This is a genomic window from Pseudofrankia sp. DC12 (genome assembly GCF_000966285.1).
In the GTDB taxonomy this organism is placed as follows: Bacteria; Actinomycetota; Actinomycetes; order Frankiales; family Frankiaceae; genus Pseudofrankia.
The window spans coordinates 2,855,970-2,969,653 of record NZ_KQ031391.1 but is presented as its reverse complement, the minus strand read 5'-3'; the positions used below and the strand labels follow the sequence as shown (position 1 = coordinate 2,969,653).

At 71.9% G+C, this 113,684-nt stretch carries 100 protein-coding genes, 2 tRNA genes and 1 pseudogene (2 of these 103 cut by a window edge); 39 read left to right on the top strand and 64 right to left on the bottom strand.

Annotated elements, in window-relative coordinates; translation table 11 throughout:
* On the bottom strand, positions 1-530 hold the beginning of the coding sequence (locus FRADC12_RS11805) for a TldD/PmbA family protein (protein WP_045876683.1). 1,036 nt of this gene lie to the left of the window's left edge; the window shows 530 of its 1,566 coding nt (coding positions 1-530); the start codon lies at positions 528-530; its stop codon lies beyond the left edge, outside the window.
* A 276-nt stretch (positions 531-806) separates the two neighbouring features.
* A complete protein-coding gene (locus tag FRADC12_RS28365; RefSeq protein WP_157488816.1) occupies positions 807-1,553 on the bottom strand; it encodes a hypothetical protein in 747 nt (248 codons plus the stop codon).
* A gap of 385 nt (positions 1,554-1,938) precedes the next feature.
* Between FRADC12_RS28365 and FRADC12_RS31175 the strand changes: the two genes are divergently transcribed.
* The 3 genes from FRADC12_RS31175 (at position 1,939) to FRADC12_RS11785 (ending at position 4,110) form a co-directional block, all read left to right on the top strand.
* A complete protein-coding gene (locus FRADC12_RS31175; RefSeq protein WP_157488815.1) occupies positions 1,939-2,385 on the top strand; it encodes a hypothetical protein in 447 nt (148 codons plus the stop codon).
* Positions 2,386-2,856: 471 nt separating this feature from the next.
* Positions 2,857-3,096 carry a hypothetical protein gene (locus FRADC12_RS11790; RefSeq protein ID WP_052710861.1) on the top strand — a complete coding sequence of 80 codons (240 nt, stop codon included), beginning with the start codon at positions 2,857-2,859 and terminating at the stop codon, positions 3,094-3,096.
* Between the two features lie 69 nt (positions 3,097-3,165).
* Complete coding sequence (locus FRADC12_RS11785) at positions 3,166-4,110, top strand: Scr1 family TA system antitoxin-like transcriptional regulator (protein ID WP_045876681.1); 945 nt, start codon at positions 3,166-3,168, stop codon at positions 4,108-4,110.
* Between the two features lie 50 nt (positions 4,111-4,160).
* On the opposite strand, the gene FRADC12_RS11780 is transcribed toward FRADC12_RS11785, so the two are convergent.
* Together FRADC12_RS11780 and FRADC12_RS11775 are read right to left on the bottom strand one after the other, a co-directional pair.
* Positions 4,161-4,733, bottom strand: coding sequence for a hypothetical protein (locus FRADC12_RS11780; RefSeq protein WP_157488814.1), 573 nt, complete (start codon positions 4,731-4,733; stop codon positions 4,161-4,163).
* Between the two features lie 539 nt (positions 4,734-5,272).
* Positions 5,273-5,476, bottom strand: coding sequence for a hypothetical protein (locus FRADC12_RS11775; protein WP_045876679.1), 204 nt, complete (start codon positions 5,474-5,476; stop codon positions 5,273-5,275).
* Between the two features lie 753 nt (positions 5,477-6,229).
* Between FRADC12_RS11775 and FRADC12_RS11770 the strand changes: the two genes are divergently transcribed.
* Positions 6,230-7,144 carry a helix-turn-helix domain-containing protein gene (locus FRADC12_RS11770; RefSeq protein WP_045876678.1) on the top strand — a complete coding sequence of 305 codons (915 nt, stop codon included), beginning with the start codon at positions 6,230-6,232 and terminating at the stop codon, positions 7,142-7,144.
* A gap of 25 nt (positions 7,145-7,169) precedes the next feature.
* On the opposite strand, the gene FRADC12_RS11765 is transcribed toward FRADC12_RS11770, so the two are convergent.
* A complete protein-coding gene (locus FRADC12_RS11765; RefSeq protein WP_084010601.1) occupies positions 7,170-7,958 on the bottom strand; it encodes an HAD family hydrolase in 789 nt (262 codons plus the stop codon).
* Positions 7,959-8,140: 182 nt separating this feature from the next.
* Between FRADC12_RS11765 and FRADC12_RS11760 the strand changes: the two genes are divergently transcribed.
* Both FRADC12_RS11760 and hisG read left to right on the top strand, forming a co-directional pair.
* The gene (locus FRADC12_RS11760; RefSeq protein WP_045876676.1) at positions 8,141-8,404 is read left to right on the top strand and encodes a phosphoribosyl-ATP diphosphatase; all 264 of its coding nucleotides are present in this window, start codon (positions 8,141-8,143) and stop codon (positions 8,402-8,404) included.
* A gap of 128 nt (positions 8,405-8,532) precedes the next feature.
* Positions 8,533-9,378, top strand: a complete 846-nt coding sequence (gene hisG / locus FRADC12_RS11755) for an ATP phosphoribosyltransferase (protein WP_045879458.1) — start codon at positions 8,533-8,535, stop codon at positions 9,376-9,378.
* A gap of 214 nt (positions 9,379-9,592) precedes the next feature.
* Here the strand turns inward: hisG and folE are convergent, their stop codons facing one another.
* From folE to dacB, 5 genes are all read right to left on the bottom strand, one after another.
* Positions 9,593-10,297, bottom strand: coding sequence for a GTP cyclohydrolase I FolE (gene folE / locus FRADC12_RS11750; RefSeq protein ID WP_052710860.1), 705 nt, complete (start codon positions 10,295-10,297; stop codon positions 9,593-9,595).
* Complete coding sequence (gene ftsH, locus FRADC12_RS11745) at positions 10,294-12,450, bottom strand: ATP-dependent zinc metalloprotease FtsH (RefSeq protein WP_045876675.1); 2,157 nt, start codon at positions 12,448-12,450, stop codon at positions 10,294-10,296. Before ftsH ends, folE begins: the two co-directional genes overlap by 4 nt.
* Positions 12,451-12,703: 253 nt before the next feature.
* Positions 12,704-14,587 (bottom strand): hypoxanthine phosphoribosyltransferase, encoded by a 1,884-nt coding sequence (gene hpt, locus FRADC12_RS11740; protein WP_084011318.1) that lies wholly within the window; start codon positions 14,585-14,587, stop codon positions 12,704-12,706.
* A 9-nt stretch (positions 14,588-14,596) separates the two neighbouring features.
* The gene (locus tag FRADC12_RS11735) at positions 14,597-15,697 is read right to left on the bottom strand and encodes an Rv3626c family coenzyme F420 biosynthesis-associated protein (protein WP_045879455.1); all 1,101 of its coding nucleotides are present in this window, start codon (positions 15,695-15,697) and stop codon (positions 14,597-14,599) included.
* A gap of 227 nt (positions 15,698-15,924) precedes the next feature.
* Complete coding sequence (gene dacB, locus FRADC12_RS11730) at positions 15,925-17,418, bottom strand: D-alanyl-D-alanine carboxypeptidase/D-alanyl-D-alanine endopeptidase (RefSeq protein WP_045876674.1); 1,494 nt, start codon at positions 17,416-17,418, stop codon at positions 15,925-15,927.
* 499 nt (positions 17,419-17,917) lie between these two features.
* Here dacB and FRADC12_RS11725 point away from each other — a divergent pair, with 499 nt between their 5' ends.
* Positions 17,918-18,460, top strand: coding sequence for an inorganic diphosphatase (locus FRADC12_RS11725; RefSeq protein ID WP_045876673.1), 543 nt, complete (start codon positions 17,918-17,920; stop codon positions 18,458-18,460).
* 758 nt (positions 18,461-19,218) lie between these two features.
* On the opposite strand, the gene FRADC12_RS11720 is transcribed toward FRADC12_RS11725, so the two are convergent.
* From FRADC12_RS11720 to FRADC12_RS11680, 9 genes and pseudogenes are all read right to left on the bottom strand, one after another.
* Entirely contained in the window at positions 19,219-19,446 is a 228-nt protein-coding gene (locus FRADC12_RS11720; RefSeq protein ID WP_045876672.1) for a type II toxin-antitoxin system HicA family toxin, read from the bottom strand.
* Positions 19,447-19,653 carry a type II toxin-antitoxin system HicB family antitoxin gene (locus FRADC12_RS11715; RefSeq protein WP_045876671.1) on the bottom strand — a complete coding sequence of 69 codons (207 nt, stop codon included), beginning with the start codon at positions 19,651-19,653 and terminating at the stop codon, positions 19,447-19,449.
* A gap of 68 nt (positions 19,654-19,721) precedes the next feature.
* Positions 19,722-20,615 (bottom strand): tyrosine-type recombinase/integrase, encoded by an 894-nt coding sequence (locus FRADC12_RS11710; protein WP_232303740.1) that lies wholly within the window; start codon positions 20,613-20,615, stop codon positions 19,722-19,724.
* Positions 20,616-20,652: 37 nt separating this feature from the next.
* Positions 20,653-20,967 (bottom strand): hypothetical protein, encoded by a 315-nt coding sequence (locus FRADC12_RS11705; RefSeq protein WP_198152868.1) that lies wholly within the window; start codon positions 20,965-20,967, stop codon positions 20,653-20,655.
* A gap of 16 nt (positions 20,968-20,983) precedes the next feature.
* A pseudogene (locus FRADC12_RS34315) lies at positions 20,984-22,527 on the bottom strand (replication initiator).
* Positions 22,528-23,014: 487 nt separating this feature from the next.
* A complete protein-coding gene (locus FRADC12_RS11695) occupies positions 23,015-25,201 on the bottom strand; it encodes a hypothetical protein (RefSeq protein WP_045876669.1) in 2,187 nt (728 codons plus the stop codon).
* Complete coding sequence (locus FRADC12_RS11690; RefSeq protein WP_045876668.1) at positions 25,198-25,431, bottom strand: hypothetical protein; 234 nt, start codon at positions 25,429-25,431, stop codon at positions 25,198-25,200. Before FRADC12_RS11690 ends, FRADC12_RS11695 begins: the two co-directional genes overlap by 4 nt.
* A gap of 70 nt (positions 25,432-25,501) precedes the next feature.
* Positions 25,502-26,110, bottom strand: coding sequence for a hypothetical protein (locus tag FRADC12_RS11685; RefSeq protein WP_045876667.1), 609 nt, complete (start codon positions 26,108-26,110; stop codon positions 25,502-25,504).
* Positions 26,107-26,520, bottom strand: coding sequence for a sigma factor-like helix-turn-helix DNA-binding protein (locus FRADC12_RS11680; protein WP_045876666.1), 414 nt, complete (start codon positions 26,518-26,520; stop codon positions 26,107-26,109). The genes FRADC12_RS11685 and FRADC12_RS11680 overlap by 4 nt, the downstream gene beginning before the upstream one ends.
* 115 nt (positions 26,521-26,635) lie before the next feature.
* On the opposite strand from FRADC12_RS11680, the gene FRADC12_RS11675 reads away from it, so the two are divergent.
* A complete protein-coding gene (locus FRADC12_RS11675; protein ID WP_045875985.1) occupies positions 26,636-27,469 on the top strand; it encodes an HARBI1 family protein in 834 nt (277 codons plus the stop codon).
* A 29-nt stretch (positions 27,470-27,498) separates the two neighbouring features.
* Here FRADC12_RS11675 and FRADC12_RS32190 read toward each other — a convergent pair whose 3' ends face one another.
* Entirely contained in the window at positions 27,499-28,098 is a 600-nt protein-coding gene (locus tag FRADC12_RS32190; protein WP_045876665.1) for an RNA polymerase sigma factor, read from the bottom strand.
* Positions 28,099-28,605: 507 nt separating this feature from the next.
* Positions 28,606-29,220, bottom strand: coding sequence for a WhiB family transcriptional regulator (locus FRADC12_RS28360; RefSeq protein WP_052710859.1), 615 nt, complete (start codon positions 29,218-29,220; stop codon positions 28,606-28,608).
* A 216-nt stretch (positions 29,221-29,436) separates the two neighbouring features.
* On the opposite strand from FRADC12_RS28360, the gene FRADC12_RS28355 reads away from it, so the two are divergent.
* Both FRADC12_RS28355 and FRADC12_RS11655 read left to right on the top strand, forming a co-directional pair.
* A complete protein-coding gene (locus tag FRADC12_RS28355) occupies positions 29,437-30,216 on the top strand; it encodes a GntR family transcriptional regulator (RefSeq protein WP_198152867.1) in 780 nt (259 codons plus the stop codon).
* The gene (locus FRADC12_RS11655; RefSeq protein ID WP_045876664.1) at positions 30,213-30,743 is read left to right on the top strand and encodes a GNAT family N-acetyltransferase; all 531 of its coding nucleotides are present in this window, start codon (positions 30,213-30,215) and stop codon (positions 30,741-30,743) included. Before FRADC12_RS28355 ends, FRADC12_RS11655 begins: the two co-directional genes overlap by 4 nt.
* A gap of 341 nt (positions 30,744-31,084) precedes the next feature.
* On the opposite strand, the gene FRADC12_RS11650 is transcribed toward FRADC12_RS11655, so the two are convergent.
* A complete protein-coding gene (locus tag FRADC12_RS11650) occupies positions 31,085-31,393 on the bottom strand; it encodes a DUF7677 family protein (RefSeq protein ID WP_045876663.1) in 309 nt (102 codons plus the stop codon).
* A gap of 234 nt (positions 31,394-31,627) precedes the next feature.
* Positions 31,628-31,699, bottom strand: a tRNA-Thr gene (locus FRADC12_RS11645).
* A 641-nt stretch (positions 31,700-32,340) separates the two neighbouring features.
* On the opposite strand from FRADC12_RS11645, the gene FRADC12_RS11640 reads away from it, so the two are divergent.
* A complete protein-coding gene (locus FRADC12_RS11640; protein ID WP_013421521.1) occupies positions 32,341-33,066 on the top strand; it encodes a response regulator transcription factor in 726 nt (241 codons plus the stop codon).
* A gap of 81 nt (positions 33,067-33,147) precedes the next feature.
* Here the strand turns inward: FRADC12_RS11640 and FRADC12_RS11635 are convergent, their stop codons facing one another.
* Entirely contained in the window at positions 33,148-34,224 is a 1,077-nt protein-coding gene (locus FRADC12_RS11635; protein ID WP_045876662.1) for a PSP1 domain-containing protein, read from the bottom strand.
* A gap of 466 nt (positions 34,225-34,690) precedes the next feature.
* Here FRADC12_RS11635 and FRADC12_RS31165 point away from each other — a divergent pair, with 466 nt between their 5' ends.
* The 3 genes from FRADC12_RS31165 (at position 34,691) to FRADC12_RS11630 (ending at position 36,893) form a co-directional block, all read left to right on the top strand.
* Entirely contained in the window at positions 34,691-34,867 is a 177-nt protein-coding gene (locus FRADC12_RS31165) for a putative RiPP precursor (RefSeq protein ID WP_157488812.1), read from the top strand.
* A gap of 352 nt (positions 34,868-35,219) precedes the next feature.
* Entirely contained in the window at positions 35,220-35,372 is a 153-nt protein-coding gene (locus tag FRADC12_RS31160; RefSeq protein WP_157488811.1) for a lasso RiPP family leader peptide-containing protein, read from the top strand.
* Positions 35,373-35,624: 252 nt separating this feature from the next.
* A complete protein-coding gene (locus tag FRADC12_RS11630) occupies positions 35,625-36,893 on the top strand; it encodes an FAD-dependent monooxygenase (RefSeq protein WP_045876661.1) in 1,269 nt (422 codons plus the stop codon).
* Between the two features lie 94 nt (positions 36,894-36,987).
* Here the strand turns inward: FRADC12_RS11630 and FRADC12_RS11625 are convergent, their stop codons facing one another.
* From FRADC12_RS11625 to FRADC12_RS11595, 6 genes are all read right to left on the bottom strand, one after another.
* Entirely contained in the window at positions 36,988-38,244 is a 1,257-nt protein-coding gene (locus tag FRADC12_RS11625) for a DNA polymerase III subunit delta' (RefSeq protein ID WP_045876660.1), read from the bottom strand.
* Positions 38,241-40,637, bottom strand: coding sequence for a bifunctional MFS transporter/dTMP kinase (locus FRADC12_RS11620; RefSeq protein ID WP_045876659.1), 2,397 nt, complete (start codon positions 40,635-40,637; stop codon positions 38,241-38,243). Before FRADC12_RS11620 ends, FRADC12_RS11625 begins: the two co-directional genes overlap by 4 nt.
* Positions 40,637-43,627: a type I DNA topoisomerase gene (gene topA / locus FRADC12_RS11615; RefSeq protein WP_045876658.1), complete on the bottom strand. Its 2,991-nt coding sequence runs from the start codon at positions 43,625-43,627 to the stop codon at positions 40,637-40,639. The genes FRADC12_RS11620 and topA overlap by 1 nt, the downstream gene beginning before the upstream one ends.
* 569 nt (positions 43,628-44,196) lie before the next feature.
* Positions 44,197-46,581 (bottom strand): sodium-translocating pyrophosphatase, encoded by a 2,385-nt coding sequence (locus FRADC12_RS11610; protein WP_045876657.1) that lies wholly within the window; start codon positions 46,579-46,581, stop codon positions 44,197-44,199.
* 685 nt (positions 46,582-47,266) lie between these two features.
* Positions 47,267-47,860, bottom strand: a complete 594-nt coding sequence (locus FRADC12_RS11605) for an ATP-binding protein (RefSeq protein ID WP_157488810.1) — start codon at positions 47,858-47,860, stop codon at positions 47,267-47,269.
* Positions 47,861-48,321: 461 nt separating this feature from the next.
* Positions 48,322-48,663, bottom strand: a complete 342-nt coding sequence (locus tag FRADC12_RS11595) for an anti-sigma factor antagonist (protein WP_045876655.1) — start codon at positions 48,661-48,663, stop codon at positions 48,322-48,324.
* A gap of 520 nt (positions 48,664-49,183) precedes the next feature.
* On the opposite strand from FRADC12_RS11595, the gene FRADC12_RS11590 reads away from it, so the two are divergent.
* Positions 49,184-51,661, top strand: coding sequence for a DEAD/DEAH box helicase (locus FRADC12_RS11590; protein WP_045876654.1), 2,478 nt, complete (start codon positions 49,184-49,186; stop codon positions 51,659-51,661).
* 252 nt (positions 51,662-51,913) lie between these two features.
* Entirely contained in the window at positions 51,914-52,687 is a 774-nt protein-coding gene (locus FRADC12_RS11585) for a hypothetical protein (RefSeq protein ID WP_045876653.1), read from the top strand.
* Positions 52,688-52,880: 193 nt separating this feature from the next.
* Here the strand turns inward: FRADC12_RS11585 and FRADC12_RS11580 are convergent, their stop codons facing one another.
* The 6 genes from FRADC12_RS11580 to FRADC12_RS11555 form a co-directional block, all read right to left on the bottom strand.
* Positions 52,881-53,318, bottom strand: coding sequence for an Rv3654c family TadE-like protein (locus FRADC12_RS11580; protein WP_052710857.1), 438 nt, complete (start codon positions 53,316-53,318; stop codon positions 52,881-52,883).
* On the bottom strand, positions 53,315-54,103 hold the full coding sequence (locus FRADC12_RS32185; RefSeq protein ID WP_198152865.1) for a TadE family type IV pilus minor pilin: 789 nt from the start codon (positions 54,101-54,103) through the stop codon (positions 53,315-53,317). The genes FRADC12_RS11580 and FRADC12_RS32185 overlap by 4 nt, the downstream gene beginning before the upstream one ends.
* Before the next feature lie 2 nt (positions 54,104-54,105).
* Positions 54,106-54,405, bottom strand: a complete 300-nt coding sequence (locus tag FRADC12_RS28350) for a DUF4244 domain-containing protein (protein ID WP_052710856.1) — start codon at positions 54,403-54,405, stop codon at positions 54,106-54,108.
* Positions 54,406-54,649: 244 nt separating this feature from the next.
* Positions 54,650-56,146 (bottom strand): type II secretion system F family protein, encoded by a 1,497-nt coding sequence (locus FRADC12_RS28345; RefSeq protein WP_052710855.1) that lies wholly within the window; start codon positions 56,144-56,146, stop codon positions 54,650-54,652.
* A complete protein-coding gene (locus tag FRADC12_RS11560; RefSeq protein ID WP_052710854.1) occupies positions 56,143-57,411 on the bottom strand; it encodes a TadA family conjugal transfer-associated ATPase in 1,269 nt (422 codons plus the stop codon). The genes FRADC12_RS28345 and FRADC12_RS11560 overlap by 4 nt, the downstream gene beginning before the upstream one ends.
* 132 nt (positions 57,412-57,543) lie before the next feature.
* Positions 57,544-58,416 (bottom strand): Fic family protein, encoded by an 873-nt coding sequence (locus FRADC12_RS11555; protein ID WP_045876651.1) that lies wholly within the window; start codon positions 58,414-58,416, stop codon positions 57,544-57,546.
* A gap of 202 nt (positions 58,417-58,618) precedes the next feature.
* On the opposite strand from FRADC12_RS11555, the gene FRADC12_RS11550 reads away from it, so the two are divergent.
* Together FRADC12_RS11550 and FRADC12_RS11545 are read left to right on the top strand one after the other, a co-directional pair.
* Positions 58,619-59,209, top strand: coding sequence for a phage holin family protein (locus tag FRADC12_RS11550; protein WP_349305858.1), 591 nt, complete (start codon positions 58,619-58,621; stop codon positions 59,207-59,209).
* Between the two features lie 133 nt (positions 59,210-59,342).
* On the top strand, positions 59,343-60,266 hold the full coding sequence (locus tag FRADC12_RS11545; RefSeq protein WP_045876650.1) for an alpha/beta fold hydrolase: 924 nt from the start codon (positions 59,343-59,345) through the stop codon (positions 60,264-60,266).
* Here the strand turns inward: FRADC12_RS11545 and FRADC12_RS11540 are convergent, their stop codons facing one another.
* The 5 genes from FRADC12_RS11540 to FRADC12_RS11520 all read right to left on the bottom strand — a co-directional run bounded on the left by FRADC12_RS11540 (position 60,267) and on the right by FRADC12_RS11520 (position 64,048).
* Positions 60,267-61,448, bottom strand: coding sequence for a MarP family serine protease (locus tag FRADC12_RS11540; protein ID WP_045876649.1), 1,182 nt, complete (start codon positions 61,446-61,448; stop codon positions 60,267-60,269).
* A gap of 41 nt (positions 61,449-61,489) precedes the next feature.
* A complete protein-coding gene (locus FRADC12_RS11535; protein ID WP_232303738.1) occupies positions 61,490-61,954 on the bottom strand; it encodes a cupredoxin domain-containing protein in 465 nt (154 codons plus the stop codon).
* The gene (locus FRADC12_RS11530) at positions 61,951-62,808 is read right to left on the bottom strand and encodes an NUDIX hydrolase (protein ID WP_045876648.1); all 858 of its coding nucleotides are present in this window, start codon (positions 62,806-62,808) and stop codon (positions 61,951-61,953) included. The genes FRADC12_RS11535 and FRADC12_RS11530 overlap by 4 nt, the downstream gene beginning before the upstream one ends.
* Positions 62,805-63,575: an endonuclease III gene (gene nth, locus FRADC12_RS11525; RefSeq protein ID WP_084010598.1), complete on the bottom strand. Its 771-nt coding sequence runs from the start codon at positions 63,573-63,575 to the stop codon at positions 62,805-62,807. The genes FRADC12_RS11530 and nth overlap by 4 nt, the downstream gene beginning before the upstream one ends.
* Positions 63,576-63,811: 236 nt before the next feature.
* On the bottom strand, positions 63,812-64,048 hold the full coding sequence (locus FRADC12_RS11520) for a hypothetical protein (protein WP_045876647.1): 237 nt from the start codon (positions 64,046-64,048) through the stop codon (positions 63,812-63,814).
* A 218-nt stretch (positions 64,049-64,266) separates the two neighbouring features.
* Between FRADC12_RS11520 and FRADC12_RS11515 the strand changes: the two genes are divergently transcribed.
* A complete protein-coding gene (locus tag FRADC12_RS11515) occupies positions 64,267-64,956 on the top strand; it encodes a Crp/Fnr family transcriptional regulator (protein ID WP_045876646.1) in 690 nt (229 codons plus the stop codon).
* 70 nt (positions 64,957-65,026) lie between these two features.
* On the opposite strand, the gene FRADC12_RS11510 is transcribed toward FRADC12_RS11515, so the two are convergent.
* The 5 genes from FRADC12_RS11510 to sp36 all read right to left on the bottom strand — a co-directional run bounded on the left by FRADC12_RS11510 (position 65,027) and on the right by sp36 (position 71,353).
* Positions 65,027-68,761, bottom strand: a complete 3,735-nt coding sequence (locus tag FRADC12_RS11510; protein ID WP_052710853.1) for an AAA family ATPase — start codon at positions 68,759-68,761, stop codon at positions 65,027-65,029.
* A 469-nt stretch (positions 68,762-69,230) separates the two neighbouring features.
* Positions 69,231-70,091 (bottom strand): MBL fold metallo-hydrolase, encoded by an 861-nt coding sequence (locus FRADC12_RS11505; protein WP_045876645.1) that lies wholly within the window; start codon positions 70,089-70,091, stop codon positions 69,231-69,233.
* A complete protein-coding gene (locus FRADC12_RS32180; RefSeq protein ID WP_045876644.1) occupies positions 70,088-70,363 on the bottom strand; it encodes a hypothetical protein in 276 nt (91 codons plus the stop codon). The genes FRADC12_RS11505 and FRADC12_RS32180 overlap by 4 nt, the downstream gene beginning before the upstream one ends.
* Positions 70,364-70,668: 305 nt before the next feature.
* The gene (locus FRADC12_RS11495; RefSeq protein WP_045876643.1) at positions 70,669-71,115 is read right to left on the bottom strand and encodes a RidA family protein; all 447 of its coding nucleotides are present in this window, start codon (positions 71,113-71,115) and stop codon (positions 70,669-70,671) included.
* 70 nt (positions 71,116-71,185) lie between these two features.
* Positions 71,186-71,353 carry a Sp36 family protein gene (gene sp36 / locus FRADC12_RS31150; RefSeq protein WP_013421551.1) on the bottom strand — a complete coding sequence of 56 codons (168 nt, stop codon included), beginning with the start codon at positions 71,351-71,353 and terminating at the stop codon, positions 71,186-71,188.
* Between the two features lie 203 nt (positions 71,354-71,556).
* On the opposite strand from sp36, the gene bagA reads away from it, so the two are divergent.
* Together bagA and bagB are read left to right on the top strand one after the other, a co-directional pair.
* Entirely contained in the window at positions 71,557-72,558 is a 1,002-nt protein-coding gene (gene bagA, locus FRADC12_RS11490) for an ATPase BagA (RefSeq protein WP_502685245.1), read from the top strand.
* Positions 72,555-73,973, top strand: coding sequence for an ATPase BagB (bagB, locus tag FRADC12_RS11485; RefSeq protein ID WP_502685244.1), 1,419 nt, complete (start codon positions 72,555-72,557; stop codon positions 73,971-73,973). Before bagA ends, bagB begins: the two co-directional genes overlap by 4 nt.
* 166 nt (positions 73,974-74,139) lie before the next feature.
* Here the strand turns inward: bagB and FRADC12_RS11480 are convergent, their stop codons facing one another.
* Positions 74,140-74,496, bottom strand: a complete 357-nt coding sequence (locus tag FRADC12_RS11480; RefSeq protein WP_013421554.1) for a WhiB family transcriptional regulator — start codon at positions 74,494-74,496, stop codon at positions 74,140-74,142.
* A gap of 617 nt (positions 74,497-75,113) precedes the next feature.
* Here FRADC12_RS11480 and FRADC12_RS11475 point away from each other — a divergent pair.
* Positions 75,114-77,630, top strand: coding sequence for a transglycosylase domain-containing protein (locus FRADC12_RS11475; protein ID WP_045876641.1), 2,517 nt, complete (start codon positions 75,114-75,116; stop codon positions 77,628-77,630).
* A 54-nt stretch (positions 77,631-77,684) separates the two neighbouring features.
* Here the strand turns inward: FRADC12_RS11475 and FRADC12_RS11470 are convergent, their stop codons facing one another.
* The gene (locus tag FRADC12_RS11470) at positions 77,685-78,140 is read right to left on the bottom strand and encodes a GatB/YqeY domain-containing protein (protein ID WP_045876640.1); all 456 of its coding nucleotides are present in this window, start codon (positions 78,138-78,140) and stop codon (positions 77,685-77,687) included.
* A gap of 150 nt (positions 78,141-78,290) precedes the next feature.
* On the opposite strand from FRADC12_RS11470, the gene FRADC12_RS11465 reads away from it, so the two are divergent.
* The 3 genes from FRADC12_RS11465 to FRADC12_RS11455 all read left to right on the top strand — a co-directional run bounded on the left by FRADC12_RS11465 (position 78,291) and on the right by FRADC12_RS11455 (position 80,101).
* Positions 78,291-79,229, top strand: a complete 939-nt coding sequence (locus tag FRADC12_RS11465; RefSeq protein ID WP_045876639.1) for a metallophosphoesterase — start codon at positions 78,291-78,293, stop codon at positions 79,227-79,229.
* Between the two features lie 86 nt (positions 79,230-79,315).
* Positions 79,316-79,392: transfer RNA gene (locus FRADC12_RS11460), tRNA-Pro, on the top strand.
* Positions 79,393-79,489: 97 nt separating this feature from the next.
* Positions 79,490-80,101: a LysE family translocator gene (locus FRADC12_RS11455; protein WP_045876638.1), complete on the top strand. Its 612-nt coding sequence runs from the start codon at positions 79,490-79,492 to the stop codon at positions 80,099-80,101.
* Positions 80,102-80,122: 21 nt separating this feature from the next.
* On the opposite strand, the gene FRADC12_RS11450 is transcribed toward FRADC12_RS11455, so the two are convergent.
* The 4 genes from FRADC12_RS11450 to FRADC12_RS11435 all read right to left on the bottom strand — a co-directional run bounded on the left by FRADC12_RS11450 (position 80,123) and on the right by FRADC12_RS11435 (position 84,461).
* Positions 80,123-80,872, bottom strand: coding sequence for a response regulator (locus FRADC12_RS11450; protein ID WP_045876637.1), 750 nt, complete (start codon positions 80,870-80,872; stop codon positions 80,123-80,125).
* On the bottom strand, positions 80,869-82,542 hold the full coding sequence (locus FRADC12_RS11445; RefSeq protein WP_232303737.1) for a sensor histidine kinase: 1,674 nt from the start codon (positions 82,540-82,542) through the stop codon (positions 80,869-80,871). Before FRADC12_RS11445 ends, FRADC12_RS11450 begins: the two co-directional genes overlap by 4 nt.
* Positions 82,543-82,650: 108 nt before the next feature.
* On the bottom strand, positions 82,651-83,475 hold the full coding sequence (locus FRADC12_RS11440; RefSeq protein WP_045876635.1) for an ABC transporter permease: 825 nt from the start codon (positions 83,473-83,475) through the stop codon (positions 82,651-82,653).
* On the bottom strand, positions 83,472-84,461 hold the full coding sequence (locus tag FRADC12_RS11435; protein ID WP_045876634.1) for an ATP-binding cassette domain-containing protein: 990 nt from the start codon (positions 84,459-84,461) through the stop codon (positions 83,472-83,474). Before FRADC12_RS11435 ends, FRADC12_RS11440 begins: the two co-directional genes overlap by 4 nt.
* 530 nt (positions 84,462-84,991) lie before the next feature.
* Here FRADC12_RS11435 and FRADC12_RS11430 point away from each other — a divergent pair.
* From FRADC12_RS11430 to FRADC12_RS11415, 4 genes are all read left to right on the top strand, one after another.
* Positions 84,992-85,891 carry a putative protein N(5)-glutamine methyltransferase gene (locus tag FRADC12_RS11430; RefSeq protein ID WP_045876633.1) on the top strand — a complete coding sequence of 300 codons (900 nt, stop codon included), beginning with the start codon at positions 84,992-84,994 and terminating at the stop codon, positions 85,889-85,891.
* Positions 85,892-86,017: 126 nt separating this feature from the next.
* Complete coding sequence (locus tag FRADC12_RS11425; protein WP_045876632.1) at positions 86,018-86,845, top strand: ABC transporter ATP-binding protein; 828 nt, start codon at positions 86,018-86,020, stop codon at positions 86,843-86,845.
* Between the two features lie 3 nt (positions 86,846-86,848).
* Complete coding sequence (locus tag FRADC12_RS11420; RefSeq protein ID WP_052710852.1) at positions 86,849-87,673, top strand: ABC transporter permease; 825 nt, start codon at positions 86,849-86,851, stop codon at positions 87,671-87,673.
* A complete protein-coding gene (locus FRADC12_RS11415; RefSeq protein ID WP_045876631.1) occupies positions 87,670-88,704 on the top strand; it encodes an ABC transporter substrate-binding protein in 1,035 nt (344 codons plus the stop codon). The genes FRADC12_RS11420 and FRADC12_RS11415 overlap by 4 nt, the downstream gene beginning before the upstream one ends.
* Before the next feature lie 78 nt (positions 88,705-88,782).
* Here the strand turns inward: FRADC12_RS11415 and FRADC12_RS11410 are convergent, their stop codons facing one another.
* The 6 genes from FRADC12_RS11410 to FRADC12_RS11385 form a co-directional block, all read right to left on the bottom strand.
* Complete coding sequence (locus tag FRADC12_RS11410; RefSeq protein ID WP_232303736.1) at positions 88,783-89,058, bottom strand: hypothetical protein; 276 nt, start codon at positions 89,056-89,058, stop codon at positions 88,783-88,785.
* A 231-nt stretch (positions 89,059-89,289) separates the two neighbouring features.
* On the bottom strand, positions 89,290-89,946 hold the full coding sequence (locus FRADC12_RS11405; RefSeq protein ID WP_052710851.1) for a TetR family transcriptional regulator: 657 nt from the start codon (positions 89,944-89,946) through the stop codon (positions 89,290-89,292).
* 163 nt (positions 89,947-90,109) lie between these two features.
* Positions 90,110-92,326, bottom strand: a complete 2,217-nt coding sequence (locus FRADC12_RS11400; RefSeq protein WP_045876628.1) for an acyl-CoA dehydrogenase family protein — start codon at positions 92,324-92,326, stop codon at positions 90,110-90,112.
* A gap of 108 nt (positions 92,327-92,434) precedes the next feature.
* Complete coding sequence (locus FRADC12_RS11395) at positions 92,435-93,298, bottom strand: amidohydrolase family protein (RefSeq protein ID WP_045876627.1); 864 nt, start codon at positions 93,296-93,298, stop codon at positions 92,435-92,437.
* Positions 93,299-93,621: 323 nt separating this feature from the next.
* Entirely contained in the window at positions 93,622-95,028 is a 1,407-nt protein-coding gene (gene proS / locus FRADC12_RS11390) for a proline--tRNA ligase (protein ID WP_045876626.1), read from the bottom strand.
* An 83-nt stretch (positions 95,029-95,111) separates the two neighbouring features.
* Positions 95,112-95,474 (bottom strand): hypothetical protein, encoded by a 363-nt coding sequence (locus tag FRADC12_RS11385; protein WP_084010597.1) that lies wholly within the window; start codon positions 95,472-95,474, stop codon positions 95,112-95,114.
* Between the two features lie 732 nt (positions 95,475-96,206).
* Here FRADC12_RS11385 and pstS point away from each other — a divergent pair.
* The 5 genes from pstS to FRADC12_RS11360 all read left to right on the top strand — a co-directional run bounded on the left by pstS (position 96,207) and on the right by FRADC12_RS11360 (position 101,565).
* Positions 96,207-97,325: a phosphate ABC transporter substrate-binding protein PstS gene (pstS, locus tag FRADC12_RS11380; protein ID WP_045876625.1), complete on the top strand. Its 1,119-nt coding sequence runs from the start codon at positions 96,207-96,209 to the stop codon at positions 97,323-97,325.
* A gap of 281 nt (positions 97,326-97,606) precedes the next feature.
* Positions 97,607-98,788, top strand: coding sequence for a PstC family ABC transporter permease (locus FRADC12_RS11375; RefSeq protein WP_045876624.1), 1,182 nt, complete (start codon positions 97,607-97,609; stop codon positions 98,786-98,788).
* Positions 98,785-99,852, top strand: coding sequence for a phosphate ABC transporter permease PstA (gene pstA / locus FRADC12_RS11370; RefSeq protein WP_045876623.1), 1,068 nt, complete (start codon positions 98,785-98,787; stop codon positions 99,850-99,852). Before FRADC12_RS11375 ends, pstA begins: the two co-directional genes overlap by 4 nt.
* A gap of 97 nt (positions 99,853-99,949) precedes the next feature.
* Positions 99,950-100,726 carry a phosphate ABC transporter ATP-binding protein PstB gene (pstB, locus tag FRADC12_RS11365; RefSeq protein ID WP_045876622.1) on the top strand — a complete coding sequence of 259 codons (777 nt, stop codon included), beginning with the start codon at positions 99,950-99,952 and terminating at the stop codon, positions 100,724-100,726.
* A gap of 2 nt (positions 100,727-100,728) precedes the next feature.
* On the top strand, positions 100,729-101,565 hold the full coding sequence (locus tag FRADC12_RS11360) for a response regulator transcription factor (RefSeq protein WP_052710850.1): 837 nt from the start codon (positions 100,729-100,731) through the stop codon (positions 101,563-101,565).
* A gap of 19 nt (positions 101,566-101,584) precedes the next feature.
* Here the strand turns inward: FRADC12_RS11360 and FRADC12_RS11355 are convergent, their stop codons facing one another.
* The 5 genes from FRADC12_RS11355 to FRADC12_RS11340 form a co-directional block, all read right to left on the bottom strand.
* Positions 101,585-102,436, bottom strand: a complete 852-nt coding sequence (locus FRADC12_RS11355) for an HhH-GPD family protein (protein ID WP_502685306.1) — start codon at positions 102,434-102,436, stop codon at positions 101,585-101,587.
* The gene (sepF, locus tag FRADC12_RS34865; protein WP_084010596.1) at positions 102,349-102,936 is read right to left on the bottom strand and encodes a cell division protein SepF; all 588 of its coding nucleotides are present in this window, start codon (positions 102,934-102,936) and stop codon (positions 102,349-102,351) included. The genes FRADC12_RS11355 and sepF overlap by 88 nt, the downstream gene beginning before the upstream one ends.
* 330 nt (positions 102,937-103,266) lie before the next feature.
* On the bottom strand, positions 103,267-104,346 hold the full coding sequence (gene disA, locus FRADC12_RS11350) for a DNA integrity scanning diadenylate cyclase DisA (protein WP_045876620.1): 1,080 nt from the start codon (positions 104,344-104,346) through the stop codon (positions 103,267-103,269).
* 305 nt (positions 104,347-104,651) lie between these two features.
* Entirely contained in the window at positions 104,652-106,163 is a 1,512-nt protein-coding gene (gene radA / locus FRADC12_RS11345; protein WP_198152864.1) for a DNA repair protein RadA, read from the bottom strand.
* Between the two features lie 116 nt (positions 106,164-106,279).
* Positions 106,280-107,026 carry a copper chaperone PCu(A)C domain-containing protein gene (locus FRADC12_RS11340; RefSeq protein ID WP_045876619.1) on the bottom strand — a complete coding sequence of 249 codons (747 nt, stop codon included), beginning with the start codon at positions 107,024-107,026 and terminating at the stop codon, positions 106,280-106,282.
* Between the two features lie 1,136 nt (positions 107,027-108,162).
* Between FRADC12_RS11340 and FRADC12_RS11335 the strand changes: the two genes are divergently transcribed.
* From FRADC12_RS11335 to cysS, 5 genes are all read left to right on the top strand, one after another.
* The gene (locus FRADC12_RS11335; RefSeq protein ID WP_007512332.1) at positions 108,163-108,645 is read left to right on the top strand and encodes a CarD family transcriptional regulator; all 483 of its coding nucleotides are present in this window, start codon (positions 108,163-108,165) and stop codon (positions 108,643-108,645) included.
* 597 nt (positions 108,646-109,242) lie between these two features.
* Complete coding sequence (gene ispD, locus FRADC12_RS11330; protein ID WP_045876618.1) at positions 109,243-109,950, top strand: 2-C-methyl-D-erythritol 4-phosphate cytidylyltransferase; 708 nt, start codon at positions 109,243-109,245, stop codon at positions 109,948-109,950.
* Positions 109,947-110,471, top strand: coding sequence for a 2-C-methyl-D-erythritol 2,4-cyclodiphosphate synthase (gene ispF, locus FRADC12_RS11325; RefSeq protein WP_232303735.1), 525 nt, complete (start codon positions 109,947-109,949; stop codon positions 110,469-110,471). The genes ispD and ispF overlap by 4 nt, the downstream gene beginning before the upstream one ends.
* A 132-nt stretch (positions 110,472-110,603) precedes the next feature.
* Entirely contained in the window at positions 110,604-110,996 is a 393-nt protein-coding gene (locus tag FRADC12_RS11320) for a PPOX class F420-dependent oxidoreductase (RefSeq protein ID WP_045876617.1), read from the top strand.
* A 353-nt stretch (positions 110,997-111,349) separates the two neighbouring features.
* Positions 111,350-112,876, top strand: a complete 1,527-nt coding sequence (gene cysS / locus FRADC12_RS11315) for a cysteine--tRNA ligase (protein ID WP_045876616.1) — start codon at positions 111,350-111,352, stop codon at positions 112,874-112,876.
* Positions 112,877-113,107: 231 nt separating this feature from the next.
* Here the strand turns inward: cysS and FRADC12_RS11310 are convergent, their stop codons facing one another.
* Positions 113,108-113,684, bottom strand: partial view of an FHA domain-containing protein gene (locus FRADC12_RS11310; protein ID WP_045876615.1) — the final stretch only. The gene runs 761 nt beyond the window's last position; only the last 577 of its 1,338 coding nucleotides appear in the window; its start codon lies off the right edge, out of view — the gene reads right to left on this strand; its stop codon occupies positions 113,108-113,110.

Genomic DNA, 113,684 nt, shown 5'->3' with positions numbered 1-113,684 from the left:
AGGACCTCGCTGAGCTGGCCGTCGACGTGGTCGACGTCGGCCGCGGACAGCAGCGTCCGGCACAGGCCGCCGACCCGGTCGACCTTCTCGCGGGTGTCGATGGCGAACGGGTTCACCGCGTACGCCGACACCCAGGTGGCGTCGGCGTGCACCGGCTCGTCGGCGAGCTCGATCGGCTCGGTGTTCAACGGGCGAGCCACCCGCGCGATCTCGACGGCCTCCCTGGTGACCCGGACGGCCTCGTCGGTGGTCAGGTCGACGCCGGCCGCGAACCCCCAGGTGCCCTCGTGCACGACCCTCACGGCGAAGCCGACGGTCGAGCCGTCATGACTCGTCTCGAGGCTTCCGTCCCGGAACGACAGCGAGCCGTCTCGCAGCCGCTCGATCCGGATGTCCGTGTGACTGGCGCCGAGATCGCGGGCCGTCTGCAGCGCCGCGTCCGTCAGAGCCGCCCGCGGCAACGCGAGGAACTCGGGATCGACCTCTTGCGGCGGCGTCCTGGGCGCAGCGGCGGAATCGGCTGTCGGCATGCGTCCTATCCTGTACCGCCCGTCCCCGCAACGGCGCGCCGGGCGCCGCCGGAACCACGCTCCGTACGCGCAGGAGCCGCGGCCCGCCCCCCGAGGACGAGCCGAGGTGCCTCGGCGGCTGGCGCCAGTCGCCTTGTGTCGTGTTCCTGCGTCGCTCTGTGCGGATTCGGTCGCCGACGGTCTGTTCGCGGTTTCCCTCCGGGCGTCCCCTCGTGCCGGCCGGTCAGGAGTACGCGTCGCCGTCAGGCGCTCACGTGATGCGGTCCCATCGGGTCGTTACTGACCGTCGGGGCCGCAGGCATCGCTGCCGTACTGGCCCTCGTCGCGGGAGCAGCGGCCGAGCCGGAGCTTGACCTGTGTCCAACGACGTTCGGCCTCCCGAATGGTGGTCGACAACAGCCGAGGGTCCCGCGATCCCTCCGTGAGGAACAGGCCGGTGGCGTCGGTGAACGCGGTCAGGAACCTCTGGGTCATGGGCTCGTGGATATCGACCAGGGCAGGGCCGTCGTCCCGCTGGCAGACATGGGACAGGAAGTCGTACGCGAGGACGTTCATCCGGACCGAGTTCGGATCGACCGGATCGCCGCAGTCGGGATGCCGACGTGGGCCCGCAGCGGGTTCGTCTGGGTATGGAAGGAAGGACTCGTCGGGCTGGGCCCAGGCCGGCTCGTCGCCGGTGTAGCCGAGGACGAAATCCTCGCGGCGGGCCCGGACGTAGGCGGTGACGAGGAGCACGCCGATCAGTCCGGCCGCCGTCAGCACCGCGGTTCCGAAAAGCCAGCCGGACCAGGCCGGATGACGGCTCCCGCCCGCGGCCAGCACGGTCGGAATAATTGCGAATAGTGCAATTCTGGACTTTCTGGCACAGATCGCCACGGCGGTCAGGCCGAGTCCGGCTTCAGCCAGTTCATTCGCTGACACTCCGGATCCGAGGCCTAGCAAGGTCACATCAGGCACGTAGTATCCCCCCAACCGCAGTGGCACTTCGGATTTCGCACGCCCGACGGGTCCGTGGCCGGGCATGTCGGACGCCTTGGAGGTCTCTGGCGCTGGGTGACGACGGTGTCATCAAGCGAGGCATGGCCACCTCCTTGACTAGGCGACCAGCGGTCGATCGACTGGCCTAGTTCGAATATGAGCCACGACACCGGGCCATACAAGCGGCTTTCGGGAATATTTGCGAGTCGGACGCCACGTGGCTACCGAACGCCCTATCTCGGGGCGTAGTCGCACGAATACCGCTAAGCCGGCATTCCAGAGATTTGGGCTGCCCCCTGGAAGCGCACAGCGCCATGCTCAGAGGACCGGCGACGGTCGGCCTGATGTTCCGAGAACGTTACGAGCGTGCGCGGCAATTGTGTTGAAATTGACGTCTGGCGATCGGCGACCACCACCTGGGGTCGACCAAGTGACCGACCGCGTCCAGCGCTGGCTACGGGTCGAGGCAGAGAGAGGGCCTGGAATGCTCGTACTGGCCAAGGCGGCGTGTGGGTCCTCCCAGTGTCACGGGGTCTGGGTTGATCCCGAGTCGGGGGACCTCCTCGTCGTCGGCGACCGGAAGTCGGTAACCCCGGCCCGTGGAGACGCCCGGGCCTGGGCGGTGGTCGAGGTCGCGCTGCCGGTGTATGCGAAGGCCGCGAACGCTCTTCGGCTCGCCGCGGAATGCGATCGCCCTGGTCTTGCGTCCGGAGATCTGCTTCCCGCCTGGGTCACCGTCAATGGCGTATGCGTCGCTGGCGAGCCTCGTGCCGATGCCCCGCCTACGATCGGCGTGGCGCCACACGAACAGTTGATCGTCGTCCGGCGAGTTGAAGCCGTCGTGGTGCGCGCCTTGGCCGCGACTGGGCTTCGCTGACGAAGTACCCGCCGGCCTGCCGGCCAGTTCCGACATCTATCGAACTTCAGGGCAAGGACTGCGGCCGACGGCCGTTTTGCCACGTATTCCACGCCGTATCGTGACGCGGCCCCAACGTTGCCCCCGCCGGCGCCGGTTTGCCAGCCGAAGTGATCTTTGATCTCGGAAGGCCCTGGCCGCGTGCCGCCGAGGCCGCTCGGCGGTCGTCGTCTCTGAACGTTCCGGCTGGAATCGTTGTCCGCCGGAGGCCTCGTCGCGTCGTCCAACGACTTGGTGCGTAGCATCCGTGCAGTCACACTCAGGGGCGCGTCTCCTGCGGTGACCGCATGGGCTCGGCGCGGTCGGAGCCCCGCGGCGCGCCCGCATCCCTTGATCATGATTGCTGGCGGGGTCCGTGACGTAATATTCCAACATATTTGCTAATCGGCGTCTCGGGGTGTAGCTTCCGGGAGCCGGGAGACGAGGACGGCAATGCGGCTGACTCCCTCGGAGTCGACTTCCCTGGAGCTGACCCCGCTGGCGACCTATCAGTGCGGCTCCGCGCACTGTCCGGCCGTATACGCCCCCGCGGGGCACAGCGACGATCTGGTCGTGCAGGGGTGGATAGCCGGTCCCCACTTGGCCCAGAGCCTGCCGACTGGGGAGCAGATGGTCGTTCTCCCTCGGGAGACGTTGCTTGAGGCGGTCCGCAAGCTCCTGAACGAGGGCTGATCTGCCGGCCGCCGCGCTGAGCTTTGCGTGGCGGCCGGACCCGAGAGACACCGTCTACAGGGAGGAACGATGACGGCCGGTGAGCAGCATTCGGCCCGCGAGCCATCCCTTGAGCTGGACGAGCCGCTCGGGCGCCTGCTTTTTCGGCTTCGCCAGGAACGTGACCTGACCACCTCGGCGTTGGCGCGAGAGTCCGGTGTCAGCCAGGGCCAGATTTCCAAGATCGAGAATCTCCAGATCACGCCATCCCCCGACGCGATCAGCAAGATCACAAGCGCGCTCCAGCTTCCGGGAGAGGTGGCCAACCTGCTCGTCGAGCAGGCGCGGCACGACAAGCTCGAGGCCAACCGCGCGCGTAGCGCGAAGCGACTCGTCAGTTCGGCGCCCAGCCCGAAGGAGGAAATCAGGCCGGAGGACTGGATGGGGGAGGAGATCAGGGCCAGCCGCATCCGCAACTTTGAACCGATCGTGGTCCCGGGGCTTTTGCAGACCAGTGAGTACGCCCGGCGTATCTTGAACGGCTTCCATTCGGTGGAATACGGCGACGACGACCGGACCTGGCCAAGCACGGCCGCGGTCCTCAGGGTGCGAGCTGCCCGCCAGGAGCGGCTCTACGACACCGCGGTGACGTACGAGTTCGTCATCATGGAACAGGTAATGAGGTTCCGCTTCGGCGAGGACGACTGGCCGATACTGATGGCCAATCAGATCCAGCGGATCGAGGCCGCCGTCGACCTGCCGAACGTGTCGATCAGGATATTGCCCGAAGCGGCGATTCTGAGCTGCCCGCCGGTCGAGGCGTTCACGATCGTCGACGACTCGGTCGTTCTCACCGAGTCGACGCTCGGTGGTGGCCGTCGAGACCGGGAGCGCAAGAAGATCGACGTCGGTATCCGCGCGTTCGACCAGTTCTGGAAGCTCGGCACCGACGACGTCTTACCAATCTTGAAGCGCTACAAGGCCGAGCTGCTCGGAGAAGCGATCAGTTCCGCGCCCGACCTGCCGGACGCCTGAGCGGCACCTGGCCCGGCCGGCTCCGTCGGCGGTCGGGCCAGGTGGTCCGCTTACCGTTGCCGGGTGAGCTCTCGGCGCGGCCCCGCCGGGCCGGCCGTGACCTTTTCGGCTATGCGGCTGTCGCTTCCGCTCCGGCCTGTGATGGGCGGCTCGGTCGCTCGGCCCGCGGCGGCGCGGGCCTGCGCGAGGCGGGCCTCGGCGAGGCGGGCGGCCTCGACGGTCCGGCTGTCGTGAACGAGGGTGAGGCGCTGGGGCCGCTCGCCGCTGGTGACATGTACCGGATACTCGCGCCGGTAGCCGGGGCGTACCCGCAGGTCCGCCCAGGTGGTTCCCGCTCGGTGAAGGTCGACCTGCACCTTCTGCCAGCTGTCCTCCGCACGCCGGACGGCGAGGACCAGCGCGGTCCGCGAGGCCGCCTGGTCGCGTTCGGCCATGATGCGGGCCGCGGCGCCCAAGGCATCCGCGACCGATCGGGCCTCGTCCGAGAAGGCGTCCAGGCGGGCCGGCCGGCCGGGCTTCGTGACCGTGTAGCGCAGGTACTGGCGGGCGAGCCAGGACAGCCGGCTGTGCAGCTGCTCGCGGTTGGTGCCGGTGAGAGTCGCGTAAGCGGTCAGCATTGACATGCGATCACGTCCAGCTGGATCTTCGTGCCATTCAGGCGATGGCCGGCGCCCCCGGCCGTGGGGTGGGCTGCGATGGCCGAGGTGGCCATACCCCACCTGGGTACTCCACAGGAATCAGTGGTGAGACCCCCCGCGTGCGGCATATTCCGACGCACCTCCTGCTTCCGAGGCCCGTGACCGATGGTCGACTGGACCTATGAGCAGACGGTAAACGACTGGGACAGCGCCGACAAGGCGACTTGAGAATATAGTCCAAGATCTTTACATGTGGATGGTTGAGAGGAATACTCTAGTCCTTGCAGGGGACATCGCCGGTTCGGCCCCCGTTCGCGAGCGGGCCCGCGATCCAGTCCGGCGTACGGGACCGGCATGGTGGGACAGGTGGCGACGTGACGTCGAGATGGCCGCGCGGGTCCGGCCTGGCCGTTGTGCCTTCCGGCGCGGCAGACGGGCCCCGCCCGGTCGAGGCCGGCGGGTCTGTCAGCGTCGCCGGGCCGGCTGGGATGGGCAAGTCCGCCGACAGCGGCAGACTGACCCTGTCAGGCCGGCCCGTCGGATACCGCCGCCGCGGCGGCCCGAAAGATTTCCGCCGGAATCTCGACGAGAACCTCGCCCGGAGCCGCCTGAACGGTGTCGTCAGTCACGAGCGTGCCCTGGACGACGATGGTGCCGTGGTCGCTGGCATAGACCTGAGGGCACGAGTTGGTTCCGCAGTGCTGGTCGGTCAGGGGTGTAAGGCGCATGTACCCGCCCTTTCATGTGGTGCCCCCGGATCCCCGCGGCGAACGCCGGGCTGGCGCCGCGCGACCCGGCCGACCGGGGATCGCCCCGTCGGCGGACAGGACCGTGTTCCTCGATTTGAGCACGCAATCGCCGAACACGCCGCCGATATACGCGGCCAACAGAGCCCACATCCGGAACCGTGGCGGACCACCTGCAGGCGCGAATTGCCAGGTAGACACCCTTCGCGTGCGCGATTGTTGATTCAGGCGAGTGTTCTTGCGCAGGGGGTGCCCGAATGGGCGGCTTAGCGGCTCCAGCTCGACGCGCCGGCCGAGTTCCCCGACTGGCGACTTGGCGTGGCCGGTCTAGTATTCAGGGCCTGGGAGATCATGCCCACTCCAAGATCGCTAATATTCACTCTGTCATTGCCGGCCGCGGATACTTGATGTTGAACGCGCCGGATGAGGAAGTAGGAGCAATGGAGCTCGTGCCGCTTGCCCAGACCAGCTGCGGGACATCGGCCTGCCCGGGTGTCTTCGAGGCATCTGATGGTTCCGTAGTCGTTCAGGGTTATGTTGTGCCTACGCAGCGCTACGTTGATGGGGTGCCGGACGGGGAGGCTCGGGTGCAGATTCCTCGCGACCTGCTCATCAGAGCGGCGCGCAGTCTGCCAGACTGGGATGGGCAGTAGTCGGGCCGAGCAGCTGGGCCGTCGATCCGGTGTACTGAGACTCGACCCGGAGTAGTAGTTCTCGCGGAAGCGGAGGACCGTCGTGACGGACGATGTGGTGGATGTCGTTCCGTCGCTTGGCGTTGCCTCGCTCGGTGCGGATCCGGGCTCCTCGACTCTGGCTGGGGAGCTCGGTCGCGCTCTCGCTGGTTTGCGTAAGCGCAAGGGGATGACGGGGGAGGAGCTCGGCCGGGCGATCGGCGCGAGTCAGGCGAAGATCTCGAAGATCGAGCGGGGCGTGCTGCGGCCGAGCCCCCTGGACGTTGAGAAGATCGTGCTGGCGCTCGATGGCTCGAAGGACGCGCTGCATGAGCTGGTGGGGCAGGCGACCGAGCTGCAGTCCCTGAGTAGCCGTCCGCGGTTGCCGCGCCGTGGCCCGGTCAACCAGCAGGATTACGCCGATCTTGAAGGTCGGGCAACGTTGGTGCGTGACTTCGAGCCGATCACTGTGCCAGGCCTGATGCAGATCAGCGAGTACACCCGTCGGGTGATCAATGCGTTCCATGCGGTCGACATCGGTGACCACGAGTCGAAGTGGGCCGAGACGGCGGCGAAGGTGACACAGCGGCTCCAGCGCCAGGAGCGGCTCTACGACACCAACAAGACGTTCGAGTTCATCCTGCTGGAGAACCTGCTCAACAACATGTATGTCACGCCGGGGTACATGCTGGCGCAGGTCGACCGGATCGAGCAGATCGCGAAGCTGTCGAACGTCACTGTGCGTGTGGTTCCGATGACGGCTCAGCTCGGCCTGCCGCCGAGTCACGGTTTTATGATCTTCGACGACGATGTGGTCGTCACCGAGTCCCTGGACGCGACCGTCTACCAGGACCGGCGCAGCGTCGAGTTCTACACCCACTTCTTCGAGAGCTACCGCGAGCTCGCGACCGCCGACCTCGAAGAAGTCCTCGAACGCTACAAGATGCGGTACGCCGACATGGCCAGGCCCAAGCCCTGAGCCGTCGGTCGCGGTCAGGCGCCCGTCAGTCGAAGAGACGTTCGAGGACGAGGGCTACGCCGTCGTGGTCGTTGGAGGCGGTTATCTCGTCGGCGGCCGCGAGGACCTCGGGATGCGCGTTGGCGACGGCGACCGAATGGCCGGCCCAGGCGAGCATCGGCAGGTCGTTGAGCATGTCGCCGAACGCGACGACGTCCGCCGCGGTGACCCCGTGAGCGGTGGCGACCTCGGCCAGCGCGACCGCCTTGGAGACGCCGGCACCGGCGATCTCGATCAGTGTCTCGGTGGACCGGGTCACCACCGCCTCGGCGCCCGCGAGGTCCACGACCTTCTCGTACACGTGTGCGAGCGACTCACCGCTGCGGCGGACGAGCAGCTTGATCGGCGGCAGCGTCACCAGGAGGTCGGCCAGGTCGGCGACCAGCTCCAGTGGGTCCGGCCACATCGTGCGGAACGCGGGCTCCCGGCCGAACCTCAGCCCGCTCTCGACCGCGAACGCGACGTCCGGCACGATCTCCCGAATGGCCAGGGCCAGCCGCAGCGCGGCCTGCTGGTCGAGCTCGCGATGGTTGACCGTCGTCTGTGCGTCCAGGTCGTAGACGAGGGCGCCGTTCGCGCAGACGGCGATGCCGGCGACCGAGGTCTTCGCGACGACGTCGGCCATTACGCGGATTGGCCGGCCGGTCACGAAAACAACGGTCCCGCCGTGCTCACGCACCCGGCGCAGCGCCCGGCGGGTGCGCTCCGACACTGTGCCGTCCGACCGAATCAGGGTTCCGTCCAGATCGGTGGCGACGATCGCGGGAGGGGGCACAGCGACCCAGTCAACCAGCGTGCGGCCGTTCGCACCATGGCCATCTCGTGGTCGGCCAGCGGACGCCCGAGGCCGCGGCCCCGCCCAGGTAACATGCGGTTCATGAGGTCTGTCGGCTGCTCGCGCGCGAGCCTGGGCGCATGCGGTGGCGTCACCGCTTCCGCTGCCGAGGGTCGCCGGCCGTGAAGACCTTTGACGAGCTGTTCGTGGAGCTCTCCGCGAAGTGGCGGGACAAGGCCCCGGACTCGGGCTCCGTCGCCGCGCTGGAGGCCGGCGTGCACCACATCGGCAAGAAGCTGGTCGAGGAGGCCGCCGAGAGCTGGATGGCGGCCGAGTACGAGACGGGCGAGCGGGCCGCCGAGGAGCTCTCCCAGCTGGTCTACTGGATCCAGCTCATGATGATCTCCCGCGGCCTCACCCCGGACGACGTCTACCTCCATCTCTGACCCCGCACCCGGGTGTCGTCTGCCCCTGGGATGGCGCGGGTTTCCGGCGACGTGGGTTCACGTCGCACTCTTGCCCCGTGAGATGACACCGGCGGCCGCCACCGGCCTGAGATGACACGGACATGGACATGCTGCGAATCGCGGTACCGAACAAGGGCGCGCTCTCCGTCGCCTCCAGCCAGCTGCTCGGCGACGCCGGGTACCACGTGAAGCGGGACGGCGCCGAGCTCGTCGTCGCCGACGTCGAGAACGACATCGAGTTCTTCTTCCTACGCCCGCGGGACATCGCGGTCTACGTCGGCTCCGGGCTCCTCGACGTCGGCATCACCGGTCGCGACCTGCTGCTGGACAGCGAGGTTCCGGCCCGGGAACTGGTCGCCCTCGGCTACGGGCACTCGACGTTTCGGTATGCCGCCCCGGAGGGCGCGGTCTCGGACGTCGCCGAGCTGGGCGGTCGGCGGATCGCCACCTCGTTTCCCGGGCTGGTCCGCGCGGACTTCGCGGCCCGTGGGCTGACCGCGCAGATCGTCACGTTGGATGGCGCGGTCGAGACGGCGGTGCGGCTCGGCGTCGCGGATGCCGTCGCTGACGTGGTCGAGACCGGTCGGACGCTGCGGGCCGCGGGCCTGGAGCTCGTCGGCGAGCCGGTCATGCGGTCCGAGGCCATCATGATCACAAAGCTGGGCGCGGAGCTCGCGCCGGCGCACGAGCGGCTGCTGCGCCGCGTGCAGGGCGTCCTGGTCGCGCGTCGGTACGTGATGATGGACTACGACGCGCCGACCGCCGTGCTGGACAAGGCCTGCGAGATCACGCCGGGTTTCGAGTCGCCGACGATCTCGCCGCTGGCCCGCGAGGGCTGGGTCGCCGTCCGGGCGATGGTCCTGAAGGACGACGTCAACCGCACGATGGACGACCTGTGGGAGCTCGGCGCCCGCGGCATCCTCGTCTCCGGCATCCAGGCCTGCCGCCTTTGAGGCGGGCGCTGCGGCGGGCGCTGGGCGCCCGCCGTCGGGCGCCCAGGCGCCCGACAATGTGGATCTTGGCTTAGGTATTTGGCGTCGTTAGCGCGATCCTGACCCGGCGAGGTGGTTGCGTTGGCGCCTCGCTGATGCCCGTCACCTTGACGGAACCGACGACGAAGCCCCCGGGGAGTTCCCCGGGGGCTTCGTCGTGACTGGTGTTGAGGAGTTACCGGCGGTGGCTGCTCAGGATGAGGCTCATGCCCTCGTTGCGGGTCGCCGGGGAGAGGAACTGGCCCCGGACTGCGGACGTGACCGTGCAGGCGCCGGGCTTGCGGACGCCGCGCATCGACATGCAGAGGTGCTCCGCCTCGACGACCACCATGACGCCGCGTGGCTTGAGGACGTCCACCAGCGCGTCGGCGACCTGGGAGGTCAGGCGCTCCTGCACCTGCGGCCGGCGGGCGTACAGGTCGACCAGCCTGGCCAGCTTCGACAGGCCGGTGATCTGGCCGTTCTCGTTCGGGATATAGGCGACGTGCGCCTTCCCGGAGAAGACGACCAGGTGGTGCTCGCACAGCGACGAGAAGTCGATGTCGCGCACGAGCACCATCTCGTCGTGACCCTCGTCGAAGACGGTGGTCAGCACGTCGGCCGGGTCGCGGCCCAGACCCTCGACGGCCTCCGCGTAGGCACGCGCGACCCGGTCGGGCGTCTTGCGCAGGCCCTCGCGGTCGGGGTCCTCGCCGATCCCGATCAGCAGTTCCCGCACCGCCGCGGCGACGCGGTCGTGGTCGAACGGGCGCACCCGGCCGTTGCCCGGCCGGAACTCGGCGACGGCTGCGCCGGAAACTGACCCTGGCCCCGCCGCCGAACCACCCTCGTCATCAAGGTGGCCGAAATCAGCGGACAGGAGGCCGGCTTCGGACGTCAACGGTGCTTCCTTTCGTCGTCGTTCGGCCACACCGGGGGCGCCCACGGGTTCGAGATCCGTGGGGCATCCGGCGGGGGCGTGGCCGGCGGCCCGGCCGGCCCGGTCGGGCCGTTGACGGGCCCGGAGACCGGGCCGTGACCGGTGTCGGCACCCTCACCGGGGGCGGAAGCCGGCTTCGTGAGGCTCGGCGCGCCGTTGCCGGTCGGGTGACCGTTTCCGTTCCCGTTGCCCTTGACCAGGTCGGCCACGTCGGACGCGACCAGGCCCAGCTCAGCAGGGGTCTGCACGGGCGGACGATCCGACGGTACCCGCCGGCCGACGCCCGTGTAGAAGCCACGAACCGGCCTCTTATGAACGGTGGCGAAAATCTCGAGCACCTCGTCCTTGCTGAGGGTCTCGATGTCCATCAGCCTCAGGACCAGGTTGTCCAGCTCGTCGCGGTAGGTGTTCAGCACCTCCCAGGCCTCGTCGTGCGCGGCCTCGATGAGCTTGCGGACCTCGTTGTCGATCTCGCCGGCGACGGCCTCGGAGTAGTCGCGCTGGTGTCCGACCTCACGGCCGAGGAACACCTCGCCCGACTCGGCGCCGAACTTCAGCGCGCCCAGCTTGTCCGACATGCCGTACTGGGTGACCATCGCGCGGGCGATCTGGGTCGCCTTCTCGATGTCGTCGCTCGCCCCGGTGGTCGGCTCGTGGAAGACGACCTCCTCCGCGGTCCGCCCGCCGAGGAGCACGGCGAGCTTGTCGAGCATCTCCGACCGGGTGGACAGGTACTTGTCCTCCAGCGGGAGCTGCATCGTGTAGCCGAGCGCCCGGCCACGGGGCAGAATCGTGATCTTGTGGACCGGGTCGGAGTTCGGCAGCGCGTGTGCCACCAGGGCGTGGCCGCCCTCGTGGTAGGCGATCCGCTTTTTCTCCTTTTCGCTCATCGCCCGGGTCTTGCGCTCCGGGCCGGCGAGCACTCGGTCGATCGACTCCTCCAGCAGGTCGGAAGAGATCATCTTCTGGTCCGCGCGGGCGGCCAGCAGTGCGGCCTCGTTCAGCACGTTGGCCAGGTCCGCGCCGGTGAAGCCGGGGGTACGGCGGGCGATCACCAGCAGGTCGACGTCCGCGCCGATCGGCTTGCCCTTGGCGTGGACCTTGAGGATCGCCTCGCGGCCCAGCAGGTCCGGGCGGTCGACCACGATCTGCCGGTCGAACCGGCCCGGGCGCAGCAGCGCCGGGTCGAGGATGTCCGGCCGGTTCGTCGCGGCGATCAGGATGACGCCGCCCTTGACGTCGAAGCCGTCCATCTCGACGAGCAGCTGGTTGAGGGTCTGCTCACGCTCGTCGTGGCCGCCGCCGAGACCGGCGCCACGGTGGCGGCCGACGGCGTCGATCTCGTCGACGAAGATGATCGCCGGGGCGTTGGCCTTGGCCTGCTCGAACAGGTCGCGCACCCGGCTCGCGCCGACACCGACGAACATCTCGACGAAGTCGGAGCCGGAGATCGAGTAGAACGGGACGCCGGCCTCGCCGGCGACCGCGCGGGCCAGCAGCGTCTTACCGGTGCCCGGCGGGCCGTACAGCAGCACGCCCTTGGGGATCTTGGCCCCGATGGCCTGGAACTTTCCTGGATTCTCCAGGAACTCCTTGATCTCCTGGAGTTCCTCCAGTGCCTCGTCGGCGCCGGCCACATCCGCGAATGTCGTCTTCGGCGTGTCCTTGTTGACCAGCTTGGCCTTGGACTTGCCGAAGTTCATCACGCGGTTGCCGCCGCCCTGCATCTGGTTCATCAGGAACAGGAACAACGCGACCACCAGCACCAGAGGCAGCAGGTTGAGTAGCAGCGAGACCAGGACGTTGCTGCGCTCGACCTTGACCTCGTACGGGACGCCCTTGTCGTTCAACTGGGCGGCCAGAGTGACCGCCTGGTTGGTGACGTAGCTCGACTCGTACTTCTTGTCGTCCTTGGTCTTGATCTGGACTATCTGCTTGGAGTCCTCGATCGTGGCGCTCTCGACCTGGCTCGTGGCGATCTTGTCCTGGATGAAGTGCAGGTTCTGCTTGCTGTACTCCTTGGGACCAGACAGAACGTTGGTCGTCAGGAAGATCACAAGCAGGACCAGGAGCGCCAGGACCACCCAGCCGCGGAAGATTCTTCTTGGAGTCATCTGCCTGGAGCGCTGGACACGCGCGCTCCACCCTCCTGACGTGTGTACTGCCCTCGATCGGGATTCCCTTGTGCCGAGGGTACCGCCGGCACGCGCATGTCACCCACGCGTACAGCTGAGGAACGGTCCGCCGGCCCGCCGTGTTCCGCCTGCACCCCACCACGCCGGGACAAGCCGGTCGCAGGTCCGGGGGTGACGATTCGGTCACCAGGGCCGTGCAGGCCGTGCCCGCGGGTGACGCCCCCGGGGGCGCTCAGTGCCTGGTCCCCGGCCGGGGACCGCGGGCGACTGCTTCCGGGGTGAGTGTCCCCACGAACGGGAGCGTTCGGTAGTGCTCGGCATAGTCAAGGCCGTAACCGACCACAAAGGCGCTTGGGATGTCGAAACCGACATATCGGACGTCGACATCGACGGTGATGGCTTCCGGCTTCCGGAACAGCGTCAGCACCTCGAGCGAGCCCGGGTTGCGCGAACGCAGGTTCTTGAGCAGCCAGGACAGGGTTAGTCCCGAGTCGATGATGTCCTCGACGACCAGTACGTCCCGGCCCTCGATCGACCGGTCCAGGTCCTTGAGGATCCGGACCACACCGGAGGACGACGTCGCCGAGCCGTAGGACGACACGGCCATGAACTCCAGGGTCACCGCGGTCCGCAGCGCCCGCGACAGGTCGGCCATGACCATGACCGCGCCCTTGAGCACCCCCACCAGCAGCAGCTCGCGTCCGGCGTAGTCGGCGTCGACTCGCGCGGCGAGCGTGGCGATGCGCGCTGCGATGTCCTCCTCGCTGACCAGCACCTCGCCGATGTCACCGGCGTGCCAGGGTGGCGTGTCGGCGGACGTTCGGGGAGCGCTCCCCGAGCCGGGTGTGCTCCGATCGGCAGAGCCAGGTTGGCTCAGATCAGCAGAGCCGGGTTGGCTCAGATCGGCAGAGCCGGGTTGGCTCAGATCGGCGGAGTCGGGTGCGGTCACTTCGGCGTGGCTCACCGGCATGCCCTCCTCGGCGTCGGACCGCGCGGCGTCGGGCCGGCGCGGCGATGGTCGCGGGCCGGTCGGCCCTGGCGCGGCGTCGCCGCCGTCCGCCGTCCCGCGGCGTCCGGACCTGGTCTCGCCCGGTCCGGCCACGCTGATCCTGTCACCTCGGCGCCGCGCGGTGACGCCGGACGGCAGTGGGACCGGCTGTTGCCCGCGCCACCGGGTCACCAGCTCCTCCATGGCCCAGACGTGTTCGGCGCGCAGCGCGGACGCCGAGGCGCCGAGCGTGAGCGCGGCCCGGCGCAGCACCCTGGTCCGCAGTGCGCTCGGTAACGCCCCGAGCGCCTCGACGGCGAGCTCGACCAGCCCCGGGCCGGGCGATGAATCCGCCGTGGCCGCCGCATAGGCGTCATCGGTGAGCGCGTCGAGCGCCTCGGCGTCGGCGCGCAGCAGGTCGGCGCTGCGCGACAGCGACTCGGCGATGCCCGGGCCGAGCTGATCCTCCAGCGCGGGCAGCAGGGCATGCCGGACGCGAGCCCTGGCGAAGGCCGCGTCGGCGTTCGTCGGGTCCTCCCAGGCGTCCAGCCCCTCGGCCTGGCAGGCGGCCCTGGCCTGTTCCTTGCGCAGCCCCAGCAGCGGCCGGCGCAGCAGCCCGTCGCGCGGGGACATCCCCGCGAGCGAGCGGGCCCCGGCGCCACGGGCGAGCCTCAACAGCACGGTTTCTGCCTGGTCGTCGAGGGTGTGGCCGAGCAGCAACGCGGCGGCGCCCAGCCGCTCGGCGGCCGTGGCGAGCGCCGCCCGTCGTGCCTCCCGAGCGGCTCCCTCGGAGCGGGCCGAGTGCGCCACCAGCAGCTCCACCGGGTCGAGCCGCAGTGCGTGGCCCTGCGCGGCGACGGACTCGGCCCGCTTACCCGACGCGTCGTCCCAGCCGTGGTCGACGGTCAGCAGCCCGGCGCGCAGCGCGCGGCGCGGCGCGACGAAAGCTGTCGCCGCCGCCAGTGCCAACGAGTCGGGTCCGCCCGAACAGGCGACCAGCACCAGCGCTCCAGGCGGAAGGTCGGCGATGGCGTGCCGCACGGCCAGCCGGATGGAGGCCACGGCCGGCGCCGGCGATCCCGACGGGTAGATCCGCCGGCCGCTGGTCGGGCTCGCGGCACTGGTCACCCGCGGCACCTAGGCGGAGATGGAGGGGCGACTGCCCAGGACGCGGGCCATCCAGGCCCCTGGGTCGGAGATCTCGGCCTGGCTCGGCAAGGTCACTGGGGACTGCCAGACCAGGTTGAACCCGTCGACTCCCGCCTCGGCGACGACCGCGCGCACGAACGCGCCACCCTGCCGGTACTGGCGCAGCTTCATGTCGAGGCCGAGCAGCCGGCGCACGAACCGGTCCAGCGGCGAGCCACCGGAACGGCGGGTGTCGAACCTCGAGCGGATGTCGGCCACCGTCGGCACCACCTGTGGGCCAACGGCGTCCATCACCTGGTCGGCGTGGCCTTCGAGCAGGGTCATGAGGGCCTGCAACCGGTCGAGCACGGCCCGCTGGGCCGGCGTCTGCAGCGCCTCGACGACGCTCGGGGCGTCCGGGCCGCGGTCGCGCACAGCGCCGCGCAGGGCCCCGACCGCCGAACGCAGCCGATCCGCGAGCACGTCCGGGTCCAGGTCGGTGGCCTCGATGAAGGCGCCGATCTCGGACTCGAGGTGGGCGCGCAGCCACGGGACAGCGGTGAACTGGCTGCGGTGGGTCTGCTCGTGCAGGCACACCCACAGCCGGAAGTCGCGCGGGACGACGCCCAGCCGCCGTTCGGCGTGCGCGATGTTCGGCGCCACCAGGCTGAGCCGGCCCACCGGGCCCGCGCCGTCGGCCCAGTCCGCCCGCGCCGGGGTGGTCGGCCCGTACTCATCGGGCGGGAGGAAGACCTCGTACTGGCCGAGGACCTTGCCCGCGAGGTAGGCGAGCGCCGAGCCGAGCTGAACCCCGGTGACCCGGCGGCCGACGGCCGTCGACAGGGAGCCCTTGGCGTTGTCGGCCAGCCGGTCGAGCAACGGGGTGGTGATCATGCGGAGGCCGGCAACGTTGGACCGGGCCCATTCGGGCCGGTCGACGACGGCGATCGGCGTCACCGCCGCGGGCGGCGGCAGTAGGTGGGTGTAGTCCTCGACGTGACGTTCGGCGTCCACCGCGAGCCTGCGCAGGCTGCTCACGACCTCGTCGGCCTCGGCGCGGGTGAGCTGTGGACCGGGCCGGACCAGCTTGCGGGCCGTCGCTACCGCCAGATCCCAGTCGACGGGCTGGTCCGCGTGCTGCCCGTCGTCAGGCCGCTTGTCCTCGGATTCCCGCTTGTCCTCGGATTCGTTGTCCCGTGATTCGCCGTCCTGGGGCTGCGCGTCGGCCACAGTTCCACGCTACCCGTTCGGCGCTATTCGATCTTGAGAATCGGCGCCCCGCCGATCGGTCAGGCGTCGCTCCGCGGGTTCGTCCCCAGTGCTGGTGGTCGGTGCGGCTAGTGCCTGGCCTGCGTGGCCGCCTGCGGTTCGCCACCCTTGTCGGGCTGGGCCGGCGCGGTCGTGACGATCGTGGTCGCGGCGGGGGGTTTCGGCTGGCCGGCGGAACAGCCGCAGCCGGCGAGGGCGGCGGCGACCCGGTCCAGGCTCGCCTTCGCGGCCGTCGACTCGTTGACCGGCGCGAAGAAGCCGAACAGCAGCAGCCGGCCGTCCGCGTCCACCAGCTGCCCGGCGAGGCTGGTGACGGTGCTCAGGCTGCCGGTCTTCGCGCGCACGTCGCCGGCGGCCGGCGCGGTGTCCGCCCCGCCGTACCGGTCGCCGAGCGTGCCGGAGAACCCGGCGACCGGGAGGCCTGTGATCAGCGGCCGCAGCTCGGGGTGGCCGAGCAGCGTGGCGGTACGAAGGATCGACACCAGCGTCCGCGGCATGATCGCGTCGGCCACGGACAGGCCGCTCACGTCGGCCAGCGACATCCCGGCGGTGTCGATCCCGAGCTGGGAAAGCACCTGCCCGACGGCGGCAGTGGCGCCGGCGAACGTCGGCGGCAGCCCGCGGGCGCGGGCGACGAGCCGCCCGAGGCTCTCAGCGATGTCGTTGTCGGAGTCGGTCAGCATCCGCTCGACCAGCACCGGGATCGGGGGGCTCGCGGCCGTCGCGACCGTCTTCGCCGCCGGGTCGGCCGGCCCGGTGCCGACGGCGCCGACGGCCACGCCGGCGGTGTGCAACGCGGTCGCGAACGCGGTCGTGGCGGCGGCGTCCGGGGTGCCGGTTCGGGGCCCGGTGGCTCCTGGCGTGGGCCGGCCGGCATCGACTTCCAGGGCCGAGACCGGCGTGACGTCGCCCTCGGCCACGTAGACGTCCTTCCAGCCGGGCGCGGTGCCTGGGCCCTGGAAGAGTGTTCCGTCGCCGATGACCCGGCTGACGGAGGTGATCCCGGCGGCGTGGACCTGGGCGGCCAGATCCGACAGCCTCGCGCTGATGCTGGCCGGGTAGCCGGCGGGGTCGGTCGCGGCGGTCAGCGTCGGGTCGCCCGCGCCGACCAGCCAGAGCGTGCCACCTTGTTGGACCCCCCCATTCGACGTGGATGGCACGGTGGGGGGTGGCAGGTAGGCAACCCGGGTCGTCAGCCGGGTTGCGGGGGAGAAGGTGCGCAGCGCCGCGGTGGCTACTGCGGTCTTCAGCGTCGAGGCGGGCGCGGTGGGCACCGAGGCCCGTTGGTCGAAGAGGACCTTTCCCGTCAGGGCGTCGACCACGAGCCCGGCCGGGCTGCCCAGCAGCGGGTTCGCGAGCGGCCCGGTGAGGCGACCGGAAAGCGCGGTCGGGTCCGGAACCGGCCGGGTCGCGGCCAGACCAGGCAGGGGCGCCGCGCTGACCGGGGGTACCGTCGCGTTGAGCGCCTTGTCGGGCCCCGGCCCGGAGGAGACTGTGAGCGACCCGGCGAGCAGCGCGCCGGCCAGCGCGGTGAGGCCGCCGACCCGGGCACCTGCTGTCACGGATGGAGCCTACGGGCGCTCGCCCCGGTCAGGCTGCCGGGGCGGCCCGTTCGATGACCTTTGGCGGGGATGTCCCGGGGCGGCCTCGTGCGCGGCTGGTCTGGGCGCTCCGGCAGGATATCCGCGAAGGTCGTGCCCGGAACGCCGGCTGGTAGAGGTTCCGGGGTGAGCGCCCGTGGAACAGGTAGTGAAGGTGATGGAGAGGCCACTGCGGAGGCCGGAGGGTGGGCCGGGCCTCGAGGCCGGAGCCTCGGGGTGCGGCAGGCCACAGTGCCGGAGCTGCGGACCATCCGATGTCCTCCGACACTGGACGAAGGCACGATTCACGAACCTGGTGCGATCCGACGACTCGTTCTGGTCGTAGCCGGGCGAACGCAGGTCGGTCCTGGGCCGGCCGGAGCACCGAAGCCGGAATCCGACTCGCGGAGACCGGCCCGACGGAAGAGAAGCCGGGCCCATTCGGGGCTGGGCTGTCTAGAAGAAGGAGACAGGGAGCGGCGTGGACCTCGAGTTCGACGTGACCATCGAGATCCCCAAGGGGCAGCGCAACAAGTACGAGATGGATCACCACACGGGGCGGATCCGGCTGGACCGGATGCTGTTCACCTCCACCCACTACCCGTCCGACTACGGGTTCATCGAGGGCACGCTCGGCCGCGACGGTGACCCGCTGGACGCGCTCGTCCTGCTGGAGGAGCCGACCTTCCCGGGCTGCCTGGTGCGCTGCCGGACCATCGGCATGTTCCAGATGACCGACGAGAAGGGCCCGGACGACAAGGTCCTGTGCGTGCCCGTGGCCGACATCCGCCAGGAGCACCTGCGCGACATCCGCCACCTGCCGGAGTTCGACCGGCTGGAGATCCAGCATTTCTTCGAGGTCTACAAGGACCTCGAGCCCGGCAAGTCGGTCGAGGGCGCCAGCTGGGTCGGCCGCGCCGACGCCGAGCGCGAGATCCTGGCCTCGATCAAGCGGCTGAAGACCGACGAGGCGGAGCACGCCCCCGTCGTCGACGAGGCCGAGACCGAGGCCGAGACGGCCTGAACTGTCAGCGGCCTGACCAGGCCGCGCATCCAGCAGGGCCCCGGCAGGTTCCGCGAACCAGCCGGGGCCTTCTCGATGGCGCCGGAGTCTGGTGACGCCGCGCGGCTGGCGGGCCGCGGCGGCTGGCCCGGCTTCCGAGTGAGACGTCGTTCGATCCGGCCGTTTAGTAGCCCACGGGCATACTCGGCCGCATGAGCGAGGGGGCCCGCGCCGATGTTCTCGATCAACTATGTCGAGTGATCGCATGCTAGATCGAGGCGCAGGTGGGGGGTGCAGCGGCCAGCCGAGGCGATGGCGCCGCTGATCGCCGACGCCCTGCTTGACTTCTTCGAGATCAGCCTCAAGCCCGGAGCCGGTCCGAGCTGACACCCGCTTCGGTCGCGCCGCACCCGCCACGCGCGGCCGGGACCTGGCGGCCCGCGGCGAAGCCGCCTGCGCGCCGCGCTGGCGCGCCGTGCTCGGCGGGCGCGTCGGTCCGCCACCTGTCCGGGCGTCAGAACATCGCACCACGCACGGGGGAGGCGTCGAAAGGTTGATAGCCGCGCGAACGGTGCGCCTGGAGGGCTGATAGCGCCTGACGGGCCAAAGCCCTTGTCGGGCAGGGTGAGAGCCGAAGGCGGGGATTGAACCCGCGACCTATCGCTTACGAGCTAACACCGCCTGAGCGGTGAGCCGACCTGCGTCGTTGCAGGTCGCTCGCACCCCGTTCCGCCCGAAGGTGATAGGACTTCATCGATCTTCGTTCGTGCGGCGAGCCGCTACGGCAGAAGCTCGATGAACTGCTCTACCGACAGGTCCGCGTCGCGGATGATCCGGCGGAGCGTGCCCGGCGGGACGTCCTTACCCGCATGCACCGGTACGACCACGAAACGACCACCGAGGCCGGTCAACATGTGATGGCTGCCCTTGACGCGGAGCAGCTTGAAGCCGGCCTTCTCCAGGGCCCGGACGACGTCCGCGCCGGGCCTTGACGGGAGCGGAGGCATTCAGGCGACGTCCTGGACGATGGTCAGCACCGACGGGACGCCCAGCTCCTCGATGACCAGGGTGACCGCCTCGTGGAGATCGGCGACCGCCGCTTCCGGGGTGTCCCCGACGCCGTGAGCCCCGCCCTTCGGAAAGACAGCATGGGCGCCCCAGGTGCCGTCTTCCTCCTGCTCCAGCTCATACGGAATCTGGATCATCCGCTTCATGGCCCGACTGTACGCCCGGAAGCCATCGACCGTAGGTCCTGACGCGGACCGGTCGGGGGGCACGCCGCTCAGAACCGGTCACCGAGCCCCAGGCGGTCGTGAGCCTTCCGGGCTCGGCGGTCCTGGGCGCCGGCCGCGTACCGGTCGACCATCTGGCGGGATCTCCAGCCCATGATCCGCATCAGGTCGCCCTCGGTCCCGCCGGCCTCCAGCCAGTCATCTGCCAGCGTGTGGCGGAACTGGTGAGGGTGCAGCCGAGGCAGGCCGATCAGCGCGCCGCGCCGGTAGAGCATCCGGGCGATGCCGTCCCCGGTCAGGGCGTGCCGGCCGTTCGACGCCAGCCACAGCGCGGGGAGGTTGGCGCCCTTCTCCCGGGCACGGGCCCGCAGGTACCGGCCGAGCGCCAGAGCCGTGTTGTTCCCGATCGGTACGTCGCGGAAGCGGCGGCCCTTGCCAAGGACGCGCAGTGTCTTGGCCGCCAGGTCGACGTCTGGGACTTCCAGCTTGCTGACCTCGGCGCGTCGGCCGCCGCTGTCCATCAGGGTTCGGATGATCGCGTTGTCGCGGCGGTCGATGAACAGCTTGCCCGCGCAGGTCGCCAGGAGCGCCCGGATTTGGTCGTCCTCCAGCACGGGGACCGGCTTGTCTGGGACGACCGGTGGTCGCATCCGGTCGAGCGGGGATCGTTCGATCTCGTCTTCGGCGATCAGCCAGCCGAACCATTGCTGGAGCCCGCGGTACACCTGGTTGGCGTAGGCGGCGCTCCGACCGTTCGGGCGGCGCGGACTCGGCAGCGTCCGGAAGTCGATCAGGAACTGTTCGACGTGGGAGCGGCTGATGTCGGCCGCCTCGGCGGGTGCGTCGTCGCGGTCGAGTAGCCAGGCGACGAACAGGCGCACCGCGTTCAGGTAGAGCCGGCGCGTGTTGTCCGAGGCATTCGCCGCGTCCAAGGACCGGTTCACGACGTGATCAGCAGATCCCACATCGGGTCGATGGCGGTCATGCCGCACGCTCCCCGGCCGCACGGGCGCGGCGGGCCTGGACGCTACGCAGGGCGAGGCGCTGCATGTGGGCCCGCCGTAGGCAGTCGGCACGGCGGGCGCGTTCCTCGGGCGGGAGGGTGCCGTCCGGGTCGGCCTCGCGCTCGAACTTGCCGAGGAACGCGGCGCGGGCCGGCGCGGTGACCTGCACCGGGTCTTCCTTGGCCAGGCGGGCGTTGGCGGCGATCTGGGCGCGCAGCCGGCGGACCACTTCCGGGGGCTGTTGCCGGGTAGTCCTGGCGGTCCCGGTTTGCTGGGGCTGTTCGTGCGTCACGATGAGGGTGCCTCTCCTACCTGGTGGGTGGGGTAGGCGGGCCCGGCGGAAGCTTGGCGGCGCTGCCGGGCCCGCTGTCGAGCCGCGCGGATGCGCGTTCGGAGCGGGCGGCTTCTCTTCGCGAGCGGGCCATGTCGGCGGCCATGGCGGCGAGTTGGGCGTCTCCGGCGAGGCGGTAGCCGGCGCCTTCGAAGCGCCAGGAGCCGAGTGCGATGACTTCGTCGCCGGTGTCGTCCTCGAGAGGGCGGTTCCAGGCATCGAGTGGGGTGCGGGGGTTGCCGGCGCTGTCGTGGGTGCGGATCCAGTCGCGGCGTTCCTGTCGGCAGGCGCCGAAGGTGGTCGAGTAGCGGCGCGATTTGGTCAGCCAGTGCCCGCGGTAGCCGTACTGGTGGGCGTTGGCGCGCAGCCGCAGGCCGGCGAGGTGGCGCCGGCCACCGAGGTCCCAGGCGGCTTTCACCATCGCGGCCTGGTGGGCGTTGAGGAACGGCAGGACCCCGAACAGGTCCCCGGTCGTGCGGATCGGCCGCGACAGCGCGCCGGACTCGTGGAGATCCTTGGTGACGTACTTGGGCAGGTAGTTCGCGACGGCGGCCGGGTCGAGTTCGGCGCCGCCGGCCAGGCCGATGTGCTTCTCGTCGTGTTCCGGTCCCCAGCGGGCATCCACCAGCCCGGCGCCGGTCGGGGTCGGGCAGGGCTCACGGACCCGCTCGACCGCCCAGCGCCAGGCGGCGGCCAGCAGCTTCCCGGTTGCCCACTCAGGTGGTTCCGGGTAGTCGCCGGAGATCGAGCTGTACCCGTCGAGGCGCAGGATGCCGTGGTAGTGGATCAGGCAGCGGGCCTGGTTCTCGGCGACCTTGACGTACGAGAGCTGGACGAGCTCCCGGATCCCGATCCGGACGGTGCCGTCTTTGCGGGTGCCGCTGGTGAGCGGGGCGCCGATCTGGTGGGCGATCCGTCGATACCAGAGATCCACGGTGCGTTCCACAGCCGCGCCGCGGTCGCGTTCCACAGGACGGCCCCGGCGTAGTCGTAGCAGCACGGCGTGACCGCCTGCCCGAGGGCGGGGTCATCCAGCTCCTTGTGCTTGCGCAGGCAGCCGATCGGGTTGCCGTGCCGGCAGACGCCCCGGCGCGGGTGGCACGGTCGGGCTTTCTCGTGGTCCTTGGCGTTGCGGGAATGGACCTTCCCGAACGACGGCGCGGTCAGCGTCACGAACAGGCCGGGATGGGTGGCGACCGAGGCGGGCAGGCCCCGGCCGCCGGCCAGGCCGGCATGCACGATCTGCCAGGCGTCCCCGGCGTAGGTCCACGAGCACGACGGGCAGACACCCGCGCGCCGGTTGCCGCACGGGATCAGGATCGTGCCGTCCGGCTGGGTCGCGGAGTCGAACGTGCGGCGGATCTCCCCGGTGGCGGTGTCGACCTGGCCGCTCCAGCCGGACAGCCGGATGGGCCGGGTGCAGCCAGCGATCCGGTTGACCTGTGTCCAGAACGCGCCAAGGCTGCCGTCCGCGAGGCGCGGGCCGGCTTCTGCGGCGACGTCGAACGTCAGGAGCGCCACGAGGGGTGCGGTCCCTTCCCAGGGCGAGCACGCCGCGACGAACCCCTATCGGGGCTGTGGGCGTGATCTACGGAAGTGCCCGGGTGTCCTCTGCCGGCCGTAGCGAGCGGCCTGGGTGGTGCGGCAGGAAGGGGCGGGCGGGGACCGGACTGGGAAGGGTTGGTGCCTAGCGACTCGTCCAGCCGACTCGTGGTGCTGGACGCTCGCTCTCGCGGCTGCGGGTGCTACCTCGCTCTGTGTGTGGGTGTGGTCCCGCAGAGCACGGTAGCCGGCACGATCCGCCCCTGTCCGGGAAATACGCGCGGCAGGTCCGGTTTCGGGCGTCAGGGTGGCAAGGGGATCTCCTTCGGCTAGAGGCTGTCGGGGGTCCTGGACCCCGCTCAGGCCCGGGAACCTTGATCGCCGGTCGGGGGGTCTAGGTCCCTAGGCCGCAGGTCAGCGGGGTGGGGGGGTCTAGAGGGGGGTCTAGGTCTAGACCCGTCCGGGTCTAGGAGTTCTTGGCGGCGGCCACGAGGTCGGCGCGCTCGACGCCGTTGCGGTTGGTCCCGGTGTCGACGCCGGGGCTCTTGGCCCAGACCTGCTTGGTGGTCACGCCGAACGGCTTGAGGGCGGCGGCGAGGGTCTCGGCGGCCCAGGGCATCCGCTCGCCGTCGGGGCCGGTCGCGGCGTACCGCTCGGGCCAGTGGGCGTAGAGCCGGCCGCACAGCGTCGCCGAGTGGGCCTTGGGCTCGGCCATGACCTGGAGCAGGTCGGCGATCAGGCTGTAGTCGGGGCCGGTGTCCTCCGTGTACGCCCACTGGCCGGCGGCGTAGCCGGTCAGGGTGCCCGCGGCGATGCGCATCGCCCGCGCGCGGGCGCCGATCTTCTTCGACTCGGGAATCTGGATATATGCAGTACGGACCACGGTCGGCTCGTCGCCGCCGCCGACGAGCATTCCGATTCCCTTGTCCGACGGCCGGAGCGTCGTCGCGCGAATCCCGTTCTTGTATGCGGAGGTGCCGAGCACCATGTCGTTCTCGACCTGGCCCATGACCCGCAGGCAGAACCGGATGGAGACGTTGGCGGACACGCCGGTCGGGACCGACTCCTTGTCGGGCCGCTGGGTCGCGAGCATGAGGATCACGCCGAACGCCCGTCCGAGCTTGATGCAGTCCTCGGCGAGCTGGCCGGCCTCTTCGCCGACCTTCGAGTCGGAGAACAGGTTCTGCGCCTCATCGATCGTCATCACCAGCGGGTGCAGACCCAGCTCGCGGCGCGCGGCCAGCTCGCGGGTGACGGACCCGTCGGGGGCGAGCGCCTCGGGGATGCCGGCCATGACCTCGGTCCGGCGCAGGATCTCCTTCTTCAGGTCGCGCAGGCCCTCCAAGGCGGCTTGGACGCCGGCCGGGCCCATGGATGAGACGTAGCGGGTCGCGAACAGCTCGGCGCCGGACAGGTCGCGGTTGCCCTTGAGGTTGAACACCCACGACTCGGACAGCGGGTCCAGGCCGACGGCGAGGACCAGCGGGCGAAGCGCGGCGGTCTTGCCCGCGCCGGGGATCGCGCCGATCAGCACGTTGTTCTCGAACAGGCCGACCTTGACCGGGCGGCCGCGCGGGTCGGTGCCCCACGGGATGGAACCGGGGGCGAACAGGTCGACCGTGCCCGAGCGCTCCAGCGCCCACGGGATCGGTGGCAGCGTCGAGAGGTCGTGGTCGCCGACGAACAGGATCAGGCGGCCCGGGTGGACCTCGGGACGGCCTTCCGGCCAGACCGCGCCGAGCGGGCGGCGCAGGCCCGACGCGACCCGGGAGCGGGCGTCGAGCACGTCGGAGACCGTGACCCCGAACGGCAGGTCCAGCTCAGCGCGCCAGCCGTGCCCGTCCCGGCCGATTCCCGGGGCGATGAAGTCGATCTGCTCAGCGGCCCTGTCCGACAGGTTGCGGATCGACGCCGCGCCGAGCGCGCGGACGATCGCGTCCGACGTCAACCGCGGCGGCGCACCGGCCCCGGTGACGCGGGAGGACACGACCGGCTTGTCCTTGCGCCGCCCCGCCAGGCCCAGGCCGAGGATCGCGGCGACCGTGCCGCCCCAGAACCCGGCCGGCTCCAGGTACCACAGCAGCGTGTCCCCGACCCCGGCGACCAACAGGACGCTGCCGGCGATCGACGCGCGGCGCTTGAGCCGGCCGTCACGCTGCCGGGTCAGCGCCAGGTACGCCGGGGACGTGTCGACGCTGCCGCCGGCGGCACCCGCGATCAGGCCGTGGGACTCCCAGTCGAGCACCCACCGCCCGGCGAGCTTCACCAGCCGCAGCGCGCCACGCGGCGCGTTCGCGGCCAGCCGCAGCACGTACAGCGGGGCGCGCACCGCGTGGAACGCGACCGGGTGCAACACCGCACCCGCCGACCACACCACCGCCGCACGCCGGGCCTCCGGGTCCAACAGCCACGGCGCGAGCACCGGGCGCCGCTCCGCCTGCCGCTCCCACGGCGCGAGCGCCTCACCCACGAGTGCCGGCCGGTCGACGGGCACCGGGTCGGCCCCGTCGCCGTCCAGCTCGACCGCCACCGTCACCGGGATGGCGTCCTCGGCGTCGAGCGCGGCCGGGGTGTCGAGTGTCGGGGTCCATGGGCCAGCCAGCAGCTTGCCGGGCGCCGGGGTCGCCATGTCGTCGTCGGGAAGCTCGGTCACCAGGCACCTCCGCTGGGAGTCGGGACGTCGGTCAGGGGCCAGGACGAGCCGCCGAGTGGGGCGATCCCGGCGCGGTTCGAGGCGGCCAGCTCGACCCGCTCGGCGGTGTCCACGACCAGGCACACGGCCAGGCCCGCGACCCGCAGGACGAGCACGAGCACGGCCAGGAGCACGAGCAAGCCGGTCGCCCACCACGGCACGCGGGCCAGGTCCGCGCGGATGCCGCTCATGCCGCATCCACGGCCGGAGCCGGGGCGGGCTTGCGGAGCTCGGCGAGGTAGCGCCGGGCGGTCGCCGGGGTCAGGCCGGCGGTCGGACCGAGGTCGGCGGCGAGCTGCCGGTCCGACCGGGTGTCGCTGTCGGGTAGCCCGGCGAGCGCGTCACGGCCGGACGGCTTCGGCCGGGTGGTACCGGTGCCGCGCCGGGCGGTGGTACCGGTGCCACGACGGCCGTGGCGTCCTCGGCCGCCGGGGCGGGCGCGTCGGCGCCGTGGCGGCCGGTCGCCTTCATCACGGTCACGAGCGCGAACGCGAGCACCGGCCAACCGGCCATCACCGGCCGCCACAATCCCGGCTGGCCCGTCAAGGCGCCGGTCTTGTCGTCGTGGTGGGCGAGCGCGGTCGTCAGGTTGCACGCGAGCGAGAACCCGACGGCGGCCATCGTGACGAGCACCGGCCAGAACGCGCCGCCCTTCCCGTCGGCCTGGCGGCGGTGGCGGGTCTCCAGGACGGCGCCGATCGCCATCGCCTCACCGGTCCCGGCGATCAGCACGGCGGCCCACAGCGGCTGACCCGCCCAGCGGGCCACCTCCACGGTGTGCACGGCGGCGATCGCGAACATCCCCGCGCCCAGGCCCATCGGCAGGCCCCGGCGCACCGCCAGCTCCAGGCGGGAGCCGCGGGCGGTCACTGGGCACCGCCGGTCGCGCGGCGGGCACCCACGCCGTAGCGCACAGCGTTGCTGGCCTCGGGCATGTAGGGGCGGATCTCACGGACGAGCACCCCAGCGCGGTCACGGCTCAGGGCGATCCCGCGGGCGGCGAAGGCGGCGATCAGCGCGGGCCGGTTCCAGGGCTGGCCGGCCTCGGCAATCTCGGCGGCGATCTCGTAGGCGGCCGGGCGCAGCTCGGCCAGCGGCGTGACCGGGGTACGCGCCGGTCGGGCGGTCCCGGCCAGCGTCGCGTGCAGCGCGCGAACCGCGTCGAGGGTGTGGCGCTTGACGGTGGCCTCGGCCACGCCGACGATCTGCGCGGTCGCGGCGATCGACTGCCCTTCGACATAGCGCAGCTCAATGAGCCTTTCCCTGCAACGACCCGTCACGCTAGGTAATCATCACGGGTCGTGATCGACGGCTGGGTCGCCGACGACGAAACGCGGGGCAACCGGTAGGAAGTAGTCCTCTCACAGATCACTTCCGCCGGAGCCCCGCGTCCTCATGAGTGTCACATACACGAGCGTCCTGCCCCTGAGCGATCACACGGTCGTCCGCCTTGCCACGCTCCTGATTGCGGAACGTAGGCGGACCGGTACGCGGAGCGGGACCCGCGCCCTGTCTCCATGGGAGCAGGCCGTGTTCGTCCTGCGCTGGTTCTGTGACGGAACCCCGGTCATCCGGCTGTGTCGGGACAACAACATCGGCAAGTCGGTGGGCTACCGCTACCTGCACGAGGGCCTCGCAGTCCTGGCCTGGCAGGCCCCTGACCTGCGCAACGCACTGATCGCCGCGAAGTTCGCCGGCTACGACCACGTGATCGTCGACGGGACGGTGATCGAGACCGACCGGGTGACCGTCCCCGGCCCGACGAAGGGCGTGGACCTGTGGTGGTCAGGAAAAATCAAGAACCACGGCGCGAACGTGCAAGTCGTCTCGGGTCCCGAGGACGGCTGGCCGCTGTGGGTGTCCGACGTCCGTCCCGGCCGGGAGCACGACACCACCGCCCTGCGCGCCTCCGGCGCCCCGGAGGTCTTCGAGGAGTGGTTCGCCGACGGCGGGCAGGTGCTCGGCGACGGCGGCTACGAAGCGTTCGGAACCCAGGAGGGGCAGTTCGCGGTCCCGTTCAAGAAGCCGAAGGGCGGGGAGCTGACCGCCGAACAGAAACTGCACAACCGCATCCACTACGCCCTGCGGGCGGTCGGGGAGCGCGCGAACGCGCTGCTCAAGGTCACCTTCCGCCTGCTCCGCAACGTCACGATCGACCCCTGGAAGATCGGGCTGGTCGCGAAAGCGTCCCTCGTCATCCTCCACACCGAGTACCAGAGGACCACCTGACGACCAACACACGATCACACTATTGATACTCACCCAGGGTGACGGTCGGTTGCAGGGAAAGGCTCAATCACCTGCCGCAGCCGCGGCGACAGGCTGTCGAGCGCGCCCCGCAGCGCCTCGGGCAGGCCGGACTGCGTGGCGGGCTCGGGGTCGGTGAGGCTGGCGGCGGCTGTCACCCGGGCGACGGCTTCCTGGTGGTTCCAGGAGCTGGCGGCGTAGATGGTCATGGTGCGGTACACGACGTGGCCGAACAGCCAGCGGCGGAACTCCCCGTCGTGCGGGAGGTCGCCGCGGGTGAGCAGTTCCAGCGCGGTCGTGAACACCTCCTGCGTCAGGTCCTCCACCTCATCCAGGCGGCCCAGAGGCAGCCGGCGGCGCAGCGCACCGCCGACCCGCAGCTGGTAGCGGCGGTACAGCTCGGCGAACGCATCCGGGTCACCCAGCGCCGACCACACCGCCAGCACGCCATCAGCGGTCTCCTCGGCCGACGAGACGACATCGGCCGAGGCGTCGGGCATGGCGCTGCCGGGGGTCGCCTTGGCGGCGTACTTCGCGAGGTAGCCGGCGATCAGGTCCAGGTCGCGCGGGTCGTCGTCCGGCGCCGGGGTGGTGAGAACGGGGGTGGTCATGCGGCACCTGCCAGCGATGACGGGACAGACGAGTCGGGGGTAAGTGCGGTGTCGATGCGGGCGAGCTCGCCGGCCAGGGTCGTGACCCGGGCGGCCCAGAAGCCGGCGATGTCGTCGTCGGGGGCGGTGGTGGTGTGGTGTTCGGCGCGGGCGAGGTCGGCGGCTTTGATGCGCGTAGCTCGGCGAGGCGGGCGCGGCGCTCGGCTGGTGTGCCGTAGCGGCCGGCGGTGCCGGGACCGGCCATCCAGATCGCGAGCGAGACCCGGCCGGGCTCGTCGGCGTCGATCGCGGCGGCCATCGCCAGGCCCTCACGGACCCGGCGCGGCGTCCACTCGCTGTCGGGGAACGACAGGTGCAGGTTGACCGCATCGGCCAGGTTTCCCAGAGCCGCCCGGTAACGCAGGGCTCGCATGGCGTCGTCGCGAGGCGAGTCCACGACCGAGCCAACGGTGCGGAACAGCTCGACGCGGGCCGCGTCCAGCTCGTCCGGTGTCAGGTCCTCGAAGCTCATGCCGCACCCGCCAGCGACGACGGGACAGCTGGGTCGGGGGCGGTGGCCTGTGCGGTCTCGTGGGCGATGGTCAGTAGGTGCAGCCGGGCACGGTCGGTCGTGGCCGACGTGGCGTAGGCGGGTGTGGTGCAGGAGTCGGTGTCCCACTCGGCCCAGCCGCGGGTGACCTTCGCGGTCCGGTAGGCGTCGCGGGCGGCGTCGAGGTCGGCGGCCGGCGCGGACAGAGCCAGGGCGATGACGTAGGTGGCCAGCGCGTCGGCCTCGGTGGCGGTCGCGGTGGCGAGGGCCCGCAGGGCCTCGCGGTCGGACGCGGACGGGGCGGTGCGGGCCGCTTCGCGCAGGGTGGCGCGGTCGGACTCGACGGAGGTCCGCCAGGCGGCGTAGGCCGCGCGCAGCGGCTCGCGGGTGTCCTGGTCGACCCCGGCGCGGATACCCCACGCCTGGTCTGGCTCGGTCAGCGCGTCCAGCAGACACGAGGCCAGGGCCGGGCAGGTCCGGCAGATCCGGACCGCGGCCGGCGCCGGACCGCGGACCGGGAACCACAGCTCGGGATCAACCTCGGCGCACGCGGCGACTTCGCGCCAGGCGTACGACAGGAGAGAATGGGACACAGGCGCTCGACCCCTTCACGGTCTGGTGCCAGGCCCCGGGCCGGTGTTACGAGCACCGGCCACGGGGCTGTTTCATGCCGAGACCCACCGAGCTGGCGAGCCTGTCTACTTGTTGCACCAAGTGGACAAGGTCGAGTGTCTGCTTGTAGTAACAAGCTGTCAAGGGGTGTCGGTACGCTTGTTGTAACCAGCCTGGTCAGGAAGGACGTGAGGCGGATGATCGATCCCGCAAGCTCCCGGCCGCTCTACCGCCAGCTCGCAGACGCCATCCGCTCGAAGATCCGAAGCGGCGAGTACCAGACGGGGACGGAGATTCCCAGCGAGCGTGAGCTGATCGAGGAGTACGGCGCCTCCAGGACGACCATCCGTCTCGCGCTGGGCGTACTTCGTAACGAGGGCCTGATCGCGGGTGGCCAGGGTCGGCGCCCGATCGTGCGGGCCAAGCCGCCGATGCGACACGTCATCACGCACGCGGACTCGCGCGTACGCAGGCAAGAAAACGCCGCTCAGGGCAAAGGGGACACGTTCCGCGCTGACCTCGCTGACGCCGGCCGCGACGGGCACTTCGTGATTTCCGTAGCGACCGAGCTGCCCGACGAAGCCATGGCGACGCGGCTGGAAGTCTCCGCCGACACGCCGGTGCTCGTCCGGCGCAGGACCCGGTTCGTTGACAATGAGCCATCACAAACCGAGGACTCGTACCACCCGGCAGCGATGGTCGCTGATACGCCGATCGCGGTGCCTGAGGACTTCGCCGCGGGAACGCTGCAGGTGCTCGAAGAGATCGGGCACGGTCCCGTTCGGAGCACACACGAGATCCTCTGCCGCGCAGCGACCCCGGACGAAAGCCACCGTCTCGGCTTGGTCGAGGGCGAGTGGGTCATGGAGCGCACGCAGCTCGTCTACGACGCCGAAAACCGGCCGGTCGAGGTCGTGACCGCTGTCTACCCAACCAGCCGCGGGCACGTCCTGATCGCCGAAGTCTCCGAGGCATGACGGACGCCGCAGGCCAGCTCGCGATCCGCCCCGCCAGCAGCGACGACGTTGACACCGTCGCTGGCATTCTCGCCGAGGCGGCACGCTGGCTCGCCGCGCGCGGCATTGAGCAGTGGCCCGCCGACGGCTTTCCGGTGGCGGACATCCGTGACCGCATCGCACGCGGCGAGACCTACGTAGCCGAGGCCGACGGGCACGCCGTCGCCACGATCAGTCTCGACTGGGCGGATCCCGACATGTGGGGGGCCGCGGGGACCGATGGGGCGGCTGTCTACGTCCACCGCCTGGCCGTCCTCCGCTCGGCAGCGGGACGCCGGATCGGGGAGCAGCTTCTCGCCTGGGCGGCGGCACAGGCGCTCGCTGCCGGGCGAGCGCAGGTTCGCCTCGACTGCGTGACAGCCAACGCCCAGCTCTGTCGGTACTACGTCGACCGCGGGTGGACACACGTCCGGGACATCACCGACGAGATCGGTACCGAGAGCCTGTTTCAGCGCGAAGCCTGGTCCGAGGTCACAGCCACCCGCTAAGTGGCCTGTGCCAACTTTCCTTGCTCCTTCAAGGCCCGCCTTCGGCGGGGAAGACCTCAGGGGGCTTCGCCCCCCGAACCCCCGCCGGCTCCCGAAGGGGTGGGAGGAACAGAGCAAGTCCGCGTGATCACTTCGGTATGCCGGCGCCCGAGGGCTACCACCGGAACCCCGACCGCGCAAGATCCGCACAGCAGATCGGCCGCGCAGGACCCGTTGGCGGATCTTGCACGGCCGAGAACCCGGAGGTAGGGCAGAGCCCGCCGGCACACCGAAGGGATCACGCTCTGCCTCAGGCTTGAGAGAGACCAGGCCTCGAAGCCTCAGGCCCCGGGAGGCGGGGGTCAGTAAAGCTCAACCTCCCAACCTTCGAGCTCCGGTTCGCCGGGCGGAAGCTCCCCGGTGCAGTACTGGTAGAGGAAGACAGCGGCACGTCGCTCGGCGTACTTCTCGTTGATGGGTTCGCCCTGGTCATCGAGTTCCAGGACGTTCATGAAGATCGCAAAACAGGTCTCCATCTGAGACGCCGACTCTGCCAGCTCGGTCCAGTAGTCGATGCCGTCCATCAGCGGATGGCCGACCGAACCTCGCGCCACCCACCCAGCGAAACGGCGAACCGCTCCCGACGCGCCATGACTCATCCGCACAGACATGCCGGGACCCTAGCGACACTGCGCCGCACGCGACGTGCACGGCCAGGACCCGACGACCCGCCGCGCAGCCGCCTGCGCGCGGCGCTGGCGCGCCGTGCTCGGCGGGCGCGTCGGGCCGCCACCCGGCCGCGCACGTCGGAGCGTCGCACCACGCAAGTTGATAGGACTCTGACCGGAGAGCTTCGTCTACACGATCGCGATCGGGCCGTGAAAGCCCTGGTACATCGGGGTGAGAGCCGAAGGCGGGGATTGAACCCGCGACCTATCGCTTACGAGGCGATTGCTCTGCCACTGAGCTACTTCGGCATGCACACCAGCAGGACCTACTGGTTGGCGCGGCTCCGAGTATGCCAGATGGGATGACCTGCTGACCGGTGCGGCTCGGGGTAGCGGATGCCCGTGCTGCACCGGCTCGCTCTGTGGGCTTGGGCCGCCGGGGAGCCGGCGGAGATGCGGTCCGACGTGGGCGAACTTCAACGGGTGATCTCCGCGTTCCGCGGCGCGAGTCGCTTGGATGATCTCTGCGTTCCGCGTTCCGCGGGATGGAGGTCGGTGGCCTTGGTCCGTCCGGGCCGACCTCGGCGTCCGCCTGGCCGTCGCGCGTCGCGCGTCGCACGGGCGAGTCGCTGGCTCGTCGCGCTTGACAAGCCGGGTGGGTCGTCACCGTCGGTCGGCGGGGCTCCTGGTTGGGTTCCCGTGCGGCAGCCAGGGGGTGTGTGGTGTCCGTGTGTGCTTCAAAGGTGCCCCGCGAGCGAGGATTTGGTATTGGGCTTCCGGATCGTGTCGTGACAGGCTGATGGGCCGCTAGGGGTCTAGGTGAGGCTCTCGTGACATAAAGTCCTCGCCCGGTTACGAACATGTGTCGGAGTCGACCCTCCCCCGGTCGGAATTTCGTCAAATGCGACCCCGCTCGCAGTGGCACTGGAGAGGTTGCGTAGGGTTTCGGCATGACCGGGGAAGCAGTCGCGACGACGACGCGAGGAGCCTCGCTCCTCGTCGCGGAGGATGACGAAGCATCGCGCGTCGCACTCGCGCGCAGTCTGGAACGTTTCGGATACCGCGTTCTGGAGGCGGCGGACGGCGAGACCGCGCTTCGCCTGTTCCAGACCACAGAGATCGACCTGGTTGTCCTCGACGTCGCGATGCCGCGCATGGACGGCTTCGCCGTGCTCAGCCGGCTGAGGCAGACGAGCGAGGTCCCGGTGATCATGCTCACCGGCCGGGCCGAGGAAGTCGACCGGGTGGTGGGCCTGGAGCTCGGGGCCGACGACTACGTCGTCAAGCCCTACTCGCTGCGCGAGCTGGTCGCGCGGGTCCGGGCCCGGCTGCGCCGCCGTCCCGTGGAAGCGCCGCCGCAACGGTCCGGGGACGGCAACGAGCCGCTGATCTACGGCGACGTGTCGATCGACCTGCGCGCCCGGGAGGTGGCTGTCGCGGGCGAGCGGATCGACCTCACCGCCCGTGAGTACGAGCTGCTGGCCTTCCTCGCCCGGCACCCGCGTCGCGTCTTCAGCCGTGAGGAACTGCTGGAGCAGGTCTGGGGCACCCGCTTCCAGGACCCGGCCACGGTGACCGAGCACGTCCGGCGAGTCCGGACCAAGGTCGAGGGGCGTCCGCCGCAGCGCCGCCTCGTCACCACTTTGCGTGGCATGGGCTACCGCTTCGACCCGTGAGCCGTTGACCGTCGGCCCTGGTCTGGCGGCGTTTCCGGCCGAGAGGCGGAAGCGGTCGCCAGGTCACGGCCGTCCTGGGGGTCAGGCCGGGCCGGCTGGGCGGGAGCGCCGCCGGCGAATCCGGTGGTGGCCCCCTTCGCCGGAGTCGGTCTGGCCCGTCGCGGAGCCCGCGTCGGGCTGGTTTGTCGTGCCGTCGCCGTCGCCGTCGGCGCGCGAAGCCGGGTCGACGACATCCGCATCCGCCGCTGTGCCCGCCGCCGGGCCGGCGCTGACCTGGTCCAGGTCGAGCCGACTCGGGTCGGCGAGGGCAGGCGTGGACGCGCAGCCGGAGGACCCGGCAGCGGGATAGGCGGCGTCGTGGGCCCGCCGGGACGAACACACCTCGGACCGGTCGCAGGCCTTGCGGCCACCGGCGTCGAGCGCGACGACGACCTGCTGACGGGGCACGTCGTGGCCGATCACGCGGCCCGGACCGTCGGGCGTGCGCGCGCTGGCGCCGACCGCCGGGACGGCCGCGGCGAACTCCTCGTACAGCGGATGCTCGTAGCGCAGGCAACACATCAGCCGCCCGCAGGCCCCGCTGATCTTCAGCGGGTTCAGGGCCAGGTTCTGGTCCTTGGCCATCCGGATGCTCACCGGCTCGAAGTCGGTGAGGAACGTCGAGCAGCACAGGTCCCGGCCGCATGAGCCGATCCCGCCCTGAAGCTTCGCGCTGTCGCGCGCGGACAGCTGGCGCAGGAGTACCCGGGTGTCCAGCGTCCGGTTGAGGTCACGGACAAGCGCGCGGAAGTCCACCCGCCCGTCGGCGGTGAAGTAGATCGTGAAGGTGCCGGCCGAGCTGACATGGTCGACCCCGACGATCTTCATCGGGAGCCCGTGCTCGCGGACCAGCCGTCTGGCGGCGACCCTGGCCTGGGCGCGCCTCCGCCGGGAGGCCGCCTCCCGTTCCACGTCCTCGTCGGCCGCGAGCCCCGCCAGTACGGGCAGGTGCCCGATGTCGTCGCTGACCCACTGGGGCGCCCACATGCAGGTCGCCACCTCGGCGCCGTCGTCGGTCGGGACCAGTACCCGGTCGCCGACCTTCGGCGCGAGTAACCCGGGATCGGCGTAGTAGAGCTTCCCGCGGGGGGAGAACGCCACCGCGCACATCATCGGCATGGGTAGCCCGCGCCTTCCGTGTCCCCGCGCTCTTCGGGTCCTCCGCCGGTGGCCCGCGCCCGCCGCGTCAAGCCGCGGCCTCGGCGACGACGGCTCCGCATTTCCGCGCCGACTGGGGGATCGACGCCGGACATGGTTCGGATCCGGGCCAGCCGGAACCAGATGGGGGAGCCGGCGGGATTCGCCCTGCGGCCAGCAGCGTACGTCCCGGGGCCGTCCCCGAGCATCAGGTTCGGTGGAGCCTGAGCGGTTCGTCCTCATCCTCGTGGTAGCGGCCGTCGTCGCGCAGCGTGCTGAACCCCAGGTGAACCGACTGGTGGCATTCTGGTATTGGTCGGTATCGGACGGTAGCAGGCGGGTCGTTGCGTAGCCGCGCGAGTCGTCGGTGTGAGTACAAGCCTACCGTTCGGTATCGGCCGCAGCGCCGAAGAGGCTTCTGCGAGTACCGACGGACGGAGGAACGGGCATGAAGGCTACGTATAGGGCACCGACCCTGCAGGCTGAGGGCTCCTTCCGCGAGCACACCGGCTTCGGCTTTGGCTTCGGCGGCTTCGGACTCGGTTTCGGCTGGGGCCGATTCGGCTGGGGCGGCGGCTGGGGCGGCGGCTGGGGCGGCGGCTGGGGTGGTGGCTGGGGCTGCTGACGCGCGCAGCCTCGCACCGGCGATCTCCGGCCGGTCACCTCGGCTTCTCGCTCTTCAACTACGGGACAAGTCTCACCCGCCAGCTGAGGAGAGACGACCCGGTGGCGGTGGATCTTCATCCACCGCCACCGGCGTTTCTCGTGGTTCGTGACGCGGGCGCCCACCCTCGGCGCTTTCCGGTCACTCCACGCGATGGACGCGTAGTGGATCCCTGGGTGGGACACCAGTGACTGGTTGGATGCGAGCGGTTATCGCCCCGTCGGGTTACGGCTCACAGGTTGGTGGCTGCCGCTTCGTCCGGCCGGAGCGCGCCGATGGGCGCCGCCGAACTGGATGGACGGAGGAATCGACCATGAAGGCTACGTACCAAGCGCCGACTCTCGAGGTCGCAGGCTCGTTCCGCGACTGCACCGGCTGGGGTGGCTGGGGCGGCTGGGGCGGTTGGGGCGGCTGGGGTGGCTGGGGTGGCTCGGGCGGAGGTTGGGGTGGCTGGGGCAACTGGTAACAGCCCGTACAGCCGTGCCGGCAGCTGACCGGCACTCAGCTCCTGATCCCGATGCCTCTGAAAGCAGACATCCCGCAAGCAGGACTCGTTGGTGGCGGTGGTCGCTCGATGACCACCGCCACTGGCGTCCACTGGGCCGGGCGCGGCGGCGGGCCTGCCCGGCCGGCGGGGCCGCGGCATCGGCGGCGACAGAAGCGGGTACCGACACGGAAGAGCATGGTGAGGGAGAACTCACGGAAGGTGACGGCTCGGATGAGGATTGTGTGTGTCGGCGGCGGGCCCGCCGGGCTGTACTTCGCGATCTGCGCCAAGCAGCGTGACCCCAGCCATGAGATCACCGTGATGGAGCGCGACCCCGCCGGATCGACGCACGGCTGGGGGGTCGTCTACTGGGAACAGCTGATCGACATCATGTACCGCAACGACCCGGTCGGCGCCCAGGCGGTGCATGACGCCTCGACGCTGTGGCAGGAGCAGCGGCTCACCATCGGTGCTCGGACCGCCTACATGCCTGGCCACGGCTACGGCATCCAGCGGTCGGTCCTGCTTGACCTGTTCACCCGGCGTGCGCGCGAGCTCGGCGTCCAGCTGCGGCACCGTCAGGAAATGGCCGACGCGGCGGAGCTACAGGCGTTGTGCGCTGAGAATGACCTGGTGGTCGCCGCGGACGGCGGGCGCAGCCGGGTGCGGCGGCTGGCCGGGCCGGATGCCTTCGGCACCCGGCTCGAGGAGGGAAGCAACCCGTACATCTGGCTGGGCACCGACCAGCGGTTCACGGACTTCCGGTTCGCGTTCGAGCGCACCGAGCATGGCTGGATCTGGTTCCACTCGTATCCCTCGGCCGCGGACGGCGGCACCTGCGTCTTCGAATGCGCGTCGACGACCTGGGCCGGGCTCGGTCTGGACCGGCTCGACGACGCGGCCGGGCGCGAGCTGCTGGAGACGATCTTCGCCCGTCAGCTCGCCGGTCACCACCTTCTCGGCGGCGACGGCGGCCGGGACGCGACTCGGCCAGCCCACTGGCAGCGGTTCACCCATGTCGGCAACCGCTCGTGGCGGCACGACAACATCGTGCTGATCGGCGACGCCGCGCACACCACCCACTTCACGTTCGGGTCAGGAACCGCGCTGGCGATGATGGACGCCGTCATGCTCGCCCGGTTCCTGCGCCAGCACGACGGCGACGTCCCGGCGGCACTGACGGAGTTCGACCGCTCCGGGCGTCTCGCGGTCGGCCGGGTGCAGGCGCACGCGCGCAGAGGCTCGGACTGGTTCGAACGAATGGACGATCTCCTCGACCGCGAGCTGGCCAGCCCGGACAGTGAGCAGGATGGGCCGGATCCGATGACGGTCGCGATGGCGATGGGGAGCCGTCATGGCGGCGGCATCCAGCCGCTGCGCCGCCACGTGCTGCGGTCGAACCAGGTCCCGGCGGTGCGCCGGGTCTACCGGGAGGCCAGCACGGGCACCCGTTGGCTGCGCGACCGCCGCCGTGCCCGCGAGCTGGCCCGCGTCGGCTAGGCACGGGACGAGACCGCGGCGAAGCAACGCCCACGCCGGCCGGTCCCAGACCGGCTGGCGCGGGCGGTGCGCCGGGCTGGCCGTGACCGCGCGGTTACGGCTCCCGCAGCGTGAGGGCGAGGGACTCGACGGTGAGCTGGGCCACCAGTCCCGGGTTGGCAGCGAGGGCGTCGCGGGTGGCGAGGACCGCCTCCAGGCGCTGGAGCGTGCGTTCCGGTGCCGCCCGGGCCGCCAGGGTCGCGATCTCGCGGGTGGCGTCGGTATTGACCGGGTCGACGGTGGCGCCGAGCTGCTGGGCGAGGACGTCACGGTACAGGCCGGCGAGATCGAGCAGGGCCCGGTCGAGCGAGTCCAGGACGGTGCGCCGGCCCCGGCTCTTCTGTGACTTCTCCAGGTCCTTGAGAGCCCCGGCCGCGCCGCGCACCAGCATCGTCTTCGCCTTGGGCGCGGCCTTCGTGGCTGGTCTCGCCCGGCCGGTGCCACCGGACGAGGTGGCGCCCATACCGAGCGCGGTGCGCAGCGCGCCGGCCTCCGCCTCGTCGCGCTCGGCGTTCGCTGTCTGTGCGTCCGCGTTCGCGGCGGCGACGAGGTCGCCAGCCGCGGCCAGGCAGTCGGCCACCCGGCCGAGCCGGCTCGGGAGGGCCAGCACCTGAGCCCGTCGGGCCCGGGTCTCGTCGTCGGTCGCGAGCAGCCGCGCCCGGCCGAGGTGCCCCTGCGCCGCTCGGGCCGCGACCTGGGCTGTCGCCTCGTCGACGCCGTCGCGCAGCAGCGCGCCGACGAGGTCGTCGACGGTTGGCAGCCGCAGCGCCACCACCCGGCAGCGGGACCGGATCGTCGGCATGACGTCGTCCACGGACGGCGCGCACAGCACGAAGACCGACCGCTGGGCCGGCTCCTCCAGCGCCTTCAGCAGCGCGTTCGCGGCCGCGTCGGTCAGTCGCTCGGCCTCCTCGATGAGCAGGATCCGGTACCGGCCGCTGGTGGGCGCGCTCGCCGCGTCCCGGACCAGCGCCCGGACGTCCTGGACCCCGAGCGAGAGCCCCTCGGCCCGGACCGTGCGCAGGTCCGCCGCCGTGTCGGTGAGCACGGTGTGACAGCCGACGCACTCGCCGCAGCCCGGCCGTGCGCCGGCCTCGTCGGCGCGCACGCAGCTCAGCGCGGCGGCGAAGGCCCGGGCCGCGTCGGTCCGGCCCGCGCCGGCCGGACCGGTGAACAGCCACGAGTGGGTCATTCCGGCCCGCGCGGCCGCCAGCGCCCCCTGCGGCCCGCCGGCGAGCGTCGCGGCCACCGCCGCGGCGGCGAGCGTGTCGACCACGGCGTCCTGGCCGACAAGCGCGTCCCAGACAGTCACCCAGGCCCCTCCCGGTGCCCAGCGGCCTCGGTGCCCGCCGCGTCGTGATACGCCGTGCCGTCGCCGTAGGCGGTCCCTTCATCCGGGGCGGTCACGGCCGGCGCGGGCTCGGAGAGGCGGCGTTGGACGGCCTGCCGGATGCGGCCGCGCAGCTCGCTGGCCGGAGCCGTCCCGTCGAGCACCAGGTAGCGGTGCGGCTCGTCGTCGGCGAGCTGCAGGAGGGCCACCCGAACCCGCTCGTCGAACCGTCCGGCTCGGCCGTTCGCCGTCGCGGCGGGGCCGCCCGGCTCCGTGTCGAGCAGGATCGTCACATCGGGCACCAGGGACCTGGTGGCCCAGTGCGACAGCTCGGTCAGCTCGTCGAGGGCGGCGCACGCCTCGGCGCTCTGCCGGGCGATCTCCGCGTCGAGGTAGGAGTCCGTGAGCACCACCGCGCCGCGCGCGAGGGCCGGCTCGATCACCCGGGCGACGTGCTCGGCGTGGATCGCCGCCGTCAGCAGCGCCGTGGTCCGCGGGTGCAGCCCGGCGGCAGGGTCCGGCTGTGCCGTGCGCAGCGCGGCCTCCAGCCCGGACGTGTCGGCCGGGCGCTCCGCGGTGACCAGGACCTCGCGACCGGCCTCGACCAGCCATCGGCGCAGCGATTCGAGCTGGTCGGCCCGGCTCCTGGAGTCGGCGCCCTCCATGGCGACGAAAAGCCCGGCGTGGCGCGGCCGACGGACCCCGCGGCGGCCGCGCAGCGCGTTCCACAGCTCCGGCAGCACCGGAACGCCCGAATGGTCGTCCATCTGCCGGTAGGCGAAGAGCCCGACCACGATGGCCAGGGCACCACCGCACAGCAGCACCACCGTCACGCCGTCGGCGCGGACGTTGACCTCGCCCCACAGATGGATCTGATGGGTGCCGATCAGGCCCACGAGCGCCGGCGCGACCGCCAGTACCAGCAGCAGGTCGACGCGGACCAGCGACTGCACCAGCGCGAACGTGCGCCCGCGCAGCTCGTCGGCCACCTCGGCCTGCAGCAGGGTGTTCCCGGTGACCCAGGCGACTCCGGCGAACATCCCGACCAGAACGACCAGGATGCAGGCGAGCACCAGGTTCGGGATGATCGCGACGAACACGAGCGTGATGCCCGCACCCGTGACGCAGACGCCGAACAGCCTGGTACGGCTGTAGTCGCCCAGCAGCCTGGGCCCGGCCGCCATGCCGGCCGCCAGGCCCACGAACACCGCGCCGAACAGCACGCCGTAGGCCGAGTCGCCGCCGCCGAGGATCTTCACGTAGAGCCGGCCCAGCGCGATGACGCAGCCGGCGCCGGCGAACCCGCCGAGGATGCCGACGACCAGGCCGCGGACCAGCCGGTCCTGGCCGACGAACTTCCAGCCCTCGGTGATGGAGGCGAAGAAGCCGGGCCCCGGGCCCTGGTCGGGCCGCTGGGCCTTGCCGATCGAGCGCAGCCCCCAGATCACGATCGCCGACAGCAGGAACGTGACCGCGTTGAAGTACAGGGCGAGGTCGACCGGCGAGTCCCGGAACCACGGATAGCTGGGCGCCAGGCTGCGGGCCAGCGTCGCCAGCAGCGCGAAGATCGCAGCGGCCACCGGCGCGCTGCCGTAGGTCGTGATCAGGCTCAGCGTGTTCGCGGCGGCCAGGCGCTCCTTGGGCACCAGGTGCGGGACGCTCGCCTCCTTGGCCGGCGCCCACAGCAGCGTCACGCATTCGACCAGGAACGACGCGATGAACAGCCAGGCCAGCGTCCCGACGAGCGGGATCGAGGCGAACAACGCGAAACGCATCAGGTCGGTGACGACCATGGTGCGGCGGCGGTCGAGCTTGTCCGCGACCGCCCCGGCGATCGGGCCGAAGATCAGCGCCGGCATCAGCCGGATGATCAGAAGCGAGCCGATCCCGTAGGCCTGCCCCGAGAAGCTGTGCGCCAGCTCGGCCACCATCGCCGTCGTGGCGAGCAGACCCATCCAGTCCCCGAGGCTGGACAGCCCGAGCTGGATCCAGAGCCGGCGGAACTCCGGGATGCGCAGCACGGCACGGACGTCGCCCTCGTCCGAGCTCGCCGGGGCTCGCCGCTCAGGCGGCTCGGGGACGCTGGTGACCGGGTGCTGGCCGACAGACCGGTGCGCCCAGCCGGCCCGCCGCGCGCGTCGTTCGACTAACGCGGTGCCAGGCCCCTCCGCCGCGTGCCCGCCGGCGGGCACCCCGTAGTGCTCGCGCCCGTTGGGGGCAGGGGCTGCCGGAGAGCCATCCGTGGGCCGAGGCGGCAGCCCGGCCGCAGAGGTCTGCGCCCCCGGGGAGCCGTCCCCCGGGGGGGCATCGCGGGTGTCCTGGAAGCCGAGCGGCGCTCGGCGAACGGAGCCTTCCGCCTCGTCCGCCGGCGACATCAACCCTCGCCGGCGCCGTCAGCGCCAGCCGCGGACCGCTTCGTCGCGCGCGTGCCGGTCTTCGCGGTCGTCTTCGCCGTGGCCTTGGCGGTTGACGAGGCTCGTGCCGACGGCTTCGACTTGGCGGTACTCCCGGCCTTCGCCGGTGCCTTCGCGCCCGTCCGCGCGGTGGCGCGGCGCGGGGTCGCGGGGCCGCGGGCCCGCCGGTCGGCGAGCAGCTCGGCCGCGCGTTCGATCGTCAGGGTGTCGATCTCGTCGCCCTTGCGCAGGCTGGCGTTGGTCTCGCCGTCGGTGACGTAGGGGCCGAACCGGCCCTCCTTGAGCACCACCGGCTTGCCGTTCGCCGGGTCGGCGCCCAGCTCGCGCAGTGGCGGGATCTCGGCCGCGCTGCGCCGGCCGCGCGTCTTCGGCTGGGCGAGCAGGTCCAGCGCCTCCTGCAGCGTCACGGTGAACAGCTGCTCCTCGTTCGCCAGCGACCGGCTCTGCGTCCCCTTCTTGACGTAGGGGCCGTACCGGCCGTTCTGGGCGGTGATCTCCTCACCGTCCTCGCCGGCGCCGAGCACCCGGGGCAGGGTGAGCAGCTTGCGGGCGTCGTCGAGGGTCAGCGTCTCCAGCGACATGGTCGACAACAGGCTCGCGGTGCGCGGCGGCTCGGTGTCGGTGGTGACGTACGGGCCGTAGCGGCCGGCCTTGGCGGTGATCGTGGCGCCGTTGTCCGGGTCGGTGCCGAGCACCCGGTCGCCGGACGGTGCGTCGAGCAGCTCCAGTGCCTTCGGGATCGTCAGCTCGTCCGGGGGCAGGTCCTCGGGGACGCTGGCCCGGCCCTCGCCGTGCTGGACGTAGGGGCCGTACCGGCCGACCCGCACGACCACCGGAACCCCGTCCTCGGTGGCACCGAGCGGGATCGAGTTGACCTCGCGGGCGTCGATCTCCCCGAGGCGCTCGCTGACGAGGTGCTTGAGGCCTGGGTCGGGGCTGGCGCTCCTGCCGTTCGCGGCCGGCCCGGCAGCTGGCACCGCGGCAAGGGCGGCCGCGTCGTCGCCGAAGTAGAACCGGGTCAGCCAGTCGGCGGACGCGGACGAGCCGGCGGCGATCGCGTCGAGGTCGTCCTCCATCGTCGCCGTGAACCGGTAGTCGACCAGCCGGCCGAAGTGGTCCTCCAACAGCCCGACGACGGCGAACGCCACGAAGCTGGGGATCAGCGCGGAGCCCTTCTTCCAGACGTACCCGCGGTCCTGGATCGTGCCGATGATCGACGCGTAGGTCGACGGGCGGCCGATGCCCAGCTCCTCCAGCGTCTTGACCAGGCTCGCCTCGGTGAACCGCGGCGGCGGGCTGGTCGAGTGGCCGCGCGGGTTGAGGCCGCGGGTGGCCAGCGGGTCGCCCTGGCGGACGTCGGGCAGCCGGGTCTCGCGGTCCTCAAGCTCCGCGTCCGGGTCGTCCGCGCCTTCGACGTAGGCCCGCAGGAAGCCGGGGAAGGTGATGACCTTGCCGGTCGCGGCGAACTCGGCGTCCTCGTTCGTGCTGGACTTGCCGCCGAGCCGGACGGTGGCGCTGGTGCCGCGGGCGTCGGCCATCTGGCTGGCGACCGTGCGCTGCCAGATCAGCTCGTAGAGGCGGAAGCCGTCGGTGTCGAGCTCGCGGCGCACCTCGCCCGGGGTGCGGAACGTGTCGCCGGAGGGGCGGATCGCCTCGTGCGCCTCCTGGGCGTTCTTGACCTTCTTCGTGTAGACCCGCGGCTTCTCCGGCACGTACTCCGGGCCGTAGAGCTGGCGGGCCTGCTCGCGGGCCGCGGCCAGGGCCGTCTCGGACAGGTTCGTCGAGTCGGTCCGCATGTAGGTGATGTAGCCGTTCTCATACAGCTTCTGCGCGATCTGCATCGTGCGCTGGCTGGAGAACCGCAGCTTGCGGCCCGCCTCCTGCTGGAGGGTGGAGGTCATGAACGGCGGGTACGGCGAGCGCTTGTACGGCTTCGTCTCCACCGAGCGGACCGCGAACGTGGTGTCCGCCAGCCGTTCGGCCAGGCCGCGGGCGGCCGCCTCGTCGAGCCGGACCACCTCGGCCGAGGTCAGGTTGCCGGTCGCGTCGAAGTCACGGCCGGTCGCCAGCCGGCGGCCGTCGAGGGCGACCAGGGCCGCGGGCAGCGGCGTCGTGTCGGGGGCCTTTCCGTCGTGGCCGACGGTGGCCACGAACCGGCCCTCGATGTTCCAGTAGCCGGCGGAGCGGAAGCGCATCCTGGCCCGCTCCCGCTCGACCAGGATCCTCGTCGCGACGCTCTGGACCCGGCCGGCCGACAGCCTCGGCATGACCTTCTTCCACAGCACGGGGGAGACCTCGTAGCCGTAGAGACGGTCCAGGATGCGCCTGGTCTCCTGGGCGTTGACCAGGTTCTCGTCGATCTCACGCGGGCTGTCGACGGCGCGGCGGATCGCCTGCGGGGTGATCTCGTGGAAGACCATCCGCTTGACCGGGACCGTCGGCTTGAGCGTCTGCAGCAGGTGCCAGGCGATCGCCTCGCCCTCGCGGTCCTCGTCTGTCGCGAGGTAGAGCTCGCTCGCGCCCTTGACCAGCTCCTTGAGCTTGGACACCTGCGGGCGCTTGTCCGGCGTGACGATGTAGAGCGGCGCGAAGCCGTTGTCGACGTCCACCCCGAGCCGGGCCCACGGCTTGCCCTTGTGCGCGGCCGGCACGTCCGCGGCGCTGCGCGGCAGGTCCCGGATGTGGCCGATGCTCGACTCGACCTGCCAGCCCGGGCCCAGGTAGCCGGCGATCGTCTTCGCCTTCGCGGGCGACTCGACGATCACCAGTCGGGTGCCGGTGCCGCCCGGCGCTCGCCTGCGCCCGCCACCGCGGGTGGTGCCGGACGACGTCTCGGCGTCGTCGACCTGCTCGGCCGGGTCGACGTCCTCTGCGTCGAGGTCGAGCGGTTCGGCTAGCGGTGTGGACGACCGGGACGGGGTCCGGGCCGTCGTCTTCGCGCGCGGTGGCACTGGTCTCCTCGGTACTGCGTGTGCTCGGCTCTGCGTTTGGTGAGCATCGTGGGGTCCGGGAACTACCCCCGGATCGATATTGGGTCTTCCGGAGCTGCCAGAAGGTCAGCGACTACGGTAGGCCGGCTCGGTTGTCAGCGGTCGCGTCCCGACGGCGGCCTCGGCTGCCGCGTGTCGTGCTGCACGGTACGCCGCGCCGTCGCGGTCGGCTGCTCGCCGCCCGGCCGGGTAGACCGGCGCAGGTCCGATCGTGGCACGCTCGCGACCGCGGAGGACGAGTCCCCCCGGTCACAGCCCGCCTGCCGGACCCCCGCTCCCACCACTACCAGTGAACCCGAGATATCGCGAGAGTAGGGTCCGGCGCTCTGCGGGGCCAGTTACCGACTCGCTGGCGGCACCTCTGGCCGGGGTGGTGCGCCGGCCAGAGGTGCCGCTCAGGTGGGCAGGGCAACCCGGATTGGGCTTTGGACGACAACGACCACCCGCCTCCGGCCGAACCGGTGACGGGTGGTCGTTGTATGTCGATGTGGCGTGGCGGCGGTCAGGACCGCCGGCCCGTCACCATCTCGTCAGACGTTCACCTGGTCGGGAGCGGTCGCGGGCTGGCCGGCCGCCGTCGCCACGACGACGTTCGACGAGACCGCCGTCCCGCTGTTCCCAGGCGTGGCGTCGAGAGCCGAGCCGCGCCGCTTCGAGATGGTGATCACCGTCGCGATCACGGCGAGCGCCACGAGGGCGATGAGGACCCGCAGCCATGTGTTCTTGTCCGCACCGACGGAGAACTTGACCACCGTTGGCGCGATCAGCAGGCTGACCAGGTTCATCACCTTGATCAACGGGTTGATCGCCGGGCCGGCCGTGTCCTTGAACGGGTCGCCGACGGTGTCGCCGATGACCGTGGCCGCATGGACGTCGGAGCCCTTCCCACCGTGCATGCCGTCCTCGACCAGCTTCTTCGCGTTGTCCCAGGCACCGCCCGAGTTCGCGAGGAAGACGGCCATGAGCACGCCGCCGGCGATCGCGCCGGCGAGATAGCTGCCCAGGGGCGGGTAGCCGAGGCCGAAGCCGACCGCGATCGGCGCCATCACGGCGAGGGTGCCGGGTGTCACCAGCTCCCGCAGCGAGTCGCGGGTGCAGATGTCGACAACCGCGCCGTAATCGGGCTTCTCGGTTCCTTCCATGATCCCCGGGTGGTCCTGGAACTGCTTGCGGACCTCCCAGACGACCCGCCCGGCGGCCCGGCCGACGGCGTTGATCGCCAGGCCGGAGAACAGGAACACGACGGCGGCGCCGAGGATCAGGCCGACCAGCGCGTCCGGGTAGGCGACGTTGAGGCCGCCGATGGTTCCGCGCGTGGTGCTCGGGGCGACGCCCGCCTTGGCGAGAGCCTCGGTGATGGTGTCGGTGAACGAGCCGAACAGCGCCGTCGCGGCGAACACCGCGGTGGCGATCGCGATGCCCTTGGTGATGGCCTTCGTGGTGTTCCCGACCGCGTCGAGCGAGGTGAGGATTGTCGCCCCCTCCTCGGTGACCTCGCCGGACATCTCGGCGATGCCCTGCGCGTTGTCGCTGACCGGGCCGAAGGTGTCCATCGAGATGATGACGCCGACGGTGGTCAGCAGGCCGGTGCCGGCCATCGCGACGGCGAAAAGCGCCACAGTGATGCTGCCGGAGCCGAGCAGGTATGCGCCGAACACCGCCGCGCTGATCAGGACCGTCGAGTAGACCGCCGATTCCAGGCCGACACCGATGCCGGCCAGGATGTTGGTGGCCGGACCGGTGGTGGACGCGTCCACCACGCTGCGGACCGGCTTGCGCTTCGTCTCGGTGAAGTAGCCGGTGAGCAGCTGGATCGCCGCCGCGAGCACGATTCCGATGAGGCAGGCGCTGATGGCGATGACCTGCGGGTCGCCCTGCGGGATGCCGCCGGTCAGGTCGTGGAATCCCTTGAAGCTGCCCGGCAGGTAGACGAGCGCGACCGCCACGACGCCGATCGCGGAAATGACGGCCGAGATGAAGAACCCGCGGTTGATCGCCGCCATCCCGTCCCGGTCGCCGGACCGCGGGGCGACCGCGAAGATACCGATGACGGCGGTGATGACGCCGATCGCGGGGATCAACAGCGGGAACACCAGGCCGTGCGAGCCGAAGGCCTTGATCCCGAGAATGAGCGCGGCCACCAGGGTGACCGCGTACGACTCGAAGAGGTCGGCCGCCATGCCGGCGCAGTCGCCGACGTTGTCGCCGACGTTGTCCGCGATCGTCGCCGCGTTGCGCGGGTCGTCCTCGGGGATTCCCTTCTCCACCTTGCCGACCAGGTCGGCGCCGACGTCCGCGGCCTTGGTGAAGATGCCGCCGCCGACCCGCATGAACATCGCGAGCAGCGCGGCGCCGAAGCCGAAGCCTTCCAGCACCTGCGGCGCGGTGTGCTTGAAGATCAGCACCACCACCGCGGCACCGAGCAGGCCGAGGCCGACGGTGAACATGCCGACGACGCCGCCGGTGCGGAAGGCCAGCCGGAGCGCGGCCTTCTCACCGCGCTCATTGGCGGCCGCCGCTGTCCTGGTGTTCGCCCTGGTCGCCAGCGACATGCCGACGAAGCCGACGAGCGCGGAGAACACCGCACCCACGACGAAGAACGCCGACCGTCCGATCCGGGCGCCCAGGTCGTCGGCCGGCAGGGCCAGCAGCACGAACGGGATGACGACGACGAACGCGGCCAGGGTTTTGAACTGTCGGCTGAGGTAGGCCGCGGCACCCTCCTGGACGGCCTTTCCTACCTCGATCATCTTGGGGCCGCCCTGGCTTGCCGCGAGCACTTCGCGGACCAGATAACCGGCCACCAGCAGGGCCAACGCTGCGATGAGCGCCACACCGGCGACCAATCCCAGTTGCCCGCCAGTAAGGTCGATCCCAGTGCCCGCGGGTGACTCCGCGGCCTGGATCGGGGGCATGGTTCCTCCCGGTCTGCACTTTTTGTCCCCTGCCTGATCGGCAGCGCGTACCCCGTCATCGCTCGACGAGGCACGCGCATCCGACGGTCACAGCACGGCGTCGCATCGGACGACGTCGTGGGTGGCTACTCGGGGATGTTGTGGACTCGCGGTTTCCGCGGGTGGCGGCGCGCAGGCGACATCGCCGGGCGGGACCGGCTGCAACCGATTCCGCGGGCATCCCGGAATGGTGTCGCGGTGCCCTGTGACAGGGCACCGCGGTGAACCGACCGGGCCGGCGTCTGCGTGGCCGTTCCTAGCGGAAGCTCCTGCGTCCCCACCTCCACCGCAAACTCCACCGGGAGCACCAACGGGGTCACGGTCGGCCCGTTGAGACCGTCCGTGAGATGCGGCGGAGTCTATCCACACCTCTGCGGCGTGCGCTCGTTTTTGAGCCTCCCGCCCCGTGACATGTTTGGCCAACTGCGGCCCTACCTGCGGGTACGTAGCGACCATGTGGTGAGCGGCTTTCCCCGGACGCGCAGCGCAAACCGGGCCGAAAAGCCAGAGGTCAGCAGGCGGATCTTCCGCAAATGTCACCCGGCTGTCGCCGAAAAATCCCGATCGCGACAGCCCCGGACCACGGTCCGTCGCGGCCCGGTCCGGGTCCGCCCACGCCGGATCCGGCGTGGGCGGCTGGGCTACCTCAGCGGACCGTCACCAGGCCGCCGTCGATGAGGGAGCCGATATCCCAGGTCATCGTGACGACCGTGCCGATGCCGTCCGGGCGGCGGCGGACCTCCACGTCGTCGACGAGCCCCTCAATGAGGGCCAGCCCGATGCCTGGCGGCAGCGCCGATCCGGCGCCTGCCGGGTCCGCGTCGCCGGGCAGGTACTCGGCGCCGGGGCCGTCCGCGGCGGTCTGGGTGCCGTACCCGGCGACGCCGAACAGCGCGGGCAGGCCGAGCGGCCCGCCGTCGGGGCCAGGAGCGGCGTCGTCGCCCGGCTCGCCGGCGTCGGTGACCGAGACCGTGAACACGCCGTCAGCGCCGGTCATCCTGACGACGACGGGGTCCTCGGGAGCCCGCAGGCGGTTCACGTTCACCGCTCGCAGGCAGGCCTCGCCTACCGCGAACCTGATCTCGTCAAGGGCGTCCGCCGGCACCAGGGACCGCCGGGCGACCGCCGAGGCGACCATGCGGGCGGTGCGGACATGTCCCGGAAGGGCGGGGAGCCGCAACTCGACGGTGGACATGCCGAGACTGGGTGTGTCGACGGTGGATGTGTCGACGGTGGACATGCGGCGCCTCCCACCGATCTGCTTCTCCGGCGACACGAGGCCGCCCGCAACGGGTCCGGGGCGCAGATCGGCGGGTCCCCGGCCAGGGGCACATTCTTGTCGTTCGAGGTGGTGCTTGTCCTGTTTCGCGGACTTCCCTGGTTGCGGGGCTCGACTATTTGATCACCGTTGGTAGCGACCCGGGGGTGGGCCGCGGCCGAAAGCCGCAGGTGGGGTCCGTCCTGGCGGCCAACGTGGTGTCGAGACCGCTCGGCAGCCGGCTGGCCGCTCGCGGCGACCTCGACGCATCCGGGTGCACAGGCGGACGAAGCGGGGCATCGTGTCCCCGCCGGCTCCGGTCCGGGCCGGCGGGGACGGCGTCCGAGGCAGCCTGACCGGCCGGCCCGGCGAAGCGGTCCGTGCGAGCGCTCAGCCGTACCGACGGGTCGGCGGCGTTGGCACGGTCCATCCGGCGCTGCTGCTCAGTCAGTGGCGGTGAGTGCTTCCTCGACGGAGGCGTGGATCGGGAAGACCTTGGTCAGGCCGGTGATCCGGAAGATCTTGAGGATGCGCTCCTGCGTGCACACGAGGCGCAGCGAGCCGTCGTGCGCGCGGACTCGCTTCAGGCCCCCGACCAGGACGCCGAGGCCGGTGGAGTCGAGGAACTCGACGCCCTCCATGTCGACGACCAGGTGGTAGGAGCCGGCGGAGACCAGGTCGATGAGCTGCTCGCGCAGCTTCGGCGCGGTGTAGACGTCGATCTCGCCGCCCACGACGACGACCGTGTGGTCGCCTTCCTGACGGGTCGTGAGGGACAGGTCCACGGGGGTCCTCCTGGGGGTGTTGCGTCGTCGGCGGTGCTGCGGCATCAGGGAGCGTCTGGCGGTCGTCGGGCTGCGCGGTGGCCGGGCCCGGTGGGCCCGGTTTCAGGCGCCATTACCCGGCCACACGGAGGATCAATCCGTCTGGCTCGGGCACGACCAGCCGGTGCCGCCGCGCCGGGATGACCCCGCGCGCCGGACCTGACGCGTACCGACGCCAACGGAAATCTACGCCGGATCTTGCGGCTTCGGGTGCGACCGACGGTGACCGAGCTTCGTTCGATTGTCAGAAGACACCGCGGTGGCTTCCACAGTCGCGGCCTGACGTCTTTCCGGGCCGGTTCTGTGGGATATGTCGGATGAGCGCTGGTTGTCCGGGAGACTGCCGCGTCCGCGTGGTCCGTCGGGACCTCTTGGGACGCGGGGCGTGTGTTGGCCGTACTGCCCGGATCCCGGCCGCCGCGCGAGAGCGCCCACCTGCCGTGTCCGAGGCGGCCTTCGCCTGATCCGCGTCTCGCCCACTATGCCGCCCTGTCCTGAGCGGGTGCGCACTATCCTGACTCGGGTGATTCCGACGGTGGGGACCGACCGGGGCTCCGAGATCCTTTCCCGGCTGCGGGCGGATCGTCGGCGCGACCGCTGCGTCACCCACGTCGAACGAGTCCCGGCCCGGCCCGGGTCCCCGGTGGACTGGCCGGGCTGGGTCGACCCGCTGCTGCTGAGCCGGCTGAGGGCTGCCGGCGTGACGGCGCCCTGGAGCCACCAGGCGGCGGCGGCGACGACCGCGCACACCGGCCGCAGCGTCGTGCTGTCGACCGGCACGGCGTCCGGCAAGTCGCTCGGGTATCTGCTTCCCGTGCTCAGCGCGCTGCTCGCGGATCCCGGCGCACGGGCTCTGTACCTGGCGCCCACCAAGGCCCTCGCTCACGACCAGCTGCGCGCGGTCCGCGCGCTCACGCTGACCGCCGTCCGCGCCGCCAGCTACGACGGCGACACGCCGGCCGCCGAGCGCGAGTGGGTGCGCGCGCACGCGAACCTCGTGCTGACGAACCCGGACATGCTGCATCGGGGCATCCTGCCGGGACACCGCAGGTTCGGCCCGTTCCTGCGGGGCCTGCGTTTCGTCGTCGTCGACGAGTGCCACGGCTATCGCGGGGTGTTCGGCGCGCACGTCGCGCAGGTGCTGCGCCGACTACGCCGGATCTGCGCACGCTACGGGGCTGACCCGGTCTTCGTGCTCGCCTCGGCGACCGTCGCCGACCCGGGCGTCGCGGCCGGTCGGCTGACCGGAGTCGACGTCGAGGTGGTCGACGAGGACGGCTCGCCGCGCGGCGCGACCGACTTCGTCCTCTACGAGCCGCCCCTCTTCCTCACCGCGCCCCGAGACCAGCCCGCCGGGGTGGCAGGCCGGCCGCCGGCTCCACCCGGCGCCGAGGGCCCCGGGAGCTCGGAGGGGCCGAGTGACGGTCAGGGGCCGGGCGGCGTCCAGGGGCCGGGCGTCGGGGAGAACGGTGCGCCGGTGCGGCGGTCGGCGACAGCGGAGGCGGCAGACCTGCTGGTGGACCTGGTCGTCGACGGGGTGCGCACCCTGGTCTTCGTCCGCTCCCGCCGGGCCGCCGAGGTGGTCGCCAACTCGGCTCGCCGGGCGCTCGGCCTGGTGGCGCCCGAGCTGGGCGAGCACGTCGCCGCGTACCGGGCCGGCTACCTGGCCGAGGAGCGGCGCGAGCTGGAGGCCAGGCTGCGCTCCGGCGACCTGCTCGGGGTCGCCTCGACGTCCGCGCTGGAGCTCGGCGTCGACATCAGCGGGCTGGACGCGACGGTGATCGCTGGCTACCCGGGCACGCTGGCCTCGCTGTGGCAGCAGGCCGGGCGGGCCGGGCGGGCGGGCCAGGGCGCGCTGGCGGTGCTGGTCGCCCGGGATGACCCGCTCGACACCTACCTGGTGCACCACCCCGAGGCGGTGTTCGGCCGGCCGGTCGAGGCGTCGGTCTTCGACCCGGACAACCCCTATGTGCTCGGCCCCCAGCTGGAGTGCGCGGCGGCGGAACTGCCCGTCACCGAGGCCGATCTGGCTCTGTTCGGCCCGTCGGCCAGAGCGGTGCTCGACGACCTGGTCCGCCGCGGCCGGCTGCGGCGGCGCCCGAACGGCTGGTACTGGACGCAGCGGTCGCGCCCGGACGTCGACATCCGGGGGGTCGGTGGACCGCCGGTACGGATCGTCGAGGCCGACACGGGCCGCCTGCTGGGAACCGTCGACGCGGCCACCTCGCACTCCACCGTTCATTCCGGCGCGGTCTACCTGCATCAGGGTGTGAGCTTCGTCGTCGACGATCTCGATCTCGACGAGTCGGTCGCGTTCGTCGTCCGGGCGGCGACGGACTGGACGACGACCGCCCGTGACCACACCGACATCCGGATCGTCGAGTCCAGTCGCGCCCGGCCGGTGGACGACGACCTGACCGTGTACTTCGGCACCGTCGAGGTGACCAGCCAGGTGGTCGGCTACCAGCGGCGACTGATCACCACCGGCGAGGTCCTCGGCGACGTGCCGCTCGCCCTGCCGCCGCGCCACCTGCGCACCCGCGGCGTCTGGTACGCGGTTTCGGACCGGCTGCTGGAGCACGCGGCGATCGAGCCGGAGGACGTGCCCGGCGCGGTGCACGCCGCCGAACACGCCGCGATCGGCCTGCTGCCGCTGTTCGCGACCTGTGACCGGTGGGACATCGGCGGTGTCTCGACCGCGCTGCATCCGGACACCGGTCAGACGACGATCTTCGTCTACGACGGGCACCCCGGCGGCGCCGGCTTCGCGGAGCGTGGGTTCGGCCGGTTCGGGCCCTGGCTGACCGCGACCAGGGACGCGGTCGTCGCCTGTGAGTGCCCGGCGGGCTGCCCGTCCTGCGTCCAATCGCCCAAGTGCGGCAACGGCAATGATCCCCTGGACAAGGCGGCGGCCGTCCGCCTGCTCGACACCGTTCTGGACCGGCTCCGCTCGACCTGACGGAACCCGTTGTGTCCGAGGCGGGTATGTGCGCGCCAGGTGGGTACTTCGCGATCGTCGGGGGTGATCTAGCCCGTCGCCGGGCTCGCTCGGCCGGCGGCGGAGCGCCCGGCAAGGGTGCTCGTCCGATCACTAGGGGCTCCGCCGGTCCGTGGTAGCGGATCGACGGAGCAGGCCTCGGGCGGCCGACGCCCTCGCCCTGGCCCGACGCCCACGAGGAAATCCGACTAGTCGGGGGATCTGGAGGTCACGGTGTTCACCCTTGGCGTGGTGCTGCTCGTCATCGCGGGCGGGCTCACCGCCGACATCGTGCTGGAGAGCAACGACGTGACGCAGGTCGCGCTCTTCGGTCACGAGTTTGCATTCGACAACTGGCGACTGTTCGTGTTCGGGCTGCTCACCGGTGTGCTCACCGTGATCGCTCTTCAGCTGATGCTCAGTGGACTCGTCCGCGGTGGCCGTCGTCGCAAGGTCCTGCGGGTCCAGCGGCGCGAGCTCGCCGCCGTCTCACGCTCGGCTGGGTCGACCGTCCCGCAGGCGACCGCCCCGACTTCGCTGGCTCCGACCGCGCAGGCTCCGACCTCGCCGGCGCCGGCTCCGGTGGCGCCGGCCGCGCAGCCGACGGCTCCGGCCCGGCCGCGGTCCGGCCGCCGCTCGACGGACGGCACGTTGGTCGGATCCGGTCGCGCGGCGTCAGCGGGCACCGCGACCGGGGCCTCGGCCGCCGGCCCGGCGCCGGTGGCCGTCTCGGATGACTCGGCGACGGGGACGATGCCCTTCCGGCGGTTCCGCGGGGCGGTCGGCAAGCCAGCCGGCTCCGACGGTGTGGTGGTCACCGATCGTGGCGACGCGGTGCCCGCGCAGTCCTCGAGCAGGACCGGCGCGGCCGCGGTCTACCCGACGGACCGCCCGAAGGACCGGGTGGTGGCCCGCGCCCGCAGCGCGAGCGACACCGTTGGCCAGGACACCGTTGGCCAGGACACCGTTGGCCAGGACACCGTTGGCCAGGACACCGTCTGCGAGTGAGGTCTTCCGGCTGAGATCGCACGAGTCACGCCCCGCTAGTGAGATTGCTCCGCAGGTGCCTCCGATCGTCAGGTGACTCCGACCTTCCGGACCTCGCTACGACCAGGTGCACGCCGCGCCACGCGCTGGCCAACGGGCTAGCCAGAACGTCGCCAGCCGACCGCTCGTCCAGGACGGCCCACGGCCGAGACCGTTAGCCCGGTCCGGCCGTGGGCCGTTGGGCTGCGCCGATCCACGGTCCTGCCCGCGCGGTGGCAGCGAGCGGGCCGAGCGCCCGCAATACCGGTGGCAGCCGTGCCGCCGCGACTACCTCGACGGTGCCGCCCTCGGTTCGGCAGGTGAGCAGGTCCGTGCGGTTGCGGGCCGCGAACGTTTGGGCGTGCGCGCAGGCGGCGGCCGGGTCGCCAGTGCGGTCCATAGCCCCGGCCAGCGCCGCGAGGTCCGCGCCGGTGGCCGCCTGCCGTCGGGCTATGGTCACCGCACTGACGGCGAGCAGGATCGCGCCCACCGTTGCCACGACGAGCAGCCAGCCGAGCAACAGCACCGTTGCCGAGCCACGATCGCGGCTCCGGCACCGCGGTGGCCGAGGCTGTCGCCTTCGCTCTGGCTCTGGCTTGCCGGGCGCGCTCACCCGTTGTTCTCGCTGTTCTCGCTGTTCGGTAAGCCCGTGCTCGGGCTCGGGTCGCCAGCTGCGCTCGTGGCCTGCTGAACCGCGGATGGCCCGGACGCTGTCGGTGGCGGTCTGCTCGCCGCGGAAGCCGCGCCAGCGGGGCTTCGGCCAGGACCTGCTGCCGGGCCCGCCGACGGCACACCGGTTGGCTGCGGCGTGAGGCCGGCGGGGACGCCACTGGCGCCGTCAGGGACGCCGCTGGGGCGGACGGTCGTCAGCGGGGGCCGGGTGCCCCTGCCCGAAGGAGGCGGCACGCTGGGAGACGCGGCGTCGCCCCCGACTGGATCGACCACTTCGGCCGACGCCGCGTTCGTGATCGCAAGTTCGGACGGAGCTGTCGCTGTCGCGGTAAGCGCGAGGGGCGTCACGAGCGGGCCGGCCGCGACGATCCGGTAGCGCACCGTCACCGCCACCTGGTCGTCCCGTCGGGCGATCTCGACTGTCGCGCCGGCCGGCGCCGCGTCGCGGACCCACCTGGTGACCTGGCCGTCGTCGTCGCCGCGGGCGGCGGCCCGGGCTCCGATCCTTGCCGCCTCGTCCAGGCGCGCCTGTGCACCGACCGCGGCGAGCAGCCACAAGGCCAGGACGACGACCGCGCCCAGCGTCGGCAGGCCGAGGGCCAGCTCGGCGGTGGCCTGACCCCGGTCGGGCCGCCAGGCCCCGCGGGCGCGCGCCTGAGGCGCGCTGTCTGGCGGGATGAACCGGCGATCCGGCGGTGCCGCGGGCGCGCCGCGAGTCCGCTTCACGGTCAGAAGGGAAGCGTGAGGGCGCGGCGGACCACCGACATCATCAGGTCGTGGGTCGCCGAGCTGCGGACGACCGCGTAGAGCACTCCCGCGAACGCCACCGCGGCGACGGTGCCGACGGCGTACTCGGCGGTCGACATACCCGCGTCGCGGCGCCGGCCCCGGTCCGTCCAAGGCGGTTGGCTGGGCACTTCCCAGGACGCGCATCGATGCTCTGTCGGGTGTCGCGCGAGCCCGTGGGCCAAGAGCGCGCAGCCCGCCACCATCGCGGCGAACGAGATGACCGTCGGCAGCAGGGACATTGCTGAGACCTCCGTGATCCGGGCGGCAGCTACCTGGCCACCGCGTCGCCGGCTGAGATGCGGACCCGCTGAGCAGGGAGAGCGTGTCGGGACGCGACCCGTCGCGCCAGGCCGGCGGGATCGTCTGTGGAGAACGCGCGCCCGTCCACAGCCGCACTTGGGGCCGCGGCGACGGAGCGGAGACTGGCCCACGACTGCCCCTCGGGCTGAGCCCAGGGCGAACCAACCGGGGGCCCGGCGGTCCTCACGAGGCCGGCCACAGCCCGTGAAACGAGCCGAGAATCGTCGGGACCACACCGAGCAGCAGGAACGCCGGCAGGAAGCACAGGCCCAGTGGGGCGACGGCCGCGACGCCGGCACGACGGGCCGCGCCGATCGCCTCGTCGTGGGCTTGCGCGCGGGCCCGGGCGGCGATATTGGTGAGCGCCTCGGCAAGCCGGGCGCCGCTGGTCTCCACCCGGCCAAGCGCCTGCGCGGCCGCCCAGAGCGGATGCCCACGGCCCGCCGCGCGATGGCCGGTGACGCGACGCGAGGCCTGTGTGAGCAGCCCGGCCGGCGCCTGCCCGGCAGCCATCATCCGGGCGGTCGCCTGGCCGGCCGGCGCGCCGAGCCGCAGCCCCCGCGCGGTCGCCCGCAGCTCGGTGCCCAGCGGCCCGCCGACCCCGTCCGCGGTCGCCTCCAGCGCCGCTGGCACGGTCGCGCCCGCCACGAGACAGGCCGCGACGAGATCGAGCGCCAGCGGCAGGTCGGCCAGGAGCCGCTCCCGTCGCGCCCGGTCCGGATCGGCGCGCGCCACCGCTCCGACCAGCGCGGCGGCCGTCCCGGCCGCGAACATCACTCCGAACCCGCGCTGATCGTGGCCGACCAGCGTCACGGCAGCGGCGCCCAACAGGACCGCCGCGGTGCCCATCACCAAAGGCCGGACGATCCGCCGGTCAGCCGGGCCGGGCAGGCGCCGGGCGGGGTCGGCGACGGATCGACGCGGCTGCCTGGCGGCCGCGACCCCCCGCCCGGGACGGAAGGACACGCCTGGGGTCACAGTCGGGTGCCGCCCCCGGCCGTGGGAGTCCCGGTCCACACGCCCGGCCGGCGGCTCGGCCCGCCGCGCGACCCGGTCGCCGGTCCAACGCAGCCAGCGCAGACCCAGCAGGTCGAGCAGCACCCCGGCGGCCAGGCAGGCCGAACCGGCCGAGGTGCCCAGCAGGACGTGCATCGGCCCGGCACCGAGAAGGGCGGCGAAGGCGAGGCCGACGACCGGCAGCCCGGCCACCAGACGGCCGGACGACCGTGGCCCGGCGAGCGCGGCGGCGAGCTCACCGGCCCGCCGAGCATCCCCCTGCGCCTGCCCGGCGAGGGCTCGCGCGACCGGCGCGAGCCGGGCCCCGCCCGCTCGGCACACCCGCAACGCGATCCCGAGCTGGCGCAGCGCGGGCGTCCGGCAGCCCGCCAGCAGCCCAGCCGGGTCCGTCCCGGCCGCGAGCCCGGCGGCCACCACGTCCAGCTCGCCGCCGCTCGCCGCACCGGCCCCCGGGTCGGACGCGGTGCCGACGGCATTGGCCGCCGTGACGGCCGAGCCCAGGGCTGCGGCCGGCTCGGCCCCGGCGTCGAGCTCGGCGGCGAAGGCCACCAGCAGGTCCTCGGCGACGGCGCGGTCGTCGGCCGACCGTCGGCGTCGCGCGGCTCGCCGGACCGACCGGACCGCCGTGACCAGGACGACGACCCCGAGCATCGCGGCGATCACGGGCGTGCCCCGAACGGAGGTGGCAGGACGACGCCACGGTCGCGCAGCAGGCCGCGCAGCGCGGCGAGGTCGTCCGCCGGCAGCAGGGCGCCCGGCGAGCCGCCTGGTTCCCGGCCGGCCGCGGGATGGACCGCGGGCGCCGCGACCAGCGCTGGCCTGACCCGCACCAGGCCGTCCGAATCCTGGCGCAGCACGCCGATGGTCGCGACGGCCCGTCGCCCGGTGTTGTCCCGACGCAGGTGCACGGTCACCTGTACGGCCGCCGCCAACTGGCTGTGCACCGCCTCTCGGGAGAGTCCGGCGAGCGCGCCCAGCGCCTCCATCCGCGCGGGCAGCGCCCCGGCGGCGTTCGCGTGAAGGGTCGTCATCCCGCCGTCATGACCCGTGTTGAAGGCGACCAGCAGATCGAGCACCTCCGGGCCCCGGACCTCGCCGACGACCAGCCGGTCCGGCCGCATCCGAAGAGCCTGGCGGACCAGGTCCCGCTGGGTGATCGCGCCGGCTCCCTCGATGTTCGCGGGCCGGCCCTGCAGCCGGACGAGGTTGTCTCGCGGCACCACCAGCTCGGAGGTGTCCTCGACGATGACGACGCGTTCCGCCGGATGCACGCAGCCGAGCAGCGCCGCGAGCAGCGTCGTCTTGCCGGTGCCCGTGCCGCCGGTGACCACGACCGCGAGCCGGCCGGCGACCAGCGCCCGCAGCACCCCGGGCAGCGCCGCGTCCTGGCCGTCGGCGCACTCGGCGAGGGTGAGTGGCACCCGGCGCGGCCGGCGCAGCGACAGGCAGGTCCCATCAGCCGCCACGGGGGCGAGCACGGCGTGCAGCCTGGTGCCGTCCGGCAGGCGCGCGTCGGCGAACGGCGCGGCCGCGTCGAGGCGCCGGCCGGCGGCGGCAGCAAGCCGGGTCGCGAGCCGCCGGACGGCCTCCTCGCCGGTGAAGCGGACCTCGGTGCGCTCCAGACCGGACCCGCGGTCGACCCAGACCAGGGCTGGGCCGTTGACCAGGACGTCCGTCACGCCTGGGTCCGAGAGCAGCGCCTCCAACGGCCCGGCGCCGAGCAGTTCGGCGGTGACGGCCCGCCGGGCGGCCTCCTGGTCCGCCGCGGGCAACGGGCCGGCGACCTGGGCGAGCGCTCGGGCGACGTCCGCGGGTGTCGGCGGGTGCGAGGCCTCAGCCAGTCGGTCGCGCACCGCGTCGAGCAGGGGCGGGTCCGCGGCCAGAACGCCGGGGTCCCGCGCGGTACGGGTGGTGGGGGCAGGGGGCATGGCACCCACGTCCCTTCGGTCCGGAGGGCGAGTCCCGCCTACCGTGCACCCGAGGGCGCCCTGTGGAGGACGACCATCCACAGGGCATTCGATGCGCTACAAGAGAAGGTTGGCCGCGTTGCGCGGAACCTGTCAGGAGGCCGCCCGGCTGATCGCCTCGCAGACGGCGAGGGACTCGCGGGCGCCGAGCTCGGTGGCGCGCGCGCAGTGCAGCAGCCAGGTTCGCAGGCCGTCAGCTCCGCCGTGGACGTACCCGGCCGCCGCCGTCCGGTAGTCGGCGACGGTGTCGTCGCCAAGACCGGCCTCCAGGTGACCGACATCGGCCGCGGTGACGGCCTTGGGGTCGAGCCCCCGGCCGATGAGCACCAGTCGGGCGGCGGCCCGGCCGATCATGCCGTCCAGGCTCCCGAACGGCCGCAGCGCGAGGAGCTCGCCGTGCACGACAGCGCTGACCACGATCGCCGGCGCCGTCGTCTTCTCGACCAGGAGGCCGACCAGGCCGTCCAACCGGGCGGACAGCTCGGCCGGGCCGGGCGGCGCGCCCAGGCCGAGCGGGTCCGCTCCGCCGCCCCCGGCCCGAGGCCGGCCGAGCTCGGCGTCGGCGATGATCCCCCGCCCGAGCAGGGTGTGCATGCGGGCCAAGGCCTGTCGCGGGGCACGCTCCCAGGCGGTGCTCAGGCTGCCCAGCTCGGCGTACAGCCGCACCGCGCCCAGCGTCACCGCCAGGTCGTCCCCGCCCTGGCCCGCCGGCTCGCCGGCGGTCAGCCGGGCTCGCAGCCCTTCGAGGCCGAGGTCGTGGCCTTCCAACGCGGCGCTGGCCCGGGCGGAGCGCAACGACGCCTCGGCTGTCACCTCGGCGCTCTGGCGGCGCAGCAGCCGGTGGCGCAACAGCGTGTCCACGGCCGACCGAGCCGCCGTGACGGCCTCGGCCACGCCGGGCAGGGCGGCGACCCGGGCGAACGGGTCGAGCCCGGTACTGGCCTGGGTGCTGGGCGCTGTCGACACCGGGCCGACGCTACACCGGCCCTGCCGGCCGCTCGGCCGTGTGTAGACGCTGCCACATACCGGCTCACTTATCGCTACGCGCCGCGCTGGGGCGGCGCTGGCGGCACACTCGACGTGGGGACGGACGTCTGGCCGTGCGGGATGGCCGGCGGACCCGGGGGCGGGCGCGGTGCCGACAACCGCGGGGATGTGGGAGGAACCTGTGGCGGTGTTCGGACAAGGGGATCGGCGCCCGGGGCGGGACGCGTCGCTGGGTGAGCTGGTCGCGCTCGCGACCAAGGACGTGTCGCTGCTCGTGCGGCAGGAGATCGAGCTGGCCAAGGCCGAGGTGGGACGCCAGGTGGCGTCGGCCGCGGTCGGTATCGGGCTGCTCGGCGTCGCGGCCGGCCTGGTGCTGGGCGCGCTGCTCGCGTTGATGATCTTCGTGGGTGAGCTCTTCGCCTGGCTGGGTCTGGAGCGGTTCTGGGCCTTCCTGCTGACGGCCGGGCTGCTGTTGGTGCTCGCCGGCGTGCTGGCGCTGCTGGCCGCGCTGCGGTTGCGCAAGTTGCAGCCGCCGCGCCGGACGGTCGCGTCGGTTCGGGAGGACGTCGCGTTGTTGCGGTACGCGACGGGCGCCGGCGAGGCCCGCGGCGGGCCCGCGGCGAAGGCGGCTCCCGCGGCCGGCCCGACGGGCCCGGCGCGCCCGGGTGGGCCGGTCTTCGCGCCGATCCCGCAGTCCCGGGAGGCCGCCGGGCCGGCCGGCCGCCGGCCCGCCGAGTTCGACCGGCCCGGAGCCGTCGAGCCTCGCGCCTGAACCGTCGAGCGGCCCGGTGGCCGGGGCGCTCGTGGCCACGTTGAGCTGATCACCGCCGTCCGCGGCCGGTTGGCGGGCGTCCCGTGGCTACCGGCCGGCCCGGCGGCCGGCTCGGTCTGCGATTCTCGTGGGGATGGACGAGGCCGCGCCGGATCCCGCCAGCGTCCTGATCGATGGGCCGTGGCGGCATCGCGACGTGTCCGCGAATGGCACCCGGCTGCACGTGGCCGAGCTGGGCCAGGGGCCGTTGGTGCTGCTGCTGCATGGATTTCCGCAGTTCTGGTGGGCTTGGCGCCACCAGTTGGTGGCGCTGGCCGCCGCCGGCTACCGGGTCGTCGCGCCGGACCTGCGGGGCTACGGCGCCAGCGACAAGCCGCCCCGCGGATACGACGCCTTCACGCTCGCTGACGACGTCGCCGGGTTGATCCGCGCGCTCGGGGAGCGCGACGCGGTCCTCGTCGGTCAGGACTGGGGTGGGCTCGCCAGCTGGACGGCGGCGGCCGTCTGGCCCCGTCAGGTCCGCCGGATCGCCGTGCTCGGGATGCCCCACCCGCTGCGGATTCGGCACGAGTACGCCGTCGACCCGCGCGGGCAGGGCCTCGCCGGTGCGCACCTGTTCGGCTTCCAGCTGCCCTGGAGTCCGGAGCGGCAGCTGGTCGCCGCGGACGCGGCCCGGGTGGGCGGTTACCTGCGCTCCTGGGGTGGCCCCGGCTTCCCCACCGACGAGGAGGACCGGCGCTACCGGGCGGCGATGCGGATTCCGGGGGTGGCGCACAGCTCGCTGGAGTACCACCGCTGGGTCTTCCGTTCGCTGTTCCGGCCTGACGGCGCCCGGTTCGCCCAGGCGCTGCGCCGGGCGGTGAGCTGCCCCGTGCTGCACCTGCACGGGGGTGGCGACCCGTTCCTGCTGCCGGACACCGCGCAGGGCTCGGGCCGCTTCGTCAGCGGGCCCTACAGCTGGCAGCTGCTACCCGGTGTGGGCCATTTCCTGCCCGAGGAGGCGCCCGACCAGGTCAGCGACATCCTGTTGCGCTGGCTGGGCGCTCCGGCACCCTGATCAGCGGCAGCCGCTGGTGCTGACGGGGGTGGTCGCGCTCGCCGAGGCCTGTGCCGACGCGCTGACCTCGTCGGCGGTCAGCGCGTACCCGGTGTCGTTGTCGTCGGTGGCGGCCGCGAAGATCATCCCGTAGACGGTTCCGGTGGTCGACAGCAGCGGGCCGCCGGAGTTGCCCGGCAGCACCGTGCCGCGGAGGGCGAAGATGTCACGCACGACACTGCCGCGGGAGTAGATGTCCGGAGCCCTCGCCGCCTGCCGGTCGCGGATCCGGGCCGCGACGAGCTGGTAGGGCCCGTCCTCCGGGTAGCCGGCGATGACCGCGCTGTCGTCGGCGTGTCCGTCGGGAGAACTCTGCAGCCGCAGCGGAGCCCGGTTGAGGTCCGGTACGTAGAGCACCGCGATGTCGCGGGCCGGGTCGAACAGCACCACCCGCGCCGGCAGCTGGCGCCCGCCGGCCTCGACGGACGGCTCCCGGACACCGGCGACCACATGGGCGTTTGTCATGACGTGCTGGGGAGCGAAGACGAAGCCGCTGCCCTCGATCTGCCGGGAGCAGGAGGGCGCGATCCCGCGGACCTTCAGCACGCTCGCCGACGCGTCGAGCACGTCCTGATCGTGCACGACCCTCGGGTCGGGCGGATCGGTCGCGACGATCGACCCGCCGCCGATGCCGGAGAACACGGCGGGGAAGCCGCTCCCGTCGGCCAGCCTGCGCAGGCTGGAGAACGCGTCCCGAACAGCGCCCGGCATGCCGGCGTCGACCGTCGTCAGCACGGCGGAACCGCGGACCTCGCGCGCCGCGGTCGGGTAGGGCGAGCGTTCCACCGCGGTCGCCAGCAGCCAGGCGACCAGCAGCACCGACAGCCCAGCCAGCACCGCTCCGGCGAGCGAGTCCACGGTCTCCCCGGGACGCCAGGTGAGCCGGCTGCGTAGCGCGACCCCGGCGGCCGTGCCGGCGACCTGGCCGAGGCAGGCGAGCACGACGACCACGGCCAGCGCGATCAGCGCGCCGTGCTGGCGCTGGCCGATCAGCTGGGCGAACGGGTAGGCGATCTGGGCGCCGATCATGCCGCCGCCGAGGAAGCCGACGAAGGACAGCGCACCCACCAGGAAGCCCTGGCGGTAGCCCGAGGCCGCGAAGAGCAGCGCGACGAGCAGCAGGATGACGTCGAGGAGATTCATCGAGTTCGTGGTCGTCCAGAGTCCTCGGGTGCCGCGCCGGGTCAGCCGACGTGCAGCGTGGCGGACATGTTCGGGTGCAGCGTGCAGATCACCGGGTAGTCGCCCGGCTCGGTGACGGTGAACGTCACCGATCTGGTCGTCCCGGCGCCGACGATGTCGGTGCGCGCCGCCGGGATCTTCGGGATGACGAAGTTGTGGGACGCCGAGCCGTCCGCGACCGTGAAGTCGACGCGAATCCTGCCGGGCGCCGCCTGCAGGGTGCCGACGTCGAACCGCAGGTCGGCCAGGCCGGTGACGTGAAAGACCTGGACGCCGTCCGACATGGTCGGTGTCTCGATCGCGACGACCTTGGGCGCGACCGGTTTCTTGGCCGCGCAGCCGGTGGCGCCCGCGCCCAGTGCGAGCACCGCCGCGGCGGCCAGCGCCACGCGCCGGCCCGACGGGACACCACCCGGCGTGCCGGTGGCCGGTTCCACCGCCTGCGCGTTGTTCCAGGCCCTGCTCAAGCCGCCGACCCTTCTTCATCGGTGTCGGCACCGGGATCGGTGTCGACCGCACGGCCGCCCGCCGGCGTGGGGATGTCCAGATCCGGCACCGGCAGGTCGGCCGGGTCGATCTCGCCGGCGCCCGCCTCGGGCAGCCCGCCCGCCGGCCGGGCGATGGACGCATTGACGGTCGCGTCCTCGACTGGCGGGCCTTCGCCCCACGGCCGCTCCAGCCCGGCGAGGCGCAGCAGCTCGTCGAGAATGCCGGCGGTGAAGCCCCAGACCGTGGCCGTCAGGCCGGCGACCCGGAACGCGGGGCTTGGCAGCGCCGTGCGCGGGTGGCTCAGCCGCACCCGGTTCGCCGGGTCGACGAGCTCCGTGACCGGCACCCTGGCGACGGCGGACGTCTCGCCGGGGTCGACGGCGAAGACGCGCGACGGCACGCGCCACCAGGCCAGGACCGGGGTGACCAGGTAGTTGCTGTGCGATACGTAGAGCGGCGGGCCGGTACCCAGAATCTCGACGCCGGCCGGGTCGAGGCCGACCTCCTCGTGGGCCTCGCGCAGCGCGGTCGCGGCCGGCGAACCGTCGCTCGGGTCGGCGCCGCCGCCCGGGAACGCCGGCTGGCCCGCGTGTTTACGCAGGCCGGCTGACCGTTCCAGCAGTAGCACCTCGGTGCCGCGCTCGCCGGCGCCGAACAGGATGAGCACCGCGGCGGGCCGAGCGTGCGGGGGCGGGCCCGGCCAGTCCTCCGGATGGAACGACAACCCGCCGTCGGCGACCGTCGCCACCACCTCGGTGAGCCAGCCGGGCGGCCCGTCCGGCCCGCCCGTGGACCACTCGCCTGAGCTGGGCCCGCGACCGGGCCTGGTCATCGGGCCGCTTCGACGTCGCCGCGGACCAGCTTGGCCGCCTCGATCCCGGACGTGGGGCCGGTGCCGTACGCGGGGCACAGCTTCGCGACGGCGCACACCCCACAGGCCGGCCGCCGGGCATGGCAGACGCGCCGGCCGTGGAAGATCAGGCGGTCGGAGGCGATCGTCCAGTCCCTGCGCTCGATCAGCGCGGCCAGGTCGGTCTCCACCTTGACCGGGTCGTCCTGGGTGGTCAGGCCGAAGCGGCGGGCGAGCCGCCCGACGTGCGTGTCCACCGTGATGCCCGGTGTGTCGAAAGCGTGGCCGAGCACGACGTTGGCGGTCTTGCGCCCGACGCCGGGCAGGGCGACCAGCTCGTCGAGGGTGCGCGGGACCTCCCCGCCGAACCGGTCGACGAGCGCGGCACCGAGGCTGATCACCGAGTTGGCTTTTGCCCGGTAGAACCCGGTCGGCCGCAGGAGTGCCTCCAGCTCGGCCCGGTCGGCGCTGGCATAGGCCGCCGCGACGGGGTATCGGGCGAAGACGGCCGGAGTGACCTCGTTGACCTTCTTGTCGGTGCACTGCGCCGAGAGAACGGTCGCGACGACCAGTTCCAGCGGCGTCGTGAAGTTCAGGGCGATCCGCGCGTCCGGGTGTACCTCGCCGAGGACGCGCACGATCTTGCGGGCCCGTCGGGTCCGCGCCAGCGGTGTCTCCGCCAGCGCCGATTCCGACCGCCCAGTCTCCGACCGCCGCGTCTCCGCTGACGGGTCGACGGGGGCTGGCATGAGCCGAGCCTATTCCTCAGCACCGACAGCTCCCGACACGTGGGGCACGCGGGCGGCTACCGGACAGCCCGGGCGGATCGGCCGGCTGGCAGCGACCTGACCTGCGGGCCGGCTGCCGACGGGACGGTGTGCGGCCTCGGGGAGGCAGAGTGCCGGCGGGACGCCCCGGCCGCTGGCTTCCAGGCCGCGTACGGCGGTCTGGACGGCCGAGACGCCCCCTGCCTGACCTCCAGGCGCTACGCCGCCCGGTGCTTGCCTGGCGGGGTCCGCCGAATCCGGCGACGGTAACGCTCCAGCGCGGCGGCCAGACCCTGGTTGACGAAGGTGTTGACCTCGTCGGGCTGGGCGTTGTCGAGGAAGCCCTCAAGGCCCTTGCGGGTGTCGGCGGCATTGAGTGGGCGCTCGACCCGCTCCATCGCCAGCAACAGCCCGAGCAGCACGACGGGGAACGCGATGGCGGCAAAGAGAAACATGACGGGTCCATGGTGGACGACGCACCCACGGTCGTGGAAGTGGGGTCCGGCGTGTCGTCGGTGCCGGGCGCCCGCGGCCGGGTGTCGGCCCGGCTAGGCCGGTCGCGCGATTACTCAGCGCAATATCTTTGGGCTGATCTGGTCATTTTGGGCAGGCGCGCGCGCTCTCCGGGTCCCCTGGCCGTGCCCCGCGGGCGCTGGGCTGGCATGCTCACTCCGTGGACGATCTGCTTGCCCGCGTTCCGTTGTTCGTCGGGCTGTCCGACCTGGACCGCCAGGCGCTCTCCAGTCACCTCGACCGGAGGGACGTCACCCGTGGTGACGTGCTCTTCCGGGAAGGGGAGCCTGGCGACCGCGTCTTCGTGGTTCTGTCCGGCAAGGTGAAGATAGGACGCCAGTCCGCGGACGGGCGCGAGAACCTCTTGTACGTCATGGGGCCCGGGGACATCTTCGGGGAATTGTCGCTGTTCGACCCCGGCCCTCGGACCGCGACCGCGACCGCCGTGACCGACGCCTCGCTGGTGTCGCTGGAGCATTCGGCGCTGCGACCGTGGCTACGGGCCCGGCCGGACGCCGGCTCGATGCTGCTGCGCGTGCTGGCGGCTCGGTTGCGCCGGACCAACGACGCCATGGCCGACATGGTGTTCACCGACGTGCCCGGCCGAGTCGCGAAGGCGCTGCTCGATCTCGCCGGACGGTTCGGTGAGCCCGCGCAGCCCGGTAACGAGGCCGCCGGGGTTCGGGTCGAGCACGGCCTGACCCAGGAGGAGCTGGCCCAGTTGGTGGGCGCCTCCCGGGAGACGGTCAACAAGGCGTTGGCTGACTTCGCGACCCGAGGATGGCTGCGACTGGACTCGCGCGCGGTCGTGCTGCTGGACCGCGACCGGCTGGCTCGCCGGGCCCGTTGACCGAACCGCCCAGGCCAGGGCGGGATGGCAATCCCGCTCCATGGTCCGGGTCGGGGTGGGCCCCGTTCCGCTAGGCGCTGGTGACGGTGGCTCCGTCGGGGATCGCGGGCCCGGAGCCATCGGCGGGTGACCCGTCACGGTCATCGGCGCCGTCGGTGGTCAGGGTGTGTTCGGCGACCCCGTTGCCAGTCGGACGCGCCGACAGGGCAGGTGCGTGGTACCCGCGCGCGTCGGCGGGCTCGACTCCGGGTTCGGGCAGTGCCGCGAGCAGCCGGCGGGTCTGGGGCGCCTCGCTGACCGCCTCGGTCGCCGTCGCCGCCCGCAGCGCGCGCAGATAGGCGTCGCGCCCACCTTCCAGGTCGCCGCTGGAGACCAGACAGGTGCCCAGCGCTCGCCAGGCGAGCACCTGCGCCCGGACATCCTCGGCGTCCACCGCGACCGCCCGGCGGGCGACAGCGAGCGCCTCCTCCGGCTGGCCCGCGTCCAGCAGGGTCCCGGCCAGGTGCGCGTACGCCTGCCGGCGGGGGAACAGCAGCGTCGCCGGCTCGCTCGCGGACAGCGCCTCGCGCAGCAGGGCGATCGCCTCGTCGAGCCGGCCGCGGGCGCGGGCGATCTGGGCACTGAGGACCTTCGCGCCCAGTTGGGCGTGCGGGCGCAGGTCGAGGCTGCCCAGCTCGGCCATCGAGGCCCGGGCGGCCTCCTCGGCCTCGTCGACCCGGCCCGCGTCCAGCAGGGTCAGCCCGAGCATCAGCGAAGCGAGCGCCCCGACGAGGACCTGGCCGGCCTCCATCGCGTCCGCGCACGCCGCCGCCAGGAACTCCGCGCCGGCGTCCGGCTCGCCGGCGCCGCGCGCGGCCAGGCCCTGAGCGACCTTGGCCAGAATGCGGCCCCAGCTGTCACCGGCACCTTCGAAGAGGGCCGCGGCGCGCGTCGCGTCCAGGCGTGCCGCGCTGATGTCGCCGAGCTCCGCCGCGGCGATCGCGCCGATCGTCAGGCAGACCGCCATCCCCCAGCGCTCACCCATGGACTCGCCCGCGTCGACCAGCCCGCGAGCCAGCGCCCGGGCCCTGGCCAGCTGGCCGCTCAGCAGCAGCACCAGCGCCTCGGTGCCGCTGCACCAGCCGTTGCCGCCGGCGTCCTCCAACCGCTCGAAGACCTCGGTGGCCTGGCGCAGGTGGCGCTCGGCCTGTGGGTAGTCGCCCCGCGTCGTCGCCGACCAGGCCAGGTGCTGCAGCGCCCAGCCGACGCCGCGCGGGTCGTCGACCCGGCGGGCCAGCTCCAGGGCCTCCCGGTAGAGCTCCTCAGCCATCCGGATCCGGGCGGCGCCGTACTCCAGCGTCCCCAGCCTGCGCAGCGCGGCGGCGGCGGCCCGGTCGTCACCGGCGGCGCGGGCTGCGTCCAGTGCCGTGCGCAGCGCCCTGGTGGCGAGCTCCGTGCGCCCCTGCTTCTGGCGCAGCTCGCCGAGGACGGCATAGGCGGACGCCCGGCGTATTGGCTGCGTCACTCGCAGGGCCGGGCGCAGCGTCCGCTCGGCCTCCTCAAGCCGGCGCAGCGACACGAGCGCCTCGGCGTGCAGCACCCGGGTGACGTTCTCGTCGTCGTCGTCGATCACGCCACGGCCCAGCCGGCGGGCGTCGGCGAGCTGGTCGGCGGCGGTGCGGTGGTCGTCGCGGGCCAGGGCCGCTCGGGCCAGCCGCAGCAGCGCCCGGAAGCCGGGCTCACGCGCGGACCAGGCCGGGTCGGTCGGCGGCAGTGACATCGACGACGCCAGGTCGAACGCCCGCAGGGCGTGCGTGGCGACGAAGTTGGACACCTCGCGGGAGGAGCCGGTCATCGCCGTCACCCCCCAGCGGGCCGCGGTCGAGTGGCGCCGGGCCCGTTCGACCTTCGGCAGCCCGGCGTAGGCGACGTCGCGGGCCATCGGGTGGACGAAGCGCCAGAGCTGCTCGCCGGCCCGCGGCGAGCGGACGAGCTGGCGTTCGGTGAGCCGGTCCAGCGCCGCGGCCACCTCGGGCGGGGGCAGCTCCTCGACGGACGGCAGCGCGGCGGCCGGGAACCGGCTGCCGAGCACGGCGGCGGCCCGCAGCACGGCCTTGTCGGTCTGTTCGAGGTCGTCGATCCGGGCCGCGAGCACCGACTGGACCCCGGCCGGCAGCGCGGTCTCCGACAACTGGCCTTCCAGCACCCAGCGGGGGCCGTCCGGGCCGGTCGTCTCGACCGTGGCCTGCCGGCGCAGCTGATCGCGGTCGATCAGCAGGTTCAGCAGCTCGGCGAGGAAGAACGGGTTCCCATGCACCCGGTTGAGCAGGGCAGCCCTGGTCTGCGCGCCGAGCGCGGCACCGCCGAGGAACTCGGTGAGCAGCTGGGACGCCGCGTCCTCCGGCAGCGGCGCGAGCGCCATCCAGTGCGCGCCGGGAAGATCGGTCAGCCGCGGGCCCTCCCGGTTGAGCAGCGTAAGCATGATCGGGCCGACGATCCGCGCCGCCAGCCGGCGCAGCGCTCCGGTCAGCGGGCTGGTGGCCCATTCCAGGTCGTCGATGACGACGATCAGCGGCTGCTCGACGGCGAGCGCCGAGAGCATCAGCGCGACGGTGTCGACCGCGAGGTCGTAGGCACGCTCGCCGGCGGACACCTCGCCCTGGTTCTGCCGGCCGGCCGGGTCGCCGGGAGGCGCCTCGGCCGGGGACGTGGCCCGTCGGTCGGTCGGGACGCCGAGCATGCCGAGCAGCCGGTCGGCGAGCCCGGCCGGCAACCTGGCGCCGGTGATCGGGTGCGCGAGCCGACCGACGGTGCGGCGGACCCGGTCGGCGACCCGGTCGAGGCTGTCGCCGTCGACGACGCCGCAGGCGCCGCGGATCACGTCTGCCAGCGGCGCCAGGCTGCGTCCGTCGCCGTGGCGGACCGTGCGGCCCCACAGCACCTGGGCGCCGCCCTCGTCGTGTGCCCTCGCCGCGAGCTCGCCGACGACGCGGGTCTTGCCGATGCCGGCCTCGCCGGTGACCACGGCGATCGTCGGCGCGCCGGACTCGACGGTCTCGGTGAACCAGGAATACAGCTCGGCCAGCTCCCGGTCGCGCCCGAGGAAGGTCGCGTCGTCGCCGAGGCCGGGCCGGGCCACGTTCGACGGGCGCAGGCTGACCAGCTCGTAGGCCGGCACCGGCTCGCGCTTGCCCTTGAGGGTCAGGTCCGGCAGCTCCCGCCAGGTCGCCACGGAGCGGGTTGCGTGCATGGTCTCCCGGCCGGCGTAGACCGCGCCGACGGCGGCCGCTCCGGACAGGCGCGCGGCGGTGTTCACGGTGTCTCCGACGACCGTGTAGGTCATCGATGCCTGGACCCCGGCCAGCACCTCGCCGGTGTTGATCCCGACGCGCAGGCCCAGCGGGCTGGAGTCGTCCTCGCTGTCGGTGACCAGGCGGCGGACGGTCTCCTGCATCGCGGCGGCGGCCCGCACGGCGCGCTCGGGGTCGTCCTCGTGCGCGGTCGGCGCGCCGAAGACCGCCATGATCCCGTCGCCCGCGAGGTTGTCCACCCGGCCGCCGACGTCGTCGACCTCCTTGGACAGCGCCGCGAGCACCAGGTCGGTCACTTCGCCGACCCGCTCTGGGTCGCGGTCCTCGGCCCACGAGGTGAAGTCCGACAGGTCACCGAACAGGACCGTGACCACCCGGCGCTCAGCCGGCTCCGGCCCGGACGCGAGCTGGGTGAACCGCAGGCCGCAGTGGAAGCAGTACCGCGCGGCCGGCACGGCCGGCGTCCCACAGCGCGGGCACCGCAGCATCCCCCCGTGGGTCGGGACGATCACCATTGCTGACTGGCTTTACGGACTGTGCGCTGCACTGGCGGGCCCCCTCCAGTCGGCAATTCTAGTGGGCGGGTTTCGACCCACTTGCGCGCTCGCCGTCCCTGCGTTGTCGGACGCCTGGCCGGTCGACACACCAGGTTGGCCACGTCCAAGCCCTCCGTGGAGGGAGTGACGGGTCGCCGCTTCTCGGGTACAAGGTCCCGGCGTCTGTCGGATCGAGGCCTTCCCGCTGTGATGCCGCTCACACTATCTTGGGCGGCAGTCGCCCGGAACAGGCGCTGAGCGCCCGCCGGACGACCGCCTGTCGGGCGCTGAGAGCCCACCCGTCGCCGACTCAGGCGGAAGTTGGAGGTCTGCGGGCGGTCTGGTGAGGAGGCCGGCGGCTACCGCTGGCCGGGGCGGCCTCGTCACCGCCGTGGACGTAGTCCGACTGGGCGGGAACGAAGACCTGACGGCCGGCCGGTTCCGGCCGTCAGGTCCAAGGGTGGTCGCGGAGGTATTCCAGCTGAGCGCGGACGGAGAGCTCGGCGGCTGGCCACAGCACCCGGTCGACGTCGGCGTAGACCCGCTCGACGACGGCCCGGGGAGAGGCCTGCGCCGGGCCGACGCCCGCGGCTGTGAGGGCCGCCCGGACCTGGTCGAGCCGCTCGGCGCGATGCGCCAGGTAGTACGTCGCCGCGGCACGGGCGTCGGCCAGCTCGGGCCCGTGGCCGGGCAGCACACCGAGGCCGGTGGGGAGGTCGGCCAGCCGGTGCAGGCTGGCCAGGTAGTCGGCCAGCCGCCCGTCCGGATGGGCGACCACGGTGGTGCCGCGGCCGAGAATCGTGTCGCCGGTGAGCACGGCGACGGGCTCGGTGCCGCCGACGTCCGGGACGTCCCCGAACAGCAGGAAGGACAGCGAGTCGGCCGAATGGCCGGGTGTCGCCAGCACCCGCAGCTCGATCCCGGCCGCGGCCACCACGTCGCCCTCGACCAGGCCCTCGGAGCCGAGCCGATGGGTCGGGTCCAGGGCACGGACCGGGGCGCCGGTCAGCTCGTGCAGCGCCGCCGCGCCCTCGCTGTGGTCCGGGTGGCCGTGGGTCAGCAGGATCGTCGTGACGGGGCCGACGGCGGCGATCGCGGCGAGATGCTCGGGATAGTCCGGGCCCGGGTCGATGACGACGCAGCCGTCGTGACCGGGCGCGCGCAGCACCCAGCTGTTGGTGCCTTCCAGCGTCATCGGGCCCGGGTTCGGGGCGAGCACGACGGTCGCCAGCGGGTTGACCTGCCGCGGGGCCGACGCCAGGGGCCGCGGCCCAGCTGGGCGGTGGCTGGGCTGGCTTCCGGCGGTCATACCTGCTCCGGCGTGGTCGACGGGGTCACGAAGGCGGCGTCGTCGACACCGCCGGTCCGGGCCGCGTGGCTGGGTCCGGCCGCGGTGGCCGCGGTGGCCGCGGTGGCCGCGATGAGCGCCTTGGCGCTCTCGGGGTCGGCGGCGGGCCTGGCGGTGGCGTACTCGGGGTCGTGCGGCAGCAGGAAGTGCACCGCGCCGCCGGCAATCACGATCTTCGGCATGACCGGCGCTGTGGCGCGGCCGGGTGCCGCGGCGAGCACGTCGGCGACCATCGTCCTGACCCGCTTGACGACGTACGCCTCGATGCCGCCGGGCGCGTCGCGCAGCAGGCGACCGTGGACGCGTGCCGCAGCGGGGCCACCGGCCCCGCGTTGGCCGCCAGCACCCCGCGTGGCGATGACAGGGGCATCGGCCGCCGGAGCAGGGCGATCAGCGCCGCCTTGTGATCAACCACGTCTTCGATGGTAAGGACCGCCCCGTCGACGTGCCCCCGTTGCCGGCCTGGGCCACCCCTGCGTGCTGGCTGGTCCGGGTGCGTGTCGGCCCCACCGTCCGGCTGGTCCTGGCTGCTGGTGGCTCAGTCGCCGTGGGTCAGCGCGACCAGCTCGACCTCGACGGGCGCGCCGAGCGGGAGGGCCGCGACCCCGACCGCCGAGCGGGCGTGCCGGCCGGCGTCGCCGAAGATCTGCCCGACCAGGTCCGAGGCGCCGTTGATCACTGCCGGCTGCGCGGTGAAGCCCGGGGCGCTCGCGACGAACCCGACAAGCTTCACGACCCTGCGGATCCGGTCGATTCCACCAGCGGCCTCGGCCGCGGCGGCGAGCGCGTTCAGCGCGCAGATCCGCGCCAGCCCGGCCGCACGCTCCGGCGTCACCTCGGCGCCGACCAGGCCGGTCTCCGGCAGGCTCCCGGCGACCAGCGGCAACTGGCCGGCCGTCCAGATCGTCGCGCCGTCGCGCACCGCCGGCACGTAGGCGCCGGCGGGTACCGGGACAGGTGGCAGCTCAAGGCCGAGCTCGCGCATCCGCTCGCTGGGAACGCCTGTGTGATCGCTCACGTTGGCTCACGGTCGCCTGGTGCGTCCGTCCGGGCGCTCACGCTGTCGGCTCGCCCTTCGGGCGCTTGAAGTAGGCGACCAGACTCTCCGGGTTTGGCCCCTGGATGACCTGCACCAGCTCCCAGCCGTCCTCGCCCCAGTTGTCGAGGATCATCTTGGTCGAGTGGATCAAGACTGGGACGGTGACGTACTCCCATTTCTGCATGCTCCCGGACTCTAGTGGTGGCACCACTCGCGACCGCGGCACGGGACGGGCTCCGGCGGGGGAGGCTGTGAAGTCGTGGCGTCCGGGCGGAAGGCGCGGGCCATGCCGGGTACGTTCGAGCCGTGAGGGCCTCGGATCGCGACCGGACCGACAGGGAGCCCGCCGTTCGGCCCGGACCGGCCGCCCGGCTTGGGGCATCGGTGGTGAAGCAGGCATCCCAGGGGCCGTGGTCGCGGCGGCTGCACGTGGTGACCGGCAAGGGCGGTACCGGGAAGACGACCGTCGCGGGCGCGCTCGCGCTCGCCTTGGCGACCGGTGGGCAGCGGGTGCTGCTGACCGAGGTGGAAGGCCGCCAGCAGATCGCGCAGGTCTTCGACACCCCGCCGCTGGCGTACCGCGAGCGGCGGGTGGCCAGCGCTCCTGGCGGCGGCGAGGTCTACGCGCTCGCGGTCGACGCCGAGGAGGCGTTGCTGGAGTACCTGGAGATGTTCTACAACCTGCGCGGCGCGGGGAAGGTCCTCGGCAAGATCGGCGCCATCGACTTCGCCACCACCATCGCTCCCGGCGTGCGCGACGTGCTGCTCACCGGCAAGATCAAGGAGGCGGTGAACCGGCCGGACGGCACCCGCCCGAGCGGCCTCGCCTACGACGCGGTGGTCCTGGACGCGCCCCCGACGGGCCGGGTCACCCGGTTCCTGAACGTCGCCCACGAGGTCGCGGGCCTCGCGAAGATGGGGCCGATCCGGGCCCAGGCCGACGGAGTGCTCAAGGTGCTGCACTCCGGGCAGACCGCCGTGCACCTGGTGACGCTGCTGGAGGAGATGCCGGTCCAGGAGACCGTTGACGCGGTCGAGGAGCTGCGCGCCGCGAACCTTCCGGTCGGTGGGGTGGTCGTGAACATGATCCGGCCGCCGATGCTCGGTCCGGCGGACCTGAGCGCCGCTCGCGCCGGGACCCTGGACCTGGAGGAGCTTGCCGCGGGGGTCAAGGAGGCCGGGGTCGAGCCGACCGCCGACCTGGTCGGCGAGCTGGCCCGGGAGGCCGCGCAGCACGCCGAGCGCGTCGCGCTGGAGGCGGCCCAGCGGGTCGCGGTCGAGGCGCTGGACCGGCCGGTGTACGAGCTGCCGCTGGCGGCCGACGGGATGGACATGGGGATGCTCTACCGGTTCGCGGAGATGCTGCGGGCGCAGCGGATGGTCGCGTGAGCCCGGCCCCGGACGGCGACGGCGACGGTGGCCCGCGCCCGAGGTCGAAGCGGCCCGCGCCGCCGGCCGCGTCCTCCGCCGCGCGGCGCGACGAGCCCGACGCCGTCGCGGCGGACCCGGCCGTGCCCAGGCGCGTTCCGGCCAGCCGGGCGAAGACGCCCGTGACGAAGAAGCCGGCGGCCAAGGGGGCCGGTGGTGCCAAGGAACGCGCGAGCACGGGCGACGCCGCCAGGGTCGTGCGGATTCACGCCCGGGTGCGCCCACAGCCGGCCGGAGTGCCGCGCCTCGACGTCGACGAGCTGCTGGCCACCGAGCGGATCATCGTCTGCTGCGGGTCGGGCGGGGTGGGCAAGACGACGACGGCCGCCGCGCTCGCGCTGCGGGCCGCCGAGCAGGGCCGGGCCGTCGTCGTCCTCACGATCGACCCGGCGCGCCGGCTGGCGCAGTCGATGGGCCTCACCGAGCTGGACAACACCCCGCGTGAGGTGCTCGGCGTCGACCGGTCCGCGGGCGGGCGGCTCGACGCGATGATGCTCGACATGAAGCGGACGTTCGACGAGATCGTCCTGGCGCACACCACCCCGGACCGGGCGGCCCAGCTGCTCGCGAACCCCTTCTACCAGTCGCTGTCGTCCTCGTTCTCCGGCACGCAGGAGTACATGGCGATGGAGAAGCTCGGCCAGCTGGACGCGGCCGACGACTGGGATCTGATCATCGTCGACACTCCGCCGACCCGGTCGGCCCTGGACTTCCTGGACGCCCCGAGCCGGCTGGGCGCCTTCCTGGACGGCCGGCTGCTGCGGCTGATGCTCGCGCCGGCGAAGGCTGGCGGGCGGGCGTACGCGAAGGTGCTCGGCGTCGGGTTCGGCGTGTTCACGAGGGTGCTGACCAAGGTGATCGGCACCCAGCTGCTGACCGACCTCAGCCAGTTCGTCACGGCGCTGGAGACCATGTTCGGCGGTTTCCGGCAGCGGGCGGAGAAGACCTACCGCCTGCTCGGCGCGCCGGGCACCTCGTTCATCGTGGTGGCGGCGCCCGAGGTGGCGGCATTGCGGGAGGCGAGCTACTTCGTGGACCGGCTCGACTCGGACGGCATGCCGCTGGCCGGTCTGGTGATCAACAGGATGCACCAGAGTGACGGCCGGGTGCTGACGACGGAGCGGAGCCTGGCCGCGGCCGAGAACCTCACCGAGCACGGGGAGCATCCACTGGCAGCCGCGGTGCTTCGAGTCCACGCGGACCGGCTGCGGCTGGCGGAGCGGGAGTCGAGGCTGCGCGAACGCTTCACCTCGGCCCACCCGGACACGCCGCTGGTCGAGGTCGAGGCGCTGGCCGAGGACGTCCACGACCTGGCCGGCCTGCGCGAGATCGGCGCCGCCCTCGCGGGTGACGCACGTCTCATCCGTGCGATCTGAGAAACCTGCCGCCCGCCTGGCTCAAATGTGTTATTGCGTCGGGGGCGAATTTGTGGGCTGTCCGCAAGTGACTACTGAAAGTAAGCAGGGCTGTGGACTTCTCCCCGGATCCCGCGCGCGACGCTGCGCCGGGGTCCGTCAGGAGGGGTGTTCGGTCGCGGTGCCGTCAGCCGGTCGAGGTGGTCCGGTGGTCCGCCTGGGCGTCGGCCAGCAGCTTCCGCCAGGAGCGGACGTCCGGCCGGCGTCGAAGCAGCGCGCGGCGTTCCCGTTCGGTCATGCCACCCCAGACGCCGAACTCGACGTGGTTGTCGAGGGCGTCGGCGAGGCACTGCGTCCGCACCAGGCAGCCGAAGCAGCGGGTCTTCACCCGGTTCTGCGCGGCGCCCTGTACGAACAGCTCATCCGGGTCGACGTCGCGACACGCGGCGAGCGCGGTCCAGTCGCCATCGGCGATGCCGCTGACGAGACGGGTGGTTCCGCCACGGCGAGCCGTGGAGACGGCCGGAGTTGGGCTTCTGGTCATGCCACCTGCCTTTCGAGAGAGACCGTGGTCAAGGGACCCGTGCGGGTGACGTGGCGTCGTTGGCGTCGTGCGAAACCGTACGGAGTGCGGTGGCCACGGCACAGACCCCACTCGGGTGGTTATCCGGATGACTAGTCCGGGCCATTGATGTCGAACCAGACTGTAGGTCCGTCGGTGACATCCACATGTCGTTCGTGTGACATCACGGCCCTGCTCCGAGCCCGTTCGTTTCGCGCCCGTTGCATCACCTCCCGCCGGTCCCGTCGGCGCCGGCGCGGTGGCACGTCCGGGCGTTGAGCTGCTCGAATGCGCACCGTCGGCGACCGGCCGGCCGCCGAGGCGGACACCGGAGCCGCGGCTGCCGACCGACCGGCGGGCGTTGTGCGCAAGGTGTTGATTGCCGCGGAATGGGGGTGAGAGCACCGCGGCGTGCCGGCGCGAGCGTGCGCACGTCACTGGTTGGACAGCCGGGCGAGGTAACCTCAGCCCGCCGCCCGCTGGCAGCGCGCGCCACTGGTCCGTGCATGGGTGGAACGATGAGGCCCGCGGACGTCGATGGGCAAGTGGTGTGCATCCGTGGGGGATCGGTCTGGGGGCGGACGGAGGTTCCGAACCATGTGGGCATACGCGTGACGCCCCGCGCGACGACCGGCGGCAGTTCTGAACGCCCGGTTCGCGCTGGCCGACGGGTCACTGTCCGACGCCTTTCCGGCACGCTGTTCGCAAGCGCCGCCGCCGGGCTCGTCATCGCGCTTCTCGCGGCACCGTTCGTCGGCCTGGTCGGCATTTCGGCCAAGTCCGGTGCCGACGAGTTCCTCGCCCTGCCGGAGAACCTGACCGTCGGCCCGCTGGTCGAGCCGTCGACGATTCTCGACTCGCGCGGCAATGTCATCGCGACCCTCGTCGGCGACCAGTACCGCGAGGTCGTGCCACTGTCGCGGGTGCCGCAGGTGATGCGCAACGCCATCATCGACATTGAGGATGCTCGCTTTTACCAGCATTCCGGCGTCGACTACAAAGGCATGATCCGTGCCTATGTGGCCAACCGAAGCAATGGCTCGGTGACCCAGGGCGCGAGCACGATCACCCAGCAGTACGTGAAGAACGTCCTGCTGCAGGAGGCGACCACCCCGGCGGAACGTGAGGCGGCGACCGCCCAGACGGTCGACCGAAAGCTGCGCGAGGCGCGGTACGCACTCTATCTAGACCAGCACCTGCCAAAGGACAAGATTCTCGAGGGATACCTGAACATCGCCTACTTCGGCGCCGGTGCGTATGGCATTCAGGCCGCCGCCAAGCGGTACTTCAACGTCGATGTCTCCCAGCTGACGCTGCCGCAGGCAGCGATGCTCGCCGGGCTGGTGAAGAATCCGACGGCCTATGACCCCATCCAGCACCCGCAGGCCGCACAGGACCGGCGCGGCCTCGTGCTGGACGCCATGCGGACGCACGGCCACATCAGCGCCACGGACCTGGTGGCGGCGAAGGCGGCCCCGCTCGCGCTGAACCTGCGGCCGCACTCGGCGGACTCCTGCGCCGACTCGGCCACGCCGTACTTCTGCGCGCAGGTCCGGGAGATGCTGCTCGCCGACCGGTCGTTCGCGCCCACCAGGGAGGCCGCCAGCAAGCTGCTCTTCGCAGGCGGCCTGACCATCCACACGACGCTGGACCCGGTGGCCCAGGCGGCCGCGGACTCCTCCGCCCGCACGATCGTCCCACCGGGCAACCGGGTCGCCGCCGGCGTGGCGATGGTGCAGCCGGGCACCGGCGCCGTGCTCGCGCTGACCGAGAACCGTGACTACGGCGATACCACCGACGGCCAGGGGCCGGCCACGACGACCGACTTCGTGCACACGAAGCAGGTCTACCCGACCAAGGAGACGTCGTTCTCGCCCGGCTCGACGTTCAAGATGTTCGCGTTGGTCTCGGCGCTGGAGCAGGGGCTGCCGCTCTCGACGACGTTCATGTCGCCGGCCTGCTACCACTCCGACCGGTTCCCGAACCCGAAGCCGAACGACTGCTACGCGAATGCCGACCCGAACGAGGCCGGGCCCTACTCGTTGACCACCGCGACCTGGCATTCGGTCAACACCTACTACGTGCAGCTCGCCGAGAAGGTGGGCGTGCTGAAGATCGCGGAGATGGCGCGCCGGCTCGGGGTCAGCTCCTGCCGGGTGCAGGAGCAGTCGCAGAACCTGCACACCAACTCGCCCTGCCACGGCGTCGACGGGGTGGGCTCCGTCGACGGCTCGTTCGTGATCGGCTCGAACGAGATCAGCACGCTTGACCTCGCCACCGCCTACGCGACGATCGCCGCGCACGGCGAGCGGTGCGACCCGGTGTTCATCACCTCGATCACTCAGCAGGTCGGCGGCGCGGACCGGCCAGTGAAGTACGCGAAGCCGGCCGCCTGCGAGCAGGTCCTCAACCCGCAGGTCGCCGATGCCGTGACCTCGGTACTCGAAGGCGTGATCAGCCAGGGCACCGCCGCCGGCAACGGGCAGATCGGCCGCCCGGCCGCCGGCAAGACGGGCACTGCCGAGGACTTCACCACCGCCTCGTTCGTCGGCTACGTGCCGCAGCTCGCAACGGCGGTCACCCTCGCCGACCCGCGCGGCCCGCAGACGTACCCGCTGCGCAACGTCCTGGGCTACGCCCATGTCTACGGCGGCGACCTGCCGACGAAGATCTGGGCGAGCACGATGAGGAAGACCCTCGACGGGCTGAGTCTCCCGGTCGTGCCGCTGCCGCCCCCGGACAGCACCCAGCCGGTGCTGCCGAACGTTGTCGTGCCGAACGTGGTCGGCGCGCTCGCCCCGGCCGCGGTGGCGTTCCTCCAGTCGCAGGGATTCTCGACGCAGGTGCGGGGGAACCCGAACGGCGTCGTCCTCATCCAGTACCCGTCGGCGGGGAGCCAGGTACCCGCCGGGCAGACGATCGCGCTGGTCACGCCCGGCGGGTCCATCGCCGGCCTGGCCGCGCTGGACCCCGGCGGGACCCAGACCCAGACCCAGGACCAGACCCAGACCCAGGACCAGACCCAGACCCAGACCCAGGACCAGACCCAGAGTCCGCCAGCCGGTACTGGCACCGGCCGGCGGGGCGGTCGACCCCCGACCGCCGGCTCCGGCTAGGAGACCGCTGGATGGCGGCGCTGGGACAGGCCGCACCAGGCCAGGCCTGCGGCGTCAGGCCGTCAGACGCGCCTTGACGAGGCCGGCGACCTTGCTGCCATCGGCGCGGCCGGCGACGACGGCCTGCACTGCCTTCATCGCCGGTCCGATCGCCTTCGGCCCGGCGAAGTCGCCGTCGGCGAGCACCTTGTCGACGATCGCGGTGAGCTCGTCGTCGCCGAGCTGCTTGGGCAGGTAGTCGGACAGGACCTCGCCCTCGGACCGCTCGCGGGCGGCCTGCTCGGTGCGACCCGCCCCGGCGTAGGCGTCGGCGGCCTCCCGGCGCTTGCGGACCTCCCGGGTCAGCACTTTCTCCACTTCGTCGTCGGTGAGCTCGTGGGCCGACTGGCCGGCCACCTCGGCTTCCTTCACCGCCGAGATCGCGAGCCGCAGCGTCGACGTCCGCAGCTCGTCCCGTGCCTTCATCGCCGTCGTCAGGTCGGCGCGCAGCCGCTCCTTCAAGGTGTTCATGATTCCCGCAGCCTAGGTTCGTGCACGACGTCTGGTCACCCTCATTTTCCCCGGGCCCGCGACGTCCAGCAGCGCGGCGGCGGATTCGGGCGGTGGTCGCTCGTCCGACCGCTGCCGATTGGAGCGGCGACAATGGGTGAGACTGGACGGATGCGAGGAGAAACGCGAACAGCCTGGCCGGCGGCGCGCCGGGCGGCCGCCGGGCTGGCGGTGCTGGGAGCAGCCACCGTCGGGTACGGCGTGTACGAGCGGGATGCGTACACGCTGACCAGGCGGGAGGTGCCGGTCCTCCCGCCAGGGGCAGCCCCGCTGCGCCTCCTGCACCTGTCCGACCTGCATGTGACGCCGGGGCAGCACCGCAAGTTCGCCTGGCTGGGGGAGCTGAGCCGGCTGGTGCCAGACCTGGTCGCCATGACCGGCGACGTGCTGTCGCACCAGGACTCGGCCGAGCCGCTGCGCCGGGCGCTCGCGCCGCTCTACTCCTTCCCGGGTGTCTTCATCCCGGGCAACAACGACTACTACGTGCCGAAGCCGCGCAGCCCGCACCACTACTTCCAGCGGCACCCCGGCGGCCCCCACAAGGGGCCGGAGCTGGACTGGGACGGGTTCGCCAAGGATCTCGTGGCGGACTCTGGCTGGCGCGACATGACCCACGTCCACGACGTCCTCACGATCGGCGGCCGGCGCCTGGACGTCCGCGGGGTCGACGACGCGCGCTCGCGGCGTGACCGGGTGCCCCTGGTGGCCGGCCCGCCCGAACCGGAGGTCGACGTCGTGCTCGGCCTCTCGCACACGCCCGAGCCGCGAGTCCTGGACGCCTTCACGGCCGACGGCGTGCAGCTGACGCTGGCCGGCCACACCCACGGCGGCCAGATCCGGCTGCCGTTCGTCGGGGCGCTGGTCACGAACTGCGGCCTGGACCCCAGGCGGGCCCGCGGCCTGTCCCGGTGGACCGCCGCCACCCCGGATGGCGCTGAGCTGACGTCCTGGCTGCACGTCTCGGCTGGCCTGGGCACCTCGCCCTACGCCCCGATCCGGCTCGGCTGCCGTCCGGAGGCGACCCTGCTCACCCTCGTCCCCGCTGGCTAGACCGCGGCGGAGCCGGTGGGTCGAGTCGGCACGACCTGTCCGCCTGGACCGCCGATCCATCAGGTATGCTGACCACCGTTGGTCTTCGGGGTGTGGCGCAGCTTGGTAGCGCGCTACGTTCGGGACGTAGAGGCCGTGGGTTCGAATCCCGCCACCCCGACCAGCAAAGGATCGCGATCGTCGATCGCGGTCCTTCTTGCTGTCCGCGCTGATTCCGGAGATCCTGACGGCCGCGGCTCGTCCTGGGCCACAATTCGGGCATGAGCCTCGCGTTTCTGGTGACCTCCCTGGCGATCGTGGCGACGCCGGGGACCGGGGTGGTCCTGACCGTCGCGGCCGGCCTGCGCTCGGGGCGACGGGTGGCCATCGTCACCGCGCTGGGGTGCACGCTGGGGATCGTGCCGCATCTGGCGACGGCGGTCACCGGGACGGTGGCCCTGCTGCGGGCCGGCGGGCTCGCGTTCGAAGGGCTCAAGATCGCGGGCGTGTGCTACCTGCTGTACATGGCCTGGGCGACCTGGCGGGACCACGGGATTCTGGCGGTCGACGAAGCCGCGCCGCGGGTATCCACCGGCCGGACCATCGGGAACGCGGTGCTGGCCAACCTGCTGAATCCGAAGCTGACCTTGTTCTTCTTCGCGTTCCTGCCGCAGTTCGTTGACCAGCGCGGCGCCGGCGCGACGACGCGGATGGTGGAGCTCGGCGGCATGTTCATGGCCATGACCCTCGTCGTGTTCATCGGGTACGGCGTCTTCGCCAGCTACCTGCGCCGCCACCTGATCGACCGGCCGAAGGCCGTCCGCGGCCTCCAGCGCTTCTTCTCGCTCAGCTGCCTCGGCCTCGGCGCCAAGCTCGCGACCACGCACCGCTGACCCGTGTGGCGACCGACCGGCTCAGCCGTCGTGGCGGGGCGGGTTGGCGGAGGGGCGGATGAGGCCGGTCTCGTAGGCGAAGACGACCGCCTGAACGCGGTCTCGCAGTTCCAGCTTGGCGAGGATCCGGCCGACGTGCGTCTTGACGGTCGCCTCGGAGAGGACCAGCCGGGCCGCGATCTCGGCGTTCGACAGCCCGGCGGCGAGCTCTCCGAGCACGTCGCGCTCCCGGTCGGTGAGCCGGTCCAGCCGGTCGGCTCCGGCGGTCGCGCGGGCGCCGCCGCGGCCCGCGGCGCCACTGGGCCCAGTGCCGGGACCGCTGTTCGACGAGGCGTCCGGGTCTGGCAGATGATGCGCGAAGGCGTCGAGAAGGCGCCGGGTGACGTTGGGAGCGACGACGGCGTCGCCTGCGGCGATCGTGCGGATCGCGGCGAGCAGGTCGGCCGGGGGCACATCCTTGAGCAGGAAGCCGCTTGCCCCGGCGCGCAGGCCGGCCAGCACGTACTGGTCGAGGTCGAACGTCGTCAGGATCAGCACCCGGGATGACCCGCCGGCGGCGGCGATCCGCCTCGTCGCCTCGATTCCGTCGACACCGGGCATCCGAACGTCCATCACCACGACGTCGGGAGCAAGCTCGCTGGCGAGCAGCGCGGCGGCGGCGCCGTCGCCGGCCTCGCCGACGACCTTCAGATCGGGCTGTGACTCGATCACCATACGGAATCCCATCCGCAGCAGCGGCTGGTCGTCCACGAGCAGCACACTGATCGTCATGGGCGGGGGGCTCCCTCAGGAGGTCGGCTCGCCGGGGTCCTCGGCGGTGTGGTGACGACCGCCCGCGCCGGAGGCACTCCAGACGCGCGGTCGGTGGCCCCGGCGGTCGCGGCCGATGGTGATCCCGCCGGCGCGAGGACGCGCGCGGCCACCCGCCACCCGCCAGCGCCGGGGCCGGCGACCAGGGAGCCACCGTGCAGGCTGGCGCGTTCCCGCATTCCCGCGATCCCCCGGCCGGGCGACCTCGGCGCCTGGCCGTGGGTCCCGGATTGGTCCGAGGCGGCGTCGGGAGTCGGCCCGGTGTTGGTGATCTCGATGTCGACACCGGCGGGCGTGAAACTCAGCCGAACCACTGCGTTCGCCCGTGGCCCGGCGTGCTTGAGGATGTTGGTCAGAGACTCCTGAACGATCCGGAAGACCGTCAGCTCGGCGGCGGCGGGCAGTTCACGGCGCTGGCCGATGACGAGGAACCCGACTGTCGGCCCCGCGTGGCGGACCTGCTCGATCAGCCGGTTGAGGTCGGCGATCCGTGGCTGGGGGGCCATGGCCGGCTCATCCGGAGCCGTCCCGCCGTCCAGGCCTGGTACGGCGGAATCGTGCCAATCGGCGACGGCCATCTCGCCAGTTGGCCAGCCGACGACCTCGTTGCCGCCGGGCACGCCCGCGATGCCCCGACCAGCGTCATCTGGCGTGGGCTGGGCAAGGCTGTTGTCGTCGCGAAGGCCGGTGTCCTCCCGCAGAACACCCAGCAGGCTGCGCATCTGCGCGAGCGCCTCCCGGCCGGTGGCCGACACGGACTCGACCGCCTTGGCCGCGCGCCGCACCCGCTCGTCATCCGGGCCCGGCGCCGCCACGACCGCCGTCGTGACCTCTGACCCCTCGACGGGGGGCGCAGCCGTGGCACCCGCGCCGGCGAGCAGGTCACGCAGTGTGTAGCCGGCGCCGTCAGCTAGCGCGATCATGACGGAAAGGTTATGCGCCACGATGTCGTGCATCTCGCGCGCGATCCTGGACCGTTCCCCAGCCGCTGCCAGCCGCGCCTGCTGGTCGCGTTCGCGCTCGGCCCGGTTGGCGCGGTCGGTGATCGAGGCGACGTAGGCCCGCCGGGTGTTCGCGTTCACGCCGAGCACGCCCGCCGCGACCGCGGCCGGCAGGAAGACGAGTGCCACCGCGACCCGGTCGACCTCACGGACATGAGGCAACCTGACGCAGAACCAGAGGATCCAGGCGGTGACGGACGCGGCTGCGGCTGTGGTGACCCGCCGCGAACACCATTTCGCGACCGTGTAGAACTCGATGAGCAGCGAGGTGAACGTGCCGAATGACGGCACCCAGAGCAGGATCTGCGTCAGCGATACGAGGGCGCAGACGACGAAGGTCCCGAGCGGGTAGCTGCGTCGCAGGCACAGGGGAGCCGTGGCCGCGACGGTGAGCAGCAGGATCGCGGCGGCCATCCCTCGCGGCGGGTGGGCCAACGGCACCAGCGCCAGGACGCAGACCGTGAGTGCCAGGCCCGAGTCGACGAGCACGGGGTGGGTGCGCAGCACTGTCCCGGTCCTGCTGTGCCGCATCCGGCCGAAGACCACACCGGGAACGTCCGGGGGTTCCTGCCGCACCACCAGCGCGGTCAGCCCGGCCCGGCCGCGGCGCCAGTGGCCGAACGATTCCATAGGACCCATCGTGACGCCTTCGGGCTCGGTGGGGCGGTTTGGCGGGACTGACCGGTCCGGTGGCGCCTGGCGCCACCGGACCGGTCCCGGACGATCCGCGCGGGCCCGTCAGACGTCGCGCCGGGCGAGGACGACGGCGGCGGCAGCCAGTCCGACGACCGTGTAAAGGCACATCACGATGGCGCAGAGCCCCGGGGAGAGCTGATGGGTGACGCTGGGCGGACTGGTCGACGCCATGCCCTCGCCGAGAAGGGTCGGCAGGAAGCGCGCCGCTGACTGCCAGCTCTCCGGTAGTAGCCCGAACAGGATCGGCAGCCCCAGCAGGACGCCGAGCAGTGCCGAAACCGCGCCGGCCGTGTGCCGCAGCAGCGCGCCCAGGGCCAGTCCCAGCAGGCCGACGAGGGCCAGGTATCCGGTGGCGCCGAGCACCGCGCGGGCCGCTCCGGGGCTGCCGAGCGTGGCTCCGACACCGTGTTGGGACAGCGGAATCTGACCGATGAGGAACGTGACCAGCGCGGCCACCAGCATGAGCACGAAGGACGTCACGCCGAACACGGCCACCTTGGCCCACAGCACCGGTAGCCGCTTCGGAACCAGGCCAAGCGTGGCCCGGATCATCCCGGTGGCGTATTCGCCGCTCATCGTCAGCACCCCAAGCACGCCGATGGGGATCTGCGCGAGCAACAGACCGCCCAACGACTGGAACACCGGGTCCTGGGTTCTGGACTGGACCTCGGCCGGAGTCCAGTGGTGCGAGGCATGCAGGCAGAGGGGTATGCCGAGGCCGATGAGCAGCAGGGCAGCGGAGCCCAGGGTCCAGCCGGTCGAACGCAGGGACTGCAGCTTGACCCATTCCGAGCGCACGACGCGCAGTTGCGTGACGTCTCCCGTTCCCACGCCGAGGCGGGCGTCCGCGATCGTTGTGGTGTTCATCGGTTCCCTCCAGGGGCCGCCGGCGCTGCGGTAGCGAACTCGACCGAGTCGCGCGTGATGTCCATGAACGCGTCCTCCAACGAGGCGAGGCGCGGGCTTAGCTCGTAGAGCGTGATTCCGTGTGCGCGGGCCAGGTGGCCAATGCGTTCCACCGGTAGGCCCGCGACCTCGATCGAGTCGGAAATCGTCGGGCGTGCCTGGACGCCCCCGAACCCGACGACTGCCGGGTCTCCGGCGGTGGAAGGCGAGAAAGTGACGGTTGCGCCCGCCTGGGCCAGAAGCTCGGCAAATTCCGCCGCCTGTGGGGAGCGGACGTGGACTCGGCTGCTGGAAGCGGCGCGGACGAACTGCTCGATCGTCGTCTCCTGGATCAGCCGGCCTCGGCCGATCACGACCAGATGAGTCGCGGTCAGGGCCATCTCGCTCATCAGGTGCGACGAGATCAGGATGGCCCGTCCCTCGGTGGCCAGTCCGCGGAGCAGGTCCCGAATCCAGCGAATTCCCTCGGGGTCGAGCCCGTTGACCGGTTCGTCGAGGACCAGCGTCGACGGGTCCGCAAGCAGCGCGGAGGCGATCCCGAGCCGCTGGCCCATGCCGAGCGAGAAGCCGCCGGCCCGCTTGCGGGCCACCTCGCGCAGGCCGACCAGATCGATGACCTCGTCGACCCGGCGGGCGGAGACGCCGTGGGTATGGGCGAGCGCCAGGAGGTGGTTGCGCGCGTTGCGACCGGAGTGGATGGACCGCGCCTCCAGCAATGCGCCGACGTGCCGCGCCGGTGCCCGCAGCTCGCGGTACGGCCGTCCGTCAACGAGCGCGATGCCGGTGGTCGGCCGATCCAGACCGAGAATCATGCGCATCGTCGTCGACTTGCCCGCGCCGTTCGGGCCCAGGAAACCGGTGACGACGCCAGGCCGGACCGTGAAAGAAAGATCGTCGACGGCGACCTTGCGGCCATAGCGTTTGGCGAGCCCCTGCACCTCGATCATCGGTGCACCTCGATCATCGGAACCTCACGTCCGTCGTCTTCCGGGCCGGTCGCATCCCTGGTGGCGGACCGACTGTTGACGATGCAGAACGTTAGGGATCTCCGCGCCTGCCGCCGACGCCCGTGAGGCCGATCTTTGCTCGCCCTGTGATCCCTCTGAGGTCGTAGGACGTACGCCTTGAGGGGTAGCCGGTCCGTGCGGGGCCCGGCGCTGATCGGGTAAAGTGCGGCCTGCGCAGCGACGACCCGAGGAGGTGAGACCCATCAACGTCCGGTCAGGGTGGGTGCTCTCGTTCCGGGGCCGCGCGGCCGACCAGCGGCGACGGTGACCGCAGGGCTCCGCCGAGAAGGCAATTTGCCCGCTTCGTCCACAGGGCGGTTCGACCGAACACCCTGGCCCGATCCCGCAGCAGCGTCAGTGATCGAGAGATCGCCCGCTGCACCTCGACGGGTCGCCGAACCGGGACAAATCGCGAGCGTGCCGGAGCCCTGACGGTGACCGCGAGAGCCCCGTTTCGAAAGAGGTTCCTGATGTCGCTTTCCCCCGCGTCTCCCTTTTCTTCGGCACCGCATTCCCTGTCAGTTCCGGCCCAGCGTTCGCGGGAAATCCTGGTCGCCAGACTGCGGGCGGCGGGCTGCGTCTTCGCTGAGGATGAGGCCGCGCTCCTGCTCGCCGCGGCCGACGAACCGGCCGAACTGGAACGGCTGGCCAGCCGGCGGGTGGCCGGCATTCCGCTGGAGCACGTCCTCGGCTGGGCCGAGTTCCACGGGCAGCGGATCCTCGTCGAGGACGGCGTCTTCGTGCCGCGGCGCCGCACCGAGTTCCTCGTCGACCTCGCGGCCGGGCGCTGGCTCACCGACCGGGCCGCGGATGTGGCGCCGCGGGCGGCCGTCGTGGTCGATCTGTGCTGCGGCTCCGGGGCCCTTGGCGTGGTCGTCGCGGGCCTGCTGCGTTCGACCGGCGTGGAACTGCACGCGGCCGACATCGATCCCGCCGCGGTGCGCTGTGCCCGGCGAAACGTCGCCCCCTTCGGCGGGCACGGCTATGAGGGCGATCTTTACGCGGCCTTGCCGGTGAGCCTCCGGGGCCGTGTCGATCTCCTCCTCGTGAACGCCCCGTATGTGCCCACCGCGGCGATCGGCCTGCTTCCGCCGGAGGCCCGGGAGCATGAGGCACTGGTAGCGCTCGACGGGGGTTGCGACGGGCTGGCCGTGCTCCGCCGCGTCATTGGCGGTGCGATCGACTGGCTGGCTTTAAGCGGACGCCTGCTGGTCGAGTCCAGCGAAGCGCAGGCGTCGGAGCTGGCCGCGACCGTTGCCGGCGCCGGTTTGGCCTACGAGGCGGTTCATTCCGAGGAGCACGACGTCACCGTCGTCATCGCGACGAGGCCGGCTCATCCCCACGACGCCGAGCGGGCGCCTGGAACGTGATGTAGGCCGGTGCGGCTTGACCTGGTATGCCCCCGGTGGGTTGTATCGGCCAACGTGACATGGCGCAGGCGCGGCACTCCGGTCTCGCCCACACTCGTTCCCCGCACAGGCTCGGGAGGCGGTGGTGTGTCCCGGGACGAGATCCGGCTGACCGGGGTTACCCGGAGCTTCGGCGACGTCGTCGCGGTCGGGCGGGTCGATCTCGCCGTGCCACGCGGACGCCGGGTCGCGGTCGTGGGGCCCAGTGGCTGCGGGAAGTCGACGATTCTCGGCCTGATCAGTGGTCTTGACGAGCCGGACCAAGGTCTCGTCGACGTTCTCGGAGCGACGGACCCGATGGGCCGGCTGGCCCGGTGCGCCTGGATGCCGCAGCAGGACCTGCTGCTGCCGTGGCGGTCGGCGCTGGCGAACGCCGCGGTCTCGCTGGAGAACCGGGGGATCTCGCGGCGCGAGGCCCGAGCAGCCGTCCGGCCGCTGTTCGCCCGGTTCGGGCTCGCCGGGTTCGAGGACCGTCGGCCACCAGAGCTTTCCGGTGGCATGCGGCAGCGGGTCGCCTTCCTGCGGACGTTCGTCGCCGGAAAGGAGGTCCTGCTGCTGGACGAGCCGTTCGGCGCGCTCGACGCGATCACCCGGGCAGAGGCGCAGGACTGGCTGCGGGCCACCCTCGAGGCCGAGCCGCGCACCGTCGTGCTCGTCACCCATGACGTCGAGGAAGCACTCCTGCTCGGCCACGAGGTCGTCGTCCTGACCGGCGGGCCAGGCCGGGTAGCGGCCAGGTACGCCGTCGACCTGCCCACCGCCGCCACCCGCCGCGAACTGCTCGCCACCCCCGAGTTCGTGCTGTTGCGCGACCAGGTGCTCGTGGCTCTCGAACATCGGCCTTCGGCGTCGGAGACGCCCCGGGAAGCGGGCGCCGATGCCAGCCCCGGCTCGGTGCGACGGGCGAAGGGCTGATCGATGGCATCGAAGGCAGCAACGGCGGTCCAGAGCGGGAAACCGACGGCTGGGCGCGCGGGAAGGCTCGTCCGGCGGTACGGCCCGGCCGCGGTCGTCCTGATGGCGATCCTGGCTGCCTGGGAGCTGGCCACCGCCGTGTTCGGCGTCGAGGACTACATCCTGCCGGCGCCGAGCGCAGTCATCCGAGCGCTGGTCAACCGCTGGAGCGGCACGTTGGCGAGCGCCACGTGGGTGACCCTGACCGAGGTGCTAACCGGGTTCGCGATCGCGGTGGCCACCGGGCTGGTCGTCGCGTCCGGTCTGCATTTCTCGCGGATCGCCCGGGCGGCGCTGTATCCCTGGCTGATCGGCTCGCAGACCGTGCCCGTTGTCGTGATCGCCCCGGTTCTCGCGATCATCTTCGGCTACACCCTGACGCCGAAGCTGATCCTGGTGGCGCTGCTCTGCTTCTTTCCCATCGTGGTCGCGACATTGGACGGGTTGGCGGCCGTGGACCCGGACCTGACCAGGCTGATGCGCACCCTCTATGGCACCCGTTGGACGATCTTCCGGCGGGTGGAGCTGCCGGCCGCGCTTCCGTCCATGTTCACCGGGCTGCGGCTGTCGGCGGCGTATGCGGCGACCGCCGCCGTCTTCGGCGAGTACTCCGGTTCCTCCGACGGCCTTGGCCATGTGATGCGCCAGGCCGTTCCGCAGTTGCAGAGCGCGCTGGTCTTCGCCGCGATCGGCCTGCTCTCCGCGATGTCTGTCGCCTTGTTCGTGCTGGTCACCGTCCTGGAGCGGTTGCTGGTCGGCTGGGCTCACCAAAGGAAGAAGGTCCGATGAGAGCTCACCGATCTCGCCCGCTGACCGGCTTGGGTGCCGCTTCGGCGCTGATGGCGGGCGTAGTCGTCCTGACGGCCTGCGGCGGTGGCGCCAAGTCGTCCGACGCGGCTGCCAGCGCCCAGACCCGTAAGACGACCGTGCTGCTGGACTGGGACCCCAACCCGGACCATGTCGCCCTCTATTCGGCCCGCGCGGCCGGCTACTTCAAGGACGCTGGCCTCGACGTCACGCTCCAGTCGCCGTCCGACCCGTCCGACCCCACCAAGCTCGTCAGCACCGGAAAAATTGACCTCGGTATCTCCTACGAGCCGGAGACCATCATCGCCGGTTCACAAGGCCTCGACGTCGTCTCCGTGGGGGCGCTGGTCCCCACCGCGCTGACCTCGGTCATCGCGACGGACAAGTCGCGCGTGCACTCCATCCCGGACCTGGCCGGCGCCCGCGTCGCGACGGCGGGCCTCGCCACTCAGGACGCGTTCCTCAAGACGATCCTCGCCCAGAACCACGTCGATGAAGGGTCGGTGAAGAAGGTCGACGTCGGCCAGGACCTGATCGCCGCGATGGTGACCGGCAACGTCGACGCGACCCTGGGCGGCTTCCGGAACGTCGAAGCGGTCCAACTCGCCGCCCAAGGGCTGAAGCCGACGGTCATCCCCGTCACCGCCGCGGGAGTCCCGAACTATGACGAACTCGTCGTCATCGCCAAGGCGAGCCGGCTGAAGTCGGACCCCGCCTACCAGAAGCTGGTGCGCGACTTCCTGGCCGCTCTGGCCAAGGGCAACGCGAACGTTCTGGCCGACCCCGCGAGCGCCACCGCGACGATCGCCAAGGTCGCCGAGGGCTACGACCCGGCGGTCCTGCCCAAGATGGTCGACGCGACCGTTCCCCTGCTGCGCAACCCCGCCGGCTTCGGCCAGGAGGATCCGGTCGCCTGGCAGTCCTTCGCGGACTGGATGTCCGCCCAGGGCCTCATCGACAAGCCGGTGAAGGCCGCCGACGTCGTCACCAACAGCTATCTGCCGGCTGCCTGACCGGCGCCCCTCGGGACGCCCCGGCCCGCTTTGAGCGGCAGGGCAGGGGCGTCCCCGGTGGCGGCGATGTCGCGCGGGTCAGCCGGTGCTGCCGGCCATCCGGCAGCGTGGGTCGTTCGGCGCGATCGCGACCGAGCCGTACGCGCTGTCGGAATGGAACACGACGTAGACCATGTTCGGCCCGTCGCATTTGGCGGAGACGTTGCTGAAGCCGTCCGGCATGTTGATGAGCCGGGCGGGCCTGTCGTCGTGGCTGGAGACCGGCGCGTCGCGGCCCGGTTCCCGGGCCTTCTGGGAGCACCCGGTCGCCGTGGTCGCGAGTGCGGCCACCGCGAGAAGCGATGCGACGGCCATGCGGATCCTCATGGGTCTTTCCCCTTATCCAGCTCGTTCACGGTGCTCGCCCAGTCTGGCGAGAACCCGAACGCCGGATCCGGTTTTGTCCCGATTGCGACATGGCAATCCCTGCGTCGACGGGACGTACCCGGAACGCTGACGGCCTCGTTGTCTCGAAGCTGACCGCTCAATGGCCCTTGGAAGCCGGCCCGGCCGGTCAGCCGACGGTGCGTGCCGGTTTACCGGAACCTAGCCGGCCGTAATGTCGTCGTATCCGCCGAGAACGAGGCGGGTGACGTCCTCCAACTGGCGGACGAGATCGGGAAAGGTGAGGCGGCCGGCCGTCCAGGCGACCAGCCCGGACGCGAGCGTCGCATTGATCGCGATCGTCGCGGGGCGGGCCACCTCCGGCGGCACGTCGTTCATCAGGGCCGCCATCACGGTCCGGTTGTCGTCGGCGAGACCGGCGAGCTCCTCGCTCGCGAACGGGTCGCTCGCCACCTCGACGTGGGTGACGAGCCGGGCGAAGTTCGGGTGGCGCTGAAAGGCCCGGAGCTCCCGGTGCAGAAAGCTGACGACGCGGGTACAGGCCCCGGCGGACGGCACCGTGCCGGGGCCGGAGTTGCTTCTGCTGTGGTCACGGGAGACCTCGCCGCGTACCCGGTCGGTGAGCCGGCGGTGCCAGTCGGCCCAGGCCGCGGCCAGCAGGTGGTCCTTCGAGGAGAAGTAGCGGTAGGCCGTCCCGAGGGCGACGCCTGAACGCTCGGCGACGTCGCGCATCTGGAGCTGGTCCGGCGGCACCTGGTCGATCATCTCGATCACCGCGTCGGTCAGCCGCCGGCGCCGCGCGAGCTGCGCGGCCGTCATCGTGCTCACTGGCTGCGGCAGCGTCTCCTCTTTCGCCACCTTCCCAGGCTACCTGGAAGCGGGTTTCCATTCCCTTCGGCCGGGCCACCGGACGCTATGGCGGCGCCCGGCGCATGGCAGTTGCGAGTCTCAGGTCACACTCGAAACGCTGTTCTAGCGACTGGCTGGGCGCGGCTCGACCGGTCTCGCGACCGGAGGGCCGTCAGCCGCGCGGGAGGCCGAGAACTCGTTCGGAGATGACGTTGAGCTGGATTTCGATGGTGCCGCCGCCGATGAGGTGCGGCGGGATGCTCAGATACTGGTGGACGGCGGCCGCCGCCGGCCCGTCGGCACTCGCGGCCGCCGGGCCGAACCAGCGCAGGACACGCGTCCCCACGTCGGTGTTCAGGAAACTCGCCGCGACCTTCGCGACGCTGGCCTCGGCGCCCGGCCGCAGGCCGGAAAGGGTGCGCAGCGTCGAGCGCAACGACATCGCCGACAGCGCGAACGCCTGGGCGTACACGGCGCCGATGTCGCGCCGCACGTCGCCGGGCTCGGTGGCCAGCTCACCGGAGGCCGCGAGCGCGGGCAGGTCCATCCGCAGCTCACGCAGGCCGCCCATCGCTACGCGTTCGTTGCCGAGGGTCGTGCGGGCCAGCGCCCAGCCCTTGCCCGGCTCACCGACGATCCGGTCGTCGGGCACGAGGACGTCGTTGAAGAAGACCTCGTTGAACAGGTAGTTGCCGTTTGCCTCGCGCAGCGGGCGAACCTCGATGCCAGGCGTTCTCATGTCGACCAGGAAATACGAGATGCCGCGGTGCTTGGGGACGTCCGGACTGGTCCTGGCCAGGCAGATGCCATAGTCCGCCCGGTCGGCCATCGAGTTCCAGACCTTCTGGCCGTTCAGCCGCCAGCCGCCCTCGGCCTTCTCCGCCCTGGTGGACAGCGCCGCGAGGTCGGAGCCGGCCCCCGGCTCGCTGAACAGCTGACACCAGGTGATCTCGCCGCGCAGCGTCGCCGGCACCAGCGTCGCCTTCTGCTCCTCCGTGCCGTGCGCGAGGATCGTCGGCATCGCCCATTCACCGATGACGGTTCTCGGCTGGACGACGCCGGTCCGCTCGTACTCCTGCTGGATGACGAGCTGCTCCAGCGGCGTGGCCGCGATGCCATAAGGGCGCGGATAGTGCGGAAGAACCAGCCCCTCGTCGGCCAGCCGGCGCTGTCGGTCGGCCGCGGGAAGTTCCGCCACGTCGCTGAGCACGGAGGCGATCCGGGCCCGGAACGCCGGGTCCTCGTCCGGCAGGTCGAGAGTGAAGTCGCGGGTCAGCCCGGAGCCGTCGGACTGCTGCGCGATTTCTCGCGGGGGCACGCCGATCAGCTCGCCGAGCCGGTGCTCGAAGGCCGAGACGGGGCCGGCCAGGCTTTCGAGCGCCATCGCTCGCCGCCAGTACAGGTGGGTGTCGTGTTCCCACGTGTAACCAATGCCGCCCAGCAGGGTGACGGTCTCCAGACCCAGCTCGGTGGCGCCCGCGAGGCACAGAATGGCCGCCTCGGCGGCGGCGAGAGCGAGCTGCTCGTCGCCCTGCTCGACGGCCCGGGCCGCGTCCCAGGCGGCGGCCGACATCGTCTCGACCCGGACCAGCATCCGCGCGCACCGATGCTTGATGGCCTGGAACGAGCCGATGACCTGGCCGAACTGCTCGCGGACCTTGACGTACTCCACACCGGTGGTGAGCAGCCACCGGGCGACGCCGACGGCCTCGGCGGCGAAGAGGACGACCGCGAGCGTGCGCGCGGAGCCGGTGTCGAGGGCGACCGCCTGTTCGACGTCCACGCGGACGCCGTCGAGCCGGATCCGGGCGACCCCGCGGGTCAGGTCGACGGCGGTGGCGGCCTCGGTCCGCAGCCCGGGCGCGTCCGGGTCGGTGACGAACCACAGCTCGCCGCCGTCGAGCCGGGCCCCGAGCAGGAGCAGCTCGGCGCCGGCCGCGCCGAGCACCGGGACGCTCGTTCCGGTCACCGTGTAGCCGCCGTCGCGGGCCGGTGTCGCGCGCAGCCCGGTGGCGGCCAGGGCGCTGGCCCCGCGCGTCCCGGCGGCGAGTCCCGGCAGGTGCCGCTTGCGCAGGTCGTCGCCGCCGTGGCGGGCCAGCAGGGCGCTGGTCAGCACCGTCGGGAGCAGGTGCCCGGGCACCAGGCCGCGGGCGGTCTCCTCCAGCGCGACCGCCAGCTCCACGTAGCCGGCGCCGGCCCCGGCGAACTCCTCGGGCAGGTGCAGCGAGGTCAGTCCCAGCTCCACCAGCCCGTCCCAGCACGGAAAGGGTTTGCCGGCCGCGTACTGATCGAGCTCGGCGCGGGTCGCGGTGGACGGGGCATGGCGGGCGACGAAACCCCGCACGGAGGCGGCGAGCGCGGAATGCTCCTCCGTCAGGCCAATCGACATGGCGACTCCTCGGGATCTCGGCGTTCGGACGCCCGGGTTTCGCCGTCGGCGGTGGCCGCGGCGCCTGGCCCGAGCGGAAGGGAAAAAGCCAGTTGGAGACGGCGCGGCTTACCCGTCGAGCTTGAGGACCTTGCGGGCGTTCTCGTGCAGGAACTTCGGCCACACGTGGTCGCGGAACGGCACGGTCGGCATGTCCGTCATGATCCGTTCGAGCGTGAGGCCCATCGGGAAGTACCCGGCGTAGAGAATCTTGTCGGCCCCGCGGGTGTTCGCGAAGTCGATGATCGCCTTCGGGTAGTACTTGGGTCTGAAGGCGGACGTCGAGTAGTACAGGTTCGGCCACTTGAGCAGCAGCTTCACGGCCAGGTCGGTCCACGGCTCGCAGCCGTGCCGGGTGACGAAGACGAGGTCGGGGAAGTCGAACATGACCTGGTCGATCAGCTCGACCCGCTGTGGCTCGAGCTTCAGCCGCGGCCCGGGGACGCCGGCGCAGCAGAACACCGCGATGCCCAGCTCCACGCACTTCGCGTACGCCGGGTACATCTTCTCGTCATTGATCGCGACCTGCGGGAAGGTTCCGGACGGGAAGGCCCCGACCGCCCGGATGCCGTACTCCTCGTAGTCCCGGACGATGGCGCGAACGGTGCCCATGACGTCGTTCGGGTCGTTGATGTTGCCACTCGGCACGAACCGGTCGGGGAACTTCTTCAGCGCGACACGGGCGGACTCGCCGGCGCAGCCGGTCAGGCCCTTCTCGACGCCGAACCGGTCCATCTCGTGCAGCGTGACGCTCACCGGGTCGTCGGTCGGCAGGTCGTGCGGGACGTTCTTGAACATGTACTCGGCCGGGAAGGCGAACTCCTTGGACTCGGCGTCCTTGAGCTGCCGGCGGATGAAGTCGTACTGCGAGGTGCCGGGCTGCGGAAAGCCGATCATCGTGTCGATGATCGGGACTCCGGTGGGGAACGCCATCTCACATCCTCGTCGACAGGTGCCAGGCCGTGGCGTGGGCCGGCGGCCACGGTCGAGTCCGGCCGGGCGGGCCCGACTCACCGGCCGGTTCCCGGACGCCGCGACTGCCCCTGCTCTCGCCCCAGCCCCGTCCAGCCTGGGCCCAGTCTGAAATTGCGTTTCATGACAGTCAAGGGTTGCCGTACAGGCAGGCGTCGTCGGAGCGAAATCGTGTTCTACTGGTGAGTTCGGCGCGCGGCAGGCGAAGACGCCACGGGCCCGACCGCTGGTGTCGCGGCCGGGCCCGTGGGCGCTGGGATCGGCCCGTTGGCCGTCCGGTCGGGTCAGTAGGCGCGGGCGACCAGGCAGACGAGGTCGTCGATGTCATCCGTGCCGGTGGGGTAGGTGCCGTCGGGGTTCTGGATGCAGCGCACGGTCAGGGACTCGGCGGCGAGGCGGGCCTCGCCCTCGTCGCCGACCAGGCGCCAGGGCAGCCGGGCGAAGCCGGTGGCAGCCGCTTCGATCGCGTCCGCGAGCGAGGTGACATCGGCGGTCCGGGAGTCGCGCAGAGCGAGCGCCTGCTGGTAGAGGCCGGACTGGACGTCGTCGAGCAGCGCCGGGACGCGGGCCGCCGCCTCGGCGAGCGGGACGGTGACCTTCTCCCCGGTGTCGCGGCGGGCCAGGGTGACGTTGCCGACCGCCAGGTCGCGCGGACCGGCCTCGACGCGGACCGGCACGCCCTTGAGCTCCCAGTCGGTGACCCGGCGGCCGAACGACAGCCCCGGCCGGGCGTCCAGCGCGACCCGCACCCCGGCGGCCTTCAGCGCGTCGAGGACCTGGGTGGCGGCCGCCACGACCTTCTCGTCGTCGCGGACCGGCAGGACGACGACCTGGGTCGGGGCCAGCCGCGGCGGGACGCGCAGGCCCGCGTCGTCGCCGTGGGCCATGATCAGGCCGCCGACCATCCGGGTCGACGAGCCCCACGAGGTCGTCCAGGCCAGGTGACGGGCGCCGTCGGCACCGAGGTAGTCGATGTCGAAGGCACGGGCGAAGTTCTGGCCGAGCTCGTGGCTGGTGGCCATCTGCAGCGCCTTGCCGTCGCCCATCATGCCCTCGCAGGTGAGGGTGTTGATCGCGCCGGCGAAGCGCTCCTTGCGGGTCTTGCGCCCGACGAAGACGGGCATGGCCAGCACGGAGACCATGAAGTCCTGGTAGACCTCCAGTGCGATCCGCCGGGCGTAGGCGGCGGCGTCGGCCTGGTCGGCGTGTGCGGTGTGGCCCTCCTGCCAGAGGAACTCGCTGGTGCGCAGGAAAAGCCGCGGCCGCAGCTCCCAGCGGACGACGTTCGCCCACTGGTTGAGCAGCAGCGGCAGATCGCGGTAGCTCTGGGTCCACTTCGCCATGTACTCGCCGATGACCGTCTCACTGGTCGGCCGGACGACGACCGGCTCCTCCAGCTCCTTGCCACCGCCATGGGTGACGACCGCGAGCTCCGGGCTGAACCCCTCGACGTGCTCGGCCTCCCGGCGTAGGTAGCTCTCCGGGATGAACAGCGGGAAGTACGCGTTGACGGCGCCGGCCGCCTTGATCCGGGCGTCGACGTCGGCCTGCATCCGCTCCCAGAGCGAGTAGCCGTACGGTCGGATCACCATCGACCCCCGGACCGGACCGTTGTCGGCCAGCTCGGCCTTGGCGATCACGTCCTGGTACCAGCGGGGGAAGTCGTCGGAACGAAGCGTCAGTACGGCCACGCGTCCACGATATTGCCCACACCAGCCGTCCGAGCGATTGCCCTGCGTGCCTGGGGCAACCGGAGGAGCGCGGCCCCGCGGCGTCAGGCCCGGTCGTCGTCCTGGTCTGGGTATTTCCCGGGCCCGGGTACGCCGGCGCCGGCGGCCCAGAGCGCCGCGCCGGTGGCAAGGCCGACCGGCTCGTGGAACACGAGCGCGACGTCGCCGGCGCCGCGGTGGCCGACGAGGGCCGCGGCCGGGGGCATCAGGATCATCGCCGCGGTGACGTCGGCGGCGGTCGCGCCGGGCGAGATCAGGAGCCGGTGCTCGACGGCGTTCCCCTCGCGAGCTGTCCGCACCACGGCGAGCGAGCGCGGCAGCTCGGCCAGGTGGCTCGGCTCGGGGTCCAGCTCCTCGATGTCGTCTCCGTTCTTGAGGTCACCGGCGCCGGCGGCGGTGTCGTTCATCAATGTCTCCTTTGCCTGCGGGCGCCGGCCCCGTGCTCGGTCACCGCGCGGCCGCGGCCGGTCCGGCGCCGCCGGGCCGCGCCGGTCCCCGGTCCGGGCCCGCGCCCTGCGGGGGAGTCCCGGGGCGCGGATCCGACCGCGGGGCGAGGCGTCGTGGCGGTGCCGGTCGGAGTCGTCATCGCCTCCATGACCAGCGGCTACAAGACGCATGCTGTCAGCTACAACGACCTTGCTCGACAGCAATCAACCATGATCGGTGATCGGTGAAGGGCGAACTCGGGGCGATTGGGGCGCTGGGCAGCGCTCTGCCCACGTCGGTTGCGTTGCGTAGCTGTTCAACCGCCGCCCGGTGTGTCTCTGGAAAAGCGGGCTGGCGGTCCGTCCCGCGCGGGCGGCTGCCCCCGAACCGGCGTCGCGGGCGGCCAGCGTGGGCTGCTCGACCGCCGCAGGCCGGGCCGTGCGGGGTGGCGGTCGAGGCGCTCAACGTAGTCGATCAGTGGTCCGACCGTAGGTGAACAAAACCGTTCGGTTACCGTTCGTAGTCGATTTTGCGATCGACTGGCCGTCTTGCCGATGGATCAGCGCATACGGGTAGGTGTTCCAGTGTGTGTCTGGTTTGTGTTCGGGTTTGTTCATTCTGGGTTCATCGTGGCCCGCTTCGATGTTCCACCGGTGGTCCGGATCGGACTGCTGGGGGCAGGTGCCTTCGGGCGCCATTCAGAAGGGCTACTCGTGAAGGTAGGCAAGCGTCAGTCCGCCGCTGCCGGCATCGCCGTCGCGGCGCTGCTCGGGGTCGCGGCTTGTGGCTCGGACAACAACAGCGACAACGCCAGCGGCTCGACTCCGTCGGCCGCCGGCACGTCGGCCGCGACGATCAGCTGCGCCACCGGGAGCGTCAGCGGCTCGGGTTCGTCGGCGCAGAAGAACGCCATGGACCAGTGGGTCAAGGACTACACGGCGAAGTGCTCCGGCGCGCAGATCCAGTACGCGTCGGTCGGCTCCGGCGCGGGCCGTAACGCCTTCATCGCCAAGCAGGTCGACTTCGCTGGCTCCGACTCGGCGCTCGCGGACCCGCAGAAGGCCCAGGCGGACGCCGTCTGCACCGGCGGCTCGGCCATCGACATCCCGACCGTCGCCGGCCCGATCACCCTGATCTACAACCTGTCCGGCGTCTCGACGCTGAAGCTGTCGCCGTCGCTGGTCGCCAAGATCTTCTCCGGCACGATCACCAAGTGGGACGACCCGGCGATCAAGGCCGAGAACAGCGGCGTCTCCCTGCCCAGCACCCCGATCCAGGCCATCCACCGGTCGGACAGCTCGGGCACCACCGACAACTTCTCGAAGTTCATGCACGGTGCGGCTCCGGCTGACTACCCGACCGACCACAGCTCGGACTGGAAGGCCCCGGGCGGCCAGGGCGCCAAGGGCAGCGACGGCGTCACCTCCGTCGTGAAGTCGACCGCGGGCGCCATCGGCTACGTCGAGCAGTCCTACGCGGACAACGCGGGCCTGCCGACCGCCGAGATCAAGAACGCGAACGGCGAGTACGTCAAGCCCAGCACGGCCGCGGCGTCGAAGGGCCTGTCGAGCGCCACGGTGGCCGACGGCAACGACCTCAAGGTCACCTTCGACTACTCGGCCAAGGTCGCCGGCGCGTACCCGATCTACCTGATCTCCTACGAGATCGTCTGCACCGCGGGTCAGGACCCGGCGAAGGCCGGCCTGGTGAAGTCCTTCCTCACCTACGCCACCTCCGACGCGGGCCAGTCCTCGATCGTCGACGTGGGCTACGCTCCGCTCCCCTCCTCGCTGGCCACCAAGGTCCGCGGGGTCATCGCCACCCTCCCGTAACACCGAACCAAGCGGCTCCCTGAAGGCGCGGGTTCGTCTCGCGTCGATGGTTGTCCGTCCGGCCGCGGCCGGGGTGTCCGCACCCCGGTCGCGGCCGGGCACATTGGTCGGCCTCGGCCGACCGCCCGCGTGGACCAGGCCGCCCAGCGCGGCCGGAGCCATCTCCGCCCGGGCCGGCCTGGCCGGCCCGGGCGGACCGGGCGGACCGGGGAGACGATGGGCTGGACCCGGTGAACTCGGCCGAGAACGGGTCGATCCAGCCACCTGACTAGGAGGGGACGATGACGACAGAGCCGGCCATCGAGCCGGGCGGTCCTGCTGGGCCGGGGGGGCCTGAAGGCATCGAGCCACATCCTCCCATCACACCCGAGGGCGGCAAGGCGAAGGTCAGCCTCGCCGACTCGCTGTTCAAGAACCTGACCCGGGCCTGCGGCGTTGGGCTGCTAGTTCTCATCGCAGCCATCGCCGTTTTTCTCGTTGTGCAGGCCACCGGCGCGCTGGGCGCGAACAAGGGCGACTTCTTCACCACGAAGACCTGGAACCCGAACGACATCCCGCCGGTCTTCGGCATCGCCGCGCTGCTGTCCGGAACGGTCATCACCGCGGCCATCGCGATGCTCCTCGCCGTGCCGGTGGGGGTCGGCATCGCGCTCTGCATCACGAACTACGCGCCGCGCCGGGTCGCCGACCCGATCGCCTACGTTGTGGACCTGCTCGCCGCGGTGCCCAGCGTCGTCTACGGGCTGTGGGGCCTGGTCATCCTCGTGCCACACATGGTCGGCGTCGAGTCCTGGATGAACCAGTACCTGCTCTGGTTCCCCTGGCCCGAGCTCGCCGGCGCGATCATCGGCTTCGTCGTCCAGCGTCTCGTGGGCCGCGGGACCTCCGGCTCGTTCGCCACGACGGGCGGCGTCCTCGGCCTCCTCGTCGGCATCGTCGCCGGCATCGCCAAGGCGCCGGACAACATCGGCATCTTCAACACGCACGGTGCGGGCACCGTCGGCCGAGGCATCTTCGTCGCCAGCGTGGTGCTGGCCGTGATGATCCTTCCCACGATCGCCGCCATCTCGCGTGAGGTGTTCCGGCAGGTGCCGACGGCTCACAAGGAGGCGGCGCTCGCCCTTGGTGCCACCCGCTGGGAGATGATCCGTACCGCGGTGCTGCCCTACGGCCAGCCCGGCGTGATCAGCGGTGCGATGCTCGGCCTCGGCCGCGCGATGGGCGAGACGATCGCGGTCGCCCTGGTGCTGCCCGCATCGTTCAACATCCCGTGGCGCGTCCTGACGCCGGCCGGAAACACGATCGCCGCGAACATCGCGAACGCGTACGGCGAGGCGAACGACAACGGTCGCGGCGCCCTGATCGCCTCCGGTCTGGTGCTGTTCATCGTCACCATGATCGTCAACATGGCGGCTCGCGCGGTCATCGCCCGGCGCGCCGAGTTCTCCGGGAGCGCCACGTGACCACTGCGACCGCAGAGGCGCCGGCCGGCGCCCCGTCCGACGACCATCTGCACCTCAAGGGCAACCAGCTTCCGGCGTACGTGCTGCCGGCGGTCGCCGTCGGCGCGATCGCCGTCGCCCTGGTGCTGTACTTCGCCACGTCGATCCAGGGCAAGGTCCAGACCGGGCTGATCGCGATTCTGCTCTACGGGATCGGTCAGACGATCGCCTCCACTCTGGTGGAGGGCGGCCGCCGCGCCGTCGACCGGTTCGCGCGGACCATCATCTTCGGCACCCTGCTGCTGGCGCTCGTCCCGCTGGTCGCGGTTCTGGTCCAGGTGCTCGTCAAGGGCGCCAGCCGGCTGGACATCAGCTTCCTCACCCACTCGATGGCGGGGATCAGTGCCCGTGACGCCGGCGGTGGGGTCTACGCGGCGCTGATCGGAACGCTCGAGCAGATCGGCCTTGCCAGCCTGATCTCCATCCCGTTCGGCGTGCTCGTCGCGGTCTACCTGGTCGAGTACGGCCGGCGGAACCGGCTGAGCCGGACGATCAGCTTCTTCGTCGACGTGCTGACCGGCCTGCCGTCAATCGTCGCCGGCCTGTTCATCTTCGCCTTCTACATCCTGCTGCTGCACCAGCACCAGACGGGATTCGCGGGCTCGCTCGCCCTGGTCATCCTGATGATCCCGACGGTGGTCCGCTCGACCGAGGAAATGCTCAAGCTCGTCCCGAACGAGCTGCGTGAGGCGAGCTTCGCCCTCGGGATCGAGCGGTGGCGGACGATTATGAAGGTCGTCATCCCGACCGCCCTGCCCGGCATTGTGACCGGCGTCATGCTGGCCATCTCCCGGGTGGCCGGCGAGACGGCGCCGCTGCTCCTTACGATCTTCGGCAACGACTACATCAACTCCAACCCGTTCGTGGGTCACCAGTCGTCGCTGCCGATCTTCATCTTCACCGAGGCCACCAAGCCGCAGGCGTCCGCGATTGCCCGTGCCTGGGCCGGCGCGCTCACGCTGATCATCCTGATCATGCTGCTCAACCTCATCGCCCGGCTCGTGTCGCGCCGGGCCAAGGCCTGACGGGCCGGGGAATGCTCAGCCCGATTCCTTCCCGGACCCAACCCGAACTCACCGTCGTGTCGAGCGAGCCCCGGCGGCTCAGGTAGCAGAGGTAGCAATGGCGACCCGAATCGATATCCAGGGCATCGACATCTTCTACGGCAAGTTCAAGGCCGTGTCGCAGGTCGCGCTCACCATCGAGCCGAAGAACGTCACCGCGTTCATCGGCCCGTCCGGCTGCGGCAAGTCGACCGTGCTGCGCACCCTGAACCGGATGCACGAGGTCATCCCGGGCGCTCGCGTCGAGGGCAAGGTCCTGCTCGACGGCGAGGACCTGTACGGCCCCGGGGTCGACCCGGTGAACGTGCGTCGCCGGGTCGGCATGGTCTTCCAGCGGCCGAACCCGTTCCCGACCATGTCGATCTACGAGAACGTGATCGCCGGGCTGAAGCTCAACGGCGTCCGCAAGAAGGCGCTGCTCGACGAGCGGGTCGAGGAGTCGCTGCGCGGCGCGAACCTCTGGGACGAGGTCAAGGACCGCCTCGGCCGGCCGGGCGCCGGCCTTTCGGGCGGCCAGCAGCAACGGCTGTGCATCGCGCGCGCCATCGCGGTCGAGCCCGAGGTGCTGCTCATGGACGAGCCGTGCTCCGCGCTCGACCCGATCTCGACCCTCGCGATCGAGGACCTCATCCAGAAGCTGAAGAACAGCTACACGATCGTGATCGTCACCCACAACATGCAGCAGGCGTCCCGGGTGAGCGACGCGACCGCGTTCTTCTCGCTGGAGGCGACCGGCCAGCCCGGCAAGCTGATCGAGTACGACAAGACCACCAAGATCTTCAGCAACCCGACGGAGAAGCGGACCGAGGACTACATCTCCGGACGGTTCGGCTGAGCATGCCCCTGCCCGTCGAGGCGGGAGCACCCGATGCGCCGCCCGCCGCGGCTTCGGCCGCGGCGACGGCGGTGGTGCTCGTCGCCGACGCGGAGGTGGACGACACCCTCGTCGCCGCCTTCGCCGCCCGGGGTGCCGAGGTCCGGGTCGTCGGCGACGGTGCTCTCGCGCTGCTGGAGGCCGGACGGCTGGTTCCCTCCGTCGTCCTCGTCGGCGCGAACCTGCCGGTGCTCGACGGTATCGGGGTCGTCCGGGCGCTGCGGGCGATGCGGGGCCGCGGCGAGGTGACCATCCTGCTCGGCCTCGGGCCGGACGACCTCGCCCAGGCCGCCGACGGCCTGGAGGCCGGCGCGAGTGCCTGCGTCGCCAAGCCCTATCTCGTCGCCGAGGTGCTCGCGTTGGCCGGCCTGCCGGCGGACGGTCTTGCTACGGCGCGCGGTGCTGCGGATGCTTCGGCCCTGGGACCGGGCCGGCCTCGACCGGCCGCACAGGCCGGCGGCTGGGCCGGCGTCCCGGTGGGGGAGACCGACCCGGAGGTGCTGCGGGTGGGTGCGGTGTCGCTCGACATCGGCGCTCACCAGGTGCGGGTCGACGGGACGCCGGTGGCCGTGCCGCCGCGGGAGTTCCGGTTGCTGCGCGTGCTGCTGGAGCGGGCCGGCCGGGTGGTGCCCCGGGAAAGCCTGCTGGAGCTAGTCTGGGGCACCTCCCAGATGGACTCCAACACCCTCGCCGTGCACGTCCGCAGGCTGCGCCGCCGGCTCGGTGACACGGCCGAGACGCCGTGGTCCATCGAGAGCGTCCGCGGCGTCGGCTACCGCTACCATGTCCCGGCATCCTGACGGCCTCGGCCGGGGCGGGCTACCGAGCCGAACCGGCTGGGGTGCCGCCGGGAAGGGCGAAGACACCGGGGGCGAGGGCCACGGCGAGGCCGTCGTCGAGCAGGCCGCGCAGCGCCCGGTCGCGCTGGACCGGCTCGTCCCAGACAGCGTCCAGCAACGTGGCGTCGACTGGGCCGTCGGCGTCCCGCAGCACGGCGAGCAGCCGGCCGCGAACCTGGCGGTCGGTGCCGGCGTAGCCTTGCGGCTTGCGGGCCGGGCCGTCGGCCGGAGGGCTGCCGGCCAGCAGCCAGGCGCAACGCTTCCGGACCGGGCAGCCCGAGCACCGCGGCGCCCGTGCGACGCAGACCAGCGCGCCGAGCTCCATGAACGCGGCGCTGGCCCGGGCCGCCGTCTCCGCGTCGGCCGGCAGCAGGTCCTCGACGAGGTCCAGATCCTTCCGGCTGACGGCCACCGGCCCTTCGGCCCGGCCCTCGATGGCCCGAGCGACCAGGCGGCGGACGTTTACGTCGATGACGGGTTGCCGCTGCCGGAAGGCGAAGGCAGTCACCGCCCGCGCGGTGTAGGTGCCTATGCCGGGCAGAGCGAGCAGATCGTCGAGGTTGTCCGGGACAGCGCCCCCATGGCGCTCGACGATGGCCGTGGCCGCCTGGTGCAGCCTTAGCGCCCGACGCGGGTAGCCGAGCCGGCCCCACATCCGTACGGCCTCGCCCGACGGCTCGGCGGCGAGCGCGGCCGGATCGGGCCACCTGGCGAGCCAGGCCTCATAGGCCGGCAGTACCCGGTTCACCGGCGTCTGCTGCAGCATGACCTCGCTGACCAGCACCGCCCACGGCCCAGCCTCCGGCCGCCGCCACGGAAGCTCCCGGGCCACCAGCCCGAACCACTCCAGCACCGGCTCGGCGAATGGCTGGTCGCCGACGGCCGCTGCGCGCACGATGCCGGTCGCACCGGCGGCGTCGACCCCGACGACGTCCGCGGCTGGCGGGTGCGCGGCGGCTGCCGGGGTGCGTGCGTCCTGATTGCGATCCATCGTTGACCATCGTGCCAGTACGGCCCCGGCCGGCTAGCAGGCCGTTGCTGCGCCGGCCTGCCGGACCTCAGCGCCGTGGCCGCGAGCTCACCGACCCTGACGGTCACGGAGGCTAGTCGGCGTAGCGCCGACGCAGCTCCGGCGCTTGCCAGCATCGTGAACGCGGCGCCGGCGCAGAAATCCAGGATTCGCCGGCCGTCGGTCTCGTCGTCAAGAGACCGTAGATCCACGAGAACGATACCTCGCTCGCGGAGGGCCTCGCCGACGAGCCGGGCGTCGTTGTAGCGGCGGACGACGACTACCTCGGGCTCATCAGGCGTCGCACTGCTGGTGCGCGTCATGGCGCAATCGTCGGTTTCGCACTGCTTGCCGCGCTGCAATGACACGAATGGATAAAAGGTAAATATCGGGCGCGAGGTGACATCGCGACCCTCGGGACCCTGCTGGCCAATTCGGGAGAGCCTCGGTGATCTAGAAGAGGCGCCCAGACATACGCCGCATAACGGACGCCGGAGCGACCGCTCGCCCCCTGATCGGCGGCCAGCCCCGGCCGAATCGTAGCTGCGTGTAATTGGCCAGCAGGATCCCTCGGCGGGCCAAAATGCCAATCTGCTTGGCGAAGCCAGCCAGCCAGCCGTCCGGCGGGAGGACCGGCCTCGTCGTGCCCGGAGCTAGGCGTAGCGCTCCAGGATGGAGGACTCGGCCAGGCGGGACAGGCCTTCGCGGACGGCCTTGGCGCGGGTCTCGCCCACGCCCTCGACCGCCTGGAGGTCGTCGACGCCGGCGGCGAGCAGCTTCTGCAGGGTGGTGAAGTGGTCGACGAGACGGTCGACGATCAGCCGGGGAAGGCGGGGGATCTTGGCGAGCATCCGGTAGCCCCGTGGGCTGATCTGGCGGTCCAGCGCGTCCGCGCCCGAGCCGAAGCCGAGCGCGCGGGCCAGCGCCGTCAGGTCCAGCAGATCGGTGGCGGACATCGCGGCCAGGTCGGTGAGCACCTCGGCCGGGGAGCCGACCTTCGCGCCGACGGGCTGGTAGTCGCGCACCGTCAGCTCACGCTCGGTCTCGACGCCCGCCATCAGCTCCTCGAGCTGCAGCGACAGCAGCCGGCCGTCGGTGCCGAGCTCGACGACGTAGCCCTCGATCTCGTCCGCGATCCGGCGGACCATCTCGAGGCGCTGCAGCACCGAGATCGCGTCCCGGACGGTGACCAGGTCCTCGATCTCCAGCGCGGACAGCGTGCCCGCGACCTCGTCGAGGCGCTGCTTGTAGCGCTCCAGGGTCGCCAGCGCCTGGTTCGCCCGGGAGAGGATCGCGGCCGAGTCATCCAGCACGTAGCGGCGGCCGCCGACGTACAGCGCGATGATCCGCATCGACTGGCTCACCGAGATCACCGGCAGCGTGGTCTGGCGGGCCACCCGCTCGGCGGTGCGGTGGCGGGTGCCGGACTCCTCGGTCGGGATCGTCGGGTCGGGCACCAGGTGGACCGCGGCCCGCACGATCCGGTTCAGGTCGGTGGAGACGACGATGGCGCCGTCCATCTTGGCCAGCTCGCGCAGGCGGGTCGCGGAGAACTCCACGTCCAGCTGGAAGCCGCCGGTGCAGACCCCTTCCACGACCTTGTCGTGGCCGAGGACGATCAGCGCGCCGGTGTGGCCGCGGAGGATGCGCTCGAGGCCGTCCCGAAAGGGGGTTCCCGGCGCCACGGCGGCCAGTGTGGCCCGGAAGGCGTCATCCCCGGGTGGTCCTGCCATCAGGTTCCCCTACTCCCTACCGAGACCCTCGGGACGACCCACTATGTCTCGTCGACCGGGGGTGATCTCCTGCCGCGGTGGTAATCGTATCCAGGCGCTCGGTACCACTACGGACGGCCTCCGGCTCAGGTACTCCGGCCGGCCGTTGAGCATCTGGCTGAATGCGCTGTTTGTGGTGACCTTGAGGCCGAATCGAACCGGGCGTCCGAGGATTTCCAAGCGCTGTGACCGGGACGCGGATCGGTGCGGGTAACCGGAAGCCCGCCGGAAGCGGCACAAGCGGGGTTGCTCTGTCGTCCTTCGCGCTATCCGTTGTACATGTTCGCGATCGCGGTATTCAGGTCCGTCGCCTCGGTCACCGTCATGCCATCCGGGATCATCCCGGACATCCGAGGAACCAGGGCCCGGCGGAAGCCGAGCCGCGCGGCCGCGGCGAGCCGGCGCTCAACCCCGCTGACCGCGCGGATCTCGCCGGTGAGCCCGACCTCGCCGAGGGCGATGAGGTCCGGCGGGACGGGCCGGTCCTGGGCGGAGCTCACCATGGCGAGCGCGACGGCCAGGTCGGCGGCCGGCTCGTGCAGCCGTACCCCGCCGACCGACGCGGTGAAGATGTCGGCGCCACCGAGCATCCCGAAGCCGGAGCGCTTCTGGAGCACCGCGGTGATCATCGCGACCCTGGAGCCGTCGAGCCCGGACACGGCCCGCCTGGGCGGCGGGGGAGCGGGCGCCCCCGCTCCGCCGCCGCGCCCATGGCTCTGCGGCGCCACCAGCGCCTGCACCTCGGCCACCAGCGGCCTGCGCCCCTCCACCATGACGGTGACGCAGACGCCGGGCACGGCGCTCGCCGTCGCCCCCCGCGACAGGAACAGGCCGCTGGGATCGGCGATGCCCCAGATCCCGTTCTCGTTCATCTCGAAGCAGCCGACCTCGTCGGTCGGCCCGTACCGGTTCTTGACCGAACGGATCATCCGGAGTGCGGTCTGCTGGTCGCCCTCGAAGTGCAGCACCACGTCGACGAGGTGCTCCAGCAGCCGCGGCCCGGCGACGGAGCCGTCCTTCGTCACGTGCCCGACCAGGATCGTCGCCAGCCCCAACGCCTTGGCCGCGCGGATCAACGCGGCCGCCACCTCGCGGACCTGGGTGACGCCACCGGCGACACCGTCCACCCCGGCCGAGGAGATCGTCTGGACCGAGTCGACGACCAGCAGCGTCGGCTGGACCTCCTCGACGTGGCCGAGCAGCGCGCCCAGGTCGGTCTCGGCCGCCAGCCACAGGTCGGCGTGCAGCGTCCCGGTGCGCCCGGCGCGCAGCCGCACCTGGGCGACCGACTCCTCACCGGTGACGACGAGGGCCCGATGGCCGGCCTGGGCACCGCGCGCCGCGACCTCCAGCAGAAGCGTCGACTTGCCCACCCCGGGCTCGCCGGCGAGCAGGATGACGGCGCCGGCGACGACACCGCCGCCGAGCACCCGGTCGAGCTCGTCGACACCGGTCGACCTGCGCGCCGCGGGCGACGGGTCGACCTCGGTGACCGGCTTGGCCGGTGTCGTCACCGTCGCCGGGGCGGTCGCGCCCGAGCCCGCTACAGCCGCCCGGCGGGGCGCCGCCTTCTGCGCCTCCAGCGTGCCCCAGGCCTGGCAACGGGAGCATCGGCCGGCCCACCGGATCGACTCGGCCCCGCACTCACCGCAGCGGAAGCCGCCGTCGGCCCGTGACCGGCCGGACGCGCCGCTGCCGGCCGCCCGCCTGCTGGCCGACCCACTGCCGCTGGAGCCCACAACCACCATGCCGCTGACCGTAGCCGTCGGGTCCGACATGTCTGGCCGGCGCGGGGCCAGCCTGGTTCCTCAGCCGGCCGGTCTGCTCAGCCGGCCGGTCTGCTCGCGGTGCGTCGCTGTTCCCAGCGGGCCGGTGGCTCAGCTTGAGCCGTGGGTCAGGGAGTGGCGGTGGCCGTCGACGCGAAGGTCGGGGTGATCCCGGTCGTCGCCGTGGCGCCGGCGGTCGGCGTGACGCCCGCGAGGGCCGTGCCGGTTGCCGTCGGGGTCACCGCGGCGGTCGTCGCGGGAGCGGTCACCGACGGCGCGGCGGAGGCGCCCGGCAGCGGCGCCTCGACCGGCACGTCCAGGGTGACGGCGCCGGCCTTGGCGAACGTGAAGGTCACCTTCGTCGCGGTGCCGATCGCCAGGTTCTTCTTCAGGCCGGTCAGCGTCGGGGCGGATCCGTTGGCGATGTAGATCTGGCCGCCGGCGGGCGCGAGGGTGGCCGGGCTGCCCGGGGTGCCGCCGGTCGCGTCGGGAGACGAGATGGCGACCAGGGAGTCGTCCTGGGTCCCGCCGTTGAAGAGGGCCGAGATCACCTGGGCATCGCCGCCCTGGCTGACCGGGCCGGCCACGTAGACGTTGCGCAGGTTGATCGTGCCGACGGCACCGTTGGCGGTGTTCGTCGTCGTGCGCGCGAGGTTGGTCATCGCGTCGTTGCCGCTCGCGCAGGCCGCGAGCGCGGGCGCGCCCAGCAACGCGGCGGCAGCCAGCGTCACCGCGCCACGCCGCAGCGGATGGGCGGCGGCCCGGTCCCGCGTCTGGCCGTGATCGACCGAAACGGCGCGGGAGGTGGGCAGGGTGGGCAACACAGCGGGACGGCGCGGGAAGGCTACGCTGCGCGCCCCCAGACGGCGGCTCACGGCTCGGTGACTCCTGTCGTGCGGGCGCCGGCACCCGGATGGGCGCCCACGCTGGTCCAGTGGTGCAGCCGTGGGACCTTCCGGGCCGGTGCCACGGCCGCGCGGGGGGCGCCTTGGGCTGCTCGGCGCTAAGACTAGCCACCTGTTATCCGCACGCGCCTCGCGCTGGCGCTTCCAACGGGCGCGGTGTGATCCCAACCTCCCCGCCGGCCGGGAAAACTGACCCGTTGTGCCTTCTACCTACCCCCGTGTCACCATCCGGCGGGTCGGGCGGGTGAGTGCGCCAGGCGGCGGTGCTGGATCTGGTGAGTCATGCCTAGTGGCTGCGAGCGACCGGGACCCGCGGCCAGGAGGTGTGACTCGTCGTCGCGACGCGGGTGGTCAGCCTGGTGGCGCGGGTGCTGGGCCGCTGAATCCGGGTGCCGGGCCAGGGACCCGGGTGCCGGGCCAGGGACCCGGGTGCCGGCGTGGCGGGCCGATTGCCAGGGTCTGGAACGGCTCGGTCAGGACCGGCCCACTCGATTCATTCCGGGCCGATTGCCGTGGTCGTGGATCGGGCTGTTCGATGACGGGGCCGATGACGTCGACCGATCAAGAAGCGCTCGGGCAACCGGATCCGGCGATGGGCCTGACCAGTGGTTGGGCGGCGCGGCACAGAAATCCTGGTTTTGTCAACCTCCTAGCTACACCCCGCGACCGTATTGCCGGCCTGTTCGGTCCCTTGGCCCGAGGCCGCGTGCGCCCCGGAGAATGCGGCGCGCCGAAGTGTTCGCCGTGTTCGAGATCTCCGCGGCGCGCCGAGCGCCCGCGGGGAGATCCAGCTGCGACGGTAGGGCGGCGGGCCAACCGGCGGTCCGCCTGGCGCAGGCGGACTGGGGTGCCTGTCGACCCGGCCGATGTGGCGCGCGTTTCAGCAGGTCGGGCGGCAGTTCGGACAGTTCGGTCAGTTCGGCCGGTGGTCCGGGACCCCTCGGCGCGAGCCCGCGCCGAGGGGTGTTCGCGGTCTGCGGAGAGTGGTCAGAACACTCCGGTGCGCCGGCCCGAGGACGCTACTGGATCAACGCGACCCAGCATGCGTCTGACCTGCAGCGATGCGTGCGTGTTACGCTGGTAGAGGCGGAAGGGGCACGTGACACATGGCTTTCCAAGTCGGCGAGACCGTCGTTTACCCGCATCACGGGGCTGCTCTCATCGATGCGATTGAAACGCGCGTCATCAAAGGTGAAGAGAAACTCTATCTCGTGCTCAAGGTGGCTCAGGGCGACCTGACCGTGCGCGTGCCGGCCGACAACATCGGCATGGTTGGCGTACGCGATGTCGTCGGCCAGGACGGCCTCGAGCGCGTCTTCGAGGTGCTGCGCGCGCCGCACACCGAGGAGCCGACCAACTGGTCGCGTCGGTACAAGGCCAACCTCGAGAAGCTGGCCTCCGGCGACGTCAACAAGGTCGCCGAGGTCGTCCGCGACCTCTGGCGGCGTGACCGCGAGCGTGGGCTGTCCGCCGGCGAGAAGCGGATGCTGAGCAAGGCTCGTCAGATTCTCGTGAGCGAGCTCGCCCTCGCCGAAGGCACCAACGAGGACAAGGCCGAGGCGATGCTCGACGAGGTGCTTGCCGGTTGACGGCTGAGCTGTGTTCGCTGCCCACCGGGCGGCCGCTCGGCTCGTCGATCGGCAGATATCTGCCCAGGGGATGACCTCTGGAGTCGGGCTCAGCCTGGGCAGCCTGGGCAGCCTGGGCATGAATAAGTGGGATGCGGGTCACCTTCCGCCGGCTTGGCCGGCGGTGGGTGGCCCGCGTGTCGTTCCAGGCCTTCTTCGAAGCGACGGCTCCCGGGCTGCTTCGGGTGCCAGACCCATGGAACACCGCGGGCGCGGCAAAGCCGGTGGCGCCGTCAACGCGGCGATCACAGAGCTGGCGCCGAATCCAGCTCCGATGGGCCGGTCGTCGCGGTTGTCGGCTGGACTGGTCCCCGGCGGGGCGGCTCGTTCTTGTCTGCAGATGGGTTTAGGCGGCCGTGTGGGTGGCGTCACGCCTGTCCGGCCCGGGTCGAAGCCGCTGGTCGTGGGTGGCAATGAGCTGGGGGGTTCGGCGTTTGTGGCGAGCGGGGGCGGCCGGTAGGTTCGGCTCAGGTTTTTCGGGTCGTCCAGTTCGGGGCGGCCGGCGGTCTGTCTGGTGGGCTGGATGCTGGTGACGTCTGAGATCGAGCGAGGACCGCGGTGACCGGGCCGGAGGCGCGGGTCGCTGTCGTGGTCCCGGCAGCGGGGCGCGGGGAACGGCTGGGCGGCGGCGTGCCTAAGGCGCTGCGGCCGCTCGGCGGCCGGCCCATGCTGGTGCACGCCGTGCAGGCGCTGGCCAGGGCCGACCTGGTGTCGCAGATCATCGTCGCCGCTCCACCGACTCTCGTCGAGGTGGTCAGCCGGCTGCTGGGCCCGGATGTCCGGGTGCTGGCCGGCGGAGCCGAGCGGGTCGACTCGGTGCGCGGCGCGCTGCGGGCGCTCGACGACGACATCCGGGTCGTGCTGGTGCATGACGCGGCCCGCCCGTTGACGCCCCCGTCGCTGGTCGACGCGGTCGCCGCCGCGGTGCTCGGCGGGCAGCCCGCGGTCATCCCGGTGCTGCCGGTCGCGGACACCGTCAAGGAGGTCGACGCTGAGGGCCGGGTGCTGCGCACGCCGACCCGTGACGGCCTGCGCGCGGTCCAGACTCCGCAGGGCTTCCGCCGCGAGGTGCTGGAGGCCGCGTACGCCAGCTCCGACGACGGCCCGGCGGTGACCGACGACGCGGGCCTGGTGGAGCGGCTGGGAGTGCCGGTCACGACCATCCCCGGCGCCGAGGAGGCGTTCAAGGTCACCCGGCCGATCGATCTCGTCTTCGCCGAGGCTCTGCTGGCCCGCCGTCCGCTGGCCGAGTCGGGGCGGTCGTGACGGCCGCCGACGCGGTGTCGGCGACGGCGGCCGCCGCGATCGCGCTGCCCCGGGTCGGCGTCGGCGTCGACGTTCACCCGTTCGAGCAGGGGCGTCCGTGCTGGGTCGCCTGTCTGCAGTGGGAGGGCGAGACCGGTCTGGCCGGTCATTCCGACGGCGACGTGGCCGCGCACGCGGCCTGCGACGCGCTGCTGATCGCCTCCGGTCTCGGTGACCTGGGCAAGATCTTCGGTACCGATCGTCCCGAGTGGTCCGGAGCGCCCGGCGCCGCGCTGCTCGGCGAGACAGCCCGGCTCCTCACCGAGGACGGCTGGACGATCGGCAATGTCGCGGTCCAGGTCGTCGGCAACAGGCCGCGGATGGCGAAGCGGCGCGACGAGGCCGCCGCGGCCATGGCCGCGGCGCTCGGCGGCGCGGTGGTCAGTGTCTCCGCGACGACGACCGACGGCCTCGGTCTCACCGGCCGCGGCGAGGGCCTCGCGGCCGTCGCGACCGCGCTCATCGCCCGCCTCGGCGGCTGAGCGAGGGCCGCCGACTCGCCCCGACCGATCGAATGCCAGGCTGGCATCGAATCGTCGCCTTTCGGCGGGCCGCCGGTGGAATCGTTGCCCTGATGGGCGATTCGCGGCGTCGCGGGACTTTCAGGAGCGTTTATGGGTGAACGGCTGCCGGAAAAGGTCAGGACGCTGGCGGAGGCGCCGACCTACGTGACCCTGGCGACGCTGCAGCCGGACGGGTCGCCGCGGCTTACCGTGCTGTGGATCGAGCGGGACGGCGACGACCTGCTGCTCTCAACGGTGCGCGGCCGGGCCAAGGAACGCGATATCGACCGCGATCCCCGCGTTGCCGTCATGTTCCTTGACCAGCGGGATCCGTACTCCTACGTGGAGATCCGTGGCACCGCCACCCTGACCGAGGAGGGCGGCCGCGACCTGATCGACCGCCTGGCGGTGAAGTACACCGGCGAGCCCTACAAATGGGACGGCCCGGACGCCATCCGCGTGGTCATCCGAGTAACCCCCACCCGCGTACTCACCACCGGCTAACCCCACCACCGTGAGATAGCCGCTCAAGAAGCCTGGCCGGGCCGGGCGGACGTCAGCGCTCGACAGACAGGCCGCAGAGCCGTCGCCCTCGCAGACTTGCGACCCAGTTCGCCCCACGAATGGCGCCCGAGCGCACCCGACAACCACAACAGGGTGACGCAGCCCGCCCAGGCGAGCCGCCCCCGTGCAGGCCACACGAGCGCAACCTGACCACGCTGCCAGGCAGGACGAGCATCGGCCCAGGATTTCCGGGCTCTCGGACATCAAGGGCTGGGAGGGCGCTCAGCGCCCGACAGGCGATCGTCGGGCGGGCGCGCAAGCGCCCTTCCCGACGATCGCCGTACTCTTGACAGATGAGCCTGCACCTCTACGACACGCGTACGCGGCGCGTGCGGCCTTTTGAGCCGCTGCGCCCCGGCCACGTGGGCGTCTACGTGTGTGGGCCGACGGTTCAGTCCGCTCCCCACGTCGGCCACCTGCGTTCGGCGGTCGCCTTCGACCTGCTGCGTCGCTGGCTGCTCGCGTCTGGCTACGCCGTCACGTATGTGCAGAACGTCACGGACATCGACGACAAGATCATCGTCAACGCGGACCGGGAAGGTGTCTCGGTCTGGGAGCTCGCGACCCGTGAGACCAGGTCGTTCGACGATGCCTACCTGGCCGTCGGAATCCTGCCGCCGACGATCCAGCCTCGGGCCACCGGCCACATCCCGGAGATGTTCGCGCTGATCGCCGACCTGATCGCGGCGGGCTACGCCTACGAGGGCGACGGGTCGGTATGGTTCCGGGTCGGCCGGTTCGGTGACTACGGAGCCCTTTCCAACCAGCGACCGGACGCCATGCAGGCCTCGGCGGAGGCCGAGGGCGGCAAGGAGGACCCGCGCGACTTCGCGCTGTGGAAGGCGGCGAGGCCGGGCGAGCCGGCCTGGGACTCGCCGTGGGGCTCCGGGCGGCCCGGCTGGCATCTCGAGTGCTCGGCGATGGCCGGCAAGTACCTGGGAGACGTCTTCGACATCCACGGCGGCGGTCTGGACCTCGTCTTCCCGCATCACGAGAACGAGCGGGCGCAGACGGTCTGCGCCTCCGCGGCCCGGGCCCACGGCGGGGCCGGGGAGCCGGAGATGGCCCGGTACTGGATGCACGCCGGGCTGCTGACCACCGGTGGCACCAAGATGTCCAAGTCGCTGGGTAACTCGTTCTTCGTCACCGACGCGCTGGCCCACGTGCGCCCGCAGGTGCTTCGCTACCATCTGCTGTCGGCGCACTACCGTTCGTCGCTGGAGTACAGCCCCGACGTGCTCACCGAGTCAGCCGCCGCGTACGACCGGGTGGAGACCTTCGTCCGCAACGCCCTGGACATCCTCGGTAGCCCGGAGGAAGCCGAGTCGCTCGCCGCCGAGGCACCGTCTGCGGCCGCGCCGCGCTCGGCCAAGGGACGGGGGACGAGCCGCGCGGCGGGAGGAGCCGCTGCCGGCGCCGACCCGGCTGTCGCGGCGTCGCCGGCGGGGGCCTGGGCGGACTTCTCCGCCGCTCTCGACGACGACCTCGGCGTCAGCCGAGCGCTCGCCGCGCTGTTCGGCGCAGTGGCCGAGGGGAACCTCGTGCTGTCGAAATCCCACAGGAGGGAGCTCGCCGGCTGGTTGGTCGCCGTGCGCCGGATGCTTACCGTGCTGGGCCTGGACCCGGTGGCGCAGTGGCCGGCCGCCGGTGGCCAGGTGCGCCCCGCGCTGGACGGCGTCATGCAGATCGTGCTCGACCTGCGCTCGGCCGCCAGGGCCCGCGGCGACTACACCGAGTCCGACTCGATCCGCGACCGCCTGCGCGACGCCGGTGTCATCGTGGACGACACCGGTGAGGGCCATCGCTGGCACCTCGGTTAGGACGGAAAGTTGGGCGCGTTCGCGCCCAACTTTCCGGTCGGGCGCTGGGGCGCCCTCCCGATGCTGGTTCGGGCGGGGCCTGGAGGCTGGTGGTGGTTCGCGATCCAGGGTCGGTTTCTTTGGTTCCGTTGGCAGGTCCGGTACTGGCTCGCTCGCGGGTTCCGGCCGGTGTGCCAGACGGCGATGGCCCCACCCGGTTGGGTGGGGCCATCGCCGTGGTGGGTCTGCCGGCTAGCGGGCGCGGATGGTGATGCGGGTCCAGGCGCCCAGGTAGACGCGGTCGCCGTCCTGCAGGGGGACGGGGCCGTGCGGCTCGATCGGCTCCGGCTCGTCGTTCAGCCGGGTGCCGTTGGTCGAGCCCGGGTCCAGCAGCGCGTAGCCGCCGTCCGGCTGCCGCTCGAAGATTGCGTGCGCGCGCGAGATACCCGGGTCCTCCGGGGCGCCCGACAGGTCGATCTCCGGGTGGATGCCGCGGGACTCGCTGCGCCGGCCGACAAGCAGCCGCGGCCCGCTCAGCGGGAACACCCTGCGCGGGTAGAACGACGGGAACGGGACGCGATGGTCGTCGCCGCTGTCGTAGTAGTCCCGCTCGGCCTCGACGACGGCCTCCCAGGTGGTCGAGACCGGCCCGCCGCCACCACCGTTCCAGTTGGCCGCGTTCCCGGTGATGACCGGCTCGCCGTAGCCGCCGTCGGCCGGTGGGTCGGTCTGGCGACGCCCGGACCCGGCCGGGACGGCACCTGGCATGTGGCCGGTGGTGAAGTCCAGGCCGCAGTTCTCGCAGAACCGGGCGCCGGGCTCGTAGTAC

What these genes read in the sequence shown, in the direction of transcription:
- FRADC12_RS11605 (WP_157488810.1), bottom strand. Translation starts at nt 47,860, where the DNA reads ATGTCCACCGTCGACACATCCACCGTCGACACACCCAGTCTCGGCATG.
- nth (WP_084010598.1), bottom strand. Translation starts at nt 63,575, where the DNA reads ATGCCAGCCCCCGTCGACCCGTCAGCGGAGACGCGGCGGTCGGAGACT.
- FRADC12_RS11610 (WP_045876657.1), bottom strand. Translation starts at nt 46,581, where the DNA reads ATGCCCCCGATCCAGGCCGCGGAGTCACCCGCGGGCACTGGGATCGAC.
- radA (WP_198152864.1), bottom strand. Translation starts at nt 106,163, where the DNA reads ATGTCGGACCCGACGGCTACGGTCAGCGGCATGGTGGTTGTGGGCTCC.
- FRADC12_RS11780 (WP_157488814.1), bottom strand. Translation starts at nt 4,733, where the DNA reads ATGTCAATGCTGACCGCTTACGCGACTCTCACCGGCACCAACCGCGAG.
- FRADC12_RS11440 (WP_045876635.1), bottom strand. Translation starts at nt 83,475, where the DNA reads ATGAACACCACAACGATCGCGGACGCCCGCCTCGGCGTGGGAACGGGA.
- pstB (WP_045876622.1), top strand. Translation starts at nt 99,950, where the DNA reads ATGGCGACCCGAATCGATATCCAGGGCATCGACATCTTCTACGGCAAG.
- FRADC12_RS11470 (WP_045876640.1), bottom strand. Translation starts at nt 78,140, where the DNA reads ATGAACACCTTGAAGGAGCGGCTGCGCGCCGACCTGACGACGGCGATG.
- FRADC12_RS11785 (WP_045876681.1), top strand. Translation starts at nt 3,166, where the DNA reads ATGACGGCCGGTGAGCAGCATTCGGCCCGCGAGCCATCCCTTGAGCTG.
- FRADC12_RS11435 (WP_045876634.1), bottom strand. Translation starts at nt 84,461, where the DNA reads ATGATCGAGGTGCAGGGGCTCGCCAAACGCTATGGCCGCAAGGTCGCC.
- sepF (WP_084010596.1), bottom strand. Translation starts at nt 102,936, where the DNA reads ATGACGCGCACCAGCAGTGCGACGCCTGATGAGCCCGAGGTAGTCGTC.
- FRADC12_RS11540 (WP_045876649.1), bottom strand. Translation starts at nt 61,448, where the DNA reads ATGAATCTCCTCGACGTCATCCTGCTGCTCGTCGCGCTGCTCTTCGCG.
- FRADC12_RS11480 (WP_013421554.1), bottom strand. Translation starts at nt 74,496, where the DNA reads ATGACCAGAAGCCCAACTCCGGCCGTCTCCACGGCTCGCCGTGGCGGA.
- FRADC12_RS11395 (WP_045876627.1), bottom strand. Translation starts at nt 93,298, where the DNA reads ATGGCGTTCCCCACCGGAGTCCCGATCATCGACACGATGATCGGCTTT.
- FRADC12_RS32190 (WP_045876665.1), bottom strand. Translation starts at nt 28,098, where the DNA reads ATGACCACCCCCGTTCTCACCACCCCGGCGCCGGACGACGACCCGCGC.
- FRADC12_RS28350 (WP_052710856.1), bottom strand. Translation starts at nt 54,405, where the DNA reads ATGTCCCTGCTGCCGACGGTCATCTCGTTCGCCGCGATGGTGGCGGGC.
- FRADC12_RS11775 (WP_045876679.1), bottom strand. Translation starts at nt 5,476, where the DNA reads ATGCGCCTTACACCCCTGACCGACCAGCACTGCGGAACCAACTCGTGC.
- FRADC12_RS11360 (WP_052710850.1), top strand. Translation starts at nt 100,729, where the DNA reads ATGCCCCTGCCCGTCGAGGCGGGAGCACCCGATGCGCCGCCCGCCGCG.
- FRADC12_RS11455 (WP_045876638.1), top strand. Translation starts at nt 79,490, where the DNA reads ATGAGCCTCGCGTTTCTGGTGACCTCCCTGGCGATCGTGGCGACGCCG.
- FRADC12_RS11630 (WP_045876661.1), top strand. Translation starts at nt 35,625, where the DNA reads ATGAGGATTGTGTGTGTCGGCGGCGGGCCCGCCGGGCTGTACTTCGCG.
- FRADC12_RS11640 (WP_013421521.1), top strand. Translation starts at nt 32,341, where the DNA reads ATGACCGGGGAAGCAGTCGCGACGACGACGCGAGGAGCCTCGCTCCTC.
- FRADC12_RS11790 (WP_052710861.1), top strand. Translation starts at nt 2,857, where the DNA reads ATGCGGCTGACTCCCTCGGAGTCGACTTCCCTGGAGCTGACCCCGCTG.
- FRADC12_RS11385 (WP_084010597.1), bottom strand. Translation starts at nt 95,474, where the DNA reads ATGAACGACACCGCCGCCGGCGCCGGTGACCTCAAGAACGGAGACGAC.
- FRADC12_RS11560 (WP_052710854.1), bottom strand. Translation starts at nt 57,411, where the DNA reads ATGCCCCCTGCCCCCACCACCCGTACCGCGCGGGACCCCGGCGTTCTG.
- FRADC12_RS11545 (WP_045876650.1), top strand. Translation starts at nt 59,343, where the DNA reads ATGGACGAGGCCGCGCCGGATCCCGCCAGCGTCCTGATCGATGGGCCG.
- FRADC12_RS11690 (WP_045876668.1), bottom strand. Translation starts at nt 25,431, where the DNA reads ATGAGCGGCATCCGCGCGGACCTGGCCCGCGTGCCGTGGTGGGCGACC.
- FRADC12_RS11720 (WP_045876672.1), bottom strand. Translation starts at nt 19,446, where the DNA reads ATGCCTCCGCTCCCGTCAAGGCCCGGCGCGGACGTCGTCCGGGCCCTG.
- FRADC12_RS11650 (WP_045876663.1), bottom strand. Translation starts at nt 31,393, where the DNA reads ATGTCTGTGCGGATGAGTCATGGCGCGTCGGGAGCGGTTCGCCGTTTC.
- FRADC12_RS11510 (WP_052710853.1), bottom strand. Translation starts at nt 68,761, where the DNA reads ATGGTGATCGTCCCGACCCACGGGGGGATGCTGCGGTGCCCGCGCTGT.
- FRADC12_RS11430 (WP_045876633.1), top strand. Translation starts at nt 84,992, where the DNA reads ATGTCGCTTTCCCCCGCGTCTCCCTTTTCTTCGGCACCGCATTCCCTG.
- FRADC12_RS11675 (WP_045875985.1), top strand. Translation starts at nt 26,636, where the DNA reads ATGAGTGTCACATACACGAGCGTCCTGCCCCTGAGCGATCACACGGTC.
- FRADC12_RS31165 (WP_157488812.1), top strand. Translation starts at nt 34,691, where the DNA reads ATGAAGGCTACGTATAGGGCACCGACCCTGCAGGCTGAGGGCTCCTTC.
- FRADC12_RS31160 (WP_157488811.1), top strand. Translation starts at nt 35,220, where the DNA reads ATGAAGGCTACGTACCAAGCGCCGACTCTCGAGGTCGCAGGCTCGTTC.
- FRADC12_RS11465 (WP_045876639.1), top strand. Translation starts at nt 78,291, where the DNA reads ATGCGAGGAGAAACGCGAACAGCCTGGCCGGCGGCGCGCCGGGCGGCC.
- FRADC12_RS11505 (WP_045876645.1), bottom strand. Translation starts at nt 70,091, where the DNA reads ATGACCGCCGGAAGCCAGCCCAGCCACCGCCCAGCTGGGCCGCGGCCC.
- ftsH (WP_045876675.1), bottom strand. Translation starts at nt 12,450, where the DNA reads ATGACTCCAAGAAGAATCTTCCGCGGCTGGGTGGTCCTGGCGCTCCTG.
- FRADC12_RS11420 (WP_052710852.1), top strand. Translation starts at nt 86,849, where the DNA reads ATGGCATCGAAGGCAGCAACGGCGGTCCAGAGCGGGAAACCGACGGCT.
- FRADC12_RS11415 (WP_045876631.1), top strand. Translation starts at nt 87,670, where the DNA reads ATGAGAGCTCACCGATCTCGCCCGCTGACCGGCTTGGGTGCCGCTTCG.
- FRADC12_RS11445 (WP_232303737.1), bottom strand. Translation starts at nt 82,542, where the DNA reads ATGGAATCGTTCGGCCACTGGCGCCGCGGCCGGGCCGGGCTGACCGCG.
- FRADC12_RS11375 (WP_045876624.1), top strand. Translation starts at nt 97,607, where the DNA reads ATGACGACAGAGCCGGCCATCGAGCCGGGCGGTCCTGCTGGGCCGGGG.
- FRADC12_RS11715 (WP_045876671.1), bottom strand. Translation starts at nt 19,653, where the DNA reads ATGAAGCGGATGATCCAGATTCCGTATGAGCTGGAGCAGGAGGAAGAC.
- disA (WP_045876620.1), bottom strand. Translation starts at nt 104,346, where the DNA reads ATGGCAGGACCACCCGGGGATGACGCCTTCCGGGCCACACTGGCCGCC.
- FRADC12_RS11620 (WP_045876659.1), bottom strand. Translation starts at nt 40,637, where the DNA reads ATGTCGCCGGCGGACGAGGCGGAAGGCTCCGTTCGCCGAGCGCCGCTC.
- FRADC12_RS11495 (WP_045876643.1), bottom strand. Translation starts at nt 71,115, where the DNA reads ATGCGCGAGCTCGGCCTTGAGCTGCCACCTGTCCCGGTACCCGCCGGC.
- FRADC12_RS11400 (WP_045876628.1), bottom strand. Translation starts at nt 92,326, where the DNA reads ATGTCGATTGGCCTGACGGAGGAGCATTCCGCGCTCGCCGCCTCCGTG.
- FRADC12_RS11410 (WP_232303736.1), bottom strand. Translation starts at nt 89,058, where the DNA reads ATGGCCGTCGCATCGCTTCTCGCGGTGGCCGCACTCGCGACCACGGCG.
- FRADC12_RS28365 (WP_157488816.1), bottom strand. Translation starts at nt 1,553, where the DNA reads ATGCCCGGCCACGGACCCGTCGGGCGTGCGAAATCCGAAGTGCCACTG.
- FRADC12_RS11335 (WP_007512332.1), top strand. Translation starts at nt 108,163, where the DNA reads ATGGCTTTCCAAGTCGGCGAGACCGTCGTTTACCCGCATCACGGGGCT.
- FRADC12_RS11655 (WP_045876664.1), top strand. Translation starts at nt 30,213, where the DNA reads ATGACGGACGCCGCAGGCCAGCTCGCGATCCGCCCCGCCAGCAGCGAC.
- FRADC12_RS11635 (WP_045876662.1), bottom strand. Translation starts at nt 34,224, where the DNA reads ATGCCGATGATGTGCGCGGTGGCGTTCTCCCCCCGCGGGAAGCTCTAC.
- hisG (WP_045879458.1), top strand. Translation starts at nt 8,533, where the DNA reads ATGCTGCGAATCGCGGTACCGAACAAGGGCGCGCTCTCCGTCGCCTCC.
- cysS (WP_045876616.1), top strand. Translation starts at nt 111,350, where the DNA reads ATGAGCCTGCACCTCTACGACACGCGTACGCGGCGCGTGCGGCCTTTT.
- FRADC12_RS11530 (WP_045876648.1), bottom strand. Translation starts at nt 62,808, where the DNA reads ATGACCAGGCCCGGTCGCGGGCCCAGCTCAGGCGAGTGGTCCACGGGC.
- FRADC12_RS11590 (WP_045876654.1), top strand. Translation starts at nt 49,184, where the DNA reads ATGCCGCCCTGTCCTGAGCGGGTGCGCACTATCCTGACTCGGGTGATT.
- FRADC12_RS28355 (WP_198152867.1), top strand. Translation starts at nt 29,437, where the DNA reads ATGATCGATCCCGCAAGCTCCCGGCCGCTCTACCGCCAGCTCGCAGAC.
- FRADC12_RS11450 (WP_045876637.1), bottom strand. Translation starts at nt 80,872, where the DNA reads ATGACGATCAGTGTGCTGCTCGTGGACGACCAGCCGCTGCTGCGGATG.
- FRADC12_RS11520 (WP_045876647.1), bottom strand. Translation starts at nt 64,048, where the DNA reads ATGTTTCTCTTTGCCGCCATCGCGTTCCCCGTCGTGCTGCTCGGGCTG.
- FRADC12_RS11320 (WP_045876617.1), top strand. Translation starts at nt 110,604, where the DNA reads ATGGGTGAACGGCTGCCGGAAAAGGTCAGGACGCTGGCGGAGGCGCCG.
- FRADC12_RS32180 (WP_045876644.1), bottom strand. Translation starts at nt 70,363, where the DNA reads ATGGTCGCCGACGTGCTCGCCGCGGCACCCGGCCGCGCCACAGCGCCG.
- sp36 (WP_013421551.1), bottom strand. Translation starts at nt 71,353, where the DNA reads ATGCAGAAATGGGAGTACGTCACCGTCCCAGTCTTGATCCACTCGACC.